Raw genomic sequence first — 114,423 nt, forward strand, 5'->3', positions numbered from 1 at the left:
CAGGATCTCGCTGTCGTTGGTGCCGCGCTTGACGACCATGTTGACCTTGACGGGCGCGAGCCCCACGGCCTGCGCGGCGAAGATGCCGTCGAGCACGTCGGCGCTCGCGAAGTCGGCGTCGTTCATGCGCTTGAACAGCGTGTCGTCGAGCGCGTCGAGACTGACCGTCACGCGCGTGAGGCCGGCGTCCTTCAGCGCGCGCGCCTTGCGCGCGAGCAGCGAGCCGTTGGTGGTCAGCGTCAGGTCGAGCGGGCGGCCGTCGTGAGTCGTCAGGCGCGCGAGGCGCTCGATCAGGAATTCGAGGTTCTTGCGCAGCAGCGGCTCGCCGCCCGTGATCCGGATCTTTTCGACGCCGTGGGCGACGAACAGCCGCGCCACCCGCTCGATCTCTTCGTGCGTGAGCAGCGCGCTGTGGGGCAGGAACGGGTAGTCCTTGTCGAACACGTCTCGCGGCATGCAGTACACGCAGCGGAAGTTGCAGCGGTCCGTCACCGAGATGCGCAAGTCGCGCAGCGGCCTGGCGAACCTGTCGGCCAGCGCGCCGTCGGGGGTATGCGCGACGCCGGAGATATCCGGCATCCCGCTGACGTCGGCGAGGGGAATGATGCGTCGGGACATGTTGAAAGAAGTGCGAGTCAGGCCTCTATTTTAGCCGCAAGCGGCCGGCCGGGCCGGGGGGCGGAAACCCGCAGCGCGGAAATGAAAAAGCCCGCCGGAGGCGGGCTTTTTCTGGTCGGGCGATGCGCCGCTTAGCGGTGCGTTTCGACCTGCTGCATCGGGGTCGGGTCGACCGGCGGCTGCGCCTTGCGCTCGCGCGGCACGCGGGCCGGACGCGGCAGGCGCGACGCGGCTTCCTGGGCAGCGCGGAACTTGTCGGCGTCCGTGTTCACCCACACGAGACCGGCTTGCTCCAGCACGGCATCGAGGCTCGCCGAAGCAGGCGCGGCGGCCGGCTGGGCGGGCGCCGGAGCCGGAGCCGGTGCGGCAACGGTTTCGGCCGGTGCGGCTTCGACGCGAGCCGGTTCGACGTGAACCGGAGCGACCGGTGCGGGCGCGACCGGTGCCGGAGCAACGGGTGCCGGAGCGACTTCAGCTGCGACGACCGGTGCCGGTGCGGCTTGCTCGACGGGCGCGGACTGCGGCGCTTCGACGGCAGCCGGTGCGGCCGGCACTTCGAACGCATCGGTCGGCGAAACCGCGACCGGAGCCGGGCCGGCTTCCGATTCAGCGGCCGGCGTGACCGGTGCCGGTTCGGCTGCCGGTACGACCGGCGCGGGCTCGAGCGGTGCGACCGGCGTCGCTTCGACGCGAACCGGTGCCGTTTGCGACTCGACCGCGGCCGGTGCGACCGCTTCGGCACGCTCCTCGACTTCGGCTTCCGCAACCGCGGCGCCTGCTGCCGAAACGGCTGCCATGGACGCCACCGCGACCGGTGCGGCCGCACGGGCCGGCTCGACCGCGTTCGGGGCTTCCGTCGTCACGGCGTGCACGGGGGCTTCGCCGTCCGCGCCCTGCTCGGCATGCTCGACCACCGAGCCTTCGTCCTCGCGCTCGCGACGACCACCGCGGCGGCCGCGGCGGCGACGGCGACGTTCCTCGCCGTCACGTGCGCCGGCTTCCGCGTCGGCACCGATATCGGCGCCCGGCAGGGCCGCGACGGCCTGGTCGGCTTCGGCTTCCGGATGGTTTTCGCCACGGTTGACGGTCTCGAGCGTCGCCGCGTGCTGCACCGGCTTGCGGCGTTCACCGCGCTCGCGACGTTCGCCGCGTTCCTGGCGCTCGCCGCGGCCGCCGGCCTCGACGGCTTCCGGCTGCTCGACGCGCTCGCGCGGTTCGCGGTTCTCGCGCGGCTCGCGGCTCTCACGGCTTTCACGCGGCTCGCGCGGTTCGCGGCCTTCGCGCGGGCCACGGCCCTCACGACCTTCGCGACCCTCACGGCTTTCGCGCGGCTCGCGGCTTTCACGCGGTTCACGACCCTCGCGCGGTTCACGCGGTTCACGCGGCTCGCGAATTTCCTTGCCTTCGCGTTCCTGGCGTTGCGACTGGCCACGGCCCGTCACTGCCTGGTCGCGGCCACCCTGAGCCTGCTGGGCGCCGCCGCGGCGGTTGCGGTTGCGATCGCCGCCGCGCTGCTCGGTCTTCTCGGTCCGCTCGCGGGCCGGGCGGGCAGCCTGTTCCTTCGCCGGTGCCGGTGCAACCGGCGCGGGCGCCGGAGCCGGAGCCGGCGACATGCCGAACAGACCCTTCAGCCAGCCGATGAAGCCGCCGTTGCTTGCCACGGCGACCGGCGCGGGCGCCGCCGCAACCGGCTCGGCCGGGCGCTGCGGTGCCGCGCTCGGCGCCGGGCGCTCGGGCGTGATGCCCTTGACCGCCGCTTCCTGCTTCGGCTTCACGTCGGCCGTGCGCTTGCTGTAGCCGGTTTCCGACTCCAGTTCGCGGGCGGCTTCCTCGGCCATCTTCCAGGACGCGCGCGGATCGTCGAGGCGCGCGTCGTCGTGACGCAGGCGCTCGAGCTTGTAGTGCGGCGTATCGAGGTGCTTGTTCGGGATCAGCACGATGCCGACCTTGAAGCGCGACTCGATCTTGTTGATTTCCTGACGCTTTTCGTTGAGCAGGAAGGCGGTCACCTCGACCGGCACCTGGCAGTGGATCGCCGCGGTGTTTTCCTTCATCGCTTCTTCCTGAATGATCCGCAGGACCTGCAGCGCGGACGATTCGGTATCGCGGATGTGGCCGGTGCCGTTACAGCGCGGGCACGTCACGTGGCTGCCTTCCGACAGCGCCGGACGCAGGCGCTGGCGCGACAGTTCCATCAGGCCGAAGCGGGAGATCTTGCCCATCTGCACGCGCGCACGGTCGTGCTTGAGCGCGTCCTTCAGGCGTTGCTCGACTTCGCGCTGGCTCTTGGCCGACTCCATGTCGATGAAGTCGATCACGATCAGGCCGCCAAGGTCGCGCAGGCGCAACTGGCGGGCCACTTCGTCCGCCGCTTCGAGGTTCGTGCGGGTCGCCGTTTCCTCGATGTCCGCGCCCTTGGTCGCACGCGCCGAGTTCACGTCGATCGCGACGAGGGCCTCGGTGTGGTCGATCACGATCGCGCCGCCGGACGGCAGCGGTACCGTGCGCGAGTAGGCCGTCTCGATCTGGTGCTCGATCTGGAAGCGGGAGAAGAGCGGCACGTCGTCGTGGTAGCGCTTCACCTTCGACACGTTGTCCGGCATCACGATGTCCATGAACGCACGGGCCTGATCGTGGATCTCGGTCGTGTCGATCAGGATTTCGCCGATATCGGGCTGGAAATAGTCCCGGATCGCGCGGATCACGAGGCTCGATTCCAGATAGATCAGCATCGGCTGGCCGGCATTGCCGCTTTGCGACGCCGCTTCGATCGCGCGCCACAGCTGCAGCAGATAGTTCAGGTCCCACTGCAGTTCCTCGGCGCTGCGGCCGATGCCCGCGGTGCGGGCGATCATGCTCATGCCGTCCGGAATCTGCAACTGCGCCATCGTTTCGCGCAGTTCCTGGCGCTCGTCGCCCTCGATCCGGCGCGACACGCCGCCGCCGCGCGGATTGTTCGGCATCAGCACGAGGTAGCGGCCGGCGAGCGAGATGAAGGTCGTGAGGGCGGCGCCCTTGTTGCCGCGCTCTTCCTTCTCGACCTGAACGATCAGTTCCTGGCCTTCGCGCAGCGCATCCTGGATGCGCGCGGAGCGCATGTCGATGCCGTCCTTGAAGTACTGGCGGGCGACTTCCTTGAACGGCAGGAAGCCGTGGCGGTCTTCGCCGTAGTTGACGAAGCACGCTTCGAGCGACGGCTCGATACGGGTGATGACACCTTTGTAGATATTGCCTTTGCGCTGTTCGCGCCCGGCTGTCTCGATGTCGATGTCGATGAGCTTTTGCCCATCGACGATGGCGACGCGCAGCTCCTCCTGCTGCGTCGCATTGAACAGCATGCGTTTCATGAACGACTCCAGGCGGCTCCGCTGCCGGCGCCTCGCGGTTGTCAGTCGCGAAGGCGGGAACGACGGCAGGCCGCACCTTGTTGTGTTGTCACAAGCACGCTGGAGCGGGAAGGATGGCGGGGAGAATTGCCTGAAGAGGCGCTTGGGCCCGAAAGACGGGGCCGGCGGCCGTTGGGCACCTGCGAATACGGTTTCAAAGCACGGCGTTCACACACCGCACGCTGCACAAGCGCGCTAAGCCTGAGTCCGGGCATCGCCACGGGCGCGCGCAATACGTCGCGCGCGCCGACGGGCGGCAGATGCTGCGGCTTGGGCCGCAGCGGGGAGTATCGAATCCAACCCGACTTTCCCGCTTGGGGTGTACTTCCCTGGTTTGACGTCGCCAAGCCCCGCACCTTCGCGGGGCCAAATCAGGCGCAACGCCGTAGTTTTCGCAACCGGCAGCCTGCGGACGCACTTCGCGCCGTCGGGCTACCGATCAAATTCTTTTCAACCAACTTTCCGTTACCGCGGCGCCTTGCCGACCGAATCCGCCTGTGGGCGCGATCCTTGCCGACGGGCGGCGCCGTGCGTGCAACTTGCTGCATCTCTTTGATTAGGGGCGAGCAGCGGACCCCCGGCGCAAGTAAAATAGCGGTTTGCGCTTGCGCCTTGCCCGATTCAGCCGGGGCCGGCCTGTCAGGCCACCCTCAACGTCAGGCTGGGCAAAATTATATTCAGTATGAATGAGTTAGGCAAAATATCCCAGAATTCAGTCGCAAGCGGCCAGGTATCGATGCTCGAGATCGACGAAAACTCGGCCGGTCAGCGGATCGACAACTTCCTGTTGCGCGTCTGCAAAGGCGTGCCCAAAAGCCATATTTACCGGATCCTGCGCAGCGGCGAAGTGCGCGTGAATAAGGGTCGGGTCGATGCCCAGTATCGTCTCGCGTTCGGCGACATCGTCCGCGTGCCGCCGGTGCGGGTGGCGGCGGCCGATCTCGCGCGCGCCGACACGCCGATCGTGCCGCCCGCGCAGTTCGAGGTGCTGTACGAGGACGATGCGATGCTCGTCATCAACAAGCCGGCCGGCGTCGCGGTGCACGGCGGCAGCGGCGTCGCGTTCGGCGTGATCGAGCAGATGCGCCAGGCGCGTCCGCGTGCGAAATTCCTCGAACTCGTGCACCGGCTCGACCGCGAGACGTCCGGGATCCTGATGCTCGCGAAGAAGCGCACGGCGCTCGTCGGCCTGCACGAGCAGATCCGTGAAAACCGGATGGACAAGCGTTACTTCGCATGCGGACACGGCGAGTGGCAGGCCGACTGGGGCCGCCGCCGTGCGGTGAAGGCGCCGCTGTTCAAGTATTCGACTGCGGAAGGGGAGCGGCGCGTGCGCGTGCAGGACGACGGCCTGCCGTCGCACACGGTGTTCAACCTGCTCGAGCGCTGGCCGGATTACGCGCTGGTCGAAGCGGAACTCAAAACGGGCCGGACCCATCAGATCCGTGTGCACCTCGCGCATCTCGGCCTGCCGATCGCCGGCGACGCCAAGTACGGCGATTTCGCACTGAACAAGGCGCTGGCGCGCGCGAACGCGCAGCCGTCGCTGAAGCGGATGTTCCTGCATGCGCACCGGTTGAAGCTCGCGCACCCGCTGACCGGCGAGCCGCTGCAGTTCGATGCGCCGCTGCCCGACGAGTGCCGGCGCTTCCTCGATCAACTCAGCGCTTTGCGCGATAACGCATGACTCGCATGGCCCGACAGCAATTTGACCTGATCGTCTTCGACTGGGACGGCACGCTGATGGATTCGACTGCGCACATCGCGCACAGCATCCAGGCCGCGTGCCGCGATCTCGGCCTGCCCACGCCGTCGGACGAGGCGTCCCGCTATGTGATCGGCCTCGGACTGCGCGACGCGCTGCGCATTACTGCTCCGACCCTCGATCCGTCCGACTATCCGCGGCTGGCCGAGCGTTACCGCTTTCACTACCTGCTGGACGACCAGCGCATCGAGCTGTTCGCCGGCGTGCGCGAACTGCTCGCGGAATTGCGCGATACGGGTTACCTGCTCGCGGTCGCGACCGGGAAGGGCCGGGTCGGGCTGAATCGCGTGCTCGACCAGTCGAAGCTGACGAGCCTGTTCGATGCGACGCGCTGCGCGGACGAAACGTTCTCGAAGCCGCACCCGGCGATGCTGCACGAACTGTCCCGCGAATTGGGGCAGGATCTGGCGCGTACCGTGATGATCGGCGACACCACGCACGACCTGCAGATGGCGGCGAGCGCGGGGGCGGCCGGCGTCGGCGTGTCGTACGGCGCGCATACGGCCGAGGCGCTGGCCGCGCTGACGCCGCGCTTCGTCGCGCCGGACGTCATCGCGCTGGCCGAGTGGCTGCGGGAGCACGCATGAGCGCGGCGCCGGAAGCCGTGCGCGTGTGCGCATCGGACGCCTTGACCGACGGCGGCGCCGGCGTGCGCGTCGACGCGACGCTGCGCGGCGAGCAGGCGGTCGTGTTCTTCGTACGCTACGACGGCCGTGCGTACGGCTACCTGAACCGCTGCGCACACGTGCCGATGGAGCTCGACTGGGCCGAAGGGCAGTTCTTCGAGTCGTCGGGCCTCTACCTGATGTGCGCGACGCACGGTGCGATCTACGCGCCGGACACCGGCAAGTGCGTCGGCGGCCCGTGCCGCGGCGGCCGCCTGCGGCCGGTGGAGGTCGACGAGCGCGACATGCCCGATGGCCGTGCGGTATTCTGGGTGCCCGATGCCGACCTGCGTCCCGCCGCTTCGACTCCTTCCGCCACGACCGACTGACGACACCACTGCATGGCCGACCAACCGAATATCCCTGATTCCTCGTCCCGTCCCGACAGCCGCGAGCCGAACTGGGAGCGCGCGGCGCTCGAGCGGATCGCGCTCGCGGCCGTCAAGGAACAGCGCGCGGCGCGGCGCTGGAAGATCTTCTTCCGCTTCGCGTTCCTCGGCGTGTTCCTGCTGCTCGCGTTCGCGCTGATCGATTTCTCGAACGACGCGAAGTTCGCGTCGACCGGGCGCCACACGGCGCTCGTGACGATCGACGGCGAGATCGCGGCAGGCACCAACGCGAACGGCGAAGACATCAATACGGCGCTCGATGCCGCGTTCGACGACGACGGCGCGGCCGGCGTCGTGCTGCGGATCAACAGCCCGGGCGGCAGCCCGGTGCAGGCCGGGATGGTCTACGACGAGATCCGCCGGCTGCGCACGAAATATCCGCACAAGCCGCTGTACGTCGTCGTGACCGACATGTGCGCATCGGGCGGTTATTACATTGCGTCCGCCGCCGACAAGATCTTCGTCGACAAGGCGAGCATCGTGGGCTCGATCGGCGTGCTGATGGACGGGTTCGGCTTCACGGGCCTGATGGGCAAACTCGGCGTCGATCGCCGCCTGCACACGTCGGGCGAAAACAAGGGCTTCTACGACCCGTTCTCGCCCGAGACGCCGAAGATGGACGCCCATGCGCAGGCACTGCTCGACCAGGTCCATGCGCAGTTCATCAAGGCCGTGAAGGACGGTCGCGGCAAGCGGCTGCACGAAACGCCCGACATGTTCTCGGGTCTGTTCTGGACGGGCGAGAAGAGCGTCGAGCTTGGCCTCGCCGACGGCTACGGCACGACCGACACGGTCGCGCGCGACGTGCTGAAGGCGCCGGATCTCGTCGACTACACGGTGAAGGAAAGCCTGACGAACCGCGTCGCGCGCAAGTTCGGCGCGGCGGTCGGCGGTGCCGCGATGAAGGCGCTCGCCGCGGGCGGCACGTCGTTCAGCCTGCACTGAGCGCGGGCCCGTGCCGCGGCGAACGCAGCCGCGCGCTCCGGGCCGCGAGGCGGCTGCGGGCGTCGGCGCGTCAGTTCGCGAGCAGCAGGAAGATGGCGGGGCGCTTGTGCAGATTCGGCGCCGGCGCTTTTTTCCAGTCCGCGACCGAACGGCTGGCGATCGTCTCGGTTTCGAGGGTCAGGTCGGCCGCGACGCAGATCTGCGTCGACGGCGCGCAGGTCGCGACGAGCGTGTCGAGCATCGCGTGGTTCCGGTACGGCGTCTCGATGAAGATCTGCGTCTGGCGGCCCTTGCGCGACAGTTGCTCGAGCTCGCGCAGGCGTTTCGCGCGCGCGGCCGCATCGACCGGCAGGTAGCCGTTGAACGCGAAACTCTGGCCGTTCAGGCCCGACGCCATCAGCGCGAGCAGGATCGAACTCGGCCCGACGAGCGGCACGACCTTCACGCCGCGTTCATGCGCACGGCGGACCAGCAGCGCGCCGGGGTCGGCCACTGCGGGACAGCCGGCCTCGGACACGAGCCCGGCGTCCGTGCCCGCGAGCACCGGTGCGAGCAGCTTGTCGATCTCGCCGGCCGGCGTGTTGACGTTCAGTTCGCGGATCGCGATTTCCTGGATCGGCCGCGTCGTGCCGATCTTCTTCAGGAACGCGCGGGTCGTTTTCGCGTTTTCGCCGATGTAATAGCCGAGCGTGCCGGCGCGCGCCTGCACGGCCGCGGGCAGCACGGCGGCGAGCATCGATTCGTCGCCTTCGCCGAGCGTGTTCGGGACGAGATAAAGTGTGCCGGCCGTCATGCGCGGTCTCCGTGAGTAGTGAACAGCGGATAGCCCGCGGTGCGCAGCATCCGCGTGAGCGCGATCAGCGGCAGGCCGACGAGCGCCGTCGGGTCGTCGGAGTCGATCGCGTCGAGCAGCGCGATGCCGAGCCCTTCGGACTTCGCGCTGCCGGCCACGTCGTACGGCGTTTCCGCGCGCAGGTACGCATCGAGTTCGGCTTCGGGCAGCGAACGGAAGCGCACGTGCGTGACGACGTCCTCGCTCTGCGTTTCGCCCGTGCGGCTGTCGTATAGGCTGAGCGCGCTGTGGAACTCGACGTCGCGGCCCTGCATCGACAGCAGCTGCGCGAGCGCACGTTCATGCGTGCCGGGCTTGCCGATCTGAAGGCCGTCGAACGTCGCGACCTGGTCCGACCCGATCACGAGCACGCCGTCCGGCGCGTCGATGGTCGCGGCGACCGCGCGCGCCTTCGCGCCGGCGAGACGCAGCGCGGTTGCAGCGGGCGTTTCACCTGCGAGCGGGGTTTCGTCGAGGTCGGGCGATACGACGTCGAACGGCAGGCCGAGGCGCTCGAGAAGCGTGCGGCGGTAGCGGGAACTGGAGGCGAGAATCAGCCGCGGCGGGCGGCAAACGGTATGCGGCATGGTCGATTGGGTCGGTGAATCGTCAGGTGTGGCGCGGCGTTGCGAGGGCGCAAGCATAAGTGATTGACCGCAAAAGGTAAAACAGGTATGCTTTCCCGCTTTTCGTCGGCAGGCTTTCGCAGTGATGGCGCCTGCCGGGTCTTCGGAAGTAAAGTTACGTAATCGTACGTGGCGTAGATCACGTCCGTGGGCGGCGCCGGATGAGCGGCGCCGGCAAGCCGGATCCGCAAGTCAGCCTGTAGGCAGGAGCGCAACATGAACACTTCTTCTGGCAAGCCGGCGGCATCGCTTGATCCGCACGCAGTCGACCTGTTCGAATTCGCCCGCAGCGGGCGGCAGGCAGCGGGTGCGGTGCGTCTGTCGCAGCTGCCGCGCATGTTAAACGAAGTGCCGATGGACGCGCCAGATCGCGACACGGTCTTCACGTGGCAGGCCGAAGGGTTCACCCAGAAGGAGTTGCAGGACGACGGCGCCGATGGGCAGCAGCCGTATCTGCGACTCGCGGTGCACGGCCATGCGTGGCTCACGTGCCAGCGCTGCATGACCCCGTACGACCAGACGTTCGACGTCGACATGACGTACCGGGTCGTTGCGACCGAAGAAGAAGCTGAAGAATTTCCGCTCGACGACGATGAAGCCGATGTGATCGTGGGCACACGCCAGTTCGATCTCGTCGACTTGATCGAAGAGGAATTGCTGCTTTCGTTGCCGCTCGTGCCCAAGCACGAGGTTTGCCCGGCAGTTCACGAAAGTCTCGTGTCGGGTGTGAGCGGTCCTTCGGAAGAGGCGGACGACGAGTCCGTCGAAGACGAGGACGAAGGCAAACGGCCGAATCCGTTCGCAGCGCTGCAAGCGTTGAAGAAGGACGGGGACGGCAGCAAGAAACACTAAGCAGTTGTGGCGCGGGAAGGCGTAAAGGCTTTGGGCCAGGGTAGTTAAGCGCCGGATCGGGCTGTGTTAGAATCCGGAAAATCAATTAGGAGTTAGTCATGGCAGTCCAGCAAAACAAGAAGTCGCCGTCGAAGCGCGGCATGCATCGTTCGCACGATTTCCTGACGGCAGCGCCGCTGGCAGTCGAGCCGAGCACGGGTGAAGTGCACCTGCGTCACCACGTCAGCCCGAACGGCTACTATCGCGGCAAGAAAGTCGTCAAGACGAAGAACGACTAAGCGTCAAGTCACGCGTTGCGCGCTACGCTCGCCGTTCGCGTGACAACTGGTTCGCTTGACACTTTCCTGGCTCAACAAAAAGGCGGCATTCAACTGCCGCTTTTTTGTGCCTGAAATTCGTCGCATTCCATGACCGTAAAGCTCACAATCGATTGCATGGGAGGCGACCACGGCCCGTCCGTGACCGTTCCCGCGGCAGTCAAGTTCGTCCGCGCGCATCCTGATGCGCACCTGATGCTCGTCGGCATCGAAAGCGCGATCCGCGCTCAGCTGAAAAAGCTGAAAGCCCTCGACGATCCCGCGCTGACCATCGTGCCCGCCACCGAAGTCGTGGCGATGGACGACCCTGTCGAAGTCGCGCTGCGCAAGAAGAAGGATTCTTCGATGCGTGTCGCGCTCAACCAGGTCAAGGAAGGCGCGGCCCAGGCCTGTATCTCCGCCGGCAACACCGGCGCGCTGATGGCCGTGTCCCGTTATGTGCTCAAGACGCTGCCCGGCATCGAGCGGCCCGCGATCGCGTTCGCGCTGCCGAACCCGACCGGCTACACGATGATGCTGGACCTCGGTGCGAACGTCGACTGCGAGCCGCAGCATCTGCTGCAGTTCGCGGAGATGGGGCACGCGCTCGTCGCCGCGCTCGAAGGCAAGGAGCGTCCGACGATCGGCCTGCTGAACATCGGCGAAGAAGTCATCAAGGGCAACGAAACGATCAAGCGCGCGGGTGAACTGCTGCGCGCCAGCACGCTGAATTTCCGCGGCAACGTCGAAGGCAACGACATCTACAAGGGTACGGTCGACGTGATCGTCTGCGACGGCTTCGTCGGCAACGTCGCGCTCAAGACGTCCGAGGGGCTCGCGCAGATGCTGTCCGACATCATCCGCGAGGAGTTCGGCCGTTCGCTGATGTCGAAGCTGATGGCGCTGCTCGCGCTGCCGGTGCTGATGCGCTTCAAGAAGCGCGTCGACCATCGCCAGTACAATGGCGCGGCGCTGCTGGGGCTGAAGGGCCTCGTGATCAAAAGCCATGGTTCGGCCGATGCCTACGCGTTTGAGTGGGCGATCAAACGGGGTTATGATGCCGTCAAAAACGGCGTGCTGGAGCGCCTCGCGCGCGCGATGGCAGACAATTCGGTGTCGCTCGGCGACGGCGGACACGACGCGGGCGGCGCGGGCACGGCGAGCCCGGCCCCAGGCCATCACGCTGAACCTTCCGCTGCGCAATCCTCTAAAGCATAAATGGCCCAATCGACTCTCTATTCCCGCGTGCTCGGCACGGGCAGCTACCTGCCGCCCGACCGCGTCACGAACCAGCAGCTCGCCGACCGTCTCGCGAAGGAAGGCATCGAGACGAGCGATGAGTGGATCGTTGCGCGCACGGGCATCCATGCGCGCCATTTCGCCGCACCGGACGTCACGACGAGCGATCTCGCGCTCGAAGCGGCGCGTCGTGCGATCGAGGCGGCCGACATCGATCCGCAGTCGATCGATCTGATCATCGTCGCGACTTCGACCCCGGATTTCGTGTTCCCCAGCACGGCGTGCCTGCTGCAGAACAAGCTCGGCATCAGGAACGGCGGCGCGGCATTCGACGTGCAGGCCGTGTGCTCCGGCTTCGCCTATGCGATGGCGACGGCCGACAGCTTCATCCGCAGCGGCCAGCACCGTACGGCGCTCGTGATCGGCGCGGAGACGTTCTCGCGCATTCTCGATTTCAAGGATCGCACCACCTGCGTGCTGTTCGGCGACGGCGCGGGCGCGGTGATCCTGTCCGCCTCGGAAGAGCCGGGCGTGCTCGGCAGCGCGCTGCATGCGGACGGCAGCTATTCGCACATCCTCTGCACCCCGGGTAACGTCAATCGCGGCGTGATCGACGGCAGCGCGTTCCTGTACATGGACGGGCAGGCCGTGTTCAAGCTCGCGGTCAACGTGCTCGAAAAGGTCGCGATCGAGGCGCTCGCGAAGGCGAATCTCGCGCCCGAGCAGGTCGACTGGCTGATTCCTCACCAGGCCAACATCCGCATCATGACCAGCACCTGCCGCAAGCTCGGCCTGCCGCAGGAGCGCATGGTCGTGACGGTCGACCAGCACGGCAACACGTCGGCTGCGTCGATCCCGCTGGCGCTCGACACCGCGGTGCGCGACGGTCGTATCAAGCGTGGTCAGCACGTGCTGATCGAGGGCGTCGGCGGCGGCTTCACCTGGGGCGCGTCGGTCTTCCGCTTCTGATCCGCGGCGCGCGACTGCCGCGCGCGGCTCCCAAACCGGCGCGCCGTTCGCGCGCGCCGTTCGAATCGATTCAATTGGGGACGATATGAAATTTGCATTCGTTTTTCCGGGGCAGGGCTCGCAGTCGGTCGGCATGCTCAACGCATTCGCCGATCTGGCCGTCGTGCGCGAGACGCTCCAGGAAGCATCCGATGCACTCAATCAGGATCTCGGCAAGCTGATCGCCGAAGGTCCGACCGAAGAGCTGAACCTGACCACCAACACGCAGCCGGTGATGCTGACGGCCGCCTACGCGTGCTATCGCGCGTGGCAGCAGGCTGGCGGCCCGGCACCGTCGATCGTCGCGGGCCACAGCCTCGGCGAATACACGGCGCTCGTCGCGGCAGGCGCGATCGCGTTCAAGGACGCGGTGCCGCTCGTGCGCTTCCGTGCGCAGGCGATGCAGACGGCCGTGCCGGTCGGCCAGGGCGGCATGGCCGCGATCCTGGGCCTCGATGACGATACGGTGCGCGCGGTGTGCGCCGAAGCCGCGGCAGCGGGCGTCGTCGAAGCCGTGAACTTCAACGCGCCGGCGCAGGTCGTGATCGCGGGCGCGAAGGCGGCCGTCGAGAAGGCGTGCGAAATCGCGAAGGCGAAAGGCGCGAAGCGCGCGCTGCCGCTGCCGGTATCGGCGCCGTTCCATTCGTCGCTGCTCAAGCCGGCGTCGGACCAGTTGCGCGACTATCTCGCGAACGTCGACGTGAAGGCGCCGCAGATTCCGGTCGTCAACAACATCGACGTCGCGGTGGTCAGCGATCCGGCCGCGATCAAGGACGCGCTGGTGCGCCAGGCCGCGGGCCCGGTGCGCTGGGTCGAATGCGTGCAGCACATCGCGGGCACGGGCGTCACGCACGTGATCGAATGCGGTCCGGGCAAGGTGCTGGCGGGCCTGACGAAGCGCATCGACGGCAACCTGGTCGGCGCCTCGGTGTTCGATCCGGCTTCGCTCGACGAAGCACTGAAGCTGGCGACCGCCTGACGCGGCGCCTTTCCTCAAGAGACGGATATTCGATTCATGGAAAAGACTCTCGATAAACAGGTCGCGATCGTGACCGGCGCATCGCGCGGCATCGGCCGGGCGATCGCGCTCGAACTCGCGCGCCTGGGCGCGACGGTGATCGGCACCGCGACGAGCGAATCGGGCGCCACCGCGATTACCGCCGGGTTCGCGGAAGCGGGCGTGACGGGCCGAGGCGCGGTGCTGAACGTCAACGACGCGGCGGCCGCCGAAGCGCTGATCGACGCGACCGTGAAGGAATTCGGCGCGCTCCACGTGCTCGTGAACAACGCCGGGATCACGCAGGACCAGCTCGCGATGCGCATGAAGGACGAGGACTGGGACGCGGTGATCGACACCAACCTGAAGTCGGTGTTCCGCCTGTCGCGCGCGGTGCTGCGCCCGATGATGAAGGCCCGCGGCGGCCGCATCATCAACATCACGTCGGTGGTCGGTTCGGCCGGCAACCCGGGCCAGGCCAACTACGCGGCCGCGAAGGCCGGCGTCGCGGGCATGACCCGCGCGCTCGCACGCGAAATCGGCAGCCGTGGCATCACGGTGAACTGCGTCGCGCCGGGCTTCATCGACACCGACATGACGAAGACGCTGCCGGAAGAACAGCAGGCCGCGCTCAAGACCCAGATTCCGCTCGGCCGACTCGGCAGCCCGGAAGACATCGCCCATGCCGTCGCGTTCCTCGCATCGCCGCAGGCCGGTTACATCACCGGCACGACGCTGCACGTGAACGGCGGCATGTACATGTCGTAACGGTTTTCGTTTACCATCCGCGCCGTATCCCGTTTTTCAGGCGGATCGGTGCTGGATCGACCATCAAGCCAACGCGCGTTTTGGCGTCAGCAAACCTGATAAAATGCGCGCACTTGTAAATCTGAACTTTCCCTCGGAGGGGTAATGGATAACATCGAACAACGTGTCAAGAAGATCGTCGCTGAGCAACTGGGCGTCGCGGAAGCCGAGATCAAGAACGAAGCATCGTTCGTGAACGATCTGGGTGCTGACTCGCTCGACACGGTCGAACTGGTGATGGCGCTCGAAGACGAGTTCGGCATGGAAATCCCGGACGAAGAAGCAGAGAAGATCACGACGGTTCAGCAAGCGATCGACTACGCTCGCGCAAACGTCAAGGCATAAGCGCCTTTCGCGTTTGTCCGCAACGTCGCCGCGATCTTCGCGATTGACGCGCCATCCTGCCGGCATTCGCGCCGGACGGACTAACAGCCGCAGGGCTCGCAGGGCTGGTTCCTGGGGCCACTGTGGCTTTTGTTTTTGTCATCCAATGGAAAAGAGGTTACCGTGAGCCGCCGTCGTGTTGTCGTTACAGGCCTGGGGCTGATTTCGCCCGTTGGCAATAATGTTGCCGACGGCTGGGCCAATCTCGTCGCCGGCAAGTCCGGCATCGCCACCGTCACGAAGTTCGATCCGTCGAACCTCGCCGTGCATTTCGCGGGCGAGGTGAAGGGTTTCAGCGCCGAGGAGTACATCCCGGCGAAGGAAGCCCGCAACATGGACACGTTCATCCATTACGGCATCGCAGCCGGCGTCCAGGCAATCCGGGACAGCGGCCTCGAGGTGAACGAAGCCAATGCGGAGCGCATCGGCGTGCTGGTCGGCTCCGGCATCGGCGGCCTGCCGATGATCGAAGACACGCACCAGACCTACGTCGATCGCGGCGCACGCCGTATTTCGCCGTTCTTCGTGCCGGGTTCGATCATCAACATGATCTCGGGTCACCTGAGCATCATGTTCGGTCTGAAGGGCCCGAACCTCGCGGCCGTGACGGCCTGCACGACCGGCCTGCACAGCATCGGCCTCGCGGCACGCCTGATCCAGGCCGGCGACGCCGACGTGATGGTCGCGGGCGGCGCCGAATCGACGGTGTCGCCGCTGGGCATCGGCGGCTTCGCGGCCGCGCGGGCGCTGTCGACCCGCAACGACGATCCGGCCACCGCGTCCCGTCCGTGGGACAAGGACCGCGACGGCTTCGTGCTGGGCGAGGGTTCGGGCGTGATGGTGCTTGAAGAGTACGAGGCGGCGAAGGCACGCGGCGCGAAGATCTATGCGGAAGTCTCGGGCTTCGGCATGACGGGCGACGCGTACCACATGACCGCGCCGAACATGGACGGTCCGCGCCGCTGCATGGTCGCGGCCCTGCGCGACGCCGGCGTGAACCCGGACGAGGTCCAGTACCTGAACGCGCACGGCACGTCGACGCAGCTCGGTGACAAGAACGAGTCCGACGCGGTGAAGGCGGCATTCGGCGAGCACGCGTACAAGCTCGTCGTGAACTCGACGAAGTCGATGACGGGCCACCTGTTGGGTGGCGCGGGTGGTCTGGAGTCGGTGTTCACGGTGCTGGCGCTGCACAACAACGTGTCGCCGCCGACCATCAACATCTTCAACCAGGACCCCGAGTGCGATCTCGATTACTGCGCGAACACCGCGCGGGACATGAAGATCGACGTGGCCGTGAAGAACAACTTCGGCTTCGGTGGTACCAACGGCACGCTGGTGTTCAAGCGCGTCTGACGTCGAAATCGCTTGACGAGTCCAATCGATGCTCCGGCCGGGCGTCCGCAGCGCTTTGCGTTGCGGGCCTCGGCCGTGTCGTATGTCGTGCTGGCCGCGTTCGTTGCGGCGGCTGCCGCATCCGTGTACCTGTTCTGGGCGCCGCGGGCCGGTGCCGCCGCCGGCGCGTGCGTGTCCGCGGCGACGGCCGCGCTGCTTGCCGTGTGGGCCGCGCGGGCCTGTGCCCGTCGGCTGCCGGCCGAATTGCGGATCGATGCATTCGGGGAGATTGCGGCGTTTGGCCGCACCGGGCGCTTGCTGGCCCGCGGCCGCGTGACCGGCCATGCGCACTGGAGCAGCCTGCTGCTCGTGCTGTCGGTCGGGCAGGGCGCCCGGCGCGCCCGGCCGCTGCTGATTCCGGCCGATGCGCTCGACGCCGCGTCGTTCAGCGCGCTATCCGTGCTGGCGCGTACCGCGGGCACGGCGGCGCGGGCATGACGGCGGCTTGGTTACCTACCGTAACCAGCGGCCGGCGCCGGAACGCTACAATAACGCTCCGCGTTGCATCCCTAGTTAACGGATTTGTCAGGTGAGTGAAAAAGAAATCGATCAGGCTCTGGTCGAGCGCGTACAGAAAGGCGACAAGGCGGCGTTCGAACTCCTGGTCTCCAAATACCACCGCAAGATCATTCGGCTGATCTCGCGCCTCGTGCGGGATCCCGCCGAGGTCGAGGATGTGGCCCAGGATGCGTTCATCAAGGCGTATCGTGCGTTGCCGCAGTTCCGCGGCGAGTCGGCGTTCTACACGTGGTTGTACCGGATTGCCGTCAATACGGCGAAGAACTACCTTGCGACGCAGGGCCGCCGGGCACCGACCTCCACGGAGGCCGATGCCGAGGAAGCGGAAACTTTCTCCGACGCAGACCAACTAAGGGATATCAACACGCCTGAGTCGATGTTGATGAGCAAGCAGATTGCCGAGACGGTCAACGCTGCAATGGCCGTCCTGCCCGAAGAGTTGCGCCAGGCGATTACGCTGCGCGAGATCGAGGGCCTGAGCTACGAAGAGATCGCGGAAATGATGGATTGTCCGATCGGGACGGTCCGCTCGCGGATCTTCCGGGCGCGCGAGGCAATCGCTGCTAAATTGCGTCCGCTGCTCGATACGCCTGAAGGCAAGCGCTGGTAAGCGCGACGGGTGTAACGGCGCGGTCAGGGTCTAGTTACGGATAGAGTCGTGAATTCACGACGGGGTGTGTGCAAGATGGGGAGCATCATGGGGTCGGTCAATAAGCAGTCGCAAGCGTACTCGCGCGGCGAGCGCCTTTCCGCTCTGGTCGACGGTGAGCTGTTCGACGGCCCGGATCACGGGCAGTTTCTGGCTGAGCTCGATCGTGCGGATCGCGCGACGTGGGCCCACTACCACCTGATCGGCGATGCGCTGCGCTCGGACGAGCTCGCGCTGTCGCCCGCGCTGAGCGTCGCGTTCACCGCGCGCATGTCCGCCGCGCTCGAAAGCGAGCCGCATCTGCTCGCACCGGCCGCCGCGCCGGTCGCGCGCAAGCTGCTGTCGCTGCGCCGCCGTGTCGTGCCCGCTTTCGCGGTGGCCGCCGCGGCCGCCACGCTCACGTGGATCGTCGTTCCGCAACTGCAGACGGCCGGTGCGCCCGGCGCCGTCCAGGTCGCGTCGGCAGGCGCGCCGCAGAGCGGCAACCTGCAGCGCGTGACGGTTGCACAGGCATCGGCACAGCCGGGCCTGCAGGACGTCAACATCATCCGCGACGCAAGTCTCGACCAATACCTTGAAGCGCACCAGCAATTCGCGCAGCAGCCCGTCGTCACAGGCTCGATGCCGCTGATCCGCGCTGCCGTGACCACCACGCCAGGCCAATAAACTCGATGCGGACATTGCAGTTGAATCACGCCATCTCCGGATGGAAGCGGCTGCCGGCCCTCCTGCTTTGCGCAGCCGCCCTGTTGTCCGTTCAATCCCTTCCTGCCAGCGCCCAGCAACCGGACGATCCCGTCGCGACCCGCAAGGGTGCGGCGGAGTGGCTCGACCGCATCCAGCAGGCGGCGCAGCAGCAGAGCTACGAGGGCACGTTCGTCTACCAGCGCGGCGCGTATGTCCAGTCGTCGCGCATCGCGCACGTGGCGTCCCGCGACGGCGAGTTCGAGCGGATCGAAACGCTCGACGGCAAGCCGCGCAAGGTGCTGCGGCATAACGACGAGCTGTACACGTTCGTGCCGGAGCGCAAGCTGTGCGTGGTCGAGCGCCGCCAGACGCGTGATTCGTTTCCTTCGCTGCTCGGCGCGGGCGGCGACCACGTGATGTCCGTCTACGACGCGAAGCTGCTCGGCAAGGACCGCGTGGCGGGGCTCGACGCGCAAGTCGTCGAACTCGTGCCGAAGGATGCGTACCGCTTCACGTACAAGCTGTGGGCCGATGCCCGGACGGGCCTGCTGCTGCGTTCGCAGACGCTCGACGCGACCGATCACGTGCTCGAGCAGATCGCGTTCTCGCAAGTCCAGACGGGCGGCACGTCCGGCGACAAGGCCGCGATCGCGGCCGGCATGCGCAATTTGAGCGGCTGGACGGTCGTTCGCCCGCCGGTCGCGACGGTCGACATGGAAGCGCAGGGCTGGCAGATCGCGCCGAACGTCGCCGGCTTCCGGAAGATTCGCGAGGTGCGCCGCCCGATGGCCGCGCGCGACGCCGGCGATCCGCCGATTCCGGTCGACCAGGCCGTCTTCACCGACGGGCTCGCGACGATCTCCGTCTTCATCGAGCCGGCCGAAAAGAACACGCGCAAGGAAGGCGCGGGCAGCACCGGTGCGACCCACGTTCTCGTGAAGCGTCGCGGCGACTACTGGATCACCGTGCTCGGCGAAGTGCCGCCGGCCACGTTGCAGCAGTTCGCGGCTGCCATAGAATACAAGGCTTCCAAGTAACGCTACGGCTTCCGACATGACGAAACTCACGCTGCGCAACGTGTTCGCGGCGGCGGTGCTGTGTGCCTGCCTGCCCCTCATCCCGCATACCGCGGTGGCGGCCACGCCGCCCGCCGCCAGCCTTCCCGACTTCGCCGATCTGGTCGAAAAGGTCGGGCCGGCCGTCGTGAACATCCGGACTACCGCGAACGTGCCGATTCCCGGCCCGCGCGGTGCGCTGCCGCCGGGCTTCGACAACGGCGACATGTCGGAATTCTTCCGGCGCTTCTTCGGCATTCCGCTGCCGCAGGCGCCCGGCAATGGTGGCGGCAACGGCAATCCGAAGAACGCGCCGGCGCCGGACAATCCGCCCGACGCCGAGCAGAACCGCGGCGTCGGTTCGGGCTTCATCGTGTCGGCGGACGGCTACGTGATGACGAACGCGCACGTCGTCGACGATGCGGACACCATCTACGTGACGCTGACCGACAAGCGCGAATTCAAGGCGAAGCTGATCGGCGTCGACGACCGCACGGACGTCGCCGTGGTCAAGATCCAGGCGTCGAACCTGCCGGTCGTCGCGATCGGCGATTCGAACAAGGTACGTGTCGGCGAGTGGGTCGTCGCGATCGGTTCGCCGTTCGGCCTCGACAACACCGTGACGGCCGGCATCGTGAGCTCGAAGAGCCGCAACACGGGCGACTACCTGCCGTTCATCCAGACCGACGTCGCGGTGAACCCCGGTAACTCGGGCGGCCCGCTGATCAACATGCAGGGCGAGGTGATCGGCATCAACTCGCAGATCTACAGCCGCACCGGCGGTTTCATGGGCATTTCGTTCGCGATCCCGATCGACGAGGCAATGCGCGTGGCCGACCAGCTGAAGGCGACCGGCAAGGTCACGCGCGGCCGCATCGCGGTGGCGATCGGCGAGGTGACGAAGGACGTGGCCGACTCGATCGGGCTGCCGAAGGCGGAGGGCGCGCTCGTCAGCAGCGTCGAGCCGGGCGGTCCGGCCGACAAGGCGGGCATCCAGCCGGGCGACATCATCCTGAAGTTCAATGGCCGGCCGGTCGAGACGGCGTCGGATCTGCCGCGCATGGTCGGCGACACGAAGCCGGGCACGAAGGCGACCGTCAGCGTATGGCGCAAGGGTCAGGCGCGCGATCTGCCGATCACGATCGCCGAAACGCCGGCAGAGACCACGGCGAAGGCCGAGCAGCGCAAGAACACGCCGCAGAAGCCGCGCCAGGCCAATTCGCTCGGCTTGACGGTCAGCGACATTCCGGCGGAGCAGATGAAGTCGCTGAAGCTGAAGAACGGCGTGCAGATCGACGCCGTCGACGGCCCGGCCGCCCGTGCGGGCCTGCAGCGCGGCGACATCGTGCTGCGCGTCGGCGACACCGACATCACGAGCGCGAAGCAGTTCGCGGAAGTGACCGCGCAGCTCGATTCGCAGAAGGCGGTCGCGGTGCTCGTGCGGCGCGGCGACAACACGCAGTTCGTGCCGGTGCGCCCGCGCCCGACCCAGAAGTAACGCGCCGATGTTCACGCTCTACGGCCGCGGCTGGTGCCACCTGTGCGACGACATGCGCGACGCGCTGGCGCCGGTGGCGGCCGAATCCGGCATCGAGGTCCGTTACGTGGACATCGATGCCGATCCGGCGCTCGTTGCCCGCTACGACGAGGACGTGCCCGTGCTGCTGCTGGACGGCGCGGAAGTGTGTCGCCACCGGTTCGACGAGGCGAGGGTGCGCGGCGCACTCGCGGCGCGGCGCTGAACCGACTCCGGGCTCCGGCCGGCCGCCCCGCGCGCGGGGCTTTCGTCGGCGGGCCCTTACCACAAAGGCTCCAGCGGGGTGCCCCGGGCCGGGGCGTCCCAAATTACCGCCCGGCAAAGGCCTTTTCGGCTAAAATAAGCCGTTTTTTCACCGACTTACACAAGGCGTGCTCCGCAGTCGTCGAGCGCGCCTTTTTCGCTTGATCGGCACTGAATGGATCATATTCGCAATTTCTCGATCATCGCGCACATCGACCATGGCAAGTCGACGCTCGCGGATCGCATCATCCAGGTATGCGGCGGTCTCGCCGACCGTGAAATGGAGGCGCAAGTGCTCGACTCGATGGATATCGAGCGCGAGCGCGGCATCACGATCAAGGCGCAGACGGCGGCACTGTCCTATCGCGCCCGCGACGGCAAGGTTTACAACCTCAACCTGATCGATACGCCCGGGCACGTCGACTTCTCGTACGAGGTCAGCCGTTCGCTGTCCGCGTGCGAAGGCGCGCTGCTCGTGGTCGACGCGAGCCAGGGTGTCGAGGCGCAGACGGTCGCGAACTGCTACACGGCGATCGAGCTCGGCGTCGAGGTCGTGCCGGTGCTGAACAAGATCGACCTGCCGGCCGCGAACCCCGAGAACGCGATCGAGGAGATCGAGGACGTGATCGGCATCGATGCGACCGACGCGACGCGCTGCAGCGCTAAGACGGGCCTCGGCGTCGAGGACGTGCTCGAGTCGCTGATTGCAAAGGTGCCGCCGCCGAAGGGCGATCCGGCCGCGCCGCTGCAGGCGCTCATCATCGATTCCTGGTTCGACAACTACGTCGGCGTCGTGATGCTCGTGCGCATCGTCAACGGCACGCTGCGCCCGAAGGAAAAGATCAAGATGATGGCGACCGGCGCGCAGTATCCGGTCGAGCACGTCGGCGTGTTCACGCCGAAGTCGCGCAATCTCGAATCGCTGTCGGCCGGGCAGGTGGGCTTCATCATCGCCGGCATCAAGGAGCTGACGGCCGCGAAGGTCGGCGATACGGTCACGCATGTGGCGAAGGCCGCCAGCGAGCCGCTGCCGGGCTTCAAGGAAGTGAAGCCGCAGGTGTTCGCGGGGCTGTATCCGGTCGAAGCGAACCAGTACGATGCGCTGCGCGAATCGCTCGAGAAGCTGAAGCTCAACGACGCATCGCTGCAGTACGAGCCGGAAGTGTCGCAGGCGCTCGGCTTCGGTTTCCGCTGCGGCTTCCTCGGGCTGCTGCACATGGAAATCGTGCAGGAGCGGCTCGAGCGCGAGTTCGACATGGATCTCATCACGACCGCGCCGACGGTCGTCTACGAGGTTGTGCAAAGCGATGGCTCGACGATCATGGTCGAGAACCCGGCGAAGATGCCGGAACCCGGCCGCATCGCCGAAGTTCGCGAGCCGATCGTCACCGTGAACCTGTACATGCCGCAGGATTACGTCGGCTCCGTGATCACGCTGTGCGAGCAGAAGCGCGGCTCGCAGATCAACATGCAGTATCACGGCCGCCAGGTGCAGCTCACGTACGAGATCCCGATGGCCGAGATCGTGCTCGACTTCTTCGATCGCCTGAAGTCGGTGTCGCGCGGCTATGCGTCGATGGACTACGAGTTCAAGGAATACCGTTCGTCGGACGTCGTGAAGGTCGACATGCTGATCAACGGCGACAAGGTCGATGCGCTGTCGATCATCGTGCACCGGTCGCAGTCGCAGTATCGCGGCCGCGAAGTCGCCGCGAAGATGCGCGAGATCATTCCGCGCCAGATGTACGACGTGGCGATCCAGGCCGCGATCGGCGCGCATATCGTCGCCCGCGAGAACATCAAGGCGCTCCGCAAGAACGTGCTGGCGAAGTGCTACGGCGGCGACATCACGCGGAAGAAGAAACTGCTCGAGAAGCAGAAAGAAGGCAAGAAGCGCATGAAGCAGGTGGGTTCGGTCGAGATCCCGCAGGAAGCGTTCCTCGCGATCTTGCGCGTCGAAGACAAATAACAGGACTGTTCCTTTTATGAATTTTGCGCTGATTCTTTTTGTGCTCGTCGTCGTGACGGGCGTAGCGTGGGTGTTGGACAAACTGGTGTTCCTGCCGCGGCGACGCAAGGCGGCCGACGTGGCGATCGAAGAGTTCGATCGCCAGCAGTCGCGCATCGACAAGCGTTTCGCGGACGAAAACGCGGTGCAGACGCGTTCGAAGCTGCGCGACGAAAAGCTGCGCCAGCCGTGGTGGCTCGAGTACACCGCGAGCTTCTTCCCGGTGATCCTGGCCGTGTTCGTCGTGCGGTCGTTCATCGTCGAGCCGTTCAAGATTCCTTCGGGCTCGATGGTGCCGACGCTGCTGGTCGGCGACTTCATCCTCGTCAACAAGTTCGAATACGGCCTGCGCCTGCCGATCACGAACACGAAGATCACGCAAGGCAGCCCGCTGTCGCGCGGCGACGTCGTCGTGTTCCGCTATCCGAAGGACGAGTCGGTCGATTACATCAAGCGCGTGATCGGCCTGCCGGGCGACACGGTCGCCTATCAGGACAAGCAGCTGACGATCAACGGCCAAGCGGTGCCCGAAGCGCCGCTGCCGGATTTCTTCGACGACGAACGCCAGAACTACGCGAAGCAGTTCGAGGAAACGATCGGCACGAAGAAGAATGCGATCCTCAACAATCCCGCCGTGCCGCCGTTCGTGATGGGCGCCTACGACTATCCGTATCGCGACAATTGCACGTACAACAGCCGCGGCGTGATCTGCAAGGTGCCGCCGGGTCACTACTTCATGATGGGCGACAACCGCGACAACAGCGCGGACAGCCGCTACTGGGGTTTCGTGCCGGACAACAACATCGTCGGCCGCGCGTTCTTCATCTGGATGAACTTCGGCGACCTGAAGCGGATCGGTTCCTTCAACTGATCGCGTTCGACTCGCATCCAACATGCAATACGTGACGCACGGGCCGCGTCGCGTATTGCCGGACTACTTTAAGAACCGGCGGTAACACCGCTCCGTCACGCCTTTTCGCGTCCGGCCGTGCCGTTTCGGCCCGACCGGCGCCCGCGTTATACTCCTGCACATGCCCCCATCCCAGTTGGAAAGCCGGCTGCGCTACGAATTTCGCAATGCGGAATTGTTGCGCCAGGCTTTGACCCACCGCAGTCACAGTGCCACGCATAACGAACGGCTCGAGTTTCTCGGCGATTCCGTTCTGAATTGCGCGGTGGCCGCCCTTTTGTTCCAGCGTTTCAGCAAGCTGGACGAAGGCGACCTGTCGCGCGTGCGCGCCAATCTCGTCAAGCAGCAGTCGCTGTATGAAATCGCTCAGGCCCTGAATATCTCCGAAGGGTTGCGGCTGGGCGAGGGCGAGCTGCGCAGCGGCGGCTTCCGCCGCCCGTCGATCCTCGCGGACGCGTTCGAAGCCATCATCGGGGCCGTATTCCTCGATGGCGGCTTCGAAGCCGCCCAAGGGGTCATCAAGCGCCTCTATATCCCGATTCTCGACCACATCGATCCGCGCACGCTCGGCAAGGACGCGAAGACGCTGCTGCAGGAGTACCTGCAGGGGCACAAGATCGCGCTGCCGACCTACACGGTCGTCGCGACGCATGGTGCGGCGCACAATCAGCAGTTCGAGGTCGAATGCACGGTGCCGAAGCTCGACGTGAAGGTGTCGGGCTCCGGCGCGAGCCGGCGGGCAGCGGAGCAGGCTGCCGCGAAGAAGGCGCTCGACGAGGTGCTGGCGGCCGCGCCGATGCTGGCCGCGAAGCCGAAGCGTTCGAAGAACGCACGCGGATCGAAGCACGTCGAGCCCGAAATCGTGCCGGGCGTGAAGGGTGTGCAGGAAGCGCTCGACCTGCGTTCTCCGGAGCGCAAGGAGCGGGCGGCGGCGCGCGATGCGAAGGCGGCCGCGGCTGCGGTTGCAGCGACCGACGCCGACGCTCCGCCGAGCGAGCGACCGACGCCGACGCCGATGGCCGCGATTCGCGCGGCGCATGTGGAAACGGCCGCGGACAAGGCTGACCGTGCCGCGAAGCCGACGGCCGACAAACCTGCCGAAAAGGCGTCCGACAAGCCGTCGGATCGCGGCGAAACCGGCGCGCGCGCGGCGGACAAGCCGGCCGAGCGTGCCGACAAGCCCGCGGAAAGCGCAGGCGCACCACGTGCAGCCGACAAGCCGGCGGGCCAGGCGGCCGATCTGGCCGTGTCGTCCACGGACAAGCCGGCTGCCGGCTCCGATGCCGCCACGCGCGCGACGCTGCGCGCCCGCGACGGCGCGGTGCCCGATGCCGACACGCCGCCGGGCGGCGCGACCCTCGCCGCCGCGCAGGCGCGCGCGGCGGATGCCGACCACTGAATTGCCCACCGATCGTGCCGCGCGCCGCGCGGCCGGTTCAGAACCTGTCTCCCAAACGATATGAACACTCCCGCTCCTACCGGTTTCCGTTGCGGCATGATCGCGATCGTGGGCCGCCCGAACGTCGGCAAGTCGACGTTGATGAACGCACTCGTCGGCCAGAAGATCAGCATCACGTCGCGCAAGGCGCAAACGACCCGCCACCGCATCACCGGCATCAACACGTTCGACGACGCGCAATTCGTGTTCGTCGATACGCCGGGCTTCCAGACCCGTCACAGCACTGCGCTGAACCGCTCGCTGAACCGCGCGGTCACGTCGACGCTCACGTCGGTCGACGTGATCCTGTTCGTGATCGAGGCCGGCCGCTTCGGGCCCGACGACCAGAAGGTGCTCGACCTGATTCCGCCCGGCATGCCGACGCTGCTGATCGCGAACAAGATCGACCGCGTGACCGACAAGGCGACGCTGTTCCCGTTCATGCAGCAGATGAGCGGGCTGCGCGAATTCACCGAACTCGTGCCGCTGTCGGCGCAGCGGCCGGAAGACATCAAGCGCCTGCTCGACACGATCAAGCCGTACCTGCCGGAAGGCGAGCCGATCTACGGCGAGGACGAGCTGACCGATCGCAGCTCGCGCTTCCTCGCGGCCGAAATCCTGCGCGAGAAGGTGTTCCGCTGGACCGGCGACGAACTGCCGTACACGAGCACCGTGCTGATCGACAAGTTCGAGGAGGAAGGGCGCCTGAAGCGCATCTTCGCTACGATCCTCGTCGAGCGCGATTCGCACAAGGCGATGGTGATCGGCAAGAAGGGCGAGAAGCTCAAGCAGATCAGCACCGAGGCGCGGATGGACATGGAGAGGCTGTTCGACGGCCCCGTGTATCTCGAGACCTTCGTGAAGGTGAAGAGCGGCTGGGCCGACAACGAGGCGGGGCTGCGCGCCTATGGGTACGAATGACGCGCCGACGTCGACCGAAGACGCGGTGACCGCCGGCGCGAACGACGCGCCGCTGCCGGCACCGCCTGAACCGCCGCGTCGCAAGGCGCGGCGCGCGACGTCTCGCACGTCCGATTTCCGCGTCGCCGAGCAGCCGGCGTTCGTGCTGCACAGCTATCCGTACCGGGAAACGAGCCTGATCATCGACGTGCTCACGCGCGATCACGGCCGCCTCGCGCTCGTCGCGAAGGGCGCGAAGCGCCCGCACTCCGCGCTGCGCGGCGTGCTGCAGACGTTCCAGCCGCTGCTGCTGTCCTGGTCGGGCAAATCCGAAGTGCGCACGCTGACGGGCGCCGAGTGGGTGGGCGGGATGCTGCCGCTCGGCGGCGACGGGCTGTTGTGCGGCTTCTACGTGAACGAGCTGCTGGTGAAATTCTGTGCACGCGAGGATCCGCAGCCGCCGCTCTTCAATCATTACGTGCTGACCCTCACGCGCCTCGCGCACGGCGAACCCGCGGTGCAGGTGCTGCGCTCGTTCGAACGCGTGCTGCTGCGCGAGACCGGCTATGCGATGGCGCTGAACCGCACGGTCGCGCGCCGCGCGGTCGAAGCCGATCGCCGCTACGTGTTCGATCCCGAGCGCGGCGTGCGCAATGCCGACGACGACGTGCCGTCGCACTGGCCGGTGATTACCGGACAGACGTTGCTCGACATGGAGCAGGACGATTACCATCGAGCCCAGACGGTTGCGCAAAGCAAGATGCTGATGCGCTTTCTGCTGAACACCTATCTCGGCGGTACGCCGCTTGCCACGCGTCAGATCCTGATCGACCTGCAAAACCTATGAGCTTCTTCCTGACAACGCCCACCGCCATCGATCTCGGCGTGAACATCGACCACGTCGCGACGCTGCGCAACGCGCGCGGCACGGCCTATCCCGATCCGATCCGCGCGGCGCTCGCCGCCGAGGAGGCCGGTGCGGACGTGATCACGCTGCACCTGCGCGAGGACCGCCGCCACATCGTCGACGCCGACGTGCGCAAGCTGCGCCCGCTGCTGAAGACGCGCATGAACCTCGAATGCGCGGTGACGGCCGAGATGCTCGACATCGCGTGCGACGTGCGTCCCCACGACGCGTGCCTCGTGCCCGAGAAGCGCGAGGAGCTGACGACCGAAGGCGGCCTCGACGTCGCCGGCCGCTTCGAGGCCGTGCGTGCGGCCTGCAAGCAGCTCGCCGACGCCGGCGTGCGCGTGTCGCTGTTCATCGACCCGGACGAAACGCAGATCCGCGCCGCGCACGAAGCCGGTGCGCCGGTGGTCGAGCTGCATACGGGCCGCTACGCCGATGCGCACGACGAAGCCGAGCAGCAGCGCGAATACGAGCGCATCGTCGCGGGCGTGCAGGCCGGCGCGCGACTGGGCCTGAAGGTCAACGCGGGCCACGGCCTGCATTACACGAACGTGCAGCAGATCGCCGCGATCGACGGCATCGTCGAACTGAACATCGGCCACGCGATCGTCGCGCACGCGATCTTCGCGGGCTGGGACAACGCGGTGCGCGAGATGAAGGCGATCATGGTCGCCGCGCGTGTCGCCGCGCTGCACGGCGGCGCGCGCTGACGATGCATTCCCTCCGCACGCGCTTCGCTCGCCACCCGACATCGTCCGCGCATCACGGCGGGCGCTGACATGGCGATCTACGGTATCGGCACCGACATCGTCCAGGTGAGCCGCATCGCGGCCGTGCTCGAGCGCACGGGCGGCCGGTTTGCCGAGAAAGTGCTGGGCCCCGACGAGCTGCGCGTGTTCCATGCGCGCCGCGCGCGCTCCGAGGCGCGCGGCATCGCGTTCCTCGCGACGCGTTTTTCCGCGAAGGAAGCGTTCTCGAAGGCGATCGGGCTCGGCATGCACTGGCCGATGACCTGGCGCGCACTGCAGACCCTCAACCAGCGCAGTGGCGAACCGTACGTCGTCGCGTCGGGCGAGCTGGCCGACTGGCTCGCCGCGCGCGGCATCACGGCACGCGTGACGGTCAGCGACGAACGCGACTACGCGGTGTCGTTCGTGGTCGCCGAGACCGACGCCGCGCCGCCGCCTGCACCCGCACCTGTTTCCCGAACCACTTCCTGACGGACTTCCCGATTCGATGAAAACGACTCCCGGCCCGGTCATGCTCGACGTCGTCGGCACGGCCCTGTCGCGCGACGATGCGCGGCGCCTTGCCCATCCGAACACCGGCGGCGTGATCCTGTTCGCGCGGCATTTCCAGAACCGCGCGCAGCTGACCGCGCTGACCGATTCGATCCGCGCGGTGCGCGAGGACATCCTGATCGCCGTCGATCACGAGGGCGGCCGCGTGCAGCGGTTCCGTACCGACGGCTTCACGGTGCTGCCCGCGATGCGCCGCCTCGGCGAACTGTGGGACCGCGACGTGCTGCTCGCGACGAAGGTCGCCACCGCGGTCGGCTACATCCTGGCCGCCGAGCTGCGCGCGTGCGGGATCGACATGAGCTTCACGCCGGTGCTCGACCTCGATTACGGGCACTCGAAGGTGATCGGCGATCGCGCGTTCCATCGCGACCCGCGCGTCGTCACGCTGCTCGCGAAGAGCCTGAACCACGGGCTGTCGCTCGCGGGCATGGCGAACTGCGGCAAGCATTTCCCGGGGCACGGCTTCGCGGAAGCCGATTCGCACGTCGCGCTGCCGACCGACGACCGGCCGCTCGACGCGATCCTCAAGCAGGACGTCGCGCCGTACGACTGGCTCGGGTTGTCGCTGTCCGCCGTGATTCCCGCGCACGTGATCTACACGCAGGTCGACAAGCGGCCGGCCGGCTTCTCGCGCGTGTGGCTGCAGGACATCCTGCGCGGGCAGTTGGGCTTCACCGGCGCGATCTTCAGCGACGACCTGTCGATGGAGGCCGCACGCGAAGGCGGCACGCTCACGCAGGCGGCCGACGCGGCGCTCGCCGCCGGTTGCGACATGGTGCTCGTCTGCAACCAGCCGGAGGCGGCCGAGGTCGTGCTGAATGGTCTGAAGGCGCAGGCGTCGACCGAGTCGGTGCGACGCCTGAAGCGGATGCGCGCGCGCGGCAAGTCGCTCAAGTGGGACAAGCTGATCGTGCAGCCCGAGTATCTGCAGGCGCAGGCGCTGTTGAGCAGCGCACTGGCGTAAGCGGGGAAAGGCGGCGCGATGCCGCTCTCCCGTTGCCGAAAACGAAAAGCCGCGCAAATGCGCGGCTTTTTTCATCGGGACGTGAAGCGCGGGGCGCGATACGTCTTTACGCAACTAACCGTCAGCTCCAGCCAGCGCTCCCAACCACGGCGGCCCGGTCAGTTGACCTTCATTCGCTGCAGCTTGTTGTACAGCGTCTTGGGGCTGATGCCGAGCAGCGTCGCGGCGCGATGGCGCGTGCCGCCGACCGCGTCGAGCGTCGCGCGGATCAGCAGATCCTCTACGTCGGACAGCGGGGTGCCGACCTTGATCTGCACGCTGCTGCCGTTCAGCGCGGCGCCGGCCGCGAAGCTCGCTTCGCCGGCGCGCAGCGTCTCGATGAAGTCGCCGGACGCATCATAGGCAAACCGCACGCGCTCCTGCAGTTCGCGCACGTTGCCGGGCCATTCGTAGGACAGGCATTCGCGCACGAAGCCCTGCGCCGCGCGCTTGTCGGTCGTGCCGCGGCCGGTGGCGCGCGCGTCGCGGTTCAGTTCGTCGATCAGGGAATCCGCGATGGCGAGCGCATCGCCGTCGCGCTCGCGCAGCGGCGGCATCGTGATCGATGCCGCATCGAGACGCAGCCACAGATCCTCGCGCAGCAGGCCGTTCGCGACCGCGTCGCGGGCCGAGCGGCGCGTGGTCGCGATCAGCCGGAAGTCGCTCGCGATCGAGCTCGTGCCGCCGATCCGCATGAAGTTCTGCGAATCGAGCGCATGCAGCAGCGCCTCCTGCAGCACGAGCGGCAGCGCGGTGATCTCGTCGAGGCACAGCGTGCCGCCGCCGGCCTGTTCGAACAGGCCCGATTCGCGCCGCTCGGCGCCGTCGAACGCACCGCGCTCATGACCGAACAGGATGCTGTCGAGCGACGCGCCGTGACGGCCGGCTTGCGCGATCGTGCGGCAGTCGAACGACACGAACGGCCCCTTGCGGCGCCGGCTCAGGTCGTGCAGCGTACGCGCGGCCAGCTTCTTGCCGGTGCCGGCCTCGCCCGCGAACAGCACGGCCGTTTCGGTGCCCGCGTTGTGCTCGATCATGTCGTACACGTGCTGCATCGCCTCGCTGCGGCCGACCAGCGCGCCGAAGCGGCCGAGGTGGCGCAGCGACGCACGCAGCGTCCGCACTTCGTCGATCAGTTCGTAGGGCCGCGGAATCCGGGCCAGCAGGCTGCGCAGGCGCGGAATGTTGATCGGCTTGAGCAGGTAGTCCCAGATGCCGTGACGCAGGCCCTCGATTGCGCTCTCCACCGTCGCGTTGCCCGTCAGCACGATCACCGGCAGCGACCCGTTCGGCTGCTGCTGCGGCAGATGCTGGAGCAGGTCGAACCCGCTGCCGTCCGGCAGGTTCAGGTCGACGAGGACGACATCGGGAATCGAGCGGCCGAGCGCCGTGCGTGCCTCGGCGAGCGACGTGGCCGTGTCGACCGAGAAGCCGTCTGCGGCAAGCAGCGCGGTCAGGCCGGACAGACTGTTGGGATCGTCTTCGACAATCAGGGCGTGTGGCATGGTGGACGCGAGTCGAGTCAAGAGAGGCGGGCTGTCGGCCGTCGAGCCACCCGCAGCCGCATGTCAGATTAAAGACTGATTTTATGCCCCGCTGCACGCCTGACGGGCATTATTTCTCCATCGCTATAAAACAGTTACCGATGATACAAATTGAATACCTTTAGTGCTGGATTTTGTGTTGCCTATGGTGCCGGAGCCTCTGTTGCTGTTGACGGCAGGCAAATAAAAAGCGCCCCGCAGGGCGCTTTGTTCGAGACGGAAATCGCAGGCGATTACGCGCGGCTGCGGTATTCGTTCGTGCGCGTATCGATTTCGATCTTGTCGCCGGTGCTGCAGAAGAGCGGCACTTGCAGTTCGAAGCCCGTTGCGAGCTTGGCGTTCTTCAGCACCTTGCCCGACGACGTGTCGCCCTTGACGGCCGGTTCCGTGTAGGTGATCTCGCGAACCAGGATCGTCGGCAGTTCGACCGAGATCGCCTTCTCGTTGTAGAACACGACTTCGCAAGCCATGCCGTCTTCGAGGTAGTTCAGCGCTTCGCCCATCATTTCCGCTTCGACTTCGTACTGGTTGTAGTCGGCGTCCATGAACACGTACATCGGGTCGGCGAAGTACGAGTACGTCACTTCCTTGCGGTCGAGCATGACGACGTCGAACTTGTCGTCGGCCTTGTAGACCGATTCCTGACCTGCGTTCGTCAGCAGGTTCTTCATCTTCATCTTGACGACGGCGGCGTTACGGCCCGACTTGTTGTATTCCGTCTTTGCGATGACCCATGCGTCGCTGCCGATCTGCACGACGTTGCCTACGCGGAGTTCCTGTGCGGTCTTCATAAAAAACTGTCCTGATCCAATCAAATAAATAGATGCTTGAGCGTTGCGCAACGGCTGACGGCGCAAGCGGGAGGTTCCGATGGGCGCCAAGCGCCTTGAAAGCGAGCGCTTGCGTGGTCAGCCGTCGGATAACCGCTTATTTTAACTGAGATTTTGCGAATTCCGCCAGCTTTCCGGCGAGATCGCCGACGCTCGCCAACTCATCGGCCCAGCGGGCCGCGTTGGCGTCGAGTGCGGCACGATGCTGGAGCAAATCGCCCCAGTCCGGCGTGCCGACGCCGTTCCACGCATGCCAGAAGCGCTCGAGCGCCGTGCGCGGCGCGTCGGCGAGGCCGGCCGACAGGTGCGCGAGCGCGGCGTCGAGCTTCGGCAAGTGCGCATCGTCGGCCTGCGGGTAGATGTGCCACACGAACGGCTTGCGCGCCCATTGCGCGCGGACGAACGAATCCTCGCCACGCACGAAATTGACGTCGGCCACCCACAGCAGCCGGTCAAAGTCGGCCTGCGGGACGAACGGGAGCCCGTATGCGGTCAGGTTGCCGCTCGCCGCGCGTGCGCCGGCGCCGAACGATTCGACCCCGAAAAAGCGCGCGACGGCGGGAGACACGCGGCCGGCCGGCACGAGCGCGACGACGGGCGACGGGCTGTCGCGCCACTGCGCGAGCAGCGCGTCGACGGCCGGATTTTCATACGCGAACAGACTGACGACCGTCGTGCCGGGCGCCGGCGGCGCGTCGCCGGTCGCCTGCCGCCACCACGCGGCGCGCGCCGCCGCGTCCGCTTCGAAGGCCGTCCGGCGCGCGTCGAGGTCGCGTTCTTTCAGCACGCCGCCCGTGCCGGCCGACAGCCCCGGGAAGAAGAACGTCTTCAGCAACGGGTAGCGCGGATGCGGCGACGGCCGCAAATGGAAATCGGCGACCCAGTCCTCGGCGCTCAGATATTCGAGATTGATCCACACGGGGCGGCGCGTGCGGCTGGCCATCGCCGCGAGATACGCGCCGGGCAGCTCGCACGCGAACGCCTCGATCACGACATCGGCGATCTCGAGCGCGTCGCCGACTTCCGCATGCCAGTGTTCGACCACGATGCCGTCGAGCGTCTGCCGGGGCGCCTCGGGATCGACGCCCGCCTGCAGCCGCGCGAACGTGTGCAGGTCGTCGATGAAGAGGCGCACCTGCCAGCCGTGTTCGTGCGCGAGCTGGCGCGCGAGGCGCCAGCACACGCCGACGTCGCCGAAGTTGTCGATCACGGTGCAGAAGAGGTCGCATGCGATCGGCTCGTCGGGCGCGAGCGGTGAAGCGGAAGCGGGGGCAGGGGCGGTGCGGGGCATCGATGCGGGCGGTGAATGCTCTAAACTGGCGATTCTAATGGACCCGTTCCGCGCCACAAGGCCCCCGGATCACGCATGACATCCCCAGAAGCCGTCGACATCCCGTTCGAACCGAAGAAGATCCTCGCCCAGTTGCCGCACATGCCGGGCGTCTACCGCTACTACGACACGGCGGGCGCCGTGCTTTACGTCGGCAAGGCGCGCGACCTGAAGAAGCGCGTGTCGAGCTATTTCACAAAGACGCAGCTGTCGCCGCGCATCGCGATGATGGTCACGCGCATCGCGCGCATCGAGACGACCGTCACTCGCTCCGAGGCTGAGGCGCTGCTGCTCGAGAACAACCTGATCAAAGCGCTCGCGCCGCGCTACAACATCCTGTTTCGCGACGACAAGTCGTATCCCTACCTGAAGCTCACCGCGCACCGCTTTCCGCGCATGGCCTACTACCGCGGCTCGGTCGACAAGCAGAACCAGTATTTCGGACCGTTCCCCAGCGCGTGGGCCGTGCGCGAGAGCATCCAGATCCTGCAGCGCGTCTTCCAGTTGCGCACCTGCGAGGATTCGGTCTTCAACAACCGCACGCGGCCGTGCCTGCTGCATCAGATCGGGCGCTGCACGGCGCCGTGCGTCGGCGCGATTTCCGCGGACGACTACGCGATCGACGTGTCGAACGCCGCGCGCTTCCTGCTCGGCCGGCAGTCGGAAGTGATGAAGGAGCTCGAGCAGAAGATGCACACGTTCGCGGCCGAGCTGAAGTTCGAGCAGGCGGCGGCCGTGCGCAACCAGATGAGTTCGCTCGCGACGGTGCTGCACCAGCAGGCGATCGAGGTCGGCAGCGACAGCGACGTCGACATCCTGGCGGTGGTCGCGCAGGGCGGACGCGTGTGCGTGAACCTGGCGATGGTGCGCGGCGGCCGGCATCTTGGCGACAAGGCTTATTTCCCCGCGCATGTCGAAAGTGCGCTGACGCTTGCCGAGGGCGGTCTCGGTGACGAAGCCGACGGCGCGGACGGTGCCGACGAAGCCGCCGCGGCGTTGCCCGGCGAGTCCGCGGACGAAGCTGCCGCCGCGCGTGACGCGGCGTCGTCGGCGTCGGGCGCATCGTCGGCATCGGTCGAGGCCGAGGTGCTCGATGCGTTCATCGCGCAGCACTATCTCGGCAATCGCGTGCCGCCCGTGCTGGTCGTGAGCCATGCACCCGCGAGCCGCGACCTGCTCGAGCTGCTGTCCGAGCAGGCCGGTCACAAGGTTTCGCTGGTGCGGCAGCCGCAGGGGCAGCGGCGCGCATGGCTGTCGATGGCCGAACAGAACGCCCGGCTCGCGCTGGCACGGCTGCTGTCCGAGCAGGGCTCGCAGCAGGCGCGCACGCGCGCGCTCGCGGAGACGCTCAGCTTCGAATGCGACGATCTCGCGATGCTGCGGATCGAGTGTTTCGACATCAGTCACACGATGGGCGAGGCGACGCAGGCATCGTGCGTCGTCTACCACCATCACAAGATGCAGTCGGGCGAGTACCGTCGCTACAACATCACCGGCATCACGCCGGGCGACGATTACGCGGCCATGCGGCAGGTGCTGACGCGCCGTTACGAGAAGATGGTCGAGCAGGCCGCGCAGGCGGCCGCCGCCGACGCGGCAGCCGGCATCGACGGCGAATCGACGCGCGAGGCCGAGGCGTCGAGTTTGCTGCCGAACATCGTGCTGATCGACGGCGGCAAGGGCCAGGTCGAGATCGCGCGGCAGGTGTTCACCGAGCTCGGGCTCGACACGTCGATGCTGGTTGGCGTCGCGAAGGGCGAGGGGCGCAAGGTCGGCCTCGAGACGCTCGTGTTCGCGGACGGCCGCACGCCGCTCGAACTCGGCAAGGAGAGCGCCGCGCTGATGCTCGTCGCGCAGATCCGCGACGAGGCGCACCGTTTTGCGATCACCGGGATGCGCGCGAAGCGGGCGAAGGCACGCCAGACGTCGCGGCTCGAGGAGCTCGAAGGGATCGGCGCGAAACGCCGTCAGCGGCTGCTCGCGCGGTTCGGCGGGCTGCGCGGGGTGGTCGCCGCGAGCGTCGAGGAACTGGCGAGCGTCGAGGGCATCTCGCACGCGCTCGCCGAGCAGATCTACAAGCAGCTTCACTGATCCGGGCCGTGCGACCGGCCGCGCCTGCCCGCGCTCTCGCGGTCTTGCGTCCTTGTAGCAGGCCGGTCGACACGGCACAATTGCGAATCCCTTACTGACCCGCATGCCATGCCGTTCAATTTCCCGATTTTCCTGACGTGGGTCCGGATCGTGCTGATTCCGCTCGTCGTCGGCGTGTTCTATCTGCCGGACACGGTGATGGGCGGCGCGCACCGCAACCTCGCGGCAGCGGCGATCTTCATCCTCGCCGCGCTGACCGACTGGTTCGACGGGTTTCTCGCCCGCAAGTGGAACCAGACGTCGTCGTTCGGCGCGTTCCTCGATCCGGTCGCGGACAAGCTGATGGTGACGGCCGCGCTGCTGATCCTCGTGCAGATTTCGCGGGTCGATGCGGCGATCGCGCTGGTGATCGTCGGTCGCGAGATCGCGATCTCGGCGCTGCGCGAATGGATGGCCCAGATCGGCGCATCGAAGAGCGTCGCGGTGAACCAGCTCGGCAAGTTCAAGACCGCGTGCCAGATGGTCGCGATTCCGATGCTGCTGTACTACGGCCCGCTGCCGCTCGGCATCGCGACGATCGACACGCGCGTGTGGGGCGAGTGGCTGATGTATCTCGCGGCGGTGCTGACGATCTGGTCGATGCTGTACTACATGAAGCTCGCATGGCCGCAGATCCGCGAGCGCGGCGGCGCATGACGTGATCGTCCGATTCGATCGCACCGGTTTTTGTAAAAAGGGCTGGAAAAGCTCTTGACACACGAATGTGCCTTCGCCATAATCTCGCTTCTCCGCTGCACGACGAAGTAAGTGTGTGACGGAAGCAGTAGGCAGCAATACGCGGGAGTAGCTCAGTTGGTAGAGCGCAACCTTGCCAAGGTTGAGGTCGCGAGTTCGAGACTCGTCTCCCGCTCCAGATTTTTCTGGCAGCGTGTTGTACGGCAAAGCGCTGCAGGTGCAGGACATATGCGGGAGTAGCTCAGTTGGTAGAGCGCAACCTTGCCAAGGTTGAGGTCGCGAGTTCGAGACTCGTCTCCCGCTCCAGATTTTCTGGCGGCGCGTTGTACGGCAAAGCGCTGCAGGTGCAGGACAATGCGGGAGTAGCTCAGTTGGTAGAGCGCAACCTTGCCAAGGTTGAGGTCGCGAGTTCGAGACTCGTCTCCCGCTCCAGGTAATGGGGAAGCCTCGCTTCCCTTTTTATTTGATGGACTGATGGTCCTCGAATAAAAATCTGTCGCTTGCCTTCACGGCATCCGGACAGTCCGCTTTTGGCGCGATAGCAAAGCGGTTATGCAGCGGCCTGCAAAGCCGTTTAGGCCGGTTCGACTCCGGCTCGCGCCTCCAAGTAGCAGAGAAAAAAGCCCTGAGAAATCAGGGCTTTTTCTTTTTCTGGCGCCGTTTTCATCCTTGAACAGTCGCCTGGGGTAGTGGGGCAGGGTTTGTCATCAGTCGGACACAAAGTTGCTTTTTGCTGTTCGGGTTCTGGTCGGGTACGCGCCGAGTGTTCAAATGTACCCGTCCGATTTAGTATGCGGAAACCACGCGCCGAACGACGGGCGCGGCTCATTTTGCGCTGAGGACACCATGCATCGTCGTACGGCGGCCCCCTACGTCATCGTGGCGGTTGGCATCGTGATCGCGTGCGCACTGATGGGCCTGTGCGTGCTGCAGCTATTTCAGAGCCGGAACGACGCACTGGAGCGCGCCAGCGAAACCTCGCGCAATCTCGGCCTGATCGCCGAGCGCGACATCGAGCGCAACTTCGAACTCTACGACCTGTCGTTGCAGGCGGTGATTCAGGGTCTGCAACGGCCTGATGTGATGTCGGCAGCGCCGGCGCTGCGGCGCGGCGTGCTGTTCGATCATGCGATGAGTGCCCCCTTCATTGGTTCGCAACTGGTACTCGACGCGAACGGCGATATCGTTCTCGATTCGGCCAACGACGTGCCCCGCAAGGGCAATTTCGCCGATCGCAAATACTTCACCGTGCATCGCGATCATCCCGACGTTGAACTCTATGTGAGCGATCCGTTCGTGTCGCGCCTGCGCGCTGGCATGCTCTGCATTGTGCTGTCTCGGCGCATCTCGAACCCGGACGGATCGTTCGGCGGCGTCGCGCTGATTGCGATCAATCTCGAGTACTTCCACCACCTCTTTGCGGGCCTGTCGCTGGGGCAGCACGGTTCGATGTCGCTGATCGGCAAGGACGGCATCATGGTGATGCGTCAACCGTACAACGTCAGCATCGTCGGTCGCGATATCAGCAAGGCGACGACCTTTCGACGATTTCAGCGTGCGTCGGAGGGTGTATTCTCGGAAACGGCTTCAATCGACGGCGTACGTCGCCTCTACTATTTCAAGCACCTGCCGAAGTTGCCGCTGATCATCATGGTTGCAGAAGGCGAGCAGGACGTTTATGCCGCGTGGCGGCACCGCGCAGTGACGATCGGCGCACTGGTGGCGACGTTCGGCGTCGCGTTCATCGCGCTGTCTTTCCTGCTCAGCGGGCAACTGCGCCGCCGGATGCGGGCCGAGTCGGAGCTGGTGCTGCTGGCGCGTACCGACGGGCTCACCGGCCTGAACAATCGCCGCAGTTTCGGGGAGGTGCTGGACCGGGAATGGCGTCGCGCGAGGCGCACGCATTCCGTCTTCTCGCTGCTGTTCGTCGACGTCGATCGCTTCAAGGCTTACAACGACACCTACGGGCATCAGGCCGGCGACGACGCGCTGGCGGCGGTCGCCCGCTGCATCGGCGAAAACATCCGCCGGCCGGTCGATACCGCGGCGCGCTACGGCGGCGAGGAATTCGTCGTGCTGCTTCCTGATACGCCGCCCGCCGGCGCTGCGCAGATCGCCGAGCGGATTCGCGCGGCAATCGACGAACTGGCACTCGAACATGCTGGCAGCGAGTATGGGCGCGTCACGGCCAGTATTGGCCTCGCCAGCTGGACGCCGGAACAGGACAATGAGCCCGACGCGGTAATCAAGGCGGCCGACGAGGCGCTGTACTATGCGAAAACGATCGGCCGGAACAGGGTTGCCGCGTTGCAGCCGTTGGACTGACGAGGGATTGCCTGTTTGCCGCTCCACAAACGCGTAAGCCGCGCTGAAGGCGGGCTTTTTTGCGTGCTGCAAATTTGCTACGGCAAGGGGCGGGAGTCTTGCAGGATAAGGCTCGCGCTTACCACGCCTGCAAACTGACCATCTGTGGATCCAGTTGGCAATCGACGCGCATTGACCAGGGCATGGCCTTGGTGTCCGCTTGGACGCATCCTGCCGAATTTCTCTACTTCCGGACCGGACTATTTCTTGGCTGAGGGTCGGGACAAGGGCAGCGCAGGGCTTTGTATCCGCGCGCCATCCGATAAGGCACGCAGGTGCTGCTTCATCCTCGGCGTGACGTCTGCAGGTTATCGTCGGGGCCCTTTCATGGCTTCCGACTCCATGGCCGCGTTCCACTCCTCATTCGCCTCGATGGGATCCATCGCATCGTCAATCGATGCCTCTGCACGTTCGGCGGCGGCTCGAGCTTCGTCTGCCGGGGATGCGACATCGTCGTCCCCGTCCTCGTCCCCGTCACCCGGGGGATGCAGCATGTCCTCGAGCATCGCGCTCAACTCCGGCGTGTCCCAGGGCAGTCCGCGCCGAGTTCGATCGGTTATGTAGTGCTTCACTTCCGCGTCCTGCTCCACCGTAAGCGGCAGGCCTCGGAAAGTGCTTTGAGGGCCAGCGTCAATCATCACATTCTCCTGCTGCGATTGAATTTTCAGTGTACTCGCCAATTGCGGACGCGCGAACCGTGATCGCGACGCTTTCGCGTAGGATCGAACGTGTCGCCCGCCAAGAAAGAAAAAACCCCGCTTCCGCGAGGCTTTTCCTTTTCCAGCACGTCATTCACGCATCTATTCCGCCGGATACGTCAACGTCACCAGCTCGCACTTCGACGTACTTTTGCCGTCGTAGTCGTAAATCACCAGCAGATGCTGGCCCTTGCTGTTCAAGATCGGCAGCGTGATCGCCCGGCGATTCGGGTTGTTGCCACCGGCCGGCTCGTCGGCACTCTGCTTGCGGATTTCGGACTCGAGATCCGACGGCGTGTTGATGCCGTTCTCCGGACCGCGGCTGCGCACCCGGCTGTAGAAGTGAAAACCGTTGTCGGTCCAGCCGCGCGGCAGCATGTTGCGCCACTGGTTGTTGGTGACTTCCTTCCACAGCAGATCGGTGTTGCCGCTCAACACGAATGGCGTCGGACACGCGCCGGCCGCGAACGCTTGTCCGCAGAAAAGCGGAAGGGCGGCAAGCGAGCACGCCACGCAGCGGAGCGCGCGTCGCGCGAGGCCGGCGTCGTGTCGCGATCCGGGATGGTACGGCAGGGCATGGGGCGTTTTCATACGGCATCCTCCGAGTGATGGATCGGTATGCGACCGCGCTGCGGCCGCTGGGAATACCGTATCGCTGCCGTTCTCGCGCAAGAATGCGGCGAACGTCACGCTCGTCGTCACGGGACGAAGGTGCGGGGCCGGGGCCCGGGACGCGGAGGGAAAGCCTGGAGGCGTGGCGACAACGCGGGCTTGATCGCGTTGGTGCTGCGAGGGCGGTGGTCGTCGTGGCGGGGCGTCTGCATCGCCCGCGTCAGCGGGAGCCACCGAACCAAGGGCGGTGTCGTCGGGGCGCGCGCCGTCTGCATCGCCCGCGTCAGCGGGAGATCGCCGAACGCTCAGTGATGCCGATCAGCCATCCACCGGCTGCGCGGGGGTGTCGAGCGTCAACTGATAGAACGCCGCATCGAGCCAGCGGCCGAACTTGAAGCCCGCTTCGGTGATCGTGCCCGAATGCACGAAGCCGAGGCGCGTATGCAGCGCGACGCTGCCGCCGTTGGTGGCGTCGATGCAACCGACCAGCACGTGCACGTCGGCTTCGCGTGCACGCCGGATCAATTCGCGCAGCAGCAGCTCCCCGAGCCCGCGGCCGCGATGGTCGCGGTGCACGTAGACGCTGTGTTCGACCGTGTACTTGAACGCCGGAAACGCGCGGAACGTGCCCCAACTCGCGAAGCCGACCAGCGTGCCCGATTCATCGACCGCGCCGACGACCGGAAAACCGCTGGCGCGCTTCGTCGCGAACCACGCGACCATCGCTTCGGGCGGGCGCGGCCGGTAGTCGTACAGCGCGGTCGAGTTCACGATCGCATCGTTCAGGATCTCGAGGATGGCCGCGGCATGCTCGGCCTCGCTGCAATCGATCAGGCGCACGTCGTCACGCTGTTTCGGGGAATTCATACGGGCTCCTGCGCCTGGCGGCTTTGAACGGATGACACACTCCGCGCGCCAGCGGCGGCGGGAACATCGCAGATCGCGACGACATAGCGCGCGGCCTGCGACGATGGGTTGCTGAAAATCAGCGGCTGATCGAGACGCATGGCCAGACAGTCGCCGGCGTGAAGTTCGTGAAGCTGGTCGCCCAGCGTGACGTCGACGCGCCCATCGACGACCCACACCTGTTGATGCAGTGCGCTTTCGCGCCCGCCGGAGTCGTACGCGACGCGCGCGCCGGGCGGGAAATCGACCTCGACGAGCTGGATCGGCGACGGCCAGCCGGGCGGCGACAGATTGCGCCGCACGTAACCGGACGCCGGATCGCGCCATTCCGCCTGTTGCGCGCGCCGCACCAGCGGCTGCGCGGGCGCGTCGGCGCGATCGCCGCCGAACAGCCCGGCCAGCGACACACCGAGACCCGCCGCGAGCTTGTCGAGCACGACGGCCGTCGGGCTCGCCGACGCGCGCTCGATGAGCGAGATCATCGAGCGGCTCACGCCCGAACGCGCGGCGAGCGCATCGAGCGTGTAGCCTCGTAGCGTGCGCAAGTCGCGCACGCGCCGGGCGATGCGTTCGTTGATGCCGGTGTCGTCGACGGGCGGGCGGGTGGATTCCTGCATGATGGATTTATTGTCCAGCAAGCTGGAATTCGATGTCAACGGGGTGTGGACGAAATCGGAATGCTTGCCCGTCAGCCGGCCCGAGCGTAATATACGAAACGACTACACTTCGTTTAATTAGGGTTATATGGGAATCATCAAGATATCCGAGCACATGCATGAACGGCTGCGCTCGACCAGTACCGCGCTGAGCCGTTCGATCAATGCGCAGGCGGAACACTGGCTGCGCGTCGGGATGCTGTCGGAACTCAATCCGTCGCTGTCCTACGGCGATATCTGCCGAATGCTGATCGAGATCGAAGCGCGCGGCGGCGATGCGGGGCCGACCGAGTCGGTGACGCGCGACATCGAGCAGGTGGCGTAATGGCGAAGCGAGAAATCCCGATCCGCGGCGCCGCGGAAATCGACAAGTCGCGCGAGGCCGCGAAGCTCGCGTCCCGCGTGCTGACGATGATCACCGAGCACGTGAAGCCGGGCGTCACCACGGACGAACTGGACGCCCGCTGCCGCGAATACATCATCGACGAACTCGGCGCGATCCCGGCGAACATCGGCTATCACGGTTATCCGAAAACCCTGTGCACGTCGGTCAACCATGTGGTCTGTCACGGTATTCCGTCGTCGCGGCCGATGCGCGACGGCGACATCGTGAATCTCGACATCGCGGTGATCAAGGACGGCTGGTTCGGCGACACGAGCCGCATGTACTTCGTCGGCGAGCCGGGTGAACTGGCGCGGCGCCTCGTCGCGACGACCTACGAGGCGATGCATGCGGGCATCCGCGCGGTGCGTCCGGGCGCGACGCTCGGCGACGTCGGCTATGCGATCCAGCAGGTCGCGCATCGCGAAGGGTTCAGCGTGGTTCGCGAGTACTGCGGGCACGGGATCGGCGACGTGTACCACGACGAGCCGCAGGTGCTGCACTACGGCCGCCCGGGGACCGGCGTGCCGCTGCGGCCGGGGATGATCTTCACGATCGAGCCGATGCTGAATGCGGGCAAGCGCGATACGCGCGTGCTGGCGGACGGCTGGACGGTCGTCACGCAAGACCATTCGCTGTCAGCGCAATGGGAGCACATGGTCGTGGTGACGGAGCAGGGCTTCGAGATCCTGTCGGACGACGTGAAGCCGCAGGCGTTCGCGGCGCTCTCCGGCACGCACGCGGCCTGACGCGCGGCAATCCGCACGTAAAGGCGCAATGGAAACGGGCCCCGTCGTGGGGCCCGTGTCATTCATTGGCAGTCGCGCGGGATGCTCGGCCAAGCCGCCGTCTCCACCGCCGCGACCGGCAGCGTCACGCTGCGAACGTCGCTTAACCGCGCGCCTTCTGCCACGCGTGTTCGACGAACACGCGGCACAGCGCTTCCATCCCGTTGCGGTCCTCGTCGTCGAAACGTGCGGCAACGGGGCTGTCGACGTCCCACACGCCGATCAGCGTGCCGTCGGCGGCCACCAGCGGCACGACGATTTCCGATTCCGACGCGGCATCGCACGCGATATGGCCCGGGAATTCATGCACGTCGCGCACGACCTGCGTCTCGCGGGTCTGCGCGGCCGTGCCGCACACGCCCTTGCCGAGCGCGATCCGCACGCACGCGGGCTTGCCCTGGAACGGGCCGACCACGAGTTCCGAGCCGTCGAAGAAATAGAAGCCGGCCCAGTTCAGGCGGTCGAGCGAGTGATAGACGAGCGCGGAGAAGTTCGCGGCGTTCGCGGTCAGGTCGCGTTCCGATTCGACGAGCGCGCGTGCCTGCTCGACGAGCGTCGCATAGAGTTCGGCCTTGGAGGCGTGAGGGTCGTTGGACAGCGTGAACATGGCTGAAATGCGATAAGGGTGGTGAACGGCTGGGTTGTGAAAAGCGCGATGCGCGTCCCGCAGTCTACGGCACGCGCGGCCCGTCTGCAGCGTCCGGTTCGCTGAGCGCGATGCCGAACGTGCCGCGCAGGAGCACGCGAGCCCGCTCAATCGGGTGCGAGTTCGGCGAACCGTTCGGTCAGGAAGTCGAGCAGCGCGCGCACCGCGGGCAACAACCCGCGCCGCGACGCGAACACCGCGTGCACGATCTCGCGCCGCGGCGCCCAGTTCGGCAGCACGGTCACCAGTTCGCCGCGCGCGACTTCGTCGCGCACCATCATCGTCGGCAGCTGCACGACGCCGACACCCGCGACGGCCGCCGCGCGCAGCGCGAGCATGCCGCCCGTCACGAGGCGCGGCTGGTGGTGGATTTCCGCCTGCGCGCCGTCGGGGCCGCGCAGCCGCCAGACGTGCGCGGCCTGCGGCACGCCGTGATCGAGGCTCGGCAGGCGGGTCAGGTCGGCAGGGACGGCCGGCGTGCCGAGCTCGCGCAGCAACGCGGGGCTCGCGACGAGGCACTGGCCGCGCTCGGCCAGCACGCGCAGCGCGAGATCGCTGTCCTCGAGCGGCGGCGGGCGCACTCGGATCGCGACGTCGATCCCTTCGCCGACCACGTCGACGCGCCGGTTGGTCGCCTCCAGATGAATCTCGACGCGCGGGCACGCGGCCATGAACGCGGCGATCATCGTGCCGACCAGCGAATCGAGCAGCACGACCGGGCAGCTCACGCGCACGATGCCGCGGGGCTCCTCGTGCAGCAGCGCGATCGCTTCGTCGGCGGCATCCGCTTCGACGAGCATCGCGCGACAGTGCGCGTAGTAGGTCTGGCCGACGTCGGTGACGGTGAAACGGCGCGTCGAGCGCTGGATCAGCCGCATCCCGAGCCGCGCCTCGAGCAGCGCGATACGGCGGCTCAGCTTCGATTTCGGCAGATTGAGCGCGCGCCCGGCCGGTGCGAAACCGCCGTGCTCGACCACCTGGACGAAGTAATAGAGATCGTTCAGATCCCGTTCTTGATCGTTCATCAAATAGAACGCTGAGTGCGATTTTCGCAGTCTACCGGATCGATCGTTCCATCTCTATATTCGTACTCAGGATGCGAAGCACGTGTTTCGCCGCAATTCGGAGAAGGCAAATGAAGAAGATCCAAGGTGTTTACAGCGCGCCGCGTGGCCATTGGGTCGGCGACGGTTTCCCGGTGCGTTCGATGTTCAGCTATCAGTCTCACGGGGCGCACCTGAGCCCGTTTCTGCTGCTCGACTACGCGGGCCCCGCGAACTTCGAGCCGGCTTCGGCCCCGCGCGGGGTCGGTCAGCATCCGCATCGCGGGTTCGAAACCGTGACGATCGTCTATGACGGCGAAGTCGCTCACCGCGACTCGACCGGCGCGGGTGGCGTGATCGGCCCGGGCGACGTGCAGTGGATGACGGCCGCGAGCGGGATCCTCCACGAGGAATTCCACTCCGAGGCGTTCACGAAGCGCGGCGGTCCGCTCGAGATGGTGCAGCTGTGGGTGAACCTGCCCGCCGCCGACAAGATGGGCGCGCCCGGCTACCAGACGCTGCTGAACGCGGACATCCCGGTGGTCGAACTGCCGGACGGTGCGGGGCGTGCGCGGATCATCGCGGGCGAATTCGACGGACGGCGCGGGCCGGCCCGCACGCACACGCCGATCGACGTGTGGGACGTGCGGCTCGCTGCCGGCGGCCGCGCGCGGTTCCCGATCGCCGACGGGCGGACGCTCGCGGTGGTGGTGCTCAACGGTACGCTGCTGGTGAACGGCGAGACGGTCGCCCGCGAAGCGCAGTTCGTGCAACTGAGCCGCGACGGCCGCGACGTCGAGATCGAAGCGAACGGCGACGCCAAGCTATTGATTTTGAGCGGCGAGCCGATCGATGAGCCGGTCGTCGGCTACGGGCCGTTCGTGATGAACTCGCAAGAGGAAATCCGGACCGCGATCGACGATTTCAACAACGGCCGCTTCGGCCAGATGCCGGCATGACGGACAGGCCCCGCGCACCTTGCGGGGCCTTTTTTCGTGCGCGGCAGGGCGCTCGCGTGCCGTGTGCGCTTCGAGGCATAATCGACGGTTGCCGCGCGCCGGCCGGCGCGCCCCGAATCAGGACGACCATGACCGCTTCCGCACCTGCCGCCTCCGCGCGCGCCGACGATCTCGACTGGCGCTGGAAATCCTTCGACGCGCTGACCGCGCGTGAACTCTATGCGATCCTCGACGCGCGCAGCGCCGTGTTCGTCGTCGAGCAGAACTGCGTGTATCGCGACATCGACGATGCGGACCAGGCGGCGTGGCATCTGGCCGCGTACGATCCGGCGGGCCGCCTCGCGGGCTACCTGCGCGTGCTGTTGCCGGATGCGCAGAACACCGACGTGCGCATCGGCCGCGTGCTGACGACCGCGCCGTTTCGCGGCGCGGGCCTCGGTAACGCGCTGATCTCGCGCGCGCTCGAGCACATCCGCGCGCAGTGGCCGGATACGCAGGTGAGCCTGCATGCACAGGCCCACCTGCAGCGTTTCTACGGGGCATTCGGCTTCACGCCGAACTCGGACGTGCACGACGAGGACGGCATCCCGCACGTGTGGATGACCAGCGCGCGCGGCTGACGCGCGGCGCGCCGTGCCGTCAGTGGGCGACGCGCGTCACCGACGGGCGCTCCGCGCGCCGGGCGGCGGCGCGCTCGTCGATCAGACGGCCGCGCGCAGACAGCCGCAGCCAGTGCCGCAGCGCGATCAGCGCGCCGATCACGCTCATCATCGAACCCGGAATCCACAGCAGCAAGCCGCCGATCTGCTGGTCACGCAGCGGGCTGAGCCACGTGAACGCGCGTCCGCAGATCGAGTAGATCGGGTACAGCTCGTGCGGCGTGAAGAAGATCAGCGCGCCGAGCGCGATCTGCGGCGGGATCGCCGCGATGACGATCAGGATCCGGCGGCCCGGCGACAGCCGCGCGGGCGGCGCGGGACGCGGATCGACGACGAGCCACCAGAACAGCAGCCCGTCGATCACCATGCTCCAGTTCATCACGCGATACAGGCGCCAGTCGAGCATCGCGACGAAGTGGATCGGCGACAGCAGCCAGAAATAGATCAACCCGACGAACAGCACGACCGCGACGACCGGATGGAACACCACGTCGAGCGTCGCGCGCACGGGCGCCCACGCGAGCGCGGGGCGCACGAAGCGCTGCCGCCAGCGAAACGGAATGCCCGCGCGGATCGCCGCGCCCGGGTACGCCAGTGCGATGAAGAACGGCCCGAGGTGATGCAGCACGAGGTGCTGCGCGCGGTGCAGGAAGAATTCATGCTCGAAGAAGTAGTCGAGCCGCGTATGCAGCGCGATGTAGAGCGCCGTCAGCCCGAACCAGAACGAGAACTGCCGCAGCGGCGACACCTTCGCCTTCTTCACGCCGCGCGCGAACAGCACGGCGGCCGTCAGCACCGCGATGACCACGGTCGGCGACGGTTCCCACGGATCGAGCCAGTACAGGACGTTCATCGCGCGCGCATCACTTCGCCTGGGCCGGCGACTTCACGGCGAACGGCGTATCGACCGTTTCGCCGTCGGAGAACTTCAGGCGCAGGCGCACGGTGTCGCCGGGCTTGATCGCGTGCTTCGGTTCCTCGAGCATGAAGTGATAGCCGCCCGGCGCGATGTCGACCTTGCCGCGCGCGGGGATCGTCAGCTTGTCGACCATTTCCATCTTCTGCGTCGAGCCGTTCGACACGGTCTGGTGCAGCATCGCCATCCCGTAGTCGGGGCTGTCGACGTCGACGAGATCGACCGGCTTGTCGCCCGTATTGACGAGCGTCACGTAGCCGCCCGCGGGCAGCTGGTTCGGCAGCCAGCGCACCCACGCGTTCTGCGCGGTGATCGCGCCGGCGGCGTAGGCGTGCGCGCCGGTGCACAGTGCGGCGAGGAGGGTGAACGTCTTGAGGGTCGTCTTCATGTCGGAGTTCGGGACGGGGAGGCAGTGTCGATGATCCGGCGCACATCGGCGGCGATGGCGTCGGGCGAATCGCGGTCGGTCGCGAGCAAACGCGCGCGACCATTCGCGTCGAAGATGTAGACGGCCGAGCTGTGCGTGACTTCGTAGCCGCCGGATGGATCACGTTTTTCCATCTGATACGCGACGCGATAGCGTTTCGCGAGCGATTCGATCTGGCCGTCGGTGCCGGTCAGCCCTCGCGCGTGCGCGGCGTCGAACGCGGCGACGTACGACTGCATCGCCTGCGGCGTGTCGCGCGCGGGGTCGACCGAGACGAACAGGATGCGCACGTCGTTCGCCTGCGGGCCGAGCTTCGCGAGCACTTCCATCAGCCGCGCCATCGTTTCGGGACAGACGTCCGGACAGTGCGTATAGCCGAAGTAGACGAGCGCGATGCGGCCGCGGAAGGCGTTCGCGTCGACCGGATGGCCGTCGCCGCCGGTCAGCGTGAACGAGAGGTCGGGCAGGTGGCCCGTGACGTTGGTCAGGTGCCAGTTCGGCTCGTCGTGCGTGCAGGCGGCGAGCGCGACGGCGGCGGTCAGCGCCGCGGCCGTGCGGACGAAGCGGGTGATGAAGTGGCGCCGGTGCGGCGCGGGACGGGCTGACGACATCCTGGGGCTCGATCGGACGGAACGGTCGTCGGCCGGCGCGGCGCCATGCGTCGCGCGGCCGGCGGTTGCCGACTGTAGCGCAATTCCCGCGCCCGCGTCCTTTCGAAACCCGTACGGCACGGGCGGGCGGGGCAATATGTCGCAGTTGGCGCGGACGGTGGCGCGAGGTCCGCCATACGCCGGTTTCGCCCATCTCGGTACGCAGGCGCGGTAAGATGCGCACAATTCCATTCTCGCAGCGGCGGCCGCGCGTGTGCAGGCCGCTCCTCAGACCATCGAATCGATGCAATCCGTTCCGGCTTCCCTGTCCCTGACCGATACCGCGTTCTTTTTCGACTTCGACGGTACGCTCGTCGAACTGGCGCCGACGCCCGACAGCATTCACGTGCCGCCGTCGCTGCTGACGCTGCTCGATGAACTGCGGCGCCGCTCGCATGGCGCGCTCGCCGTCGTGTCGGGTCGCGGCATCGACAACCTCGACGCGTTCCTGAACATGCCGGACCTGCCGATCGCCGGCCTGCACGGCGCCGAGCGTCGCGACGCGAACGGCGACACGCAGCGCATCGGCTTCAACGACGATCGCCTGCTGCGCATCGAGCGCGAGCTCGCGTCCGTCGTCGACCGTCATCCGGGCATGCTGCTCGAAATCAAGGGCGCGGCCGTCGCGCTGCACTACCGCAATGCGCCCGAGCGCGAGCCGGCCGCGCGCGAAGCGGCCGAGCGCCTCGTCGCCGAATATGCGGACGCGTATGTGCTGCAGCCGGGCAAAATGGTGTTCGAGATCAAGCCGAAGGGTGTCGACAAGGGGCGCGCGCTGGCTGCGTTCCTCGACGAGCCGCCGTTCGCGGGCCGCGTGCCGCTGTTCGCGGGCGACGACCTGACCGACGAGAAGGGCTTCGCGGTGGTCAACGCGCGGGGCGGCCTGTCAATCAAGGTCGGCGCGGGCGAGACGTCGGCGCGCATGCGGCTCGACTCGGTCGACGCGCTCCACGCGCAGATTGCCCGCTGGCTTGGCGCGGAGCAGCGGGGCGCATGAGTCGACTCATCATCGTTTCAAACCGCGTCGCCCCGATTTCGGAAGGCGAACCGGCGGCGGGTGGCCTCGCGATCGGCGTCTATGATGCGCTGAAAGAGACGGGCGGCATGTGGTTCGGCTGGAGCGGCGAGGTGGTCGCATCCGGTGCGCCGCAGATCCGCATCGAGGAGCGCGGGCCCGTGACGTTCGCGACCGTCGGGCTGTCGCGTCGTGATTACGACCAGTACTACCGCGGTTTCTCGAATGCGACGCTGTGGCCCGCGTTCCATTACCGCGCGGACCTGATCCAGTACGACCGCCACGAGTTCGACGGCTACCGCCGCGTGAACGTGTGGCTCGCGCAGCAGCTCGTGCCGCTGCTGCAGGACGACGACGTGATCTGGGTGCACGACTATCACCTGATCCCGTTCGCGCGTGCGCTGCGTGAGGCCGGCGTGAAGAACCGCATCGGCTTTTTCCTGCACATTCCGTTTCCGGCCGCGCAGGTGCTCGTCAACGTGCCGCCGCATCGCGAGCTCGTCGAGTCGCTGTGCGCGTTCGACTTGCTCGGCTTCCAGACCGAGCCCGACCTGCGCGCGTTCTGCGACTACATCGAGTTCGAGGCGGGCGGCGAAGTCGCGCGCGAAGGGCACACGGTGCGCGTGAACGCGTTCGGCAACACGCTGCGCGCGGCCGCCTATCCGATCGGCGTGTATCCGGACGAGATCGCGTCGCTCGCGCAGGCGGCCGAGAACGGCAAGGCCGTGCGCACGCTGGCGACGTCGCTGCGCGGGCGCCAGCTGATCATGAGCGTCGACCGGCTCGATTATTCGAAGGGGCTCGTCGAGCGGTTCCGCGCGTTCGAGAAACTGCTGGAGCACCAGACGTCGATTCGCAACCGCGTGTCGTTCCTGCAGATCGCGCCGTCGACGCGCGCCGACCTGCGCGCATACCAGGACATCCGCCTGCAGCTCGAAGCGGAGTCGGGGCGCATCAACGGCCGCTACGCGGAACTCGACTGGGCGCCGATCCTCTACATTCACCGCCAGTACGACCGGCAGGTGCTGGCCGCGCTGTACCGGCTGGCGCGCGTGGGTTTCGTCACGCCGCTGCGCGACGGCATGAACCTCGTCGCGAAGGAGTACGTGTCTGCGCAGAATCCGGACGATCCGGGCGTGCTGGTGCTGTCGCGCTTCGCGGGGGCCGCGCGCGAGCTGACGGGCGCGCTGATCGTCAATCCGATCGACATCGACGGGATGGCCGATGCGCTGTCGCAGGCGCTGACGATGCCGCTCGCCGAGCGGCGCGCGCGTTATGCGGACATGATCGCGCAGCTGCGCGAGAACAACGTGTCGGTGTGGCGCGACAACTTCCTGCGCGACCTGCAGCGCGTGTAGCCAGCGCTTGCGCGGCGGATGCCGCGCGATGCCATGAAAAAAGCCGCCGTGCTTCGCACAGGCGGCTTTTTTATCGGTTGCGTGCCGCGGCGTCAGGCCACGCGTTCGCCGGTCGGCGCGGTGCCGTCGGGCGCGTGATGGCGGCCGTGCTGCTTCGCGAGCAGGTCGCGGTACAGGCCGGGGCGGTTGCGCAGCACGTCGGGGCTGCCATCGTCGATCACCTTGCCGTTGCTCATCACGATGATCCGGTCGAAGTTGCGCAGCGTCGACAGCCGGTGCGCGATCGCGATCACCGTGCGGCCGACCATCAGGCGGTCGAGCGCGCTCTGGATCGCTTCCTCGGACGAGCTGTCGAGTGCGGACGTCGCTTCGTCGAGCAGCAGGATCGGCGCATCCTTCAGGATCGCGCGCGCGATCGCGATGCGCTGGCGCTGGCCGCCCGACAGCTTGACCCCGCGGTCGCCGACGATCGTGTCATAGCCTTCCGGCATCGCTTCGATGAACTCCGCGCAGCGCGCGTCGCGCGCGGCGGCGAGCACTTGCTCGCGGGTCGCGTCGGGGCGGCCATAGGCGATGTTGTCGTAGATCGTCCGGTGCAGCAGCGAGATGTCCTGCGGCACGAGCGCGATCGCGTGGCGCAGGCTGTCCTGCGTGATCGCCTTCACGTCCTGGCCGTCGACCTTCACGACGCCGTCCTGCGTATCGTAGAAGCGCTGCAGCAGCGCGAGCACGGTCGACTTGCCGGCGCCCGACTTGCCGATCAGGCCGACGCGCTGGCCCGGCTCGATATGGAGGTCGAAGTGGTCGAGGATCGCGCGGCGGTGCGGATACGCGAACGTCACGCGCTCGAAGTCGACGCGCCCGCCGGTGGCCGCCAGCGGCTTCGCGTCGGAGTGGTCGGGCATCCCGTGCGGTTCGAGCAGCGTCTTCACGGCTTCGGACAGGCGCGCGACGTGCTGCGTGACGTCGACGAGCGCGACCGCGAGGTCGCGCGTGCCGTGCAGGATCGTGAAGCCGAGCGAGCTGACGAGCACGATGTCGCCCGACGTCGCGCGGCCCTGGTCCCACAGCCACAGCGCCCAGCCGAGCAGGCCGGCCGACAGCATCGCGGTGATCACCGCATGCAGCAGCCGCAGCTTCTCGAGATAGAACAGGCTCTGCTGGCGCGCGTCCATCTCCGCCTTGATCGTTGCGCTGAAGCGCTTCTGTTCGCGCACCGTCATCCCGAACGCACGCACGAGCCCCATGTTGCCGATCACGTCGACGAGCTCGCCGTCGACCGCCGCGGCCTTCGCCGCGAATGCGTGGTGGCGCGCCGAGCCGCGCCCGGCCAGCTTGAACAGGATGATGGACAGCACGGCCGAGCAGCCGAGCAGGCCGGCGGCCATCAGCGGATTGACGACGATGATCATCAGGATCGCGCCCATCACCGCGATGCACGGCGGCAGCACGTTCCACGCCATCGTGTTCTCCGACGTATAGACCGCGTTCGACGTGGCCGTGATGCGGCTCGCGAGCGTACCCGGCTGCTTTTCCGAGTAGTAGGTCGGCGAATGGCCGATCAGATACTGGAACAGGTCGCGCCGCAGGTCGCCGGTGACCGCGACGAACGTGTGCGCGGCGGCCCAGCCGCCGACCCGCCACAGCAGGTTGTCGGCCGCGATCAGCCCGACGAGCAGCGCGAACGCGCTCCACAGCGGGCCCGGATGATGGCGCCCGGTCGCCAGCACGTCGATCAGGTGCTTGATCGCGTATTGCGAGCCGAGCGCGCAGCCGACGGCAGCCAGCACGCTGCAGAGCACGACGAGGTGAGCAACGGGATGCAGGCGGATGTAGCGGAACAGGAACGCGATCGGCCGGTGCGCGTAGCTCGAGAGCTTCGCGTTGTGGGCGTTGCGCTGGGCGGGGGTAAGAGATTCCAAAATATGCGTGCGGTGATTCGGTGATTGAGCGTGGCGGCTGGATCGCATGCCGGCGTGCGCTCGGACTGAATAATCCGGCATTGTAAACAAGGCCTGCGTCGCGCTGCGCGAATCTTGCCTGGGCCAGAGGCTCGCGAGCGATTTTGAGATAAAATCTGGCATCCCGTCCTGTTTCATGTGCCGGAATCACGCTACCGGCACGCACGGGTGACAAGGATCGCCAAAAGGGCCTTCCACTCTAGAACGGACACCCGAGTCCGCGGGTTGCAAAGTGTTGCGCCTTTGTAACAAAGTAAAGTGTTTGAAATGTCGGGGGCCGTCTCGGGATTAACCCTAGATAATCGGCTCCGGGGTCGATCCCAGGTTTTTTTACGAACCCCTGTCAACGGGTCTTCGTTTCGAACGTTCTATGCCTGTCGCGTCGCCGACGCTCCTTGAGCAGCGCGGGTTCGACGCCCCGGCAGGCTGATTCGTCCGACCGTCGGACGAAATGCATCCAGCCCGACCGCTGGCAGGTTGCCGACCCATACCTGGTTTTTAGCCGATTTTTTAGGAGTTACGCATGCGAATCGCCCAAATCGCTCCGTTGCATGAGGCAGTCCCCCCGAAGCTTTACGGTGGTACCGAGCGAGTGGTGTCCTATCTGACCGAAGCACTTGTCGAGATGGGGCATGACGTCACGCTCTTCGCGAGCGGCGATTCGCAGACCTCCGCGAAGCTCGAAGCGTGCTGGCCGCAGGCACTGCGCCTCGACCCGACGATCCGCGACGTGATGGCCCCGCACATGCTGCTCCTCGAGCAGGTGCGCCGCCGCGCGGAAGAGTTCGACGTCCTGCACTGCCACATCGACTACTACCCGTTCTCGCTGTTCTCGCGCCAGCCGGTCCCGCATCTGACGACGATGCACGGCCGTCTCGACCTGCCGGAACTGCAGCCGATCTTCAACGCGTTCAGCGACGTGCCGGTCGTGTCGATCTCCGACAACCAGCGCATCCCGCTGCCGCAGGCGAACTGGCTGTCGACCGTGTATCACGGCCTGCCGGAAAACCTGCTGACGCCGATCCCGAACGTGAAGCCGAGCTATCTCGCGTTCCTCGGCCGCATCTCGCCGGAAAAGCGCGTCGATACCGCGATCCGCATCGCCGAGCAGGCCGGCCTGCCGATCAAGATCGCCGCGAAGCTCGACAAGGCTGACCGCGCGTACTACGAAGAGAAGATCAAGCCGCTGTTCGCGCTGCCGCACGTCGAGTATATCGGCGAAATCAGCGAGTCGGAAAAGACCGAATTCCTGGGCAACGCGCACGCGCTGCTGTTCCCGATCGACTGGCCGGAGCCGTTCGGCCTGGTGATGATCGAGGCGATGGCCTGCGGCACGCCGGTGATCGCGTTCAAGCGCGGCTCGGTGCCGGAAGTGATCGACAACGGCGTGTCGGGCTTCGTCGTCGAAGACGAACTCTCGGCCGTCGCGGCGCTCAACCGCCTCGATACGCTGCCGCGCGAGAAGGTGCGGGCCGCGTTCGAAGCGCGCTTCTCGTCGAAGGTGATGGCGCAGAACTACGTGAAGGGCTACGAGGAACTGCTGCGCCAGAAGCACCGCACGGTGCTGCGCGAAGTCAACGCAAACTGATGCCGGGCCGCTGGCCGCACTGCGGTTGAGGCCCTCATCGACGCCCCGTCCGGGATCCCGGCGGGGCGTTGTCACATCCGCGGCGCGGATCTGTTGTATTCTCGCCGCGCCCGACGCCTCGAACGGCCCCGGAAGGGGGCCGGCACGCCATCCGGCAATCTGTCCAGACGGTAATGTCCCTATAATGGCCGTGCCGTGAAATCGGCCCCGCACGAACATCGAGAGGAGAGCAGTCTTGGCGAGAACGAAAACGACGCGCGCAGCGCCGGCCCCCGGCGCCGGCGTGATCTTCGCATTGCGCGCGATCGGGCTCGTGCTGTTCGCGCGCTGGCTGTTCTCGATGTCCCAGATGGGCTATCGCGCGTCGCTGTCGGCGATGGTGTCGTCGCCCTGGGCGTTCGTCTATCTCGTGCTGATCTTCCTGCTGCTCGCGCTGCCGGGCGCCGTCGCGCGCGCCGAGCGGCCGTTCCATCCGCTGCCGCAGTGGCTGCGCCAGGCGCTGCGGGTGTTCGCGCTGATCGGTTTCCTGTTTGCCGTCTGGTCGATCGGCGCGTTCGCATGGGCGGCCGGCTGGCGTTCTGCGCTGCACGCGGTGACGGCGACCAACGGCTGGCTGATCGCCGCGCCGGCGCTGTATGCGGCGATCGTGTGGATGTGCCGGCCGCGGCCGCTGTGGCGGACCAACGTCGCCGCGCGCCGTTTCGCGGTCGGCCGCTACGCGATCTCGCTCGATACGCTCACCCGTACCGCGATCGTCTGGATGGAGAGCCGCAAGGTCGGCCAGTATGACGCGCGCGAGCTCTCCGTGCGCTGGCCCGGCCAAGTTGCGCCGGCAGCGGGCGAGCAGGGTGCGCAGGCCGCCGTGCCGCCGCGTCGCGGCAGCCTGTTCCGGCGGCCGAAGGTCGAGCTGCTGTGGGATTCGCCGGCAGCCGTCGGCCATAACCGGCAGATCGTGATGCGCGCGCCGCTCGTGACCGAGGGCGACCGCGTCGCCGTGCTCGCGCTCGACGCGGCGCTCAAGCAGATCGTCTGACAAGGCCTGCGCGGCGCGCGGGCGACAAGGAGGCGCAATGATCGTCCGCTGGTTGCTGGCAGCCGTTCACCTGATGGCGTTTGGCGTCGCGTTCGCCGCGATCGCGGGGCGCAACCGCGCGCTGCGCCGGGTCATCGCGTCCGCGCAGGCCGCCGACCTCTCCGGCGTGTTCAAGGCCGATGCGGCCTGGGGATTGTCCGCGCTGGTGCTGATCGCGACGGGGCTCGCGCGCGCGTTCGGCGGCTTCGAGAAAGGCGCCGCGTATTACCTTCACGAGCCGCTCTTTCACCTCAAGATGACCGCGCTCGTGCTGATCCTGCTGCTCGAGATCGTGCCGATGCTCGGGCTGATCCGCTGGCGCGTCGCCTCGCGGCGGCAGCAGATGCCGGATCTCGGCCGCGCACGGACCTATGTGCGGATCGGTCACTGGCAGGCCGTGCTCGTGATGGTGATCGTGTTGGCCGCGTCGGGGATGGCGCGGGGGATCTGGGCAGCCGGGCAGCTTTGACGGGCTGAATAGCGCCGATTGCCGTTGCCGGGCCGGATTATTCTGGACCGACCGACCGACCGACCGACCGACCGACCGACCGACCGACCGACCGAGCGACCGACGGACCGACCGACGGGCCGTGGCCGCCCGAATTCCAATTTCGTTTCCGTTTCCGTTCGATGCCGGCAGGCTGTTCCCGCCCGGCACCCGCCGATGCGCGGGCGAACCGACGCATTTCCTTCTGGCCGGGCAGACCCGCCGCCCGGTTCGTCCCGCGCTCAGCGCACGAGGCAGGGGCGCTTGTTGTTGAACGTCCACCCCGGAATCAGATACTGCATCGCCGCCGCATCGTCGCGCGCGCCGAGCCCGTGCTGCTTGTACAGCTCGTGCGCGACCGCGACCGCATCCATGTCGATGTCGATGCCGAGGCCCGGCCGCTTCGGCACTTCAACGAGCCCGTTCTCGATCTTCAGCGGCTCGCGCGTGAGCCGTTCGCCGTCCTGCCAGATCCAGTGCGTATCGATCGCCGTGACTTGCCCGGGCGCCGCGGCCGCGACGTGCGTGAACATCGCGAGCGACACGTCGAAGTGGTTGTTCGAATGCGAACCCCACGTGAGGCCCCAGTCGCGGCACATCTGCGCGACGCGCACCGAGCCCTGCATCGTCCAGAAGTGCGGGTCGGCGAGCGGGATGTCGACGGCGTGCAGCTGCACCGCGTGGCCCATCTGGCGCCAGTCGGTCGCGATCATGTTGGTGGCCGTCGGCAGCCCGGTCGAGCGGCGGAATTCGGCCATCACCTCGCGGCCCGAGTAGCCGTTCTCCGCGCCGCACGGATCTTCCGCATACGCGAGCACGTGGTGCAGGTCGCGGCACAGCCGCACCGCCTCGTCGAGCGACCACGCGCCGTTCGGATCGAGCGTCACGCGCGCTTCGGGGAAGCGCTCGGCCAGCGCCGTCACGGCTTCGATCTCGCGCGCGCCTTCGAACACGCCGCCCTTCAGCTTGAAGTCGTTGAAACCGTAGCGCGCGTGCGCGGCTTCGGCGAGGCGCACGACCGCCTCGGGCGTCAGCGCGGCCTCGTCGCGCACGCGGGTCCAGTCGTCGGTCGCGCCGCGGCCGTCGCGATAGGGCAGCGCGGTCTTGCCGCGGTCACCGACGTAGAACAGGTAGCCGAGCATCTCGACGCGCTCGCGCTGCTGCCCTTCGCCGAGGAGTGCGGCCACAGGCACGCCGAGATGCTGGCCGAGCAGGTCGAGCAGCGCGGCTTCGAGCGCGGTGACCGCGTGGATCGTGGTGCGCAGGTCGAAGGTCTGCAGGCCGCGGCCGCTCACGTCGCGATCGGCAAAGGTGCGCCGCACGTCGTTGAGCACCGCGTGGTAGTTGCCGACCGGCTGGCCGACGACGAGCGCGCGCGCATCCTCGAGCGTGCGGCGGATGCTTTCGCCGCCCGGCACTTCGCCGACGCCGGTCCGGCCCGCGCTGTCCTTCAGGATCACGAGGTTGCGGGTGAAGAACGGACCGTGCGCGCCGCTCAGGTTGAGCAGCATGCTGTCGTGGCCGGCGACCGGAATGGCTTGCAGCTCGACGATGCGCGGCGTGTCGTGGGAAGGCGAGGCAGTGACGGCGTTCATGGCGGCGATGGCGAAAGAGTGGGCGATGCCGTGCGGCAAAATCTTTGCCGCGCGCGGCGGGAGGTGCGATCATTCGACAACCGACGTGCGCGGCGCGCAAGCCCCGCATGTCGACAGCAACCCGAACGGGCGGGAGCGACCAGCTCGATGCCGATGTCGCGCGCAAGCGCGGATGTCGGTCGATCGCGAACCACGGGACCGACTAGGCGCCGATGTGCCAGCCTCGGTCAACAGGAGATCCGTGTCGTGATCATCAGTCGTCGGATGACTTGTGACGCAGTATAATGAATCATCGGCGTTCGCTCAAACCCCGCGTAAACCCTCGGCTCACGTTACGATCATTCAAAAAGGAACCGGCCTCATGTCCGTGCCAACGCTTCCCGCTGCGCCGCGCCGTCGCGCACGCAGCCTCGCACAAGATGTCGTCGACGCGCTGACCGCGCAGATCGAAAACGGCACGCTGCGTCCCGGTGACAAGCTGCCGACCGAAACCGAAGTCATGGCGGCGCAGGGCGTCAGCCGCACGGTCGTGCGCGAAGCGATCTCGCGGATGCAGGCGAGCCACCTCATCGAGACGCGCCACGGCATCGGCAGCTTCGTGCTGGAACCGTCGCGCCGCCAGGCGCTCGGCATCGATCCCGCGACCATCATGACGCTGCGCGACGTGCTCGCGGTGCTCGAGCTGCGCATCAGCCTTGAAAGCGAATGCGCGAGCCTCGCCGCGCAGCGCGCGAACGACACCGACCTCGCCGCGCTGCGGCGTGCGCTCGACGCGATCGCGTCGGGGGCGGGCGGCGGGCGCGACACCGCGCAGCTCGACTTCAACTTCCACCTGCAGATCGCGCAGTCCACCGGCAACCGCTACTTCGTCGACATCATGACGCAGCTCGGCGCGTCGATCATCCCGCGCACGCGTGTGAACTCGGCGCGCTTCGCCGGCGACGACCTCGAGCGCTATGTCGGCCGGCTCAATCACGAGCACGAGGACATCTACGAGGCGATCGCGCGTCACGATCCGGAAGCCGCGCGCGCTGCCATGCGCACGCACCTGACCAACAGTCGGGAGCGACTGCGCCGCGCGCACGAGGCGGCCGAGGCGGAACGCGACACGCAGGCCAGTTGACGCGAGGGCGGCTGCACGGCCTGTGCGTCGCGACAGGCGGTGGCGGCTCGCCTTAATATCAGACATCGTATGAGATCGGCGTCGTTGCGCCGATCGTTTCGCGGCCGCAGCACCTTCGACTGCTCCCGCATCGTGTGAAGGGCGGATCGGGCGGCGTTCCCGCCACCGCCCGTCACGCCCGGGCGGCCTGGCTACCCAGGCCCCCCATCCGGTCCGATCAACCCCCCTTCGTCACGATCGTCTTCCACGCGCCGTTCTTCACCTGGTACAGCGTCGACATCCCGCTCTTCAGCGAGCCGTCGTTCGCGAACGAGATCCTGCCGGTGATGCCTTCGAAGTCGATCTTCTTCAGCGCCGGACGGTAGACCTTCGGATCGGTCGAGTTGGCTGCCTGCATCGCCTTGATCGCGGCCCAGGTCGCGTCGTAGCCGAACTGCGCGTACGACAGCACGTCGACGCCGAAGCGCTTCTTGAACCGCTGCTCGAAATCCTTGCCCTGCGGCAGCTCGTCGAGCGGACGCCCGTATTCCCACGCCATCGCGCCTTCCGCGGCCGGGCCGGCGATCTTGATGAACTCGTTGTCCTTCACGCCGCCGCCGCCGACGAACTTCGCGTTCAGCCCGAGCTGGCGCATCTGCTTGACGAAGTTCGCGGCGAGCGAATCGAGGCCGCCGAAGAAGATCAGGTCGGGGTTCTTGCCCTTCAGGCTCGTGATCTGCGCGCGGAAATCGACCGCCTGGTTGCTGGTGAACTCGCGGCCGATGATGTTGCCGCCGGCCGCCTTCACGGCCTTCTCGAACTCGTCCGCCTCGCCCTGGCCGAACGCGGTGCGGTCGTCGATGATCGCGATGCGCTTCGCCTTGGTCACGTCGACCGCGTACTTGCCCGCGTTGCCGGCGTTCTGGCCGTCGGTCGCGATCACCATGAACATGTTCGCGAGCCCGCGCGACGTCAGGGTCGGGTTGGTCGCGGCCGGATCGATCACCGGGATGCCGGCCTTGTCGTAGACGACCGACGCCGGAATCGTCGTCCCGGAGTTGAAGTGGCCGACCACCACCGACACGTTCTGGTCGATCAGCGCCTGCGCGGCCTGCACGCCGATGCGCGGGTCGGCCTGGTCGTCCTGCACGATCAGGTTGAAGTGCGCGGGCTTGCCGGCGATCTGTATCTTCTGCGCGGCGGCATCGTCGAGCGCGAGCTGCACGCCGTTCTGAAGATCCTTGCCGTAGCCGGCGTTCACGCCGGTGAGCGGCGCGGCGAAGCCGACCTTCACGTCGGTCGCGTCGGCGGCCCGGGCGGCTTGTTGCGAGAGGAGGGCAAAGGCGGAGATGACCGACACCGACAGCAGGGAATGACGGAATTTCATGTTCGTTCCTCTTGTTCTACACCAGCGGGTGGATACCGCACGCAGCCGGCGGGCCGGACGCGTGCGACGGGTGGGCGGTTCGACCGCTTCTCGGAATCGGGCGGGGAGGTCGGCATGTTGATGATTCCCGGAAGAATCTCCCGTCAGGCTCGGCGAGGAGCCCCGATCGTCTCGATATATAGGTCGCCGATATGCACGGGTCTTGGCAATTTGCCGCGCATTCGATGCGGATTTGCGCATAGCTTCCGCGCGTGCGCGGGCGGCCGGTATCGGGAGTTTCCCGTCACGAGCGGACGGGAGGCAGGATGGGCGGCGCGGCCCCGGCGGGGCCGCGCCGCGTTCGACGTCGTCAGTCGGACAGGGCGTCCGATGCGGCTTCGGCGTCGTCGTGCGACGCGTTCGTGCGGATGGCCGGGTCGCTCGTGCTCGGGCGGCCGGTCTCGACGTGGCCCGCGAAGCGGCGCAGGAAGCCGAGCGGACGGCCGTCGCTGACGGTCAGGTCGTACCAGCCGTGACTGCCGCGCAGATCCCAGTAGTCGTCGACGTGCGCGCCCGGCGCGAGGTCGAACGTGCGCGCGCGGCCGTGGCCGTACGCGTTCGTCACCTTGAGCTGCACGGCCTTGTGGCCGCGGTTCATCAGGCGCAGCGTGATGTTGCCGTTCGCGACGTCGTAGCCGTAGATCACCTCGGGGTTCACGCTCGCGCTGCCGACGCCGGTCGCGAACGGGCCGCGGAAATGGCAGTAGAAGCCGTTCGGGCCGTACACGTCGAGGTCGTACAGGCCGAGCGACGGCGCGGCGCTCCACGTATCGGCGACCCGCTTGCCGGCTTCGACCGTGTACGCCCACGGGCCGTCGAGTCGGTTGCGCGACTGCACCTGGAATGCCGCGCCCGCGCGGCCGGTGTTCGCGAAGGTCAGCCGGAACAGGCCGTTCACGGCTTCGACGCGGCCGTGCACGAACAGCTCGTACGGCAGCGCGCGCGCCGGACGCAGCCCGGCCTCCTGTTTCGGCAGCTTCTGCAGCACCGGCGGCACCGGGATGTAGTCGGGGTGGCGCACGCGATCGGGCGGCGCATAGCCGCTCGTGTCGGGCAGCGTCGGCCACGCGGTGTCGGCGGTCGCGAATTCGAACGCCGACGTCAGGTCGCCGCACACCGCACGGCGCCACGGCGACACGTTGGCGGCCGTCACCGGATACTGCGCGCCGAAACGCGCTTCGATGAATTGCAGCAGCGACGTGTGATCGAAGGTCTGCGAGCAGACCCAGCCACCCTTGGTCCACGGCGACACGACCAGCATCGGCACGCGCGGCCCGAGCCCGTACGGGCCGGCCATGTGCGACGCGTCGCCGGCGAACACCTCGTTGGTCGTTGCGACCGTCGACAGCCCGTTGTCGCGCGACTGCGGCGCGAACGGCGGCGGCACGTGGTCGAAGAAGCCGTCGTTCTCGTCGTAGGTGATGAAGAGGGCGGTCTTGCTCCACACGTCCGGATTCGACACGAGCACCTTCAGCACCTGCTCGATGTACCACGCGCCGTAGTTGGCCGGCCAGTTCGGGTGTTCCGAGTACGCTTCCGGCGCGCAGATCCACGACACCTGCGGCAGCGTGCCGTTCTTCACGTCCTGCTGCAGCACGTCGAACAGCGTGCCGCCGGCGCTGATGTTGGTGCCGGTGCGCGCCTTGTCGTACAGCGGCGTGCCGGGCAGCGCGCTGCGGTACTGGTTGAAATAGAGCAGTGAATTGTCGCCGTAGTTGCCGATGTACGGGTTCTGCGTCCAGCCCCACGAGCCCTTCGCGTCGAGCCCGATGCCGACGTCCTGGTAGATCTTCCACGACACGCCGGCCTGCTCGAGCACTTCCGGATAGGTCGTCCAGCCGTAGCCCGTTTCCTCATTGCCGAGCACCGGGCCGCCGCCCGTGCCGTCGTTGCCGACGTAGCCGGTCCACATGTAGTAGCGGTTCGGGTCGGTCGAACTCGGGATCGCGCAGTGGTACGCGTCGCAGATCGTGAATGCGTCGGCGAGCTGATAGTGGAACGGGATGTCGTCGCGCTTCAGGTACGCCATCGTCGTGGTGCCCTTGTTCGGCACCCACTGGTCGTAGCGGCCCTTGTTCCACGCGGCGTGCATGTCCTGCCAGCCGTGCGGCAAGTCCTGCAGGAACTGCAGGCCGAGCTTGTCCGCGCCCGGATGAAACGGCAGCAGCTCGGCCGGGCCGACCGGCTGATGGAACACCGACTTGCCGTTCGCGAGGCGCAGCGGGCGAGGGTCGCCGAAGCCGCGCACGCCGCGCATCGTGCCGAAGTAGTGGTCGAACGAACGGTTCTCCTGCATCAGGATCACGATGTGTTCGATATCGCGGATGGTGCCGGTACGGCGGTTCGCCGGAATCGCAAGCGCATCGCGGATCACGGGCGGGAACAGGTTCAGCGCGGCGGCGCCGGCAGTGCCGGCGGCGACGCGCAGGAAGTCACGACGGTTCGATCGGGTCATGGTCGTTATCGTGGGTCAAGGAAGGGAGCCGATTGGCGGGACATGCGGGAAAAATTCGGCGCGTCCGGGCGCAGGATGCGGCTGCGCCGGTCGTGCCGTCGCGAGCATAGCGGGGAATCGGTGTCATTCATGTGAAGTCCGGAAACGTTTGCACGCACGGACCGGACAGAACCCGAACGGCATGGCGCCGGCGAGCGAACTGCGGGGGAGAGGCGAGGGCGGCAGCGCGCGCGGCACGCCGGAGAAGCAGGGGATACCGGGGGATTCGACGAGATGCGGAGGATTCGCGGCCGGTGCGGGCGCATCACGCGTCGGTCACCCACGCGCCGAACCACTCGCTCGGGCGCGCGATTTCGTCCTGGGCGGCGACGAGTTCGAGCTCGTAGCGGCGCGCGTCGTAGGTCGCCTTCACGACCGCGTGCACGGCCGCAAGCGTGTGCTCGAACGCGGCGCGCACCGAGTCGCCGCGCAGCCGGCGCGCGACGAAAATCGCGCTGGTGAGATCGCCGACGCCGACCGGATGGCGCGGAAACGCATACAGCGGGCGCTGGCCGATCCACGCTTCGGTCTCGGTGACGGCGAGCATGTTGAAACGGTCGGCCGGGCTGTTGCGGTCGTGCAGGTGCTTGACGAGGACGATCTTCGGGCCGCGGCGGATCAGCGCGCGGCACGCGTCGACGGCTTCGGCGACGGTCTCGATGCGCCGCCCGGCGAGCTTCTGCAGCTCGGTGTGGTTCGGCGACATGCCGTCGGCGAGCGCCGGCATCTCCTGGACGATGAATTCCTCGACGCCGGGTTCGGGCCGCACGCCACCCGTCTGACCCATCGCCGGATCGCAGAAGTACCACGCGTTCGGGTTCATCGCCTTCACCGTGCGCACGATCTCGACCGTCGCGCGCGCCTGCGGCGGCGAGCCGACGAAGCCGGACAGCACCGCGTCGCAGCGCTTGAGCGCGCCGATCGCGGCGACGCCGTCGACGAGCTGCTCCATCTTCGCCGCGTCGATCGCGCTGCCGGCCCAGTGGCCGTACTGCATGTGATTCGACAGCTGGACGGTGTTGAGCGGCCAGACGTTGACGCCGAGGCGCTGCATCGGAAACACGGCCGCGCTGTTGCCGGCGTGTCCGTAGATCACGTGCGACTGAATGCTGAGGACGTTTTTCATGAGTGTTCGCCTGCAGGCGTTTCAGGGTCACGACACACGATACCCGAGTTCGTCGCGCGCGCGGAAGTCGCACGGCCATCGAGTGTTGCGCGCCGTCGTCAGCCCGACCGCGTAGAATCGCGGGGCGCGAAGCCGCCCGGTTGCGCGCGTGTATTTCCCCTTACCGTGATCGCCATGCTCTCGATTTGCAAGATGTTGTCCCTCGCGCGCGCCGCCGTGCTCGGCGCCGGCGTCGCCGCGGCATGCGCGACCTCCGCCGTGGCCGCCGCGCCGGCGCCGGCCGGCAACGACGGACCCGCGTACGGCCCCCGCCTGGAAGGTTTCGACTATCCGGAGCCGGTGCATCGCTACGCGTTCGTGTCGCAGCGCGAAACCCTCGAGATGATGTACATGGACGTGCAGCCGACGCACCCGAACGGCCGCACGGTCGTGCTGCTGCATGGGAAGAACTTCTGCGCGGCGACCTGGGAGGACACGATCGGGGTGCTGAGCCGCGCCGGCTATCGCGTGATCGCGCCGGACCAGATCGGCTTCTGCAAGTCGTCGAAGCCCGAACGCTATCAGTACAGCTTCCAGCAGCTCGCGCGCAACACGCATGCGCTGCTCGAGTCGATCGGCGTGAAATCGGCGACGCTCGTCGGCCATTCGACGGGCGGGATGCTCGCGATGCGCTATGCGCTGATGTATCCGAAGGCGACCGATCAGCTCGTGCTGGTGAACCCGATCGGCCTCGAGGACTGGAAGGCGCTCGGCGTGCCGCCGCTGCCGGTCGACTACTGGTATGCGCGCGAACAGAAGACGAACGCCGACGGCATCCGCCGCTACGAACAGGCGACCTACTACGCGGGCAAGTGGTCGCCCGCCTACGAGCGCTGGGTGCAGATGCTCGCCGGTATGTATCGCGGCCCCGGCCGCGACGCGGTCGCGTGGAACTCGGCGCTGATCTACGACATGATCCTCACCCAGCCGGTGGTCTACGAACTCGGCGCGATCCGCGTGCCGACGCTGCTGCTGATCGGCGACAAGGACACGACCGCGATCGGCAAGGAGGTGGCGCCGCCCGACGTGCACGCGAAGCTCGGCCATTACCCGGAACTCGCGAAGCGTACGCAGGCGGCGATCCCCGGCGCGCAGCTCGTCGAATTCCCGGCGCTCGGCCACGCGCCGCAGATCCAGGATCCGGACGCGTTCCACAAGGCGCTGCTCGACGGGCTGGACGCGGTGCACCCGTAGTGACGTGACGGCGGGCGCGCGTGCCCGTCCGGTCAGCGGGTTTCGTTCGCCAGTTCGTCGCGGATCTGCGCGGCCAGCTCGAACGAGCGCACCCGCGCGGCGTGATCGTAGATCTGCGCGGTGATGATCACCTCGTCCGCACCCGTCTGTGCAATCCGGTCGCGGAGCTTGTCGCGCACCGTGTCGCGCGAGCCGACGGCCGCGAACGACAGCGCGTGCGCGACGTTCGCGAGTTCGAATTCACTCGCCTCGAGCGCGTCGACGGGCGGCGGCAGCTTGCCCGGCGTGCCGCGGCGCAGGTTGATGAACTGCTGCTGCAGCGACGTGAAGAGGCGCCGCGCCTCGTCGTCGGTATCGGCCGCGAACACGTTGATGCCGACCATCGCATGCGGCTTCGGCCACGCGGCCGACGGCCGGTACTGCGCACGATAGAGTTCGAGCGCACGCATCAGGTAGTCCGGTGCGAAGTGCGACGCGAACGCGAACGGCAGCCCGAGCATCGCCGCGAGCTGCGCGCTGAACAGACTCGAACCCAGCAGCCACACGGGCACGTCCAGCCCCGCACCGGGCACCGCGCGCACGCGCTGGCCGGGCACCGGTTCCGCGAAGTAGCGCTGCAGCTCCGCGACGTCGTCCGGAAACGAGTCGGCGCTGCCGATCAGGTCGCGGCGCAGCGCGCGCGACGTGGTCTGGTCGGTGCCGGGCGCACGGCCGAGCCCGAGATCGATGCGCCCCGGATACAGCGACGCGAGCGTGCCGAATTGTTCGGCGATCACGAGCGGCGCATGGTTCGGCAGCATGATCCCGCCCGAGCCGACGCGGATCGTCTTCGTCGCGCCCGCGACATGACCGATCACGACGGCCGTCGCCGCGCTCGCGATGCCGGGCATGTTGTGATGTTCGGCGAGCCAGTAGCGGCGGTAACCGAGGCGCTCCGCGTGCTGCGCGAGATCGACGGTATTGCGGAAAGCCTGCGCGGCGTCCGCGCCGGCGGGAATGGGGGCGAGATCGAGTACGGAAAACGGAATCATCGGTGGCCTTCTAAAGGGAGGGGCGCGGTGATGCGCGTGCGCAACAGATGTCGACGATTTTGCCAAAGGGTTCCGGAACGCGCTGGCGACGCACGGATACCCATGCGCCTTTCAGGGGTGCAAGGTTGCATAGGATGGGAGGTCGCGATCGTTGCAGAAATCAATTCAATCCCCAAATAATGACCAAACTTTACGGGGATTGGACATGTCTTCGCATCGACATACAAAATTCCACGAAACGTCTGTTTTTCAAGACTGCAATACGCCTGCAAAGTGCTTACGCTAGCGTGAACGTAGTGGCACCCGAATGGTTTGCCGATCGCACAGCTTTGCCGAAATCGCACAAGTCCGTTTCGCGCGCCGTCACGCGCGGGCCGACTTGCGCTGCTAAAATCCGGCGCCTGTTCATGTTGTGACGATGTTCGCCATTCGAATCTTCCCGCATCCCGTCTGGGCATCGCGCGGAAATGTGCCACGCGAAGCCGGTGCCGGTCGCATTCGGGGAATGGGCCGAGCCTCGCCATTACAGACGCTGCTGGAACAAGGAGTCGGGTCGTGCCCGCGTTCGTTGCTGTCGGAATACCCAATCGCGTTCAACCAGGTTCAATCGATCGGCAGGGCGCCCGCGTCGCCGGGGAGGCGCGCGCATGACGCCGATCGTCACGCTGCTCGACGGGCTCCTGCTCGCATTCACGCTGGCTGCGTCCGGCTACGCGCTCGCCGCGGCCTTCGCGCCGCGCCCGCGCACGCCGCGCACCGCGGCGCGCGACGGCTTCGCGCCCGTCAGCGTGCTCAAGCCGCTGTGCGGCGCCGAGCCGCACCTGTACGAGAATCTCGCGACGTTCTGCGAGCAGCGCCACCCGCGCCATGAAGTGCTGTTTGGCGTCGCGTCGGCGGCCGATCCGGCCGTCGCCGTCGTCGAGCGCTTGCGCGCCGACTATCCGGAGTGCGACATCACGCTCGTGATCGACGCGCGCGTGCACGGCAAGAACCTGAAGGTCAGCAACCTGATCAATCTGGCCGAACGCGCGAAGTACGGCCGCATCGTGATCGCGGACAGCGACATCGCGGTGAAGCCGGACTATCTGGAACGCGTGACCGCGCCGCTCGCCGACGCGTCGGTCGGCGTCGTCACGTGTCTGTATCATGCGCGCAGCGTCGGCGGGTTCTGGACGCGGATCGGCGCGCAGTTCGTCGATGCGTGGTTCGCGCCGTCGGTGCGGATCGCGCACCTCGGCCGCTCGAGCCACTTCGGCTTCGGCGCGACGCTCGCGCTCACGCGCGACACGCTCGACCGGATCGGCGGCTTGATCGCGCTGAAGGACGAGCTGGCCGACGATTTCTGGCTCGCCGAACTGCCGCGCCGCCTCGGGCGACGCACCGTGCTGTCCGAGGTCGAGGTCGCGACCGATGTGATCGAACCATCGTTCGGGCCGCTCTGGCACCGCGAGACGCGCTGGCTGCGCACGATCCGTTCGCTGAACCCGGCCGGCTTCACGTTCCTGTTCATCACGTTTACCGCGCCGTGGCTCGCGATCGGCGCGGCGCTCGCGCTGCGTCTGGACGGCACCTTCGCCGGCACGCTGGCGGGTGGCGCGGCCATCGTGGGCACGTTCGGGCGGCTGGTGCTGCACGCGCGCGGCGAGGACGGCTGGCGCGCGTTCTGGCGCGATCTGCCGCTCGTCGCCGTGCGCGACACGCTGCTCACGCTCGAATGGCTCGCGGCCGCGTTCGGCACGCACGTCGTGTGGCGCGGCGCGCGGATGACGGTCGTCGGCGGCGAGCGGGCGACGGCGGCGGTGGAAGGCGGGGACGGCCGTTAACGCACGTTAACGCACGTTGCCCGCGGGAGCGGCCATGAGCGCGTTCCCGATCGAATTCGGCCTGAGGGCCGAGAACGCGCCGCGCGGCCACGCCGCGCGACGCGACATGACAGAGTGGCGGGCGCCGGCAGGGCGGCCCGCGGGTTATTGACTGAATCGTTGAAACGAATCGAACTATGCAGGCTACCGGAGCAATCATGAAAACGCTGTTCTTGCAGGCCCCTTCGTATGACGGCTTCGACGGCGGAGCCGGCTCGCGCTATCAGGCGAAGCGCGAAATCCGTTCCTTCTGGTACCCGACGTGGCTCGCGCAGCCGGCCGCGCTCGTGCCGGGCAGCCGCGTCGTCGACGCACCGGCCGACGGCCTGTCGGTCGAGGAAACGCTGAAGATCGCCAACGACTACGACCTCGTGATCATCCACACGAGCACGCCGTCGTTCCCGACCGACGCGATGTTCGCGCAGGACCTGAAGAAGATGAAGCCGTCGATGCTGGTCGGCATGGTCGGCGCGAAGGTGATGGTCGATCCGCACAACTCGCTCACGGCGAGCGACGCCATCGACTTCGTGTGCCGCGAGGAATTCGACTTCACCTGCAAGGAAATCGCCGAAGGCAAGCCGTTCCCAGAGGTCAAGGGCTTGAGCTGGCGCGCGAAGGACGGCTCGATCGAGCACAACGAAGCGCGTCCGATTCTCGAGAACATGGACGAACTGCCGTTCGTCGCGCCCGTCTACAAGCGCGACCTGAAGATCGACAACTACTTCATCGGCTACCTCAACTATCCGTACGTATCGATCTACACGGGCCGCGGCTGCAAGTCGCGCTGCACGTTCTGCCTGTGGCCGCAGACGGTCAGCGGCCATCGCTACCGCACGCGCTCGGTCGAGAACGTGCTCGCGGAAGCCAAGTGGATCCGCGACAACATGCCGGAAGTGAAGGAACTGATGTTCGACGACGACACCTTCACCGACGACCTGCCGCGCGCCGAAGCCATCGCCATCGGCCTGGGCAAGCTCGGCATGACGTGGTCGTGCAACGCGAAGGCGAACGTGCCGTACAAGACGCTGAAGGTCATGAAGGAGAACGGCCTGCGCCTGCTGCTGGTCGGCTTCGAATCCGGCGACGACCAGATCCTCGTGAACATCAAGAAGGGCGTGCGCACCGATTTCGCGCGCCGCTTCAGCGCGGACTGCAAGAAGCTCGGCATCAAGATCCACGGCACCTTCATCCTCGGCCTGCCGGGCGAGACGCAGGAAACCATCAAGAAGACGATCGAGTACGCGAAGGAAATCAATCCGCACACGATCCAGGTGTCGCTCGCCGCGCCGTATCCGGGCACGACGCTGTACAAGCAGGCCGTCGAGAACGGCTGGATGGAAGAGAACAAGACCATCAACCTGGTCAGCAAGGAAGGCGTGCAGCTCGCGGCGATCGGCTATGCGCACCTGTCGCGCGACGAGATCTATCACCAGCTCGAGCAGTTCTATCGCCAGTTCTACTTCCGTCCGTCGAAGATCTGGGAGATCGTCCGCGAGATGCTGACGAGCTGGGACATGATGAAGCGCCGTCTGCGCGAAGGCGTCGAGTTCTTCCGCTTTCTGCGCGCGCACGAGGCCTGATTCGTGACGACGCAGCGGGCGGCGCGGGCGCTGATCTTCACCGCGGACGACTTCGGGCTGCATCCGCGCGTCAACGCGGCGGTCGAGCGCGCGCATCGCGACGGCGTGCTGAACGCCGCGAGCCTGATGGTCGGTGCGCCCGCCGCGCACGATGCGATCGAACGCGCGCGGCGGCTGCCGTCGCTCGCGGTCGGCCTGCATCTCGTCCTCGCGGACGGGCCGGCCATGCTGCCCGCGCATGAGATTCCCGCACTCGTCGGCCCCGACGGGCGGTTCGGCGACGCGATGGCGAAGGACGGCTGCCGCTTCTTCTTCCTGCCGCACGTGCGTGCGCAACTGCGCCGCGAGATCCGCGCGCAGTTCGACGCGTTCGCAGCGAGCGGCCTGCCGCTCGATCACGTGAACGCGCACAAGCATTTCCACCTGCATCCGACCGTGCTGTCGCTGATCATCGAGATCGGCCGCGACTACGGGTTGCGCGCGGTGCGGCTGCCGTATGAAACGAGCGCGCCCGCGCTGCTCAAGCCGTGGATCGCGCTCGTGCGCGCCCGGCTCGATCGCGCGGGGCTCGCGCACAACGACTACGTGGTCGGAATCGCGCATACGGGCGCGATGGACGAGCGCGTGCTGCTCGACGCGCTCGCGGCGCTGCCGCCCGGTGTCGGCGAGATCTACTGTCATCCGGCCGAGGCCGGCGACGGCCCGATCACGCCGACGATGGCCGATTACCGCCCGGTCGACGAACTGGACGCGCTGCTGTCGCCGCGCGTCGCGGCCGCGCTGAAGGCGGCCGGCGTCGCGACCGGCGGGTTTGCGGACGTGTTCGGCCAGCCCGCGATGCGCCGCGGCACGCGTGCGTCGCGCGAAGCGGGGGCGCGGCCGTCATGACCCGGTGGATCAAATGGCTCGGCTGGCCGATCGGCATCGGGATCCTGCTCGCGCTGGGGGTGCACGAAGGCATCGGCGACGTGTCGCGGATGCTCGAGCGCGCCGGCTTCACGCTGCTGTGGCTCGTGCCGTTCCACGCGCTGCCGCTGCTGCTCGACGCGTATGCGTGGCATCAGCTGCTCGACCGGCGCGCGTCGCTGCCGTTTTTGTGGTGGATCGCGACCGTGCGCGAAGCCGTGAACCGGCTGCTGCCCGTGGTCGGGATCGGCGGCGAGCTCGTCGGGATCCGGATCGCGCGCTGGCAGGTGCCCGACGCGAGCCGCGTGACCGCGTCGGTGATCGTCGAGGTGCTGGTGACGATCGTCGTCCAGTATGCGTTCGCGGCGCTCGGCCTCGTGCTGCTGCTCGCGACTACGCACGACATGGGCGGCGGCACGATCGGCCTGGCGCTGCTGCTGACGTTGCCGCTGCCGGTGCTCGGCGTCGTGCTGATGCGGCGCGGCGGCGTCTTCCACGCGATCGAGCGGTTCGCGGGGCGTCTGCTCGGCGATTCGCACCGGTTGCTGCAGGGCGTCGACGGCCGCCGGCTCGATGCCGACATCGACGCGCTGATGTCGCGCACGGCGCTGCTGTTCAGTGCGTTCTTCTGGCAGCTGGCCGGCTACGTGCTCGGCGCGCTCGAAATTTACTGGGCGCTCGCGCTGCTCGGGCATCCGGTCTCGATCGGCGGCGCGATCGCGATCGAGGCGATGACGCAGGCCGTGCGGCATGCGGCGTTCATGGTGCCGGGCGGCCTCGGCGTGCAGGAGGCGACCGTCGTGCTGCTCGCGCAGATGTTCGGCGTCGATCGCGAGACGGCGCTGTCGCTCGCGCTGGTCAAGCGCGGCCGCGAGGTGCTGTTCGGCTGCGTGGCGCTCGGTTCGTGGCAGCTTGCCGAGCTCGTGCGCACGCGCCGCCGCATCCGTGCGGTGCCGGCCGGGTCGGATGATGCACCGCCCGCGCGCCGCGAGGCCGCGCACACCGAAACGACGCGCTGAACACGGGACGGGCCGCGCCCGTCTCGCGCTTTTGGCGTTGCGCGGGTATCCTTGGCGCGTGTTTTCTCGACGCGCAATTCCTCAGATGATTTTTCGTTTCCGGCTGCTCCCCGTCACGATGCTGGCCGCCGCGCTGGCGCTTGCCGGCTGCGACGACAAGCAAGGCAATCTCGACGTGCAACGCATCAGGGACTTTTTCACTGCGATCAAGCCGGCGCCGCTGCTGCTCAAGGGGTTGAAGGTTGGCGTATCGACCGAAGCCGACGTGCGCGGCACGATGGGCAAGCCCGACACCGAGCGCACCTTCACCGACGGCTCGAAGCGTCTCGAATATCCGCGTGGCCCGATGGGCAATCAGACCTGGTTCGTCGATCTCGACGCGAGCGGGCACTACGCGGGCGCCATACAGGTGCTGACCGCCGAGAACTTCGCGAAGGTGCGCCCCGGGATGGATGAGGACGAGGTGCGGCGCCTGCTCGGCAAGCCGGGCGACATCGCGCAGTACCCGCTGAAGCCCGAGACGGTGTGGAGCTGGCGCTGGCTCGAGGATGGCGTGAACACCGACGCGTTCTTCAACGTCCATTTCGGCCCGGACGGGCTCGTCTACACGACGTCGCGCTCCGACATCCTGAAGGGGCACTGAACCCGCCTTCCGGCGCCGGCGCTATATCGAAAAAGCGACCGGAAAATTGCAAAAAGCCCGCTTCCCTGCGTGTCATCCGACTGTCAGGAAGCGGGTTTTTCCCTTTTGAAACAGGGGCGTAGGCCGGGCCTGCAAATGATCGAGCGAATTGTTGCGCTGCAACAGTCGCGCGCACGGTGATTTGAGGCAATCATTTTCGCTTGCGACTATCCGCGTCAGCCCGGCGCGACAGAGGTTTGCGTGCCGGTGTTCATTCAACACTGGAGACGCGCGTGTTCCTTTACGGCTTTGGTCCCGTCCTCTGGGCCGGCACCGTGCAGACCATCGAGCTGTCGGTGCTGTCGCTCGCTGCCGCGGTGGCGCTGGGACTGATCGGCGCGGTGGCGAAGCTGTCGCACAACCGGGTGCTGCGAGCGATCGCGACCGGTTATACGACGCTGATCCGCTCGGTGCCCGATCTCGTCCTGATGCTGCTGTTGTTCTACAGCATTCAGATCTGGCTGAACCAGTTCACCGACCTCGTCGGCTGGGAGCAGATCGACATCGATCCGTTCGTCGCCGGCGTGCTGACGCTCGGCTTCATCTACGGTGCGTACTTCACCGAGACGTTTCGCGGCGCGTTCCTGTCGGTGCCGCGCGGCCAGCTCGAGGCCGGCGCGGCGTACGGGATGAGCGGGATGCGCGTGTTCGTGCGGATCATGTTTCCGCAGATGATGCGCTTCGCGCTGCCGGGCATCGGCAACAACTGGCAGGTGCTCGTGAAGGCGACCGCGCTGGTGTCGATCATTGGCCTCGCGGACGTCGTGAAGGCCGCGCAGGACGCCGGCAAGAGCACGTTCAACATGTTCTTCTTCATCCTCATCGCGGCGCTGATCTACCTCGCGATCACGACCGTCTCCAACCTCGTGCTGATCCAGCTCGAGAAGCGTTATTCCATGGGCGTGCGCCACGCAGAACTATGATCGAGATCCTCCAGGAATTCGGCCGGGCGTTCCTTTACTGGGACGGCCAGCGCCTCTCCGGCCTTGCGGTGACGCTGTGGCTGCTCGTCGCGTCGATTTCGCTCGGCTTCGTGTGCGCGGTGCCGCTTGCGGTCGCGCGCGTGTCGAAGAACAAGTGGCTGTCGATGCCGGTGCGGTTCTACACGTACGTGTTCCGCGGCACGCCGCTCTACGTGCAACTGCTGTTGATGTACACGGGCATGTACAGCCTCGAGTTCGTGCGTTCGCACTCGCTGCTCGACGCGTTCTTCCGGAGCGGCTTCAACTGCGCGATTCTCGCGTTCGCGCTGAACACCTGCGCGTACACGACCGAGATCTTCGCGGGCGCGATTCGTGCGATTCCGCACGGCGAGGTCGAGGCGGCGCGTGCGTACGGGATGACGCCGTTCACGATGTACCGCCGGGTGATCCTGCCGTCGGCGCTGCGCCGCGCGCTGCCGCTGTACAGCAACGAGGTGATCCTGATGCTGCACGCGACCACCGTGGCGTTCACGGCGACCGTGCCCGACATCCTGAAAGTCGCGCGCGACGCCAATTCCGCGACCTACATGGCGTTCCAGTCGTTCGGGATCGCCGCGCTGATCTATCTTGCGGTATCGTTCGCACTCGTCGCGGCATTTCGCCGGGCGGAGCGCCACTGGCTCGCGTATCTCGCGGCCGGCCGTCATTGATTTCACTTCGAGGAGAGCCAGTTGGCCGAGATCACTCAAACGAGCGCGTCCGCTTCCACCAAGCTTGCCGCGGTCGACATTCACAAGCGCTATGGCGATAACGAGGTGCTCAAGGGCGTATCGCTGAACGCGAAGGCCGGCGACGTCATCAGCATCATCGGCGCCAGCGGGTCCGGCAAGAGCACGTTCCTGCGCTGCATCAATTTTCTCGAGCGGCCGAATGCGGGGCAGATCGTCGTCGACGGCGAGACCGTGCGCACGAAGCCCGACCGCGCCGGCGCGCTCGAGGTCGCCGATCACAAGCAGTTGCAGCGCATCCGCACGAAGCTCGCGATGGTGTTCCAGCACTTCAATCTGTGGGCGCACATGAACGTGCTCGAGAACGTGATGGAAGCGCCGGTTCACGTGCTCGGCATTTCGAAGCGGGAAGCCGAGGAGCGCGCACGCGCGTACCTGGAGAAGGTCGGGCTGGCGCCGCGTGTCGAGAAGCAGTATCCGTCACACCTGTCGGGCGGCCAGCAGCAGCGTGTCGCGATCGCGCGTGCGCTCGCGATGGATCCGGACGTGATGCTGTTCGACGAGCCGACGTCGGCGCTCGATCCGGAGCTCGTCGGGGAAGTGCTGAAGGTGATGCAGAAGCTGGCCGAGGAAGGCCGAACGATGATCGTCGTCACGCACGAGATGGGTTTTGCGCGCAACGTGTCGAACCACGTGATGTTCCTGCATCAGGGGCGGACCGAGGAAGAGGGCGATCCGAAGGAGGTGCTGGTGCGTCCGCAGAGCGAGCGTCTGAAGCAGTTCCTGTCGGGCAGCCTCAAGTAACGCGACGGGCGGGTTTTCATACGTGGTACCGGTGACTCGTCCCGCAGGCGCCACCCGCACGACGCAGGTGGCGATCGTTGCATTGCCGCCCGTGTCGATGTCGGGTGTGGGGCCGATCGTCGATGCGTTGAATCTCGCGAACGAGATCGACGGGCGCTTGCTGTATCGCTGGCAGGTGTGTTCGTGGGACGGGCGGCCCGTGCCGCTCGCCGGCGGCGCGCAGTGGCATGCCGATGCGGCGTTCAACGATGCTGTCGCGTGCGACTGGCTGATCGTCGTGTCGGAGCGGTTTCAGCAGTTTGCCGACTATCGGTTGTTTCTCGCGAGTCTCGCGCGCATTGGGCAGCGCACGCCGGTCGTCACGGGGATTCACCATGGCGTGTGGTGGCTCGCGATGGCCGGGCAGCTTTCCGGGTATCGGGTGAGCGTGAACTGGGAGACGTATCAGCAGTTCGCCGAGCAGTTCGAGCGGTCGATCGTCACGCAGCAGATCTTCGAGATCGATCGCGATCGGGCGACCTGTGCCGGTGGGCAGGCTACTGTCGATTTCATGCTGGCCATGATTGGCCGCGAACATGGGGCGGATCTCGCGGAGCGGATTGCCGATGCGCTCGGCGCCGGGACTCTGAGGAGTGGTGAGGAGCGCCAACGGATTCCTTTTGTTACCGCGCCCGGTGAGCGACATCCTCGGTTGAATGATGCTTTGCTTTTGATGGAAGCCAATATCGAGGATCCTTTGACTACCGATGAGATTGCCGGGCTGGTGGGCGTTTCACGCCGGCAACTCGAGCGGCTCTTTCGACAGTATCTCGGGGCCATGCCCTCCAAGTATTACCTCAATCTTCGACTGCTCAAGGCGCGCACTCAATTGCAGCGGACCAGTAAGTCGGTCGTGCAAGTCAGTCTCGCCTGTGGGTTCTCGTCTGCTGCGCATTTTTCTAATGCCTATCGGGAGCGGTTTGGGGTTACGCCTCGGGAAGATCGGCGGGCATGGCTCGAGAAGCAGACTGGGGGCGGGAGTGAGCCTCGCGGGGGCGCTCTTGTTGAGCGGGGGAAGGATTAAGGTTTGGGTTTTTGGTGGTGCGCCCTTGGTTTCGTGAAGCACCTGCAATCGTGTCGGTCTATTAGCGTCGCCCCTGCGCGGGGCGGCGGTTACTTTTCTTTGTCTTGCCAAAGAAAAGTAACCAAAAGAAAGGCGCTCAGACAACGCATGACTTCCCGGTGCCATAGCCAGCAGAGTGGCCCTCGCCTAAGTGTCGGCGCCAGTGAAGAACGCGGAGTGGTTCGAGCAAGCGGTCTGACACCTCTCACCACCCCGCAGAGTGGTATACCGCCCGCTAGCTCCGTCCTCGCTTCGCTCGGCCGATAGGTCCACTTCCTCCTTCTCAGCGCAATCTCGATTGGCTAACGCAATCGTCGCGCAGAGCACATGCATGCAATTAATGAAATCCCCATTGCTCTAGGGCGGGCAGGTACTGGTTTGGGGACCTGATTAGTGGGGGCGGGTGGAGTTTTGCGTAGGCGCGTGAATTGCGCTGAAGTACCTTGCAGCCGAGCGAAGCGAGGATGGAGCTAGCGGGCGGTATACCGCTCCGCGGGGTGGTGAGGGGTGTCAGAACTATTGCTCGAACCACTCCGGGTTCTTTACTGGCGCGGACACTTAGGCGAGTGCCACTCTGGTGGCCATGGCACCGGGAGGTCATGCGTTGTCTGAGCGCCTTTCTTTTGGTTACTTTTCTTTGGCAAGACAAAGAAAAGTAACCGCCGCCCCGCGCAGGGGCGACGCTAATAGACCGACACGATTGCGGGTGCTTCACGAAAACCTAAGCGCACCACCAACCACACACACACCGAACGAAGAAACCTCCACCGCAGAAGAGGCAAAATAAAGCGAGGAAGCCGCTTCCGATAGAACCCGTCGCAAATCCGCAAGACGCTTGCGTCACCCTTACCTAAACTTGATCCTGTTGAACCCTCTTACGAAACCGAAAGGAACGACCATGACGACCTCGACCGTGACCCGCCAGACATTCGACGAAGTGATGGTGCCGGTATTCTCCCCCGCGCCGTTCGTGCCGGACCGTGCAGAGGGCTCCCGCGTGTGGGACACGGCCGGCCGCGAATACGTGGATTTCGCGTGCGGCATCGCGGTGACGTCGCTGGGTCACGGCCACCCGGAACTGCTGAAAGTCCTGGACGAACAAGGCCGCAAGCTCTGGCACATCGGCAACGGCTACACGAACGAACCGGTGCTGCGCCTCGCGAAACGCCTCGAATCGCTAACCTTCGCCGACCGCGCATTCTTCGCGAACTCGGGCGCGGAAGCGAACGAAGCCGCGCTGAAGCTCGCACGCCGCGTCGCCTTCGACCGCCACGGCGCCGACAAGTACGAAATCGTGTCGTTCGTCCAGTCGTTCCACGGCCGCACGTTCTTCACGGTCAGCGTCGGCGGCCAGCCGAAATACTCGGAAGGCTTCGGCCCGGTGCCGGCCGGCATCAAGCACCTGCCGTTCAACGACATCGAAGCCGCCAAGGCCGCGATCGGCCCGCAAACCTGCGCGGTGATCGTCGAGCCGGTGCAGGGCGAAGGCGGCGTGATCCCGGCCGATCCGGCCTTCCTGAAAGCACTGCGCGAAGCGTGCGACGCACACGACGCAGTGCTGATCTTCGACGAAGTGCAAACGGGCGTCGGCCGCACGGGCCAGTTCTACGCCTACATGGACACGGGCGTCACGCCGGACATCCTCACGACCGCGAAGGCGCTCGGTAACGGCTTCCCGATCGGCGCGATGCTGACGACGAACGAACTGGCCGCGCACTTCAAGGTCGGCGTGCACGGCACGACGTACGGCGGCAACCCGCTCGCATCGGCAATCGCGGACAAGGTCGTCGAACTGATCGGCGACCCGGCACTCCTCGAAGGCGTGCGCGAACGCAGCGTGCGACTGAAGGGCGCGCTCGAGCGCATCAACGCACGCTTCGGCATCTTCAAGGACATCCGCGGCAAGGGCCTGCTGGTCGGCGCGGAACTGACCGCCGCCTTCGACGGCCGCGCGAAGGACTTCGTCACCGCCGCCGCCGAGAACGGCCTGATCATGCTGATCGCAGGCCCGAACGTGCTGCGTTTCGTGCCGTCGCTCGTGATTCCGTTCGACCTGCTCGACGAAGGCATGAAGCGCTTCGAGAAGGCAGTCGAACAGGTGCTCGCGCCCCAGGAAGCCACCGCGCGCTGATCGGCGCACCCCTCGCAGACAGGAACGACGATGCTATTTGTTCGCCCCGGCAAACTCACGGATCTGGATGCGCTCGCGCACATGGCGCGCACCGCGCAGCCGGTCCTGCACTCGCTGCCGCATGACCGCGCGGCGCTCGAAGCGCGCGTGGCGCTCTCCGAGGATTCGTTTCGCGCGGACGTCGACTTCGCCGGCGAAGAGTTCTACCTCTTCGTGCTGGAAGACTCGTCGACGGGCAAGCTGCTCGGCACGGCGAGCATCGTGGCCGCGGCCGGCTACTCGGAACCGTTCTACGCGTTCCGCAACGACGCCCTGATCCACGCGTCGCGCGAGCTGCACGTGAACCGCAAGATCCACGCGCTCACGATGTCGCACGAGCTGACCGGCAAGAGCCGGCTGGCGGGCTTCTACGTCGATCCGTCGCTGCGCGGCGACGCGGCCGCGCACCTGATCTCGCGTGCGCGGATGATGTACATCGCCGCGAACCGCCGCCGCTTCACGCCGGAAGTGTTCACGCTGCTGCTCGGCGTGAGCGACAACACGGGCGCCTCGCCGTTCTGGGAAGCAGTGGGCCGCAAGTTCTTCGGCCGCGACTTCACCGACGTCGACATCGCATCGGGCGGCCGCAGCCGCACGTTCATCGCGGAAGTGATGCCGGCCTATCCGCTCTACGTGCCGCTGCTGCCGGAAGCCGCGCAGCGCGTGCTCGGCGAGCCGAACGAAACGGCGCTGCTCGCGTACGACATCCATCTCGAGGAAGGCTTCGAGCCGGACCGCTTCGTCGACATCTTCGATGCGGGCCCGGTGCTGACCGCGCAGGTCGACCGCATCGCATGCGTGAAGCACGCGACTGAGCGCACCGTGCGCGAAGCCGCGCGGCAGCAGGGCGACGCTGCGTACATGGTGTCGACGGGCAGCGGCGAATCGTTCCGCTGCGTGCTGGCCGACCTGCCGGACGACGATGCGCACGGCGAGCTTGCGCCGCTGTCCGGCGACGTGCGCGCGGCGCTCGATGTGAAGGATGGCGATGTCGTGCGCTGCGTGCCGCTGCACCGCCGCGACGATGAAGAAACGAAGGGAGGCGCAGCATGATCGTCGTTCGGGTCGTACAAACGGGCGACGTCGACGCGCTCGTGTCGCTCGCGCAAGAAACCGGGCCGGGCCTGACCACGTTCAAGCCCGACCGCGACGCGCTCGCCGCGCGCATCGAACGCTCGCGCCGCACGCTCGAGGGCAACGCCGCGCCGGGCGAAGCCGGCTACTTCTTCGTGATGGAAGAATCGAAGACGGGCGACATCGCGGGCGTGTGCGGGATCGAGACGCAGGTCGGCCTCGAACAGCCGTTCTACAACTATCGCGTGAGCACGGTCGTGCACGCGAGCCAGGAGCTCGGCGTGTGGACGCGGATGTCCGCGCTCAACATCTCGCACGACCTGACGGGCTACGCGGAAGTGTGCTCGCTGTTCCTGAGCCCGCGCTATCGCACGGGCGGTGTCGGCGGCTTGCTGTCGCGCTCGCGCTTCATGTTCATCGCGCAGTTCCGCGACCGTTTCCCGGAACGCATCTGCGCGGAACTGCGCGGCCACTTCGACGAAGACGGCACGTCGCCGTTCTGGCGCGCGGTCGGTTCGCACTTCTACCAGATCGATTTCAATGCGGCGGACTACCTGAGCTCGCACGGCCGCAAGTCGTTCCTCGCGGAACTGATGCCGCGCTATCCGGTGTACGTCGACCTGCTGCCGCAGGACGCGCAGGACGCGGTCGGCCTCACGCACCGCGACACGCTGCCGGCGCGCAAGATGCTCGAGGCGGAAGGGCTGCGCTACCAGAACCACGTCGACATCTTCGACGCGGGGCCGGTGCTCGAATGCCACATCAACGACCTGCGCACGGTGCGCGAGAGCGTGGTCGTGCCGGTCGCGATCGGCGAGCCGGACGCCGGTGACGCGCAGGGCGACCATGCGCCGAAGTCGCTCGTGTCGAACACGTCGCTGAACGATTTCCGCGTCGGCGTCGCGCCGGGCGTGGTCGCGAACGGTGCGTTCGTGCTGTCGGCCGACGATGCCGCCGCGCTCGACGTGAAGGCCGGCGATCCGGTGCGCGTGCTGCCGCTCAAAGTCAAACAGGGATAAACGAATCATGACGGAACTCTTCATCGACGGCGCCTGGATCGCAGGCTCGGGCCCCGCCTTCGCTTCGCGCAACCCGGGCACCGACGCGATCGCGTGGCAGGGCGACAGCGCGTCGGCAGCCGACGTCGACCGTGCGGTCGCGAGCGCGCGCCGCGCGTTCGGCGGCTGGTCGGCGCTCGACTTCGAAGCACGCTGCGAAATCGTCAAGCGCTTCGCGGCGCTGCTCACCGAGCGCAAGGAAGCGATCGCGACGGCGATCGGCCGCGAGACGGGCAAGCCGCTGTGGGAAGCGCGCACCGAAGTCGCGGCGATGGCCGCGAAGGTCGGCATCTCGATCCAGGCATACCAGGAACGCACCGGCGAGAAGCGCCAGGACATGGCCGACGGCGTCGCGGTGCTGCGCCATCGTCCGCACGGTGTCGTCGCGGTGTTCGGCCCGTACAACTTCCCCGGCCACTTGCCGAACGGCCATATCGTGCCGGCGCTGATCGCGGGCAACACGGTCGTGTTCAAGCCGTCGGAGCTCGCGCCGGGCGTCGCGCGCGCGACGGTCGAGGTGTGGCACGAAGCCGGGCTGCCGGCCGGCGTGCTGAACCTCGTGCAGGGCGAGAAGGACACGGGCATCGCGCTCGCGAATCACCGGCAGATCGACGGCCTGTTCTTCACCGGCAGCTCTGATACCGGCACGCTGCTGCACAAGCAGTTCGGCGGCCGTCCGGAGATCGTGCTCGCGCTCGAGATGGGCGGCAACAACCCGCTCGTGATCGGCGAAGTCGAGGACGTCGACGCGGCCGTGCACCACACGATCCAGTCGGCGTTCCTGTCGGCCGGCCAGCGCTGCACGTGCGCACGCCGCATCTTCGTGCCGCAGGGCGCGTTCGGCGAGCGCTTCCTCGCCCGCTTCGCCGACGTCACGTCGAAGATCACGGCCGACGTGTTCGACGCCGATCCGCAGCCGTTCATGGGCGCGGTGATCTCGGCGCGCGCGGCCGCGAAGCTCGTCGATGCGCAGTCGCGCCTGGTCGAGCAGGGCGCGAAGCCGATCATCGAGATGACGCAGCGCGATCCGCGCCTGGGTTTCGTGAACGCGTCGATCATCGACGTGACCGGCGTGGCGAACCTGCCCGACGAAGAGCACTTCGGCCCGCTCGCGCAGATCGTCCGCTACGCGACGTTCGACGAAGCGATCGAGCGCGCGAACGACACGGCGTTCGGCCTGTCGGCCGGCCTGCTGGCCGACGACGCGCACGCCTGGGAGCACTTCCGCCGCACGATCCGTGCGGGGATCGTCAACTGGAACCGACCGACCAACGGCGCATCGTCCGCCGCGCCGTTCGGCGGCACCGGTCGCTCGGGCAACCATCGTCCGAGCGCGTACTACGCGGCCGACTATTGCGCGTATCCGATGGCGTCGGTGGAAAGCACGCAACTGACCTTGCCCGCGAGCCTGTCGCCGGGCCTGCACTTCTGATCGAGGGAACGACGATGAACGCACAAGAAGCCAATTTCGACGGACTCGTCGGCCCGACCCACAACTACGCTGGGCTGTCGTTCGGCAACGTGGCGTCGCTCAACAACGAGAAGTCGGCCGCGAACCCGAAGGCGGCGGCGAAGCAGGGGCTGCGCAAGATGAAGCAGCTCGCGGATCTCGGCTTCGCGCAAGGCGTGCTGCCGCCGCAGGAGCGGCCGTCGCTGCGCCTGCTGCGCGAGCTCGGCTTCTCCGGCAAGGACGCGGACGTGATCGCGAAGGCCGCGAAGCAGGCGCCGGAACTGCTCGCCGCGGCGAGCTCGGCGTCGGCGATGTGGACCGCGAACGCGGCGACCGTCAGCCCGTCGGCCGACACCGGCGACGGCCGTGTGCACTTCACGCCGGCCAACCTGTGCAGCAAGCTGCATCGCGCGATCGAGCACGACGCGACGCGCCGTACGCTGTCGACGCTATTCGCCGATCCCGCGCACTTCGCGGTGCACGAGGCGCTGACGGGCACGCCGGCGCTCGGCGACGAAGGGGCCGCGAACCATACGCGCTTTTGCGCCGAATACGGCAAGCCGGGCGTCGAGTTCTTCGTGTACGGCCGTGCGGAATACCGCCGCGGCCCGGAGCCGAAGCGCTTCCCGGCGCGCCAGACCTTCGAGGCGAGCCGCGCGGTCGCGCATCGCCACGGCCTGGATGAAACGGCGACGGTCTATGCGCAGCAGGATCCGGACGTGATCGATGCGGGCGTGTTCCACAACGACGTGATCTCGGTCGGCAACCGCGACACGCTGTTCACGCACGAGCGCGCGTTCGTCAACAAGCAGGCGATCTACGACACGCTGACGGCCACGCTCGATGCGCGCGGCGCGCGGCTGAACGTGATCGAGGTGCCCGAGGCGGCCGTGAGCGTGAACGACGCGGTCACGTCGTACCTGTTCAACAGCCAGCTGCTGTCGCGCGCCGACGGCTCGCAGGTGCTCGTCGTGCCGCAGGAGTGTCGCGAGAACGCGAACGTCGCGGCCTATCTCGACGAGCTCGCGGCCGGCAACGGCCCGATCCGCGATGTGCTCGTGTTCGACCTGCGCGAAAGCATGAAAAACGGCGGCGGACCTGCCTGCCTGCGCCTGCGTGTCGTGCTGAACGACGCCGAGCGTGCGGCGGTCACGTCGAACGTATGGATGAACGACACGCTGTTCGCGTCGCTCGACGCGTGGATCGAAAAGCACTATCGCGATCGTCTCGCACCGGACGATCTCGCCGATCCGACGCTGCTCGACGAATCGCGCACGGCGCTCGACGAGCTCACGCAGATCCTGCGTGTCGGGTCGCTGTATGACTTCCAGCGCTGAGTCCCGCATGCCGGCCGCCGCGCTGCTCGACGGCTTCCTCGCGTTCACGCTCGCGGGCGACGCGCCGGCCGTGAAGGACGGCGTGTGCGCGGACGGCGCCGTGCGCTGGCAATGGCTCGGCGACGGGCTGCTCGCGTTCGAGCCGGCCGCACGCGACGCGGCGGGCGATGCCGATGCTGACGCTGCGGCGCGCGCGAGCGTGCTCGTGTCGGCCGGCGTGCATGGCGACGAGACCGCGCCGATCGAGCTGCTGTCGATGCTCGTGCATGATCTCGCGGCGGGCACGCTGCCGCTCGCGTGCCGGCTGCTCGTCGTGCTCGGCAACGTGCCGGCGATGCGCGCGGGCGAGCGCTATCTCGACGACGATCTGAACCGCCTGTTCAGCGGCCGGCACGCGCAGGTGCCGACGAGCCGCGAAGCGCCGCGCGCGGTGCAGCTCGAAGCGGCGGCCGCCGCGTTCTTCGCGGCCGCGCCGGCGGGCGGTGCACGCTGGCACGTCGACATGCATACGGCGATTCGTGCATCGGTGTTCGAGCAGTTCGCGCTGCTGCCGCACACGGGCACGCCGCCGACCCGCGCGATGATCGAATGGCTCGGCGAAGCGCGCATCGCGGCCGTGCTGCTGCATACCGCGAAGGGCAACACGTATTCGCATTTCACGGCCGAGCACTGTGGCACGCTCGCGTGCACGCTGGAACTCGGCAAGGTGCGGCCGTTTGGCCAGAACGACCTGTCGCGCTTCGCGCCGGCCGACCGCGCGGTGCGCAAGCTCGTGTCGGGCGCGCCGCAGGGCGGCCATCCGCAAGGAGGCCATGCGCCGTTGCCGCGCGTGTTCACCGTGATCGACCAGATCACGAAGCAGAGCGACGCGCTCGAGCTGTTCGTCGCGGCCGACGTCGCGAACTTCACCGCGTTCGCGCGCGGCACCGTGCTCGCGCAGGACGGCGACTACCGCTATACGGTGAAGCACGACGAGGAGCGCATCGTGTTCCCGAATCCGTCGGTGAAGCCGGGCTTGCGCGCGGGCCTGCTCGTCGTCGACACGACGCGCGACACGCTCGCCGCGCTCGTCTGAGCGATGCGCGGTTGCGCGCGGCTGCGGTGATCGGCAGCCCGCGCATCGTCGCGCCGCGTTCGCATTTTGGGGTTGACGTACGTGCGCCGGCCGCGCAGGCGGCTCTTGCGTATTTGCGACATCGTCTTGCAAGTTCGACGAAGGCCCGGCCGACGCCGGCGCACGCAGCGCAGCATCGCGTGCCGGCGGCCGCTTTGCCGTATCGGGCCGTGCGGATTGGTACAATCGCCGCCTTGCGGCTGTTGCGCCGCATCAAGGCGCGGCATCGGGATTGTCGTGGTCATCCGGCCCGGCAATGATGCAAGCGCCCGTAGTTCCGGAACATTCGAGTATCGAGGAGAACACCTGATGAAGTTGGATTGGCGTAAAGTGGCCGCGCACGCGGTAGTGGCGGCAACGGCCGTGGCGGCAGGCAGCGCGATGGCGGCGGATCTGAAGGAGATCCGGTTCGGCGTGGAGGCCTCGTACGCGCCGTTCGAATACAAGACGCCCGACGGCAAGCTGACCGGCTTCGACATCGACATCGGCAACGCCGTGTGCGCGAAGCTGAAGGTGAAGTGCGTGTGGGTCGAGAACGACTTCGACGGCCTGATCCCCGCGCTGCAGGCGCGCAAGTTCGATGCGATCAACTCGGACATGACGATCACCGATCAGCGCAAGCACGCGATCGCGTTCACCGATCCGATCTACACGATCCCGAACCAGCTGATCGCGAAGCAGGGCAGCGGCCTCCAGCCGACCCCGCAAGCGCTGAAGGGCAAGCGGGTCGGCGTGCTGCAGGGCACGATCCAGGAAGCGTACGCGAAGAAGAAGTGGGCGCCGGCCGGTGTCGAGGTCGTTCCGTACCAGACGCAGGACCTGGCCTACGCCGACCTGAAGTCGGGCCGTCTCGACGCGACGTTCCAGGATTCGGAAGCGGGCTCGAAGGGCTTCCTGTCGAAGCCGCAAGGCCAGGGCTTCGGCTTCGCCGGCGGCACGGTGGCCGATGCCGAGATCCTCGGCTCGGGCGTCGGCTTCGGCCTGCGCAAGAACGACGCGGCGCTGAAGACCGCGCTCGATCAGGCGCTGAAGGGGCTGAAGGCCGACGGCACGATCGACACCCTCGCGAAGAAGTACTTCAGCGTGCCGGTCACGCTCAAGTAAGCGTTTCGATCCGTCGCACGATGCAGCCGGCCGCTTTCGCGGCCGGTTTGCTTTTGGGGCGCCGCTTCTTGCGCACGGGGTGGCGCCCCGCGTGCGTCACGCGGGGAAGAACCGCCCCAGTTCGCGCGCGAGCTCGTTGAGCACGCTCATCTCCTGCTGCGTGATCTTGCGCGCGGGCTGTGCGCCGGCCCAGTCGCCGTACAGCAGGCCGACGGTCGTCGTGCCGACGCGCACCGGCAGCAGCACGAACGCGCGCGTGTCGGGGAGCGCATCGAGGTACCACGCGGGCAGGCGCTTCACCATCTTCGGCTCCTGCGCCTGCTCGATGAAGATGCCGACCGAGTTCGTGATCGCGAGATGGAACACGTCCGGCTCGAAGCGCTCGTCGAAGCACAGCCGGTCGAGCGCCGCATCGACGTCCGGCCCGAAGCCGAGGCGCGCGGCGAACATGCCGTCGTCGCGGCGCACGAACATCACGGTGCGCGTGAACGCGAGCCCCGCGAGCAGGCTTTCCGACGCAAGCGCGAGCACCGGCATCAGCACGTGCTCGGACGGCAGCGCGCGCAGGTCCGCGAGGCCGGCCTCGAGGCATGCCTCGGGTTCGGGCTGCGCCCGCGCGATCGCATCGGCGTTCGCGCGCAGCTCGACGATCTCGCGCATCACGGTGTCGCTCGCTTCCTCGCGTGCGAGCCGGTCGGCGATTTCCACCAACGCGTCGGCATCGATCTCCAGTTCCTGCCCGTAGCGCTGCGCGAGCACCGCGATGTGCGCGTCGCGCTGCGGGCCCGCGGGCATCGCGAGCGCCCCGGCGACGTCGGTCGAGCAGCGGCTCACCGCGCGCAGCCAGCGCACGCGGTCGGTGCCTTCGTCGGCACAGGCCGCGGGGCGCCGGCGGTCGGCGCGCTCGTCTTCGTCGTCGTCTTCGCGTTCGTCGCGGTGGGCGGCGTGCGCGGCGCGACCGTCGCCGTCGGCCATCCCGGCGCGGATCACGTCGGGCAAGCGCCAGCTCGCGGCGGCCTCCAGACCGATTTCGTCGAAGCCGACGCCGAGCACGTCGATGCACGCGGCCGCGTCATCGCCGTTCAGCTCGGCGGCGCGGCGGCGAATCCGGTCCCATTCGCTGTCGAGATAGCAGACCACGAGCAGCTTGCCGACCTGGCGCATCAGCGTGCAGACCACGGCTTCCTCGCCACCGCGCAGTTCCGCATGCTCGGTCAGCTTGCGGGCGACGCAGCCGGACAGCAGCGCGCGGTTCAGCTCGAGCTTCGCGTCGATGCGGCGCGGCGTGCTGTGATGGAAATGGTCGACGAGCTTCAGCCCGACGACGAGATGGCCGACCGTGTCCATGCCGAGCACCATCAGGGCTCGCGTGACGGTCGTGATGTTGCCGCCGAACGCCATGTACATCGCGGAATTGGCGAGCCGCAGGACTTTCTGCGTGAGCGCGAAATCCGACAGTACGACGCGTACGAGCGCGGTGAAGTCGAGGTCGTCGTTCTTCATCGCGGCCATCGTCGCGCGCAGCGATTCCGACAGCAGCGGGAAGTCGCCCCGTTCGTTCATCCGGGCCCACAGCTTGTCGAGCAGCGCCGTGCGGGGCAGGTGTGCGGTGATTGACATTCGAATCTGTCCGGTTCGCTGCGCGCGTCAGGCGGCGTGCAGGCGCAATTGCTGCGCCTCGAAGCGCCGCGCGAGCTCCTCGGACGGCAGCGCCTGGCACACGAGCCAGCCCTGGATGTGGTTGCAGCCCATTTCGGTCAGCAGTTCGCGCTGCGCCTCGGTCTCGACGCCTTCCGCGACGAGCTCGAGATCGAGCGTCTGCGCGAGGCCGACCACCGCCGACACGATCGCGCGATCGTTGCGCGACGTCAGCAGGTTCTCGACGAAGCTGCGGTCGATCTTCAGCTTCGCGAGCGGGAAGCGCTGCAGGTACGCGAGGCTCGAATAGCCGGTGCCGAAATCGTCGATCGCGAAGCGGATGCCGAGCTCCGTCAACTCCTCGAGCAGCATCTTCGCCTGCGCGGGATCGTGCATCAGCAGGCTTTCGGTGATTTCGAGCACGATGCGGCGCGGGTCGATGCCCGTCAGCGCGATCGCCTCGCGCACGCTCTGCGTGAAACGCGGGTCGCGGAACTGCTGCGGCGACACATTGACCGCCACGTACTGCAGCGCGAGCCCCTGGCGGTCCCACGCGACGAGCTGCATGCACGCGGCCTTGAGCACCCAGTTGCCGAGATAGTTGATCAGGCCGATCGATTCGGCGAGCGGAATGAAGGTGGCCGGCGGCACGAGGCCGTGCACCGGATGTCGCCAGCGGATCAGCGCCTCGACGCCGTCCACCGCGCCCGACTGGCTGCGCGTGATCGGCTGGAAGTGGAGCGAGAACTCGCCGTTGCGCACGCCGTCGTACAGGTCGGCCTCGAGCTTGAGCCGCTCCGCGTCGGCCGGGTCGTCGACCGGCTCGTGAAACGCGAGCGCATTGCCGCCCGACGCCTTCGCCTGTGCGAGCGCATGGTCGGCGCGGCGCAGCAGCGGGCTGTGGTGCTGCGCGCGATGCGGCGCCGCGCGTTCGTCCGGGTACAGCGCGATGCCGATGCTCGCGGACAAGTGCACGGTCTGCCCCTGAAACACGTAAGGTTCGCGCACCGCGGCCTGCAGCCGGCGCGCGAGCGCATCAGCGGCGTCGCTCGCGCGAGCGCGGTTCGGCGCGGTCAACACCACCGCGAACTTGTCGCTCGCGACGCGCGCGAGCTGCTCGCCGGGCGCGACGAGCGCCCGCAGCCGCTGCGCGGTGTCGCGCAGCAGCGTGTCCCCGGCGTCGTAGCCGAGCGCGCGGTTGATGCGCTGGTAATCGTCGAGGTCGAGCAGCAGCAGCGCCGCGCACGTGCCGCTCTCGTCGGCCGCCTGCTGCGCGCGCATCAGCGCGGGCACGAGCGCGGACAGGTTGTCGAGCCCCGTCATCGGATCATGGTGCATCTCATACGTCAGGCGGGCTTCGAGCGCACGCCAGGCAGTCACGTCGAACGCCGCGATCGCGAAGCCGTCGACGCCGTGGTGACGGCTCTTGAACGCGCGGATCTCGACGTCGAGCGGGTAGGTGAGCGACTTGACGATGCAGATCGTCGCCTTCTCGACCTGGCCGGAACGCGCGGCACGTGCGAGCAGGCCTTCGAGCGTCGCGGTATCCTGTTCCGCGATCAGGTCGCGCAGCGTCAGCGTGTGCAGGTAGTCGCGGTGATAACCGATGAAGCGCAGGCTCGCGTCGGATACATACAGAAAGCGCAGCTCGCGGTCGACATGGGCGAGGAAATCCACCGTGCCGACCGTCTGTTCCAGCCAGTTGCGCACGGTGTCGTCGCGGCGCGGCGCGCCGGCGCGCGCAGGCATCAGCGCGCCGCCCGACCAGGCGAAGCGGCGCAGCGTATGCAAGGCATTGCGCCAGGAGCCCTTGCGTGGCGTCTGTTTCCTGTTGGCTTCCATGTTTCTCGCTGACGTGAAGGGCTGGAACCGGTTGTCCGGAAGGAATAACGGCAGGTTGCGCGGAATCTTTAACCGGCCGGCCGGCAGCGGCTTGCGCTGCCGCCGGACCGGGTCGTGCATGCGGCGTTCGATGGTCGAACGCAGCATGGCCCACATCGAGGCTGACTGTATAAGAAATGAGGACACAGATGAAGCGAAAACTATTGGTGGGCGCCGTGGCGGCGCTGCTGCTGGCCGGTCATGCGCTGGTCGCGCAGGCGCAACTGAAGCCGGGCGCTACGGCCCCCGATTTCACGACGCAGGCGTCGCTGGGCGGCAAGACTTACACGTACGCGCTCGCCGATGCGCTGAAGCACGGGCCGGTCGTGCTGTATTTCTACCCGGCCGCGTTCACGAAGGGTTGCACCATCGAGGCGCATGCGTTCGCGGATGCGGTCGATCGTTACAAAGCTTACGGCGCAACGGTGATCGGCGTGTCGGCCGACAACATCGACACGCTGACCAAATTCTCGGTGAGCGAGTGCCGCAGCAAGTTCCCGGTCGCGGCCGATCCGGACGCGAAGATCATCCGCGAATATGACGCAAAGCTGCCCGCGCTCGATCGCGCGAACCGCGTGTCCTACGTGATTTCGCCGGAAGGGAAGGTGCTGTACGAGTACACGAGCCTGTCACCCGACAAGCACGTGGAGAACACGCTCGCCGCGGTCAAGGCGTGGGCCGACGCGCATCCGAAGCAGTAAGCCGCAGGCGCTGAGCCCGCGGCAAAGCGGCCCGCCGCGCGGGCCGCAAGCACGATGGGACGCGCCGCGGGGTGGCGGCGCGGGCGTGCCGGGCGTACCGGATGTCCGTTAAGCGCGCAATGCCTGTTCGATCGGCACGCCGCCGCCGACGAAGCCGATGACCTTGCGCGAAATGCCCAGCTTGATCGCCTCGATCGCGGCCCATGCGACATCCTGGCGCGACACCGGCGGCGCCGCGTTCAGCGGCTCCTCGGTCAGCGCGATCTTGCCGACGCCCGGGCTGTCCGACAGCGGGCCCGGGCGCAGAATCACGTAGTCGATGCCCGACGCGATCACGCGCTCGTCGCCTTCGCGCTTCATCTGCGAGTAGTGGCGCAGCGCGTCGCCGCTGCGCTCCGGCCAGTACGCGGTCAGCGAACTGATCACGACCAGCTTCTGTACGTTGTAGGCGAGCGCATGCTCGGCAGCGCGCGCGACCGCGTCGCGGTCGATCTGCTCCTCTTCGGCGGCGCCTTCCGATTCGGCCGAACCGGCCGCGTAGATCACGTGCGTGATGCCCTGGAATGCGTGCGAGAAATCGCCCGTCAGATCGGCCTCGACGACCTTCGCGCCCGGCAGCGCATAGCCGTGCCGGCGCACCAGCGCTGTCACCTCGAATTCCGGCTGCTTGAGCAGCAGATCCGCGCAGGCCTGACCCGTGCGGCCGGTCGCGCCAATCAGCAGTACCTTCGTCGTCATGAAACCGCTCCTTGCATGATGCGTCATCCTCCCAGATAGGGACGGACGACCGATACTCAAGTGTATGTCGATTTGGGCCGGCGGCGTGCAGGGAATGAGGGACGCACCGCTCGAGGCTTGCCGGCGCGGCCCCCGGGGGAGCCGCATCGGCATGCCATCGTGCGCATCGATTGCGGAATCGACCCGCTGACCGGCTATCATGTGCGCGATGCATTTTTCGCCGCGACGCAATGCAGCGCGGCGACCAACCGGTTGGAGTACACATGGCATTACCCCTGGACAACGTCAGCATGGCCGTGTTCTGCGACTTCGAGAACGTCGCGCTCGGCGTGCGCGACGCGAAGTACGAGAAATTCGACATCCAGCCCGTGCTGGAGCGGCTGCTGCTGAAGGGCAGCATCGTCGTGAAGAAGGCATATTGCGACTGGGAGCGCTACAAGGGCTTCAAGGCGTCGATGCACGAGGCGAGCTTCGAGCTGATCGAGATTCCGCACGTGCGCCAGTCGGGCAAGAACTCGGCCGACATCCGGCTCGTCGTGGACGCGCTCGATCTCTGCTACACGAAGTCGCACGTCGACACGTTCGTGATCATCAGCGGCGACTCGGATTTTTCGCCGCTCGTGTCGAAGCTGCGCGAGAACGCGAAGAAGGTGATCGGGGTCGGCGTGAAGAAGTCGACGTCGGACCTGCTGGTCGCGAACTGCGACGAATTCATTTTCTACGACGATCTGGTGCGCGAGCAGCAGCGCGCGCAGGCGAAGCGCGAACAGCAGCACGCGGGTAACGGCGGCGCGAAGCGGCCGGACGAACCGTCGCGCAAGCCGGAGCTGGAAGCGCGCCGCAGCGAGGCGATCGCGCTCGCGGTCGAGACGTTCGATGCGTTGGCCTCGGAGCGCGACGACGTCGGCAAGATCTGGGCGTCGGTGCTCAAGAGCGCGATCAAGCGCCGCAAGCCGGACTTCAACGAGTCGTATTACGGCTTCCGCGCGTTCGGCAACCTGCTCGACGAAGCGCAGGCGCGCGGGCTGCTCGAAGTGGGGCGCGACGACAAGTCGGGCGCGTTCGTGTCGCGGCCGCGCCAGTCGTCCGTGGCGGAGCAGGCGGCGGCGCGTGATACGGGCGGCGCGCACCATGGTCACGGCGCGCATCACGGTCACGGCGGGCGTCATGCGGAAGCGGCAGCACCGGCCGAGCGCCCGTCGCGGCGTCGCGGGCAGCGGGCGGAAGCAGCCGTGCAGGAAAGCGTGCAGGCCGACGTGCAAGAGGCGGCCGTCGTCGACGTCGTCGATGAAGTGGCGCTCGTGCCGGCAGCGACGGCCGAAGCGACTGCAGCGACTGAAGTGGCCGATACGCACGGTGAAGCGAAGGACGGCCGCAAGCGCGCGCGCAAGAGCGCGGCGAAGAAGACCGGCGCCAAGAAGGGCGGCGAAGCGAAGGGCGGCGACGCGAAGGGCGCCGGCCGTCAGGCGGCGGCGAAGCCGGACGAGGCCGCGCACGGCGGTGCGAAGCATGGTGGTGAAAAGCACGCGCAAGGCCAGCCTGCCGAAGCGACGCATCGCGACGCGGAGCATCGGGAGGAACGGCACGTCGCGGCGCCGACGGCTGGCGAGTACGGCGCTTCGGCGGCTGCCGCGCAGCCGGCGCACGAAGCGGCACCGGTTGCCGAATCGACCGGTGAGGCGGCTGACGAAGCCGCCGCTGCAAAGCCGAAAAAACCGGCCCGCAAGACGGCTCCCCGTGCGCGTCGTCCGCGCAAGACGGCCGCTGCTGCCGAGTAACGCTGGCCGCGCCGACTGCGCCGACCGCACTGACCGCGCTGACCGCGCTGACCGCGCTGACCGCGCTGACCGCGCTGACCGCGCTGACCGCGCCAACCGCGCGGGGGCGGCGTCCGACCGAGGGCGCCGCCTGTCTCACCCCGTCGGCCGGTGCCACGCCGGCCGACGCGTCCCGTTATCCGTTCAGCACGTACGGCTGCGTCATCACTTCGAGGAAGTGACCGTCCGGATCGTCGAAATACACGCCACGCCCGCCGTGATGGCGGTAGATCTCACCGGCTTGCCGCTTCGCCGGATCGGCCCAGTGCGGCAGGCCGCGCTCGCGAATGCGCGCGTACACGCGATCGAAGCCGGCCTCGTCGGTCAGGAATGCGTAGTGCTGGGACGCGATCTCTCCGTCCGTTTCATAAAAATCGAGCGACACGCCGTTCTCGAGCGGGACGACCAGCATCGGGCCGAACGGCGTCGCCGCCGGCAGCTCCAGAAGCTCGGTGAGGAAGCGGCTCGACGCGTGCTTGTCGCGGCACCAGACGATCGTATGGTTGAGCTGGACGTTCATGGCGGGCTCCCGGAAACGGGCGCGAGGGTGAGCATGGACACACGATAGCCGATCGCCGCCGGCGTGCAAGCCCGACCCCGGGCGAATGCGCCGCCTCGTCGGCGGCAGCCTCGGCGGCCGCGCGTGAATCGTCGGCTGAAACGATCTGGACGATCGGCTACTTTTTCGGGAGCCAAGGTCATTGGCGCGGCTTTTTGCGCCGCCAAGCATCGCCGCGCCGCTCCACGCCGCCCCGCATCCCGCCGCGCCCCACCACGTCCCGCTACGCGTTACTCCCCAGCCACCGCCGGCCCGCCCGAATTGCCGCGGCGGTTGCGGCGCTTCTCGCTCCACACGCGCAGCCGGTCCATGTACAGATAGACGACCGGCGTCGTATAGAGCGTCAGCACCTGCGACATGATCAGCCCGCCGGCGATCGCGATCCCGAGCGGCGCGCGCAGCTCGGCGCCGTCGCCATGGCCGAACGCGAGCGGCAGCGCGCCGAGGAGCGCCGCCATCGTCGTCATCATGATCGGCCGGAAGCGCAGCAGGCACGCCTCGTGGATTGCATCGTACGACGACTTGTTGCCGTTGCGCGTCTGGTCGATCGCGAAGTCGACCATCATGATCGCGTTCTTTTTCACGATGCCGATCAGCAGGATCACGCCGATCAGCGCGATGATGCTGAACTCGGTCTTGAACAGCAGCAGCGCGAGCAGCGCGCCGACGCCGGCCGACGGCAGCGTCGACAGGATCGTGATCGGGTGGATGTAGCTCTCGTACAGGATCCCGAGCACGATGTAGACGGCCAGCAGCGCCGCGAGAATGAGGATCGGCTGGTTGTTCAGCGATTGCTGGAACGCCTGCGCGGTGCCCTGGAAGCTGCCGACGATCGTCGGCGGCACGCCGATCTGCGCCATCGTCTGGTAGATCGCCTGGGTCGCCTGCGACAGCGACACGCCCGGCGGCAGGTTGAACGAGATCGTCGTCGCGACGAAGAGGCCCTGGTGGTTGACCGACAGCGGCGTCGTGCTCGGGCCGAAGGTCGCGATCGCGGACAGCGGGATCATCGTCGACTTCGACGTCGACACCGCCGCGCCCGACGACGCGCTCGACTTGCCGCTCGACGCGATCGAGTTCAACGCCTGGTTGCGCGCGGAATCGGACGCGATCGCCGCGGCGCTGGTGGCGGCCGTGCCGGCGCTCGACGTGCCGGCCGAGGTCGCGACGAAGGTGCCGGCCGCCGCGTTGGTCGACTGCGAGCCGTTCGCGCTGCCGCCCGACGTGCTGATCCACACTTCATTCAACATTTGCGGGCTCTGCCAGTATTTCGGCGCGACTTCCATCACGACGTGGTACTGGTTCAGCGGGTTGTAGATCGTCGAGACCTGGCGCTGGCCGAACGCGTCGTACAGCGTGTTGTCGATCTGCGCGGGCTTGATGCCGAGCCGCGCGGCGGTCGCGCGGTCGATCGTCACCATCGCCTCCAGCCCGCCTTGCTGCTGGTCGGAGTTGACGTCGGTCAGCTCGGAGCGCTTCTGCAGCGCCTCGGTCAGCAGCGGCCCCCACTTGTACAGGTCGGCGCTCGAATCGCCGAGCAGCGTGAACTGGTATTGCGCGTTGCTCTGCCGGCCGCCGACGCGGATGTCCTGCGCCGCCTGCAGGAACGTGCTCGCGCCGGCGACATCCGCCAGCGGCTTGCGCAGTTGCTGGATCACCTGGTCGGCCGACAGCTTGCGCTCGGTGCGGTCCTTCAGCGTGACGAACATGAAGCCCGAATTGGTCTGCGTGCCGCCGGTAAAGCCCGCGGCGCTCTGCACGTTGGGGTTGCTCTGCACGATCCGCATCATCTCGGTGAACTTCTGCTTCATCGCCTGGAACGACGTGGACTGGTCGGCCCGAATGCCGCCGATCATCAGCCCGGTGTCCTGCTGCGGAAAGAAGCCCTTCGGCACGATGATGTACAGATAGACATTCAGCCCGATCGTCGCGAACAGGATCAGCAGGACCAGCAGCGGGCGGCGCAGCGCCCACGACAGCGAGCGCTCGTAGCCGCGCTGCATCCGCGCGAAGAAGCGCTCCAGGAACCGGCCGAGGCGGCCCTCCTCGTGCGCGTCGTGCGGCTCGCGCAGCAGCCGCGCGCACATCATCGGCGTGACCGTCAGCGATACCGCGAGCGATACCGCGATCGCGAGCGACAGCGTCAGCGCGAATTCGCGGAACAGGCGCCCGACGATGCCGCCCATCAGCAGGATCGGCAGGAACACCGCGACGAGCGAGATGCTCATCGACAGCACCGTGAAGCCGACCTCGCGCGCGCCGTCGAACGCGGCCTGCAGCCGCGGCTTGCCGTTCTCGATGTGACGCGTGATGTTCTCGAGCACGACGATCGCATCGTCGACGACGAAGCCGGTCGCGACGATCAGCGCCATCAGCGACAGATTGTCGATCGAGAAGCCGAGCAGGTACATCGCGCCGAACGTGCCGATGATCGAGATCGGCACCGCGACGCTCGGGATCAGCGTCGCGCGCCAGTTGCGCAGGAACAGGAACACGACCATCACGACCAGGCTGATCGCGATCAGCAGCGTGTGCTCGGTGTCCTTCAGCGACGCGCGGATCGTCGTCGAACGGTCGAGCACCGGCGTCACGGTGATGTCGGCCGGCAGCGACGCGGTGAGCTGCGGCAGCGCGGTGCGCACCCGGTCGATCGTCTCGATGATGTTCGCGCCGGGCGACCGGTAGAGGATCACGAGCACCGCGCGCTTGCCGTTCGACAAGCCGAGGTTGCGCAGGTCCTCGACCGAGTCGACGACCTCGGACAGGTCGGACAGCCGCACGGCCGCGCCGTTGCGGTACGCGACGACCAGGTCGCTGTACTGCGACGCATGCGACGCCTGGTCGTTCGTATAGAGCTGGTAGTGCTTCGGGCCGAATTCGATCGCGCCCTTCGGGCTGTTCGCGTTCGCGGACGCGAGCGCGGCCCGCACGTCCTCGAGGCCGATCCCGTAGTGGAACAGCGCATGCGGTTCGAGCTCGACGCGCACGGCCGGATTCGCGGAGCCGCTCACCGACACCTGGCCGATCCCGTCGATCTGCGACAGCGACTGCTGCAGCACCGTCGACGCGGCGTCGTACAGCTTCGCGGGCGACGACGTTTCCGACGTGAGCGACACGATCATGATCGGCGAGTCGGCCGGGTTGACCTTGCGGTACGTCGGGTTGCTCTTCAGCGAGGCGGGCAGGTCGGCGCGCGCCGCGTTGATCGCGGCCTGCACGTCGCGCGCGGCGCCGTCGATGTCGCGGTTCAGCCCGAACTGCAGGATGATCCGCGCGTTGCCGACCGTGCTGGTCGACGTCATCTCGCTGACGTCGGCGATCGAGCCCAGGTGCCGCTCGAGCGGGCTCGTCACGCTGGTCGCGACGGTCTCGGGGCTCGCGCCGGGCAGCGACGCCTGCACCGAGATGGTCGGGAAGTCGACCTGCGGCAGCGGCGACACCGGCAGCTTGATGAACGCGAACAGGCCGGCGAGCGCGACGCCGAGCGCGAGCAGCGTCGTCGCGACGGGGCGGGTGATGAAGGGGCGCGACAGGTTCATCGCTTAGGCACCCGTGTGCTTGCCGGAATCGGCGCCGGGGCCGTACCGCTCGAACCAGCCGCGCGCGCGGCGCGCGAGGCTGTCGAAGCCGAGATAGATCACCGGCGTCGTGAACAGCGTCAGCACCTGCGACACGATCAGGCCGCCGGCGATCGCGATCCCGAGCGGCTGGCGCAGCTCGGAGCCGGCGCCCGCGCCGACGATCAGCGGCACCGCGCCGAGCAGCGCGGCGAGCGTCGTCATCAGGATCGGCCGGAAGCGCAGCAGGCACGCCTGGTAGATCGCCTCGCGCGGCGGCTTGCCCTCGACCCGTTCGGCCTCGAGCGCGAAGTCGATCATCATGATCGCGTTCTTCTTCACGATGCCGATCAGCAGCACGATCCCGATGATCCCGATGATGTCGAGGTCGTGCCCGGTGATCATCAGCGCGAGCAGCGCGCCGACGCCGGCCGACGGCAGCGTCGACAGGATCGTGATCGGATGGATGTAGCTCTCGTACAGCACGCCGAGCACGATGTACATCGTGACGACCGCCGCGAGGATCAGGAACAGCTGGTTCGACAGCGACGCCTGGAACGCGAGCGCCGCGCCCTGGAAGCGCGTCTGGAACGAGCCGGGCAGGCCGATGTCCTTCTCCGCGGCGCCGATCGCCTTCACGGCCTCGCCGAGCGACGCGCCCGGCGCGAGGTTGAACGAGATCGTCGTCGACGGGAACTGCGACAGGTGCGCGATCAGCAGCGGCGACGGCCGTTCGTGGAACGACGCGATCGACGACAGCGGCACCTGGCCGCCGCCGGCGGACGGCAGGTAGATGTCGTTCAGCGATTCGGCGTAATGCTGCTCCTTCGGCTCCGACTCGAGAATCACGCGGTACTGGTTCGACTGCGTGAAGATCGTCGATACGATCCGCTGGCCGAACGCGTCGTACAGCGCGTTGTCGACGGTCGCCGGCGTGATGCCGAAGCGCGCGGCGCTGGCGCGGTCGATCTCGATGTACACCGACTGGCCGTTGCTCTGCAGGTCGGTCGCGACGTCGGCGAGCGACGGCTCCTTCTGCAGCCGCGTGACGAGCTTCGGCACCCAGGTCGCGAACTCGTCGGGGTTCGGGCTCGTCAGCATGAACTGGTACTGCGTCGGGCTCACGGTCGAGTCGATCGTCAGATCCTGCACCGACTGCATGAACAGCGTGATGCCGGTCACGTTCGCGACGCGCTGCTGCAGGTCGCGGATGATCTGCGCGGACGACTCGGAGCGGTGGTCGCGCGCCTTCAGGTTGATCAGCATCCGGCCGCTGTTCAGCGTGATGTTGCTGCCGTCGACGCCGATGAACGACGTGAGGCTCTCGACGTTCGGGTCCTTCAGGATCTCGGCCGCGAGCGCCTGCTGGCGTTCGGCCATCGCGCCGTACGAGATCGACTGCGGCGCCTGCGTGATCGCCTGGATTACGCCGGTATCCTGCGCGGGGAAGAAGCCCTTCGGTATGTACACGTAGAGCAGGGCGGTCAGCGCGAGCGTCAGCAGCGCGACGACGAGCGTCGAGCCCTGGCGGTTCAGCACCCATTCGAGCGCGACCCCGTAGCGCGCGATCACTGCGTCGATCACGCGGTGCACGCGCGCCTCGAAGCGGTGGCTTTCCGGCGGCGGCGAGTGGCGCAGCAGCTTCGCGCACATCATCGGCACGAGCGTGAGCGACACGATCGCCGAGATGACGATCGTCACCGCGAGCGTGATCGCGAATTCGTGGAACAGGCGGCCGACCACGTCGCCCATGAACAGCAGCGGGATCAGCACCGCGATCAGCGACACCGTCAGCGAGATGATCGTGAAGCCGATCTGCCTTGACCCCTTCAGCGCGGCCTCGAGGCCGGTGTGGCCTTCCTCGACGTAGCGGGCGATGTTCTCGATCATCACGATCGCGTCGTCGACGACGAAGCCGGTCGCGATGGTGAGCGCCATCAGCGACAGGTTGTTCAGCGAGAAGCCGGCCAGGTACATCACCGCGAGCGTGCCGATCAGCGACAGCGGCACCGACAGGCTCGGGATGATCGTCGCGTAGACGTTCGCGAGGAACAGGTACATCACCAGCACGACCAGCACGACCGCGAGCAGCAGCTCGAACTGCACGTCGCGCACGGCGGCGCGGATCATCGTCGTGCGGTCGGTGACGACCTGCACGTCCAGCGCCGCGGGCAGCGTCTCCTGCAGCTTCGGCAGCTGCGCCTTGATCGCGTCGACGGTCGCGATCACGTTCGCGCCCGGCTGGCGCTGCACGTTCAGGATGATCGCGGGCTCCGCGTTCACCCACGCGCCGAGCTTGGTGTTCTCGGAGCCGGCGACCACCTTCGCGACGTCGGTCAGCATCACCGGGCGGCCGCTCTTGTACGCGACGACCGCGGAGTTGTACTGGTCGGCGCTGGTGAGCTGGTCGTTGGCGTTGATCGTATACGCGCGCGTCGGGCCGTCGAAGTTGCCCTTCGGCGTGTTCACGTTCAGGTTCGAGATCGTCGTGCGCAGGTCGTCGAGGTTCATCCCGTACTGCGCGAGCGCGGTCGGGTTCGCCTGGATCCGCACGGCCGGCCGGTTGCCTCCCGACAGGCTGACGAGACCGACGCCGGCGATCTGCGAGATCTTCATCGCGAGGCGCGTGTCGGTCAGGTCCTGCACCTGCGTGAGCGGCAAGGTCTTCGACGTGATGGCGAGCGTCAGCACCGGCGCGTCGGCCGGGTTGACCTTCGCGTAGATCGGCGGGGCCGGGAGGTCGGACGGCAGCAGGTTGCCGGCCGCGTTGATCGCGGCCTGGACTTCCTGCTCGGCGATGTCGAGCGGCAGGTCGAGCGAGAACTGCAGCGTGATCACCGACGCGCCGGCCGAGCTTTGCGACGACATCTGGTTCAGCGACGGCATCTGCCCGAATTGCCGCTCGAGCGGCGCGGTGACCGACGACGTCATCACCTCGGGGCTCGCGCCCGGATAGAAGGTCTGGACCTGGATCGTCGGGTAGTCGACTTCGGGCAGCGCGGCGAGCGGCAGGAAGCGCAGCGCGACGAGGCCGGCCAGCATGATCGCCGCCATCAGGAGGGCGGTGCCGACCGGCCGGAGAATGAAGAGGCGGGATGGATTCATCGAGCGGCCCGCGCGTTACTGGGCCGCGGGGGCCGCGGCCTGCGACGCGCCGTGCTTGTGTCCGCCGCGGTGGCCGGACGCACCCGACGCGCCCGATGCACCGGACGCCGCGCCGGCGCCGTGCGCGCCCGACGCGCCTTTCGGCTTGTCGGCCGGGATCGTGATCTTCGCGCCTTCGCGCAGCCGGTCGGAGCCGTCGGTGACCACGCGCTCGCCGAGCGCGACGCCGCTGACGATGCTGGTGCGTTCGCCGTCGACCGGGCCGATCGTGACCTTGCGCACCGTCACCGTGTTGTCGGGTTTGACGATGTACACGAACTGGCCGATCGAGCCCGTCAGCACGGCGGCCGTCGGCACGATCGTCGCATTGCGCAGCACGTCGACGAGCAGGCGCGTGTTCACGAACTGATTCGGGAACAGCAGGCCTTCCTTGTTATCGAACGTCGCGCGCAGCTTGACCGTGCCGGTGCTCGTGTCGATCTGGTTGTCGAGCGTTTCGAGCGAGCCCGTCTCGAGCGGCACCGTGTTGTTGCGGTTGTACGCGGTGACCGACAGCTTCTTGCCCGCGTTCACCTGCTTGAGGATCTGCGACAGGTTGTCTTCCGACGTCGTGAAGATCACGCTCATCGGCTGCATCTGCGTGATCACGACGATCCCGTTCGTGTCGCCCGCCGTCACGTAGTTGCCGGGGTCGACCTGGCGCAGGCCGACGCGGCCCGACACCGGCGCCGTGATGCGTGCGTACGTGAGGTTCAGCTTCGCGGAATCGATCGCCGCCTGGTCGGTCTTCACCGTTCCTTCGTATTGCTTGACGAGCGACGCCTGTGTGTCGACCGTCTGCGACGCGATCGAGTCCTGCGACAGCAGTGTCTGGTAGCGCTTCAGGTCGAGGCGGGCCGTCGCGAGCAAGGCCGCGTCGCGGGCGTAGGTGCCTTCGGCGGTTTCGAGCGCGACCTGGTACGGACGCGGGTCGATCTGCGCGAGCAGGTCGCCCTTCCTGACGAGCTGGCCTTCCTGGAATGCGACCGACTGCAGATAGCCCGACAGCTGCGTCTTGACCGTCACGTTCGCGAGCGGCGTCACGGTGCCGAGCGCGGACAGCACGATCGGCATCTCGCCTTGCGTCGCGGTCGCGACCGACACGGGCTGCGGAATGTTCGCCATCGCGGCCGGGCCGCCGCGGCCACGATGGCCGCCGCCGGCGCTCGCGCCGGAGGCCGCGCTGCCTGCGGCCTGCGTGCCGGCCGGCGTGCGGCTCCACGGGTGCCACCACAGCAGGCCGCCGATGACGACTGCGAGCGTCCCGATCACCAGCGTGCGGCGCGGGCGACGGGCGGCAGGGGAGGCGGGATCCTTCGAAGGGGGCGTGGGCTTTTGTTGGTTGTCCATCGTGTTCTGTCAGGAAGACGGCGCGGCGTGCCGGAAAACGGGGGTGGAGCGGCGCGTGGGCATGCGATGCCGCGAGGGCCGGCTCGGTCCGGCCCTGGCGGTCCGCGCGGGAAAGAGCGGTGCGCACCGCGAATGCGGCGCGACGATGGGCATGATGCTACGTCCCGTCCCCGTTACAGTCCAGCGGTCTATCTTTCAACGGGTTACGGTCGTTACATAACGCGACGGGACGATGACGGATCGATTACGCGGCGCTGCGCCGGGCCGGTGCGCCGCCGATCTCGCGGGTGATTTTCGCGATGCATTCGTGCAGCGCGGGCACCACGTGTTCCTGCAGCCATTCGGCCGAACACTGGCTCGATGCGCCGCCGCAGTTCACCGAGTAGCGCTGGCCCGACGGGCCGACGAAGCCGGCCGCGACCGCGTTCAGCCCTTCGCGCCATTCGCCGATCGCGATCGCGTGGCCTGCGCGCATCGCGTCCTCGAGACCGGGGTTCAGGCGCGCCGACACGTGCGGCCAATCGTCGCCGGCCGTCGCGCGCAGCGCGTCGAGCAGCGTGCGCCGCTCGTCGTCCTCCAGCGCCGCGAGATACGCGCGGCCGACCGCGGTGCGTGCGATGTCCATCCGCGAGCCGATCTCGAGGCGCGTGACCAGCACCGCCGAGCGCGGCCGGATCACGTCGATCGCGACCATGTCGAGCCGGTCGCGCACCGCGAGGTGCACCGACAGCGACGTGCGCTCGGCCAGCTCGATCATGAACGGCCGCGAGCGCGCGCGGATATCGAAGTTGCGCAGGAAGCCGTGGCTCAGCTCCAGCACCGACGCGGTCAGCACGAAGCGCTCGCTGTCGGGCAGCTGGAACAGGAAGCCGGCGCTGACGAGCGTCGCCGTGATGCGCGACACGGTCGGCTTCGGGATGCCCGTCAATTCGGTCAGCTCGCGGTTGCTGACGGGGGCGTCGGCGGCCGCGATGCGGCGCAGCACGGCGAGGCCGCGCGCAAGCGCGGTGATCTCGTCCGGCGCCGATTCACGGTCCCGGGGTGCGGGAGGCGTTACAGATATCGACACGAGGAATTCTCTCTATTTCCGAAACTCGATTTCAATTTTGTTGGTATCGTAAGATGATTGTCAAAAGATGCATGTTCCGTGGGTGAATCGTTCATCGTATGGGATTTTACGGGTTCACCCTTGGTTTATTAGGAAAGTTCTCAAATGACCATTGCCGGAAAGTGCAGGAGCCGGTGCAAATACCGCTTGACTTGTCGGGCGGAAACGGAAAGAATGTCTCACGTTTTCGAAACATCGTTTCAGGAGTTTAACCGGCAACGGTGTTTCGCGCAGTCTCTCAGGTTCTAGCACGGCCCTCGGAATGGCTAGAACTTTTTTAGCGCCACGGTCTCCGTGGCGCTTTTTTTTGCCCGTTATCGGCGCGCAACAAAGTTTGCAGCAGCTAGCAAGAGCGGTCTCAAAAACGTCAAAGTATGCCGCATTGCCGAAGGTTGTTGTTCGGCGCCCGATCTGGAGCGCTATTTCCTCATCAACGTGATGTCCGGCGGTTCGACTGCCTCGGCGCTATCTGGGTGGTCACGTCGATCCCATGATGCGCGTACCCAGTGAAATACCGAGCGCCGACAGCGAAGCGTTGATCTTCTGCTGATCGCGTTCCCAACGCGACAGGGCGGCGTCGAACGCCGTGCCTCGCGCGAAAGCCTGCATCGCTTCGGCGAGTCCAACCGCATTGTCCGCCGCCTTTGCCACGCCGGCGGCGGTATGTGGGCGGACAAGGCAAGCCGCGTCGCCAAGCAGTACCGCGCGGCCGAACACCATTCGCTCGACGACAAGATCCCGAATTGCCTGTGCGAACGGCGCGTGCGTTGCGTCGACGAGCGCGGCGAGCGTCGGCGCGAGCAGGTTGCGGGCCGCGTCGACGAGTTCCGACCGACTGTCGTCGGGCATTGCACCGGGCGGCAGCGATCCGTCTCGCTGTGTGCCGTCCCGGGAAAGAAACAGTTCAGGTAGCTTGTCGTACGACAGACGCCGGTACCACACCCAGTTCACGCGCCGTTTGCCGGGCTCGACGGTGCCGTCGCGGCCTGGCACCAGGTAGGTCAGGAACAGATGTGCGTCACCCTGCTGAAACGTAAAGCGGTTGCGCAGCATGCGAAGTACCTGATCGGGCAGGTCATGTTCGTCCACGAGCCCGCGCCACGCAACGTAGCCCGCATAGGTGGGTTGCGTATGGGGCAGCAGTTGCGCGCGCACGCCGGAGCGCCCGCCATCCGCGCCGACGAGCAGATCCGCGTGTTCTACGCGGCCGCTCGCGAAATGCGCGGTCACGCGCGCGCCATCGGAATCGAGTCGCTCGAACGTCTCGCCTGCATGGACGACGCCCGCTGGCAGCGCGCGCTTCAGCGCCGTATAGATCACATTCCACGCAGTCTGGGTTTGCGGCACGCGCATTTGCTGCACGATCCGGTCACCCTCGTCGAGATAGATCCGCTCGCTCGAATCCACGCCGGTATCGCCCGGCATCGGTACTCCGCCGAATGCGAACGCGCGGACGATCGGCGGCTGCAGGACGATGCCGCCGCCGCGGCTATCGAGCTCGCTTGGCGACTGTTCGAACACGCGGACGCGCCATCCAGCCGCACGCAGCGCGGTTGCCGTGAAGAGTCCGCCTACCGATCCGCCGATCACGAGTGCCCGCGGCGTCGATACGTCATTCATGAAGTGCTCCTGTCAACCAGTGGATCGCGCGTGCCGCGCGTCCGATTTCCTGCCGCGTCGATGCCGGTGCGCCGCGGATTCAACCTTCCCAGCTCTTCAGGAAATCGAGCAGCAGCGCGTTGACGCGTTCCGGCTGTTCTTCCTGCGGAAGGTGGCCGCATTGCGCGATGGGCTCGGCCCGAAGATGTGTCGCCATGCTTTCCCAGACGGATTTCATGTCGAACATCTTGCCGACCGCGTAGAAATCCTCACCCCAGATCGCCATGGTCGGGCATGCGATCTTCACATCGGCGTCGGCGAGATCCTGTTTGACGTCTTCCGCGTTCGCGCGGTAGTCGGCGAGTGCGCCACGTACGGCGCCGGGACGACGATAGGCCCGGACATACGTGTCGAACGCCTCGCCGGAAATGGCGTGCGGGTTGTAGCACCAGTCGGAGAAGAAGTAGCTGAGCCACTCGGCCTCCTTGCCGGCGATCAGGGCTTCGGGCAGGTCCGCTACCTGATGAAACAGGAAGAACCAGTACGCGCGTGCCGTCTGGGCTGTCATGTTCTCCGCGACGATGCGGGTCGGCACGTTGTCCATCACGACGAGGCGCTCGAGGCGCTCGGGGAAGTCCTTCGCGAAGCGTGTCGCGACGCGTGCGCCGCGATCGTGCCCGACCAGCGCGATTCGGCCGATGCCAAGCGTGTCGAGCAATGCGACGAGATCGCGGGCCATGTTGCGTTTGTCGTAGCCGGCGGCCGGCTTGTCGGTTTCGCCGTAGCCGCGCAGGTCGGGCACGATGACGCGGTAGCGTTGCGCCAGGACGGGAATCTGGAACCGCCATGCGAAGCTGGTTTCCGGGAAACCGTGCAGCAGGACCACGACAGGCCCGCTGCCCGCGTCGATGAAATGTTGTCGAATGCCGTTCGCGGTGACGGTGTGGTGAACGATCGAAGGCGTGGTGGTGGACATGTGTCGGTTCCCGTTTCGGTTCGGACGACGCGCCATCGGAGCGACGTGCGCGCGAGTGCTGTCCGAGCATAGGCGAAGCAACATCGCCAGTCGTATGAATTGTTCTGAATGACGATGAAGGTGTTCCTGGGAGGAGGGCGACCTCCAATGCCCGTTGTGAGCAGGGCGGCGAATGGCGTCAGTGCGGCGTGCGCGCAAAAAAAAGCGCGACGCCCGCACTGGGCATCGCGCATGAACCGGCGTGGAGCGCCGACGAATGAAACGTGATGAAGAGAAAGGGGGCCGGTCAAGACCCCCGGCCGCTCAGGCCTTCGCGAGCTTGATGCTGGTCGGCTCGGCCGTCAGGTAGCCGACGCAGGCGCCGAAGCGGTCCTTGTAGTTCGCGCGCACGAGCGGGTCGAGCGTCGGCTTGACCTTGTCGTGCAGCGGCGTCTCCCAGTCGCCCACGTGCTGGAAGTTGCTCATGACGTAGGTCCAGCCGTTGATCTCGTCGACCGCGTGCAGGCCCGTCGATTCGGCGCCGGCCGGGCACGACAGCACGCGCGCGAGCGACTTCGTGTCGACGTTGTACGCCCACAGGAAGTTGTTGACGTGCATGCCCGAGTCTTCGCCGATGAAGAGCGTGCGCAGCTTTTCGGAAAACTTCAGGTTGTCGGGGTTCGCGATCTTGTCCGGATTCGCGAGGTTGCCGAGCGCGTCGGCCGCGGCGAGGTCCTCGCCGACGAGCGCCGCCGGCGCGGCCATGTCGACCGGCACCCATTCGCTGTCGATCGCGCCGCCCGACGTGTCGCGCTGGCCGGCCTTCAGGTTCAGCGCATAGACGGCGCCCGCGGCGATCTTCTTGTCCACCGCGACGTCGCGCGACACCGCATTGCCTTTGACCATCGACGTCTCGATCCGCGACATCGCCGTGTAGACGATCTTGTCCTTCGCGTTCACCGTCGTGCCCTCGAGCTTCGTGAACGCCATGCTGCCGCCGATCAGCGCCGCATAGCGGTGCGTCTCGAGGAACGCGGCCGCCTTTTCCATCCCCGGCTTCACGCGCATCCAGTTGAACTTGCCGCCGAAGTGGATCTTCGTGTAGCTCGCGTCGTTCGGGTCGGTCGTCGTCAGGTCCATGATGTCCGACGCCTTCAGCGTGTTCGCGAGCGTCTCGATCTCGCTGCTCGTCGCGTGGCCGATCCGGATCCACGTCAGCGTCGCGCTGCCGGCGCCGGCGGACGACGTCTGCGTCCACTTCGCGACGTACAGCGTGCCGGCCGACAGGTCGGCCGCCTTGTCGGCGACGAACATGAACAGGCCGCCGTTGGTGGCGTCGTCACCCATCATCACGGTGCGCTGGTCCGGCATCACCTGGATCAGCTCGTGCGAGATGCGGCCGAGGCAGTAGTGTTTCTTCACCGTGCCGGTGCCGTCCGGGTTCACCGTGATCTCGGGCAGGTGGCCGTAGTGATAGGGGTTCGCCTTGGTCTCGTCGCCGAACGTGTTCTTGCTGAATGCCTTGAACTGCGCGTCGGTCGCGGCCTTCGTCGCGTCCGGCTCGTATTCCTCGCTCGACAGGTGCGTGCCCCACGGCGACAGGCTCGCGCCGCAGGTGATCCACAGGCCGTGCGCGCTCGACGTGTCGACGTTGTGGTACTTGACGACCTTCAGCGCGCCGCTGGACGGATCCTGGTCGAGCGTGATCACCGCGATCGGCGACGGCAGCTGGCCGTACTGCGATGCGCTCGCCTGGTCGCGCGTCGTGTATTCGAACTGCACGACCGCGAACACCGTGTTGCCCTTCACGCCGGCGACGTTCGCGTTCTTCAGCGTCAGCAGCGAGCTGCCGTCCGGGCAGTCCGAATAGAACTGGCGCTCCTTGCCGGCCACCGAGCGGTCGATGATCGGCTGGTTGTTGATGTCGTAGTAGCCGCCCGCGAGCGTCGTGCCGCCCTTGCCGTCCGGCACCATGTCGCCCGTCACGAAGAACGGCCGGTACGCGAGCTTGAAGTTGCGCGACGAGCCGTCCGAGAACGACACCGACAGCGTCGAGCCGACCGTCGTCGTGGCCATCGCGGCCGCGTTGTCGAGCGAGGGCGCCGCCATCGCCGAGAACGCCGCCGACGTGTACGCGGCGGCGGCCGGCGTCGCCGTCGGATTGTCGTCGCCGCCGCAACCGGTCAGGAGAGCCGGCAGCGCGAGGCCGGAGAGGGGCAGCATGGGCGCGCCGGCGAGGATCTTCAGGGCCTGACGACGGGAAGCATTGGGCAACGCGGGCATGTGGAGTCCAGTTTCAGATGTTGGAAGAATGGCCGTCGCGAAGCAGGCTCTCGGCAAGCAAGGCGAAGGCAAGTTGAAAACTGGACCGAAGTGTAGGGACGCTAGATGAAAGTTTTTTGAATCGAAAACGTAATGACGTCCGTCAGGTGGGCTGACGGACGCCGGTTTCGTGCTGGATGGTGTTCAATCGCGCTCGGGCGTCGCCGAGATGCGGTGAATCGACAGGTCGGCGCCGTCGAATTCGGCTTCGCGATCGAGGCGCAGCCCGACGGTGGCCTTCAGCGCGCCATACACGAGCGTGCCGCCCGCGGTGGCGATCGCGATGCCGCCGAGCGTGCCGATGAGCTGCGACACGAACGACACGCCGCCGAGGCCGCCGAACACGGGCTGCCCGAACACCCCGGCCGCGACGCCGCCGAGCGCGCCGCACAATCCGTGCAGCGGCCACACGCCGAGCACGTCGTCGATGCGCCACTTGTTCTGCACGCAGGTGAACATCGCGACGAATACCGCGCCGGCCGCGGCGCCCGTGACGAGCGCACCGATCGGGTGCATTACGTCGGAGCCCGCGCACACCGCGACGAGGCCCGCGAGCGGGCCGTTGTACGTGAAGCCCGGATCGTTGCGGCCGGCCATCCACGCGGCGAGCGTGCCGCCGACCATCGCCATCAGCGAGTTCACGGCGACGAGGCCGCTGATCTTGTCGAGCGTCTGCGCGCTCATTACGTTGAAGCCGAACCAGCCGACCGCGAGCACCCACGCGCCGAGCGCGAGGAACGGAATGTTCGACGGCGGATGCGCGGCGATCCGGCCGTCCTTCGCATAGCGGCCGTGGCGTGCGCCGAGCAGCAGCACGGCCGGCAGCGCGACCCAGCCGCCGAATGCGTGCACGACGACCGAGCCCGCGAAATCGTGGAACGGCGCGCCGAACGCATGCGTGAGCCAGTCCTGCACGCCGAAGCGGTCGTTCCATGCGATCCCTTCGAAGAACGGATAGATGAAGCCGACGATGATCAGCGTCGCGACGAGCTGCGGATTGAATTTCGCGCGCTCCGCGATGCCGCCGGACACGATCGCGGGGATGGCCGCCGCGAACGTCAGCAGGAAGAAGAAGCGCACGAGCGCATAGCCGTTGTGCTGCGACAGCGTGCCGATGTCGTCGAAGAACTCGACGCCGTACGCGATCGTGTAGCCGATGAAGAAGTACGCGAGCGTCGACACCGAGAAGTCGACCAGGATCTTCACGAGCGCGTTGACCTGGTTCTTCTTGCGGACCGTGCCGAGTTCGAGGAATGCAAAGCCCGCGTGCATCGCGAGCACCATGACGGCGCCGATCAACAGGAACAGTGTATCGACGCCGGATTTCAGACCATCCATGCCGTGGCTTCCTTGCGCAAAAAATGCGCGAGGAATGCAAGTATCGAGCCAACTTGGTGAATCGCTGCGTGCAAATGGTGCGAAAGGCCGCGCGGCGCGGCATTCCGGTGAAGCATGCACAGTCGCGGGGCGGGCTGGATGCGGCGAGAGGAGCGCACCCGATGCACGCGCGTGGTGCGAAACGTGCGCAACTGGTGCGTGCGACGCGCGGCGCGGGGCGGCGTGATGTGCCGCGATGCACCGGTCTGGCGCGTCAGCGGCGCGCGAACAGCGTCCGTGGCCGCCGCAGCCGCAGCGCGCATGCGCACCAGTAGGCGGCGACGGCCGCGAGCCCGAGTGCCGCGAACGTGAGCGCGGCGACGCCCGCGTGCGACTGGCCGTCGCCGTCGGGACCGAGGATGCCTTGCGCGACGATCAGCGCGGCCGTCCAGAAGCCGATCACCGCTTGAACGAGCAGGCGCGCGCACGCCACGCGGCGCGCACGCCCGACGGCACGCAGGCGCGTCGCGGACGGCGAGCGAAGACACAGGAACAGGGTGGCGGCGAGCACGGCGGCCAGCGCGATGAACCAGTCGATGAGGAAAGCCATGGAGAAGCGGGAAGCGGACGGAGCGGATGGAAGGCTGCCCACTTTAGTGTCGGCGCGCGTGCGATTGAATCAGACGAGTCCGAAATTGAAAGGCATTTTTAAGCGGGAGTGGTCGGTGGCCCTGTTCCACAAGCGGTATCATCGGCATCGGTCCAACCATTCAGGCCGTGCACTGCACGGCCGGAGATTGCTGATGAAGATGAAGACTTCGCGGGCGCGTCGCGCGCCCGGGTTCGTGCTGGCGGCCGCGGCCGTCGGTGCGCTGCTGTTGCTCGCAGGCTGCGAGAAGTCCGGCACGCCGGCCCAGCAAGCCGATACGGCCGCGAGCGCGGCCACCGACGCCGCCAACAGCGCGGCCAAGGCGCTCGACCAGGTGGCGAGCACCGTCAACCAGCAGCTCAATGCCGCGAAGGCCGGCATCGCGAGCGCGGCCTCGGCCGTGCCGCCGCTGTCCGCGAGCGGTCTCGCGTCCGCCGCGCAGGCGCAGCTCGATGCGGCCGCTTCCGCGGTCGTCGCGCATGCGGCGTCCGAAGCGGGCGCGAAAATGGCGGAAGCCGGCAAGAAGCTGCAGCAGTGGAGCCAGCAGAATGCATCCGGTGCGAAGCCTGCCAGCGGCGAGTAACCCGGCACTTGCGCAATGCGTGAAATGTAATTATAGTGGTTACACATTGTCGCCGGCTGCGGTTCGGGCCGGCGTCGCCAGGTGAGTGAGCAATGAATACCAGCAGCCGGTTCGCGTTTGCCGTTCACGTGCTTGCCTTGCTGTCGATGCAGGAAGGCGCGCCGCTGTCGTCCGACATCATCGCGGGCAGCGTGAACACGAATCCGGCGCTGATTCGTCGTCTGCTGTCGATGCTGGCGGCCGCGGGGCTGACCACGTCGCAGCTCGGCGCGGGCGGCGGGGCGCTGCTGGCGCGCGAGCCGGGTGAGATCACGTTGCTCGACGTGTATCGCGCGGTCGACGATGCGCAGTTGTTCGCATTGCATCGCGAGGCGCCGAATCCCGCGTGTCTCGTCGGGCGGCACATCCAGGGCGTGCTGATCGACTACATCGGCGACGCGCAGCGCGCGATGGAAGCATCGCTTGCCACGCGCACCCTCGCGGACGTCACGGCCGACGTGCTCGAATCGGAGCATCGCAGCCGGCCCGCGGGAAGCGCCGGCGGCTAAGCGCAGGGGACGGATGATGCAGGGCAGGAGGCTGGGCGACGCGCACGCGCGGCGGCCGACACGACGGAGTTTCGCTCCGTTTTTTTTCGGTCTTATATGTAATCACTTTAGTTACTTTTTCTTTCTGGAGAATCGACATGACGCAACGTACCCTGAACATCGCACTGTTTGGCGCCACCGGGATGATCGGTTCGCGCATCGCCGCGGAAGCCGCGCGCCGCGGCCATCGCGTGACCGCGCTGTCGCGCCACCCGGGCGCGTCCGCCGACGGCATCGTCGCGAAGGCGGCCGACCTGTTCGATGCGGCGAGCATCGCGGCCGCGCTGCCGGGTCACGACGTCGTCGCGAGCGCGTACGGCCCGAAGCAGGATGATGCCGCGAAGGTCGTCGCGGCGGCAAAGGCGCTGGTGGCCGGCACGCGTCAGGCGGGCCTGAAGCGGCTCGTGGTGGTGGGCGGCGCCGGTTCGCTCGAAGTCGCGCCGGGCAAGCAGCTGGTCGACACCGAAGGCTTCCCGGACGCGTACAAGGCCGTCGCGCTCGCGCACCGCGATGCGCTCGACTATCTGCAAACGGTCGGTGATCTCGACTGGACGTTCTTCGCGCCGGCCGCCATGATCGCGCCGGGCGAGCGCACGGGCACGTTCCGCACGGGCGTCGGCAAGCTGATCGTGGACGCGCAGGGCAACAGCCAGATCTCGGCGGAAGACTACGCGGTCGCGTTCGTCGACGCGCTCGAGCAAGACAGCTTCGTGCGCGAGATCGCGACGGTCGCGTATTGAGCGATATCGCGACATCACGGCGAGGCGGCGCGCGTGTGGCGCGTTTTCCGTGAACGTCCGTGAGCATTCGTAAGCGCCCGGCAGCCCACGCGGTCGCAACGAGCTTCAGGCGATTCCACCTCGACGGGCGGGATCGCCTGTTTCGTTTGAGCGGCCGCTCATCGACAAGGCCGCTGCGCGCGGCATTCCGCACATCGCGCGCGTATCCCTCGCTGATTGGTATTTATCCCGGTCGACGCCGCGCAGCGGTTTCCATATCGTTCCCCGTCATGCACGATGTATAGAAAAAATTTCTATCTACGAAGGACTGGGGAAATGGATGCCATCGATCGCAAGCTGCTGGAGCTGTTGCAGGCAGATGCCACATTGCCGATCGCGGAACTCGCGCAGCGCGTGAACCTGTCGCAGACGCCCTGCTGGAAGCGCGTGCAGCGGCTCAAGGAAACCGGCGCGATCCGCGCGCAGGTCGCGCTGTGCGATCCACGCAAGCTTGGAGTCGGCACGACCGTGTTCGTCGCGATTCGGACGAACCAGCACACCGAGGAGTGGGCGCAGCGTTTCACGCAGGCCGTGCGCGACATGCCGGAAGTCGTCGAGGTGTACCGGATGAGCGGCGAGACCGACTATCTGCTGCGGGTCGTGGTGGCCGGCATCGACGATTACGATCGCGTCTACAAGCATCTGATCCGCGCGGTGCCGCTGTTCGACGTGAGCTCGTCGTTCGCGATGGAGCAGATCAAGTATTCGACCGCGCTGCCGGTGCGCGATCTGTCCGAACCGGCGTAGCGCGGTACGGCGGGCGCGCACAGAGCACGCCGCCCTCGTCATCACGCTTAGCGGCCACGCGCCAGCGCCCGGGCGCGTTCGTCCGCCAGCGCGTCGCTGCGCACGAACTCCGCGACGAACGGGCTGGCCGGATGATGATGCAGCGCGTAGGGCGTGTCCCATTGCGCGAGCCGGCCATCCTTCATCACGCCGATCCGGTCGGCGATCGCGAACGCTTCGGCCTGATTGTGCGTGACGAGGATCGCGGTATGACCCGTGCGTTTCAGGATGTCGCGCAGCTCGAACGCGAGCCGCTCGCGCGTATCGACGTCGAGATTCGAGAACGGCTCGTCGAGCAGCAGCAGCTCGGGCGACGGCGCAAGCGCGCGGGCGAGCGCGACGCGCTGCTGCTGGCCGCCCGACAGTTCGTGCGGATACGCGTGCCCTGCATCGGCGAGACCGACGAGTTCGAGCATGTCCGCGACGCGGGTGCGCCGCTCGGCCTTCGGCATGCGCCGCAGGCCGAACGCGACATTGTCGGCCGTGCTCAGGTGCGGGAACAGCGCATAGTCCTGGAACATCATCCCGATGCGCCGCCGCTCGGGCGGCACGTCGAGCGACGGCGCCGCGACGGGCGTGCCGTCCAGCACGATGCGCCCCATGCGCACGGGTTCGAAGCCCGCGATCGCGCGCAGCACGGTGGTCTTGCCGCAGCCCGAGGCGCCGAGCAGGCAGCCGATGTCGCCGCGCGGCAGCGCGAGGCTCAGCCCGTCGACCACCGTGCGGCGGCCGTGCGGCGTGTCGTAGGCGACGCAGAGGTCGTCGAGTTCGAGCAGGTTCACGATGTCAGGCTCCGATCTTGTGACGGGTGCGCGCGAGCAGGATCACGGGCACGAGCCCGGCCAGCACGATCGCGAGCGCGGCGACCGCGCCTTCCTCATAGGTGCCGCGCGCGGCTTCCGCGTACAGCCAGGTCGCGAGCGTGTCGAAATTCAGCGGGCGCAGCAGCAGGGTTGCCGGCAGCTCCTTCATCGCGTCGACGAAGACGAGCAGCGCGCTCGTCGTGAGCGCGGGGCGCAGCAGTGGCAGGTGCACGCGGCGCAGCGTGCCGCCGGCCGTCTCGCCGAGCGAGCGCGCGGCCTGTTCGAGCGACGGCGGAATGCGCGCGAGGCCCGCCTCGATGCTGCCGGTCGAGATCGCGAGAAAGCGCACGGTGTACGCGATCACGAGCGCGGCCGCCGAACCCATCAACAGCAGCCCGTCGCGGCCGAGCGCCGCGCCGAGCAGCCGGTCGGCCGCCGCGAACGGGATCAGCAGGCCGATCGCGAGCACGGTGCCCGGCACCGCGTAGCCGAGGCTCGCGATGCGTGCACACACGCGGGCCGGGCCCGCATGGGCGCTGTCGCGCCGCGCGCGTGCCGACCAGGCGACGACGAGCCCGCAGGCAAGGGTGGTGACGGTCGCGGCGGCGGCGATCGTCAGCGTGTTCGCGAGCCCGGTCAGCAATTGCGCCGACACGCCGCCGACGAGATGCAGCCGCTTGCCGGTCTCGACCGCGAGGTACGCGGCCGGCGCGCCGAAGCCGATGAGCACCGGCAGCCAGCCGGCCACGGCGGCGCTCCACGCGGCCGCGCCGGTCAGCTTGCGCGGCGCGAGCGGACGCATGCGCCGGCCGTGCGCGTAGCGCTGGCGGCGACGCCCATAGCGTTCGAGCACGATCATGCCGACGACGATCGCGAGCATCGCGAGCGCGATCTGCGCGGCGCCGGCGAGATCGGAGCGCGTGATCCACGTCGTGTAGACCGAGACGGTCAGCGTCTGCACGCCGAGGAATTCCGACGCGCCGATGTCGTTCAGCGTTTCGAGCAGCGCGAGGCTCACGCCGACGGCGATCGCGGGCCGCGCGAGCGGCACGACGACGCGCCAGAATGTCGCGATACGTCCCGCGCCGAGCGTGCGCGCGGCTTCGAGCAGGCTCGCGGACTGCGTGACGAACATCGCGCGGGTGCTGAGGTACACGTATGGATACAGCACGAAGCCGAGCACGAAGATCGCACCGGGCAGCGAGCGCAGGTCGGGCAGGCGGAACTGGCGCGGGCTGTCGAAGCCGAGCAGCCAGCGGATCGCGCCCTGCACGGGGCCGATCGGGTGGAGCAGGTCGAGATACGCGAACGCGACGATATAGGTGGGTACCGCGAGCGGCAGCAGCAGCGCCCAGGTCAGTATCCGGCGGCCGGGAAAGTCGTACGCGGTGACGAGCCATGCGCAGCCGGTACCGACCACCGTGACGATCGCGCCGACGCCCGCGAGCAGCAGCAGCGTATTGGCGAGCGCCTGCGGCAGCACGAAGGCGCCGAGATGCTTCCAGTGCGCGAGATCGGCGCCGAACGCGGCGGCGACCAGCACCGCGAGCGGCGCCGCGACCGCCGCGGCAATCGCGACGGCCGCGCCGAGCCAGAGGCTGCCCGCGCGCGAACGCAACGGCCGGCGGCGCGCGCGGACGAACGATGCATCAGTTGTCAAAGCCGACCTTGTCGACGAGCTGGCTGGCCGCCTTGCGATGCTTCGCGATGTCGGTCAGCGGCAGCGGGTCGACCTTCAGCGTGCCGAAGCTCGCGATCACCGGATCGAGCTTCACGTTCGCGCGCACCGGGTATTCGTAGTTCGCCTGCGCATAGAGCGCCTGCGCTTGCGGCGACACGAGGTATTCGAGCAGCTTCACCGCGTTGGCCTTGTGCGGCGCGTGCTTCGCGACCGTCGCGCCGCTGATGTTGACGTGCGTGCCGCCGCTCTTCGCGTTCGCGAACGTCGGCCGCACGACCTTGATCGCGTCGCCCCACTTGCGCGCATCGGTGCCCGGCTCCGCGTTCTTCATGTGACCGACGTAGTACGCGTTGGCGAGGCCGACGTCGCAGATCCCGCCGAGAATGTCGCGCGCGACGTCGCGGTCGCCGCCCGTCGCCTTGCGCGCGAGGTTCGCCTTCACGCCGCGCAGCCACTTTTCGGTCGCGGCCTCGCCGTCGTGCGCGATCATCGCCGCGACGAGCGCCGTGTTGTACGGATGCTGCCCCGAGCGGATGCAGACCTTGCCCTTCCATTTCGGATCGGCGAGATCCTCGTAGCGGAACGCGTCGACCTTCAGGTCCTTCTCCACATACAGCACGCGATCGCGCAGCGATAGCGCGTACCAGTCACCCTGCGCGCCGCGCAGGTTCGCGGGAATCGCGTCGTCGAGCACCTTCGAGCGCACCGGCTGCGCGAGGCCGCCGTCGACGAGGTCGAGCAGGTTGCCGATGTCGACCGTCATCAGCACGTCGGCCGGCGACTGCGCGCCTTCCGCCTTCACGCGCTCGAGCAGGCCGTCCTTCACGAACACCGTGTTGACCTTGACGCCGCTCTGCTGCGTGAACGCGTCGATCAGCGGCTGGATCAGTTTCGGTTCGCGGGTGGTGTACAGGCTCACTTCCTCGGCGGCGTGGGCCAGCGGCGCGAACGCGGCGGCGGCAACGGCAAGGGCGCCGGCGAGCGGCAGCAGGCGGGTGCGCGGATTCGACATGGAGACTCCGGTGAGGCAGGCGGACGAAGAGGCGTTCCGGGGCGTGCCTGCCGCCCGAGCGACCCGAAACATTACAAAACGAAAGACTTTCGATTCTAGATCGAAATGGGAATGATTATCAAATGAAAGGTGGTGGAAAGCGGGGTGGAAGGCGGGATGAGAGGGGCGTAACGGCGCGTCGCGGCGCGGGCGCAAGCGCGTAGAATGCCCGCTTCAACGAATTCGACGGAGCCGGACTGACCATGAACGATCAGCGCAAGAAGAACCCTGTCCGCAACGTGAGCATCCTGATCGTCGTGGCCGTGCTGCTCGTGATCGGGACGATCGCGTACAACGCGATCTCGCAGAAGCACGCGTACGACGAGGCCCATCCGGCCGAGGCCGCGAGCGCCGCGTCGCACTGACGCCGGCACGGCCGGCATGATCGCTGCGGCCTGGTTGGCTTGGGGCGCAAGCGACGTGTGGGGAACAGCAGGGGGAGCGGCGGGCGACGAGGCCCATCCGGCCGAGGCTGCGAGCGCCGCGTCGCACTGACGCCGGCACGGCCGGCATGATCGCTGCGGCCCGGCGGGCTCGGGGTGCAAGCGACGTGCGAGACAGGTGGGAGGAGCGGGGAAGCGGCGGACGACGCGCAATGCGCCGCGTCGCGCCGGGACAGACGCGGGCGCCGGACCCGGCGCGCCGCATGGGAAGGTCAGTCGTGCGTCAACGTGACGCAGGCGCGAACTTCGGGCGGATCCGTGCGTAGAACACGACCGCGAGCAGCACGAGCCATCCCGCGCCGACGTAGAGCGCGACGCGCGTGTCATCGAACCAGCCGAGCATCACGATCACGAAACCCATGAACGCGATCGTC

At 67.2% G+C, this 114,423-nt stretch carries 102 protein-coding genes and 4 tRNA genes (2 of these 106 cut by a window edge); 67 read left to right on the plus strand and 39 right to left on the minus strand.

Features of this window, described 5'->3' with window-relative positions; genetic code table 11:
- Window positions 1-618, minus strand: partial view of a GTP 3',8-cyclase MoaA gene (gene moaA, locus ABIC50_RS02700; RefSeq protein ID WP_175661038.1) — the 5' portion only. 495 nt of this gene lie to the left of the window's left edge; only the first 618 of its 1,113 coding nucleotides appear in the window; it begins with the start codon at window positions 616-618; its stop codon lies off the left edge, out of view.
- Window positions 619-749: 131 nt separating this feature from the next.
- Window positions 750-3,965: an Rne/Rng family ribonuclease gene (locus ABIC50_RS02705; RefSeq protein ID WP_354161433.1), complete on the minus strand. Its 3,216-nt coding sequence runs from the start codon at window positions 3,963-3,965 to the stop codon at window positions 750-752.
- A gap of 721 nt (window positions 3,966-4,686) precedes the next feature.
- Between ABIC50_RS02705 and ABIC50_RS02710 the strand changes: the two genes are divergently transcribed.
- The 4 genes from ABIC50_RS02710 to ABIC50_RS02725 are packed head-to-tail and all read left to right on the plus strand — an operon-like array spanning window position 4,687 to window position 7,768.
- On the plus strand, window positions 4,687-5,691 hold the full coding sequence (locus tag ABIC50_RS02710; RefSeq protein WP_105833442.1) for an RluA family pseudouridine synthase: 1,005 nt from the start codon (window positions 4,687-4,689) through the stop codon (window positions 5,689-5,691).
- A 5-nt stretch (window positions 5,692-5,696) separates the two neighbouring features.
- Window positions 5,697-6,356, plus strand: a complete 660-nt coding sequence (locus tag ABIC50_RS02715; protein ID WP_354161436.1) for an HAD-IA family hydrolase — start codon at window positions 5,697-5,699, stop codon at window positions 6,354-6,356.
- Entirely contained in the window at window positions 6,353-6,763 is a 411-nt protein-coding gene (locus tag ABIC50_RS02720) for a Rieske (2Fe-2S) protein (RefSeq protein WP_012363398.1), read from the plus strand. Before ABIC50_RS02715 ends, ABIC50_RS02720 begins: the two co-directional genes overlap by 4 nt.
- Window positions 6,764-6,775: 12 nt before the next feature.
- Window positions 6,776-7,768 (plus strand): S49 family peptidase, encoded by a 993-nt coding sequence (locus tag ABIC50_RS02725; protein ID WP_354161438.1) that lies wholly within the window; start codon window positions 6,776-6,778, stop codon window positions 7,766-7,768.
- Between the two features lie 70 nt (window positions 7,769-7,838).
- On the opposite strand, the gene ABIC50_RS02730 is transcribed toward ABIC50_RS02725, so the two are convergent.
- Window positions 7,839-8,561: an SAM-dependent methyltransferase gene (locus ABIC50_RS02730; RefSeq protein ID WP_006752481.1), complete on the minus strand. Its 723-nt coding sequence runs from the start codon at window positions 8,559-8,561 to the stop codon at window positions 7,839-7,841.
- Window positions 8,558-9,187 (minus strand): Maf-like protein, encoded by a 630-nt coding sequence (locus ABIC50_RS02735; RefSeq protein ID WP_006759763.1) that lies wholly within the window; start codon window positions 9,185-9,187, stop codon window positions 8,558-8,560. Before ABIC50_RS02735 ends, ABIC50_RS02730 begins: the two co-directional genes overlap by 4 nt.
- Before the next feature lie 255 nt (window positions 9,188-9,442).
- Between ABIC50_RS02735 and ABIC50_RS02740 the strand changes: the two genes are divergently transcribed.
- The 22 genes from ABIC50_RS02740 (at window position 9,443) to nagZ (ending at window position 29,325) form a co-directional block, all read left to right on the plus strand.
- Window positions 9,443-10,078, plus strand: coding sequence for a DUF177 domain-containing protein (locus ABIC50_RS02740; protein WP_354161441.1), 636 nt, complete (start codon window positions 9,443-9,445; stop codon window positions 10,076-10,078).
- 98 nt (window positions 10,079-10,176) lie between these two features.
- A complete protein-coding gene (gene rpmF / locus ABIC50_RS02745; RefSeq protein WP_006051932.1) occupies window positions 10,177-10,356 on the plus strand; it encodes a 50S ribosomal protein L32 in 180 nt (59 codons plus the stop codon).
- Between the two features lie 129 nt (window positions 10,357-10,485).
- Window positions 10,486-11,592, plus strand: a complete 1,107-nt coding sequence (plsX, locus tag ABIC50_RS02750) for a phosphate acyltransferase PlsX (RefSeq protein ID WP_011656342.1) — start codon at window positions 10,486-10,488, stop codon at window positions 11,590-11,592.
- Complete coding sequence (locus ABIC50_RS02755; protein WP_011656343.1) at window positions 11,593-12,582, plus strand: beta-ketoacyl-ACP synthase III; 990 nt, start codon at window positions 11,593-11,595, stop codon at window positions 12,580-12,582. It abuts the gene before it with no gap.
- 85 nt (window positions 12,583-12,667) lie between these two features.
- Window positions 12,668-13,600, plus strand: coding sequence for an ACP S-malonyltransferase (fabD, locus tag ABIC50_RS02760; RefSeq protein ID WP_354161443.1), 933 nt, complete (start codon window positions 12,668-12,670; stop codon window positions 13,598-13,600).
- Between the two features lie 36 nt (window positions 13,601-13,636).
- Entirely contained in the window at window positions 13,637-14,386 is a 750-nt protein-coding gene (gene fabG, locus ABIC50_RS02765; RefSeq protein WP_175664036.1) for a 3-oxoacyl-ACP reductase FabG, read from the plus strand.
- Between the two features lie 144 nt (window positions 14,387-14,530).
- The gene (acpP, locus tag ABIC50_RS02770) at window positions 14,531-14,770 is read left to right on the plus strand and encodes an acyl carrier protein (protein ID WP_004197638.1); all 240 of its coding nucleotides are present in this window, start codon (window positions 14,531-14,533) and stop codon (window positions 14,768-14,770) included.
- A gap of 162 nt (window positions 14,771-14,932) precedes the next feature.
- Window positions 14,933-16,165 carry a beta-ketoacyl-ACP synthase II gene (gene fabF / locus ABIC50_RS02775; protein WP_105833447.1) on the plus strand — a complete coding sequence of 411 codons (1,233 nt, stop codon included), beginning with the start codon at window positions 14,933-14,935 and terminating at the stop codon, window positions 16,163-16,165.
- A 12-nt stretch (window positions 16,166-16,177) separates the two neighbouring features.
- Complete coding sequence (locus ABIC50_RS02780; protein ID WP_175678982.1) at window positions 16,178-16,642, plus strand: protein YgfX; 465 nt, start codon at window positions 16,178-16,180, stop codon at window positions 16,640-16,642.
- 91 nt (window positions 16,643-16,733) lie between these two features.
- On the plus strand, window positions 16,734-17,333 hold the full coding sequence (rpoE, locus tag ABIC50_RS02785) for an RNA polymerase sigma factor RpoE (protein WP_006752490.1): 600 nt from the start codon (window positions 16,734-16,736) through the stop codon (window positions 17,331-17,333).
- A gap of 87 nt (window positions 17,334-17,420) precedes the next feature.
- A complete protein-coding gene (locus ABIC50_RS02790) occupies window positions 17,421-18,038 on the plus strand; it encodes a sigma-E factor negative regulatory protein (protein WP_012363405.1) in 618 nt (205 codons plus the stop codon).
- A 5-nt stretch (window positions 18,039-18,043) separates the two neighbouring features.
- Complete coding sequence (locus tag ABIC50_RS02795; RefSeq protein ID WP_105833449.1) at window positions 18,044-19,096, plus strand: MucB/RseB C-terminal domain-containing protein; 1,053 nt, start codon at window positions 18,044-18,046, stop codon at window positions 19,094-19,096.
- A gap of 16 nt (window positions 19,097-19,112) precedes the next feature.
- Window positions 19,113-20,612: a DegQ family serine endoprotease gene (locus ABIC50_RS02800; RefSeq protein WP_105833450.1), complete on the plus strand. Its 1,500-nt coding sequence runs from the start codon at window positions 19,113-19,115 to the stop codon at window positions 20,610-20,612.
- A 7-nt stretch (window positions 20,613-20,619) separates the two neighbouring features.
- A complete protein-coding gene (locus tag ABIC50_RS02805; RefSeq protein ID WP_012363408.1) occupies window positions 20,620-20,856 on the plus strand; it encodes a glutaredoxin family protein in 237 nt (78 codons plus the stop codon).
- A 213-nt stretch (window positions 20,857-21,069) separates the two neighbouring features.
- Window positions 21,070-22,863 carry a translation elongation factor 4 gene (lepA, locus tag ABIC50_RS02810; protein WP_006759775.1) on the plus strand — a complete coding sequence of 598 codons (1,794 nt, stop codon included), beginning with the start codon at window positions 21,070-21,072 and terminating at the stop codon, window positions 22,861-22,863.
- Window positions 22,864-22,879: 16 nt separating this feature from the next.
- Window positions 22,880-23,773, plus strand: coding sequence for a signal peptidase I (gene lepB / locus ABIC50_RS02815; protein WP_105833451.1), 894 nt, complete (start codon window positions 22,880-22,882; stop codon window positions 23,771-23,773).
- Window positions 23,774-23,933: 160 nt separating this feature from the next.
- A complete protein-coding gene (gene rnc / locus ABIC50_RS02820; RefSeq protein ID WP_354161446.1) occupies window positions 23,934-25,211 on the plus strand; it encodes a ribonuclease III in 1,278 nt (425 codons plus the stop codon).
- Between the two features lie 60 nt (window positions 25,212-25,271).
- Window positions 25,272-26,171, plus strand: a complete 900-nt coding sequence (gene era / locus ABIC50_RS02825) for a GTPase Era (protein WP_011656354.1) — start codon at window positions 25,272-25,274, stop codon at window positions 26,169-26,171.
- The gene (recO, locus tag ABIC50_RS02830) at window positions 26,158-26,997 is read left to right on the plus strand and encodes a DNA repair protein RecO (RefSeq protein WP_354161449.1); all 840 of its coding nucleotides are present in this window, start codon (window positions 26,158-26,160) and stop codon (window positions 26,995-26,997) included. The genes era and recO overlap by 14 nt, the downstream gene beginning before the upstream one ends.
- Window positions 26,994-27,770: a pyridoxine 5'-phosphate synthase gene (gene pdxJ / locus ABIC50_RS02835; RefSeq protein ID WP_011656356.1), complete on the plus strand. Its 777-nt coding sequence runs from the start codon at window positions 26,994-26,996 to the stop codon at window positions 27,768-27,770. Before recO ends, pdxJ begins: the two co-directional genes overlap by 4 nt.
- A gap of 69 nt (window positions 27,771-27,839) precedes the next feature.
- Window positions 27,840-28,280, plus strand: a complete 441-nt coding sequence (gene acpS / locus ABIC50_RS02840; RefSeq protein ID WP_354161452.1) for a holo-ACP synthase — start codon at window positions 27,840-27,842, stop codon at window positions 28,278-28,280.
- Window positions 28,281-28,296: 16 nt separating this feature from the next.
- On the plus strand, window positions 28,297-29,325 hold the full coding sequence (nagZ, locus tag ABIC50_RS02845; protein WP_175661044.1) for a beta-N-acetylhexosaminidase: 1,029 nt from the start codon (window positions 28,297-28,299) through the stop codon (window positions 29,323-29,325).
- Window positions 29,326-29,483: 158 nt separating this feature from the next.
- On the opposite strand, the gene ABIC50_RS02850 is transcribed toward nagZ, so the two are convergent.
- From ABIC50_RS02850 to earP, 3 genes are all read right to left on the minus strand, one after another.
- Window positions 29,484-30,869: a sigma-54-dependent transcriptional regulator gene (locus ABIC50_RS02850; RefSeq protein ID WP_175656041.1), complete on the minus strand. Its 1,386-nt coding sequence runs from the start codon at window positions 30,867-30,869 to the stop codon at window positions 29,484-29,486.
- A 272-nt stretch (window positions 30,870-31,141) separates the two neighbouring features.
- Entirely contained in the window at window positions 31,142-31,699 is a 558-nt protein-coding gene (efp, locus tag ABIC50_RS02855) for an elongation factor P (protein WP_006751871.1), read from the minus strand.
- Window positions 31,700-31,835: 136 nt separating this feature from the next.
- Entirely contained in the window at window positions 31,836-33,029 is a 1,194-nt protein-coding gene (gene earP / locus ABIC50_RS02860) for an elongation factor P maturation arginine rhamnosyltransferase EarP (RefSeq protein ID WP_354161454.1), read from the minus strand.
- Between the two features lie 75 nt (window positions 33,030-33,104).
- On the opposite strand from earP, the gene uvrC reads away from it, so the two are divergent.
- The 7 genes from uvrC to ABIC50_RS02895 all read left to right on the plus strand — a co-directional run bounded on the left by uvrC (window position 33,105) and on the right by ABIC50_RS02895 (window position 38,219).
- Window positions 33,105-35,159 carry an excinuclease ABC subunit UvrC gene (uvrC, locus tag ABIC50_RS02865; protein WP_354161457.1) on the plus strand — a complete coding sequence of 685 codons (2,055 nt, stop codon included), beginning with the start codon at window positions 33,105-33,107 and terminating at the stop codon, window positions 35,157-35,159.
- 108 nt (window positions 35,160-35,267) lie between these two features.
- Window positions 35,268-35,855 (plus strand): CDP-diacylglycerol--glycerol-3-phosphate 3-phosphatidyltransferase, encoded by a 588-nt coding sequence (pgsA, locus tag ABIC50_RS02870; protein WP_006757520.1) that lies wholly within the window; start codon window positions 35,268-35,270, stop codon window positions 35,853-35,855.
- 141 nt (window positions 35,856-35,996) lie between these two features.
- Window positions 35,997-36,072 (plus strand) — tRNA-Gly (locus tag ABIC50_RS02875).
- A gap of 52 nt (window positions 36,073-36,124) precedes the next feature.
- A tRNA-Gly gene (locus ABIC50_RS02880) sits at window positions 36,125-36,200 on the plus strand.
- 50 nt (window positions 36,201-36,250) lie between these two features.
- A tRNA-Gly gene (locus ABIC50_RS02885) sits at window positions 36,251-36,326 on the plus strand.
- 100 nt (window positions 36,327-36,426) lie between these two features.
- Window positions 36,427-36,500, plus strand: a tRNA-Cys gene (locus ABIC50_RS02890).
- A gap of 240 nt (window positions 36,501-36,740) precedes the next feature.
- Window positions 36,741-38,219: a sensor domain-containing diguanylate cyclase gene (locus tag ABIC50_RS02895; protein ID WP_354161460.1), complete on the plus strand. Its 1,479-nt coding sequence runs from the start codon at window positions 36,741-36,743 to the stop codon at window positions 38,217-38,219.
- 347 nt (window positions 38,220-38,566) lie between these two features.
- On the opposite strand, the gene ABIC50_RS02900 is transcribed toward ABIC50_RS02895, so the two are convergent.
- The 4 genes from ABIC50_RS02900 to ABIC50_RS02915 all read right to left on the minus strand — a co-directional run bounded on the left by ABIC50_RS02900 (window position 38,567) and on the right by ABIC50_RS02915 (window position 41,091).
- Window positions 38,567-38,896, minus strand: coding sequence for a hypothetical protein (locus ABIC50_RS02900; protein WP_011656363.1), 330 nt, complete (start codon window positions 38,894-38,896; stop codon window positions 38,567-38,569).
- Window positions 38,897-39,058: 162 nt separating this feature from the next.
- A complete protein-coding gene (locus ABIC50_RS02905) occupies window positions 39,059-39,658 on the minus strand; it encodes a hypothetical protein (protein WP_244098306.1) in 600 nt (199 codons plus the stop codon).
- A 228-nt stretch (window positions 39,659-39,886) separates the two neighbouring features.
- Window positions 39,887-40,435, minus strand: a complete 549-nt coding sequence (locus tag ABIC50_RS02910; RefSeq protein ID WP_334044073.1) for a GNAT family N-acetyltransferase — start codon at window positions 40,433-40,435, stop codon at window positions 39,887-39,889.
- A complete protein-coding gene (locus tag ABIC50_RS02915; RefSeq protein WP_126227410.1) occupies window positions 40,432-41,091 on the minus strand; it encodes a helix-turn-helix domain-containing protein in 660 nt (219 codons plus the stop codon). Before ABIC50_RS02915 ends, ABIC50_RS02910 begins: the two co-directional genes overlap by 4 nt.
- Window positions 41,092-41,218: 127 nt before the next feature.
- On the opposite strand from ABIC50_RS02915, the gene ABIC50_RS02920 reads away from it, so the two are divergent.
- Together ABIC50_RS02920 and map are read left to right on the plus strand one after the other, a co-directional pair.
- A complete protein-coding gene (locus tag ABIC50_RS02920) occupies window positions 41,219-41,455 on the plus strand; it encodes a ParD-like family protein (RefSeq protein ID WP_175656037.1) in 237 nt (78 codons plus the stop codon).
- Window positions 41,455-42,261 carry a type I methionyl aminopeptidase gene (gene map, locus ABIC50_RS02925; protein ID WP_105833184.1) on the plus strand — a complete coding sequence of 269 codons (807 nt, stop codon included), beginning with the start codon at window positions 41,455-41,457 and terminating at the stop codon, window positions 42,259-42,261. Before ABIC50_RS02920 ends, map begins: the two co-directional genes overlap by 1 nt.
- Before the next feature lie 142 nt (window positions 42,262-42,403).
- Here the strand turns inward: map and msrC are convergent, their stop codons facing one another.
- Window positions 42,404-42,907 (minus strand): free L-methionine (R)-S-oxide reductase MsrC, encoded by a 504-nt coding sequence (msrC, locus tag ABIC50_RS02930; RefSeq protein WP_012363421.1) that lies wholly within the window; start codon window positions 42,905-42,907, stop codon window positions 42,404-42,406.
- Window positions 42,908-43,053: 146 nt separating this feature from the next.
- Complete coding sequence (locus tag ABIC50_RS02935; protein ID WP_006757512.1) at window positions 43,054-43,971, minus strand: LysR family transcriptional regulator; 918 nt, start codon at window positions 43,969-43,971, stop codon at window positions 43,054-43,056.
- A 110-nt stretch (window positions 43,972-44,081) separates the two neighbouring features.
- Between ABIC50_RS02935 and ABIC50_RS02940 the strand changes: the two genes are divergently transcribed.
- Entirely contained in the window at window positions 44,082-44,948 is an 867-nt protein-coding gene (locus ABIC50_RS02940; RefSeq protein WP_175706166.1) for a pirin family protein, read from the plus strand.
- Window positions 44,949-45,076: 128 nt separating this feature from the next.
- The gene (locus ABIC50_RS02945) at window positions 45,077-45,568 is read left to right on the plus strand and encodes a GNAT family N-acetyltransferase (protein ID WP_011656371.1); all 492 of its coding nucleotides are present in this window, start codon (window positions 45,077-45,079) and stop codon (window positions 45,566-45,568) included.
- Between the two features lie 19 nt (window positions 45,569-45,587).
- On the opposite strand, the gene ABIC50_RS02950 is transcribed toward ABIC50_RS02945, so the two are convergent.
- From ABIC50_RS02950 to ABIC50_RS02960, 3 genes are read right to left on the minus strand one after another with little or no spacing between them, the layout of a single operon-like run.
- Window positions 45,588-46,460 carry a cytochrome c oxidase assembly protein gene (locus ABIC50_RS02950; RefSeq protein ID WP_354161462.1) on the minus strand — a complete coding sequence of 291 codons (873 nt, stop codon included), beginning with the start codon at window positions 46,458-46,460 and terminating at the stop codon, window positions 45,588-45,590.
- Window positions 46,461-46,470: 10 nt separating this feature from the next.
- The gene (locus ABIC50_RS02955; RefSeq protein WP_354161465.1) at window positions 46,471-46,911 is read right to left on the minus strand and encodes a copper chaperone PCu(A)C; all 441 of its coding nucleotides are present in this window, start codon (window positions 46,909-46,911) and stop codon (window positions 46,471-46,473) included.
- Complete coding sequence (locus tag ABIC50_RS02960) at window positions 46,908-47,561, minus strand: SCO family protein (protein WP_212083407.1); 654 nt, start codon at window positions 47,559-47,561, stop codon at window positions 46,908-46,910. The genes ABIC50_RS02955 and ABIC50_RS02960 overlap by 4 nt, the downstream gene beginning before the upstream one ends.
- A 283-nt stretch (window positions 47,562-47,844) precedes the next feature.
- Here ABIC50_RS02960 and otsB point away from each other — a divergent pair, with 283 nt between their 5' ends.
- Both otsB and otsA read left to right on the plus strand, forming a co-directional pair.
- Window positions 47,845-48,597 (plus strand): trehalose-phosphatase, encoded by a 753-nt coding sequence (gene otsB / locus ABIC50_RS02965; RefSeq protein WP_011656375.1) that lies wholly within the window; start codon window positions 47,845-47,847, stop codon window positions 48,595-48,597.
- Window positions 48,594-49,973 carry an alpha,alpha-trehalose-phosphate synthase (UDP-forming) gene (gene otsA / locus ABIC50_RS02970; protein WP_165751109.1) on the plus strand — a complete coding sequence of 460 codons (1,380 nt, stop codon included), beginning with the start codon at window positions 48,594-48,596 and terminating at the stop codon, window positions 49,971-49,973. The genes otsB and otsA overlap by 4 nt, the downstream gene beginning before the upstream one ends.
- 92 nt (window positions 49,974-50,065) lie before the next feature.
- Here otsA and ABIC50_RS02975 read toward each other — a convergent pair whose 3' ends face one another.
- On the minus strand, window positions 50,066-51,895 hold the full coding sequence (locus ABIC50_RS02975) for an ABC transporter ATP-binding protein (protein WP_354161468.1): 1,830 nt from the start codon (window positions 51,893-51,895) through the stop codon (window positions 50,066-50,068).
- A 562-nt stretch (window positions 51,896-52,457) separates the two neighbouring features.
- Between ABIC50_RS02975 and ABIC50_RS02980 the strand changes: the two genes are divergently transcribed.
- The 3 genes from ABIC50_RS02980 (at window position 52,458) to ABIC50_RS02990 (ending at window position 55,063) form a co-directional block, all read left to right on the plus strand.
- Window positions 52,458-53,522: a glycosyltransferase family 4 protein gene (locus ABIC50_RS02980; RefSeq protein ID WP_011656377.1), complete on the plus strand. Its 1,065-nt coding sequence runs from the start codon at window positions 52,458-52,460 to the stop codon at window positions 53,520-53,522.
- A gap of 235 nt (window positions 53,523-53,757) precedes the next feature.
- Complete coding sequence (locus ABIC50_RS02985) at window positions 53,758-54,555, plus strand: hypothetical protein (protein ID WP_354161471.1); 798 nt, start codon at window positions 53,758-53,760, stop codon at window positions 54,553-54,555.
- 37 nt (window positions 54,556-54,592) lie between these two features.
- Window positions 54,593-55,063: a DUF2214 family protein gene (locus ABIC50_RS02990; protein WP_354161474.1), complete on the plus strand. Its 471-nt coding sequence runs from the start codon at window positions 54,593-54,595 to the stop codon at window positions 55,061-55,063.
- Window positions 55,064-55,323: 260 nt separating this feature from the next.
- Here the strand turns inward: ABIC50_RS02990 and gudD are convergent, their stop codons facing one another.
- Window positions 55,324-56,676 (minus strand): glucarate dehydratase, encoded by a 1,353-nt coding sequence (gene gudD / locus ABIC50_RS02995; RefSeq protein ID WP_269016710.1) that lies wholly within the window; start codon window positions 56,674-56,676, stop codon window positions 55,324-55,326.
- A 361-nt stretch (window positions 56,677-57,037) separates the two neighbouring features.
- Here gudD and ABIC50_RS03000 point away from each other — a divergent pair, with 361 nt between their 5' ends.
- On the plus strand, window positions 57,038-57,799 hold the full coding sequence (locus ABIC50_RS03000; RefSeq protein WP_006751845.1) for a FadR/GntR family transcriptional regulator: 762 nt from the start codon (window positions 57,038-57,040) through the stop codon (window positions 57,797-57,799).
- Between the two features lie 217 nt (window positions 57,800-58,016).
- Here the strand turns inward: ABIC50_RS03000 and ABIC50_RS03005 are convergent, their stop codons facing one another.
- The 3 genes from ABIC50_RS03005 to pdxY all read right to left on the minus strand — a co-directional run bounded on the left by ABIC50_RS03005 (window position 58,017) and on the right by pdxY (window position 62,824).
- Entirely contained in the window at window positions 58,017-59,165 is a 1,149-nt protein-coding gene (locus tag ABIC50_RS03005) for a branched-chain amino acid ABC transporter substrate-binding protein (protein ID WP_006755533.1), read from the minus strand.
- 349 nt (window positions 59,166-59,514) lie between these two features.
- Window positions 59,515-61,659: a phosphocholine-specific phospholipase C gene (locus tag ABIC50_RS03010; protein WP_175734972.1), complete on the minus strand. Its 2,145-nt coding sequence runs from the start codon at window positions 61,657-61,659 to the stop codon at window positions 59,515-59,517.
- A 304-nt stretch (window positions 61,660-61,963) separates the two neighbouring features.
- On the minus strand, window positions 61,964-62,824 hold the full coding sequence (pdxY, locus tag ABIC50_RS03015; protein ID WP_006755531.1) for a pyridoxal kinase PdxY: 861 nt from the start codon (window positions 62,822-62,824) through the stop codon (window positions 61,964-61,966).
- A gap of 174 nt (window positions 62,825-62,998) precedes the next feature.
- On the opposite strand from pdxY, the gene ABIC50_RS03020 reads away from it, so the two are divergent.
- Window positions 62,999-64,057: an alpha/beta fold hydrolase gene (locus ABIC50_RS03020; RefSeq protein WP_175737356.1), complete on the plus strand. Its 1,059-nt coding sequence runs from the start codon at window positions 62,999-63,001 to the stop codon at window positions 64,055-64,057.
- A 32-nt stretch (window positions 64,058-64,089) separates the two neighbouring features.
- Here ABIC50_RS03020 and ABIC50_RS03025 read toward each other — a convergent pair whose 3' ends face one another.
- On the minus strand, window positions 64,090-65,088 hold the full coding sequence (locus ABIC50_RS03025; protein WP_011656385.1) for an LLM class flavin-dependent oxidoreductase: 999 nt from the start codon (window positions 65,086-65,088) through the stop codon (window positions 64,090-64,092).
- 647 nt (window positions 65,089-65,735) lie between these two features.
- Here ABIC50_RS03025 and hpnI point away from each other — a divergent pair.
- The 16 genes from hpnI (at window position 65,736) to ABIC50_RS03105 (ending at window position 84,001) form a co-directional block, all read left to right on the plus strand.
- On the plus strand, window positions 65,736-66,911 hold the full coding sequence (gene hpnI, locus ABIC50_RS03030) for a bacteriohopanetetrol glucosamine biosynthesis glycosyltransferase HpnI (protein ID WP_354161475.1): 1,176 nt from the start codon (window positions 65,736-65,738) through the stop codon (window positions 66,909-66,911).
- Window positions 66,912-67,108: 197 nt separating this feature from the next.
- Complete coding sequence (gene hpnJ / locus ABIC50_RS03035) at window positions 67,109-68,530, plus strand: hopanoid biosynthesis associated radical SAM protein HpnJ (protein WP_354161478.1); 1,422 nt, start codon at window positions 67,109-67,111, stop codon at window positions 68,528-68,530.
- A 3-nt stretch (window positions 68,531-68,533) separates the two neighbouring features.
- Entirely contained in the window at window positions 68,534-69,418 is an 885-nt protein-coding gene (gene hpnK, locus ABIC50_RS03040) for a hopanoid biosynthesis-associated protein HpnK (RefSeq protein ID WP_175713947.1), read from the plus strand.
- Window positions 69,415-70,455 (plus strand): lysylphosphatidylglycerol synthase domain-containing protein, encoded by a 1,041-nt coding sequence (locus ABIC50_RS03045; RefSeq protein ID WP_354161481.1) that lies wholly within the window; start codon window positions 69,415-69,417, stop codon window positions 70,453-70,455. Before hpnK ends, ABIC50_RS03045 begins: the two co-directional genes overlap by 4 nt.
- An 85-nt stretch (window positions 70,456-70,540) precedes the next feature.
- Window positions 70,541-71,098 (plus strand): hypothetical protein, encoded by a 558-nt coding sequence (locus ABIC50_RS03050; protein ID WP_354161484.1) that lies wholly within the window; start codon window positions 70,541-70,543, stop codon window positions 71,096-71,098.
- Window positions 71,099-71,370: 272 nt separating this feature from the next.
- Entirely contained in the window at window positions 71,371-72,060 is a 690-nt protein-coding gene (locus ABIC50_RS03055; RefSeq protein ID WP_006755250.1) for an ABC transporter permease, read from the plus strand.
- Window positions 72,057-72,770 carry an ABC transporter permease gene (locus tag ABIC50_RS03060; protein ID WP_011656392.1) on the plus strand — a complete coding sequence of 238 codons (714 nt, stop codon included), beginning with the start codon at window positions 72,057-72,059 and terminating at the stop codon, window positions 72,768-72,770. Before ABIC50_RS03055 ends, ABIC50_RS03060 begins: the two co-directional genes overlap by 4 nt.
- Before the next feature lie 21 nt (window positions 72,771-72,791).
- Entirely contained in the window at window positions 72,792-73,592 is an 801-nt protein-coding gene (locus ABIC50_RS03065) for an ABC transporter ATP-binding protein (RefSeq protein ID WP_354161486.1), read from the plus strand.
- 22 nt (window positions 73,593-73,614) lie between these two features.
- Complete coding sequence (locus ABIC50_RS03070; RefSeq protein WP_011656394.1) at window positions 73,615-74,655, plus strand: GlxA family transcriptional regulator; 1,041 nt, start codon at window positions 73,615-73,617, stop codon at window positions 74,653-74,655.
- Between the two features lie 937 nt (window positions 74,656-75,592).
- Window positions 75,593-76,825, plus strand: coding sequence for an aspartate aminotransferase family protein (locus ABIC50_RS03075; RefSeq protein ID WP_012363444.1), 1,233 nt, complete (start codon window positions 75,593-75,595; stop codon window positions 76,823-76,825).
- 30 nt (window positions 76,826-76,855) lie between these two features.
- A complete protein-coding gene (gene aruF / locus ABIC50_RS03080; protein WP_354161489.1) occupies window positions 76,856-77,917 on the plus strand; it encodes an arginine/ornithine succinyltransferase subunit alpha in 1,062 nt (353 codons plus the stop codon).
- A complete protein-coding gene (gene astA / locus ABIC50_RS03085) occupies window positions 77,914-78,957 on the plus strand; it encodes an arginine N-succinyltransferase (protein WP_354161492.1) in 1,044 nt (347 codons plus the stop codon). Before aruF ends, astA begins: the two co-directional genes overlap by 4 nt.
- 7 nt (window positions 78,958-78,964) lie before the next feature.
- Complete coding sequence (astD, locus tag ABIC50_RS03090) at window positions 78,965-80,428, plus strand: succinylglutamate-semialdehyde dehydrogenase (protein WP_354161494.1); 1,464 nt, start codon at window positions 78,965-78,967, stop codon at window positions 80,426-80,428.
- A 14-nt stretch (window positions 80,429-80,442) separates the two neighbouring features.
- Window positions 80,443-81,783, plus strand: a complete 1,341-nt coding sequence (gene astB / locus ABIC50_RS03095) for an N-succinylarginine dihydrolase (protein ID WP_175674679.1) — start codon at window positions 80,443-80,445, stop codon at window positions 81,781-81,783.
- Window positions 81,784-81,790: 7 nt separating this feature from the next.
- Window positions 81,791-82,858, plus strand: a complete 1,068-nt coding sequence (gene astE, locus ABIC50_RS03100) for a succinylglutamate desuccinylase (RefSeq protein WP_354162164.1) — start codon at window positions 81,791-81,793, stop codon at window positions 82,856-82,858.
- Between the two features lie 348 nt (window positions 82,859-83,206).
- Window positions 83,207-84,001, plus strand: coding sequence for an ABC transporter substrate-binding protein (locus ABIC50_RS03105; protein WP_006755075.1), 795 nt, complete (start codon window positions 83,207-83,209; stop codon window positions 83,999-84,001).
- 96 nt (window positions 84,002-84,097) lie between these two features.
- Here the strand turns inward: ABIC50_RS03105 and ABIC50_RS03110 are convergent, their stop codons facing one another.
- The gene (locus tag ABIC50_RS03110) at window positions 84,098-85,621 is read right to left on the minus strand and encodes an HDOD domain-containing protein (RefSeq protein ID WP_175674678.1); all 1,524 of its coding nucleotides are present in this window, start codon (window positions 85,619-85,621) and stop codon (window positions 84,098-84,100) included.
- 27 nt (window positions 85,622-85,648) lie between these two features.
- Complete coding sequence (gene cdpA / locus ABIC50_RS03115) at window positions 85,649-87,388, minus strand: cyclic di-GMP phosphodiesterase CdpA (RefSeq protein ID WP_193759174.1); 1,740 nt, start codon at window positions 87,386-87,388, stop codon at window positions 85,649-85,651.
- Window positions 87,389-87,669: 281 nt separating this feature from the next.
- On the opposite strand from cdpA, the gene ABIC50_RS03120 reads away from it, so the two are divergent.
- Complete coding sequence (locus tag ABIC50_RS03120; RefSeq protein WP_354161497.1) at window positions 87,670-88,221, plus strand: peroxiredoxin; 552 nt, start codon at window positions 87,670-87,672, stop codon at window positions 88,219-88,221.
- Between the two features lie 108 nt (window positions 88,222-88,329).
- On the opposite strand, the gene ABIC50_RS03125 is transcribed toward ABIC50_RS03120, so the two are convergent.
- A complete protein-coding gene (locus ABIC50_RS03125) occupies window positions 88,330-88,959 on the minus strand; it encodes an SDR family oxidoreductase (RefSeq protein WP_138848023.1) in 630 nt (209 codons plus the stop codon).
- A gap of 263 nt (window positions 88,960-89,222) precedes the next feature.
- Here ABIC50_RS03125 and ABIC50_RS03130 point away from each other — a divergent pair, with 263 nt between their 5' ends.
- Window positions 89,223-90,737 (plus strand): NYN domain-containing protein, encoded by a 1,515-nt coding sequence (locus ABIC50_RS03130; protein WP_354161500.1) that lies wholly within the window; start codon window positions 89,223-89,225, stop codon window positions 90,735-90,737.
- 175 nt (window positions 90,738-90,912) lie between these two features.
- Here the strand turns inward: ABIC50_RS03130 and ABIC50_RS03135 are convergent, their stop codons facing one another.
- From ABIC50_RS03135 to ABIC50_RS03180, 10 genes are all read right to left on the minus strand, one after another.
- Window positions 90,913-91,296 carry a VOC family protein gene (locus ABIC50_RS03135; RefSeq protein ID WP_175678948.1) on the minus strand — a complete coding sequence of 128 codons (384 nt, stop codon included), beginning with the start codon at window positions 91,294-91,296 and terminating at the stop codon, window positions 90,913-90,915.
- 269 nt (window positions 91,297-91,565) lie between these two features.
- Window positions 91,566-94,874, minus strand: a complete 3,309-nt coding sequence (locus ABIC50_RS03140) for an efflux RND transporter permease subunit (protein ID WP_354161503.1) — start codon at window positions 94,872-94,874, stop codon at window positions 91,566-91,568.
- A gap of 3 nt (window positions 94,875-94,877) precedes the next feature.
- Window positions 94,878-97,997 carry an MdtB/MuxB family multidrug efflux RND transporter permease subunit gene (locus ABIC50_RS03145; protein ID WP_175706145.1) on the minus strand — a complete coding sequence of 1,040 codons (3,120 nt, stop codon included), beginning with the start codon at window positions 97,995-97,997 and terminating at the stop codon, window positions 94,878-94,880.
- Window positions 97,998-98,012: 15 nt separating this feature from the next.
- Window positions 98,013-99,386 (minus strand): MdtA/MuxA family multidrug efflux RND transporter periplasmic adaptor subunit, encoded by a 1,374-nt coding sequence (locus ABIC50_RS03150; RefSeq protein WP_354161506.1) that lies wholly within the window; start codon window positions 99,384-99,386, stop codon window positions 98,013-98,015.
- 244 nt (window positions 99,387-99,630) lie between these two features.
- Window positions 99,631-100,455, minus strand: a complete 825-nt coding sequence (locus ABIC50_RS03155; protein WP_011656418.1) for an IclR family transcriptional regulator — start codon at window positions 100,453-100,455, stop codon at window positions 99,631-99,633.
- 516 nt (window positions 100,456-100,971) lie between these two features.
- Window positions 100,972-102,114, minus strand: coding sequence for an FAD binding domain-containing protein (locus ABIC50_RS03160; RefSeq protein ID WP_354161509.1), 1,143 nt, complete (start codon window positions 102,112-102,114; stop codon window positions 100,972-100,974).
- Between the two features lie 79 nt (window positions 102,115-102,193).
- A complete protein-coding gene (locus ABIC50_RS03165) occupies window positions 102,194-103,069 on the minus strand; it encodes an alpha/beta fold hydrolase (protein WP_175661862.1) in 876 nt (291 codons plus the stop codon).
- A 303-nt stretch (window positions 103,070-103,372) separates the two neighbouring features.
- Complete coding sequence (locus ABIC50_RS03170) at window positions 103,373-105,331, minus strand: PhoX family protein (RefSeq protein WP_354161512.1); 1,959 nt, start codon at window positions 105,329-105,331, stop codon at window positions 103,373-103,375.
- 183 nt (window positions 105,332-105,514) lie between these two features.
- A complete protein-coding gene (locus ABIC50_RS03175) occupies window positions 105,515-106,708 on the minus strand; it encodes an ammonium transporter (protein ID WP_138848016.1) in 1,194 nt (397 codons plus the stop codon).
- 253 nt (window positions 106,709-106,961) lie between these two features.
- On the minus strand, window positions 106,962-107,297 hold the full coding sequence (locus ABIC50_RS03180) for a hypothetical protein (protein WP_175698588.1): 336 nt from the start codon (window positions 107,295-107,297) through the stop codon (window positions 106,962-106,964).
- Window positions 107,298-107,490: 193 nt separating this feature from the next.
- Between ABIC50_RS03180 and ABIC50_RS03185 the strand changes: the two genes are divergently transcribed.
- From ABIC50_RS03185 to ABIC50_RS03200, 4 genes are all read left to right on the plus strand, one after another.
- Complete coding sequence (locus ABIC50_RS03185; protein WP_165751135.1) at window positions 107,491-107,919, plus strand: BCAL1086 family glycoprotein; 429 nt, start codon at window positions 107,491-107,493, stop codon at window positions 107,917-107,919.
- Between the two features lie 92 nt (window positions 107,920-108,011).
- Window positions 108,012-108,467, plus strand: a complete 456-nt coding sequence (locus ABIC50_RS03190; protein ID WP_006754319.1) for an Rrf2 family transcriptional regulator — start codon at window positions 108,012-108,014, stop codon at window positions 108,465-108,467.
- A gap of 137 nt (window positions 108,468-108,604) precedes the next feature.
- Window positions 108,605-109,246, plus strand: coding sequence for an NAD(P)-dependent oxidoreductase (locus tag ABIC50_RS03195; protein ID WP_175656001.1), 642 nt, complete (start codon window positions 108,605-108,607; stop codon window positions 109,244-109,246).
- 315 nt (window positions 109,247-109,561) lie between these two features.
- Window positions 109,562-110,032 carry an Lrp/AsnC family transcriptional regulator gene (locus ABIC50_RS03200; RefSeq protein WP_354161515.1) on the plus strand — a complete coding sequence of 157 codons (471 nt, stop codon included), beginning with the start codon at window positions 109,562-109,564 and terminating at the stop codon, window positions 110,030-110,032.
- 47 nt (window positions 110,033-110,079) lie between these two features.
- On the opposite strand, the gene ABIC50_RS03205 is transcribed toward ABIC50_RS03200, so the two are convergent.
- From ABIC50_RS03205 to ABIC50_RS03215, 3 genes are read right to left on the minus strand one after another with little or no spacing between them, the layout of a single operon-like run.
- A complete protein-coding gene (locus tag ABIC50_RS03205; protein ID WP_334041458.1) occupies window positions 110,080-110,853 on the minus strand; it encodes an ABC transporter ATP-binding protein in 774 nt (257 codons plus the stop codon).
- Window positions 110,854-110,857: 4 nt separating this feature from the next.
- Complete coding sequence (locus ABIC50_RS03210) at window positions 110,858-112,534, minus strand: ABC transporter permease (protein WP_354161518.1); 1,677 nt, start codon at window positions 112,532-112,534, stop codon at window positions 110,858-110,860.
- Window positions 112,524-113,567, minus strand: coding sequence for a Fe(3+) ABC transporter substrate-binding protein (locus ABIC50_RS03215; protein ID WP_175706135.1), 1,044 nt, complete (start codon window positions 113,565-113,567; stop codon window positions 112,524-112,526). The genes ABIC50_RS03210 and ABIC50_RS03215 overlap by 11 nt, the downstream gene beginning before the upstream one ends.
- Window positions 113,568-113,809: 242 nt before the next feature.
- On the opposite strand from ABIC50_RS03215, the gene ABIC50_RS03220 reads away from it, so the two are divergent.
- Window positions 113,810-113,971, plus strand: a complete 162-nt coding sequence (locus ABIC50_RS03220) for a hypothetical protein (RefSeq protein ID WP_006754390.1) — start codon at window positions 113,810-113,812, stop codon at window positions 113,969-113,971.
- 301 nt (window positions 113,972-114,272) lie between these two features.
- Here the strand turns inward: ABIC50_RS03220 and ABIC50_RS03225 are convergent, their stop codons facing one another.
- A protein-coding gene (locus tag ABIC50_RS03225) for an amino acid permease (protein WP_011656430.1) crosses the window boundary here: on the minus strand, window positions 114,273-114,423 show its final stretch. The gene runs 1,217 nt beyond the window's last position; 151 of the gene's 1,368 nt are visible here — the last part of the coding sequence; its start codon lies off the right edge, out of view; its stop codon occupies window positions 114,273-114,275.

Source organism: Burkholderia sp. 567 (assembly GCF_040545115.1).
In the GTDB taxonomy this organism is placed as follows: Bacteria; Pseudomonadota; Gammaproteobacteria; order Burkholderiales; family Burkholderiaceae; genus Burkholderia; species Burkholderia ambifaria.

Coding starts and splice junctions, on each gene's coding strand:
- ABIC50_RS03105 (WP_006755075.1), top strand. CDS start 83,207: ATGAAGTTGGATTGGCGTAAAGTGGCCGCGCACGCGGTAGTGGCGGCA.
- ABIC50_RS02900 (WP_011656363.1), bottom strand. CDS start 38,896: ATGATTGACGCTGGCCCTCAAAGCACTTTCCGAGGCCTGCCGCTTACG.
- ABIC50_RS03175 (WP_138848016.1), bottom strand. CDS start 106,708: ATGGATGGTCTGAAATCCGGCGTCGATACACTGTTCCTGTTGATCGGC.
- ABIC50_RS02850 (WP_175656041.1), bottom strand. CDS start 30,869: ATGCCACACGCCCTGATTGTCGAAGACGATCCCAACAGTCTGTCCGGC.
- ABIC50_RS02920 (WP_175656037.1), top strand. CDS start 41,219: ATGGGAATCATCAAGATATCCGAGCACATGCATGAACGGCTGCGCTCG.
- era (WP_011656354.1), top strand. CDS start 25,272: ATGAACACTCCCGCTCCTACCGGTTTCCGTTGCGGCATGATCGCGATC.
- hpnI (WP_354161475.1), top strand. CDS start 65,736: ATGACGCCGATCGTCACGCTGCTCGACGGGCTCCTGCTCGCATTCACG.
- ABIC50_RS02935 (WP_006757512.1), bottom strand. CDS start 43,971: ATGAACGATCAAGAACGGGATCTGAACGATCTCTATTACTTCGTCCAG.
- ABIC50_RS02735 (WP_006759763.1), bottom strand. CDS start 9,187: ATGCCGCATACCGTTTGCCGCCCGCCGCGGCTGATTCTCGCCTCCAGT.
- uvrC (WP_354161457.1), top strand. CDS start 33,105: ATGACATCCCCAGAAGCCGTCGACATCCCGTTCGAACCGAAGAAGATC.
- ABIC50_RS02805 (WP_012363408.1), top strand. CDS start 20,620: ATGTTCACGCTCTACGGCCGCGGCTGGTGCCACCTGTGCGACGACATG.
- ABIC50_RS03125 (WP_138848023.1), bottom strand. CDS start 88,959: ATGACGACGAAGGTACTGCTGATTGGCGCGACCGGCCGCACGGGTCAG.
- ABIC50_RS02710 (WP_105833442.1), top strand. CDS start 4,687: ATGAATGAGTTAGGCAAAATATCCCAGAATTCAGTCGCAAGCGGCCAG.
- acpS (WP_354161452.1), top strand. CDS start 27,840: ATGGCGATCTACGGTATCGGCACCGACATCGTCCAGGTGAGCCGCATC.
- map (WP_105833184.1), top strand. CDS start 41,455: ATGGCGAAGCGAGAAATCCCGATCCGCGGCGCCGCGGAAATCGACAAG.
- astE (WP_354162164.1), top strand. CDS start 81,791: ATGCCGGCCGCCGCGCTGCTCGACGGCTTCCTCGCGTTCACGCTCGCG.
- ABIC50_RS03220 (WP_006754390.1), top strand. CDS start 113,810: ATGAACGATCAGCGCAAGAAGAACCCTGTCCGCAACGTGAGCATCCTG.
- ABIC50_RS02730 (WP_006752481.1), bottom strand. CDS start 8,561: ATGACGGCCGGCACACTTTATCTCGTCCCGAACACGCTCGGCGAAGGC.
- ABIC50_RS03140 (WP_354161503.1), bottom strand. CDS start 94,874: ATGAACCTGTCGCGCCCCTTCATCACCCGCCCCGTCGCGACGACGCTG.
- aruF (WP_354161489.1), top strand. CDS start 76,856: ATGCTATTTGTTCGCCCCGGCAAACTCACGGATCTGGATGCGCTCGCG.
- ABIC50_RS02980 (WP_011656377.1), top strand. CDS start 52,458: ATGCGAATCGCCCAAATCGCTCCGTTGCATGAGGCAGTCCCCCCGAAG.
- ABIC50_RS03075 (WP_012363444.1), top strand. CDS start 75,593: ATGACGACCTCGACCGTGACCCGCCAGACATTCGACGAAGTGATGGTG.
- plsX (WP_011656342.1), top strand. CDS start 10,486: ATGACCGTAAAGCTCACAATCGATTGCATGGGAGGCGACCACGGCCCG.
- ABIC50_RS03050 (WP_354161484.1), top strand. CDS start 70,541: ATGATTTTTCGTTTCCGGCTGCTCCCCGTCACGATGCTGGCCGCCGCG.
- ABIC50_RS02915 (WP_126227410.1), bottom strand. CDS start 41,091: ATGCAGGAATCCACCCGCCCGCCCGTCGACGACACCGGCATCAACGAA.
- ABIC50_RS03190 (WP_006754319.1), top strand. CDS start 108,012: ATGAATACCAGCAGCCGGTTCGCGTTTGCCGTTCACGTGCTTGCCTTG.
- ABIC50_RS02960 (WP_212083407.1), bottom strand. CDS start 47,561: ATGTCGTCAGCCCGTCCCGCGCCGCACCGGCGCCACTTCATCACCCGC.
- rnc (WP_354161446.1), top strand. CDS start 23,934: ATGCCCCCATCCCAGTTGGAAAGCCGGCTGCGCTACGAATTTCGCAAT.
- ABIC50_RS02705 (WP_354161433.1), bottom strand. CDS start 3,965: ATGAAACGCATGCTGTTCAATGCGACGCAGCAGGAGGAGCTGCGCGTC.
- ABIC50_RS02725 (WP_354161438.1), top strand. CDS start 6,776: ATGGCCGACCAACCGAATATCCCTGATTCCTCGTCCCGTCCCGACAGC.
- ABIC50_RS02895 (WP_354161460.1), top strand. CDS start 36,741: ATGCATCGTCGTACGGCGGCCCCCTACGTCATCGTGGCGGTTGGCATC.
- pdxJ (WP_011656356.1), top strand. CDS start 26,994: ATGAGCTTCTTCCTGACAACGCCCACCGCCATCGATCTCGGCGTGAAC.
- efp (WP_006751871.1), bottom strand. CDS start 31,699: ATGAAGACCGCACAGGAACTCCGCGTAGGCAACGTCGTGCAGATCGGC.
- astA (WP_354161492.1), top strand. CDS start 77,914: ATGATCGTCGTTCGGGTCGTACAAACGGGCGACGTCGACGCGCTCGTG.
- otsB (WP_011656375.1), top strand. CDS start 47,845: ATGCAATCCGTTCCGGCTTCCCTGTCCCTGACCGATACCGCGTTCTTT.
- gudD (WP_269016710.1), bottom strand. CDS start 56,676: ATGAACGCCGTCACTGCCTCGCCTTCCCACGACACGCCGCGCATCGTC.
- ABIC50_RS03060 (WP_011656392.1), top strand. CDS start 72,057: ATGATCGAGATCCTCCAGGAATTCGGCCGGGCGTTCCTTTACTGGGAC.
- ABIC50_RS02940 (WP_175706166.1), top strand. CDS start 44,082: ATGAAGAAGATCCAAGGTGTTTACAGCGCGCCGCGTGGCCATTGGGTC.
- ABIC50_RS02910 (WP_334044073.1), bottom strand. CDS start 40,435: ATGAATTCCCCGAAACAGCGTGACGACGTGCGCCTGATCGATTGCAGC.
- ABIC50_RS03165 (WP_175661862.1), bottom strand. CDS start 103,069: ATGTCCACCACCACGCCTTCGATCGTTCACCACACCGTCACCGCGAAC.
- ABIC50_RS02945 (WP_011656371.1), top strand. CDS start 45,077: ATGACCGCTTCCGCACCTGCCGCCTCCGCGCGCGCCGACGATCTCGAC.
- lepB (WP_105833451.1), top strand. CDS start 22,880: ATGAATTTTGCGCTGATTCTTTTTGTGCTCGTCGTCGTGACGGGCGTA.
- ABIC50_RS03170 (WP_354161512.1), bottom strand. CDS start 105,331: ATGCCCGCGTTGCCCAATGCTTCCCGTCGTCAGGCCCTGAAGATCCTC.
- ABIC50_RS03200 (WP_354161515.1), top strand. CDS start 109,562: ATGGATGCCATCGATCGCAAGCTGCTGGAGCTGTTGCAGGCAGATGCC.
- ABIC50_RS02795 (WP_105833449.1), top strand. CDS start 18,044: ATGCGGACATTGCAGTTGAATCACGCCATCTCCGGATGGAAGCGGCTG.
- msrC (WP_012363421.1), bottom strand. CDS start 42,907: ATGTTCACGCTGTCCAACGACCCTCACGCCTCCAAGGCCGAACTCTAT.
- hpnJ (WP_354161478.1), top strand. CDS start 67,109: ATGAAAACGCTGTTCTTGCAGGCCCCTTCGTATGACGGCTTCGACGGC.
- nagZ (WP_175661044.1), top strand. CDS start 28,297: ATGAAAACGACTCCCGGCCCGGTCATGCTCGACGTCGTCGGCACGGCC.
- ABIC50_RS02755 (WP_011656343.1), top strand. CDS start 11,593: ATGGCCCAATCGACTCTCTATTCCCGCGTGCTCGGCACGGGCAGCTAC.
- ABIC50_RS02790 (WP_012363405.1), top strand. CDS start 17,421: ATGGGGTCGGTCAATAAGCAGTCGCAAGCGTACTCGCGCGGCGAGCGC.
- ABIC50_RS03160 (WP_354161509.1), bottom strand. CDS start 102,114: ATGAATGACGTATCGACGCCGCGGGCACTCGTGATCGGCGGATCGGTA.
- recO (WP_354161449.1), top strand. CDS start 26,158: ATGGGTACGAATGACGCGCCGACGTCGACCGAAGACGCGGTGACCGCC.
- ABIC50_RS02955 (WP_354161465.1), bottom strand. CDS start 46,911: ATGAAGACGACCCTCAAGACGTTCACCCTCCTCGCCGCACTGTGCACC.
- ABIC50_RS02800 (WP_105833450.1), top strand. CDS start 19,113: ATGACGAAACTCACGCTGCGCAACGTGTTCGCGGCGGCGGTGCTGTGT.
- ABIC50_RS02740 (WP_354161441.1), top strand. CDS start 9,443: ATGAACACTTCTTCTGGCAAGCCGGCGGCATCGCTTGATCCGCACGCA.
- ABIC50_RS03130 (WP_354161500.1), top strand. CDS start 89,223: ATGGCATTACCCCTGGACAACGTCAGCATGGCCGTGTTCTGCGACTTC.
- ABIC50_RS03025 (WP_011656385.1), bottom strand. CDS start 65,088: ATGATTCCGTTTTCCGTACTCGATCTCGCCCCCATTCCCGCCGGCGCG.
- ABIC50_RS02720 (WP_012363398.1), top strand. CDS start 6,353: ATGAGCGCGGCGCCGGAAGCCGTGCGCGTGTGCGCATCGGACGCCTTG.
- ABIC50_RS03000 (WP_006751845.1), top strand. CDS start 57,038: ATGTCCGTGCCAACGCTTCCCGCTGCGCCGCGCCGTCGCGCACGCAGC.
- rpmF (WP_006051932.1), top strand. CDS start 10,177: ATGGCAGTCCAGCAAAACAAGAAGTCGCCGTCGAAGCGCGGCATGCAT.
- ABIC50_RS03020 (WP_175737356.1), top strand. CDS start 62,999: ATGCTCTCGATTTGCAAGATGTTGTCCCTCGCGCGCGCCGCCGTGCTC.
- ABIC50_RS02715 (WP_354161436.1), top strand. CDS start 5,697: ATGGCCCGACAGCAATTTGACCTGATCGTCTTCGACTGGGACGGCACG.
- lepA (WP_006759775.1), top strand. CDS start 21,070: ATGGATCATATTCGCAATTTCTCGATCATCGCGCACATCGACCATGGC.
- ABIC50_RS03005 (WP_006755533.1), bottom strand. CDS start 59,165: ATGAAATTCCGTCATTCCCTGCTGTCGGTGTCGGTCATCTCCGCCTTT.
- fabG (WP_175664036.1), top strand. CDS start 13,637: ATGGAAAAGACTCTCGATAAACAGGTCGCGATCGTGACCGGCGCATCG.
- pgsA (WP_006757520.1), top strand. CDS start 35,268: ATGCCGTTCAATTTCCCGATTTTCCTGACGTGGGTCCGGATCGTGCTG.
- ABIC50_RS03195 (WP_175656001.1), top strand. CDS start 108,605: ATGACGCAACGTACCCTGAACATCGCACTGTTTGGCGCCACCGGGATG.
- ABIC50_RS03145 (WP_175706145.1), bottom strand. CDS start 97,997: ATGAATCCATCCCGCCTCTTCATTCTCCGGCCGGTCGGCACCGCCCTC.
- fabD (WP_354161443.1), top strand. CDS start 12,668: ATGAAATTTGCATTCGTTTTTCCGGGGCAGGGCTCGCAGTCGGTCGGC.
- astB (WP_175674679.1), top strand. CDS start 80,443: ATGAACGCACAAGAAGCCAATTTCGACGGACTCGTCGGCCCGACCCAC.
- ABIC50_RS03185 (WP_165751135.1), top strand. CDS start 107,491: ATGAAGATGAAGACTTCGCGGGCGCGTCGCGCGCCCGGGTTCGTGCTG.
- ABIC50_RS03150 (WP_354161506.1), bottom strand. CDS start 99,386: ATGGACAACCAACAAAAGCCCACGCCCCCTTCGAAGGATCCCGCCTCC.
- ABIC50_RS03215 (WP_175706135.1), bottom strand. CDS start 113,567: ATGTCGAATCCGCGCACCCGCCTGCTGCCGCTCGCCGGCGCCCTTGCC.
- pdxY (WP_006755531.1), bottom strand. CDS start 62,824: ATGAAAAACGTCCTCAGCATTCAGTCGCACGTGATCTACGGACACGCC.
- ABIC50_RS03135 (WP_175678948.1), bottom strand. CDS start 91,296: ATGAACGTCCAGCTCAACCATACGATCGTCTGGTGCCGCGACAAGCAC.
- ABIC50_RS02990 (WP_354161474.1), top strand. CDS start 54,593: ATGATCGTCCGCTGGTTGCTGGCAGCCGTTCACCTGATGGCGTTTGGC.
- acpP (WP_004197638.1), top strand. CDS start 14,531: ATGGATAACATCGAACAACGTGTCAAGAAGATCGTCGCTGAGCAACTG.
- ABIC50_RS03120 (WP_354161497.1), top strand. CDS start 87,670: ATGAAGCGAAAACTATTGGTGGGCGCCGTGGCGGCGCTGCTGCTGGCC.
- ABIC50_RS03010 (WP_175734972.1), bottom strand. CDS start 61,659: ATGACCCGATCGAACCGTCGTGACTTCCTGCGCGTCGCCGCCGGCACT.
- ABIC50_RS03180 (WP_175698588.1), bottom strand. CDS start 107,297: ATGGCTTTCCTCATCGACTGGTTCATCGCGCTGGCCGCCGTGCTCGCC.
- astD (WP_354161494.1), top strand. CDS start 78,965: ATGACGGAACTCTTCATCGACGGCGCCTGGATCGCAGGCTCGGGCCCC.
- cdpA (WP_193759174.1), bottom strand. CDS start 87,388: ATGCCTGCGCGCGCCGGCGCGCCGCGCCGCGACGACACCGTGCGCAAC.
- ABIC50_RS03045 (WP_354161481.1), top strand. CDS start 69,415: ATGACCCGGTGGATCAAATGGCTCGGCTGGCCGATCGGCATCGGGATC.
- ABIC50_RS02950 (WP_354161462.1), bottom strand. CDS start 46,460: ATGAACGTCCTGTACTGGCTCGATCCGTGGGAACCGTCGCCGACCGTG.
- otsA (WP_165751109.1), top strand. CDS start 48,594: ATGAGTCGACTCATCATCGTTTCAAACCGCGTCGCCCCGATTTCGGAA.
- ABIC50_RS03110 (WP_175674678.1), bottom strand. CDS start 85,621: ATGTCAATCACCGCACACCTGCCCCGCACGGCGCTGCTCGACAAGCTG.
- earP (WP_354161454.1), bottom strand. CDS start 33,029: ATGCCCCGCACCGCCCCTGCCCCCGCTTCCGCTTCACCGCTCGCGCCC.